Below are 111,902 nucleotides of genomic sequence, written 5' to 3' on the forward strand. Positions count from 1 at the left end.
CCGCCTGGCTGGATGGTGTGAAGGCGATCGGTGTGACTGCCGGAGCTTCAGCTCCCGAGGTGCTGGTGCAGAGCGTCATCACCCGCCTGCGCGAGCTGGGGGGCAAGATGGTGGCCGAACACCCGGGTCGCGAAGAGAATGTGGTGTTCGAGGTACCGCCCGAGCTGCGCATCATCTGACGCGTCTCATCCTCGCCGGATGACCATGTATTGCCAAAGCCACCTTTTCGAGGTGGCTTTTTGTTTTTGGTTCCAACGAGTCCTTTGTGCACGTTCGCGACCAGATCGCAGCGAAAATTGATGATGTAGCTCGAAATTTTGAATAGACAGGATTGAAACCCAATGTGTCCGGCATAGACTGCCTGCAAGCCCCTACTCTGGCTGAACACACATGGAGCTGTGTCTGCATCCCCGGAACAAATCAGAGCGAAACAGGATGTTTTTGCGTTCAGGTTTTAGCCTTGTCGAGCTGATGGTTACCATAGCGCTCGTCTCTCTCTTGCTGACGCTGGGAGTGCCCTCCTTCAACTCTCTGCTGCGCAGCATGACGCTCAATACCCAGGCCAACAACTTTGTGGCAGCTATCAACCTTGCCCGTTCCGAAGCCATTCGCCGCAATGCGGCGGTGACCCTGTCCGCCTCGGCCGAGAACCTGACCCAGCATCACTGGGAGGCCGGTTGGCAGATCTGGGTCGATGGCAATGGCAACGGCAGGCTCGATAACGGCGAGTTGCTGCGGGGTTTCCCCGATATGGAGACAGGTACCCTGAGCAGCAATACCTCTCTGTTGCGCTTCAGTGGCGACGGTTTTCTCGATGGCCGCTCACAGGCATCGCAGGTGTTTGCCCTGCGCCCGGAAGGGTGTCGCAACGAGGCTGCCCGCGATATCACCATCACTGCGGCAGGTCGCCCTTCCATCGCCGAGGTACGTTGCCCATGACACGACAACAGGGCTTGTCACTGCTTGAAATCATGATCTCGGTGCTGGTGCTCTCCATCGGCATTCTGGGCATGGCGACCCTGCAGCTGCAGGCACTCAAGAGCAATCAGTCTGCCCTGACGCGCACCGAAGCGACCCAGTACGCCTACATGATCAACGACATGATGCGAGCCAATCGCAGTGCGGCCCTGATCGGGCAATACAACATCGATCTGGGCGAGACGGTCTCGGGCAGCTCCATGGCGGTACAGGACTTGCTGCACTGGAAGCGGGTATTGAGCGAGCTGCCGGGTGGCGATGGTGCCGTGGCGGTCAGCGCCGGAAGGGCCACCATCACCATTCAGTGGGATAGCAGCCGGCTGGCCACCGATCCTGCATCGCGCAGCATGACCCTTAGGACGGATCTATGAGCAGGGCCGGTTTGCCACTACGCCAGCGCGGGATTGGCCTGGTCGAGGTGATGATCGCCCTGGTGCTCTCGCTGGTGACTGTGGGGGTCATCATTCAGGTATTTCTTGGCAATCACAAAACCTATCTCACTGGCGAGGCCATTGCCCGGGTACGGGAAGACAGCGGGTTTGCCACCCATCTGCTGCAAAAGGAGCTGCGGATGGTGGGCTATCAGGGGTGCCTCAGCAAACAGGGGGTCAACATCACCAATACCCTCAACAACAGCGCGGCACTGCCCTACAACTTCACTACCTTTTTGCGTGGCTATGACAATGTGACGGCCACCTTGCCAGCCCCTCTTTCTGCCCTGTTCACGGGCTCTGAGCCCAGGCCCATGCCGGGTAGCGATGTGCTGCTGGTGCAGGGGCCTACTGGCGTCGGGGTGCCTGTGGTACGCAACAACAGCGCCGCCCAGCTGTTCGTTCAGCATCTCTCCAGCAAGGCGAATTATTGCGGCACCGGCAAGCAGGGTTACAGCGATCTGTGCTTGGGAGATATCGTCATGGTCTCCGATTGCCAGAAGGCGAGGATCTTCCAGATCACCCAGACCCAGCTGGTCGGCGGGGGGGACGAGGTCAATATCGGCCACTCCAATGACAACAAATACACGCCAGGCAACGCCACCAGCTCCTGGGGCGGTGCAAGCAGCCCGGTCGAGGAGCGTTTCGGTCCGGGCTCGACACTGAACCGGGTGGAAACCCGCCTCTACTATATCGCTCGCCCCTCGGCCAACAGCCCCTATGCCCTCTATCGCAAGAGCGGAGTTGCCATCGGTATGCCTCTTATCGAAGGGGTGGCCAATATGCAGCTCACGTTCGGGGAGGATCAGAACCGGGATCGGGCGACGGATCGCTATGTGAGCGCCGCCAGCAATCCAAACTGGGACAACGTCCTGGGGATTGGGGTGCAGCTTCTGATGCGCAGCAATCAGGGCAATGTGGTGTCGGCCCCGCAAGCTCTAAGCTTTGCCGGCGCCACCTTCCAGGCGACCGATCGCAACTGGTACTGGGTAGCCGAGACCACGGTCGCGCTGCGTAACCGGTTACCTTGAGGAGCCCAGTCATGATGCATCGACAACAGGGGATGGCGCTGGTGATCAGCCTGATTTTTCTGGTCATGGTGAGCCTGCTGGGCATGGCCGGCATGCGGGGCGCGCAGCTGCAGGAGAAGATGGCTGGCAACCAGAAGGAGGCATTGCAAGCGCTGCAGGCGGCGGAAGCGGGATTGCGCGCCGCCGAACGCTATATCGAGGCTGGCCACTCGGGTCCTTATGACAACAGCGCGGGCCTGTATGAATTTGTCGATACAGCGGTGGATCCCGCATCACCCTCCACATCCTGGCGCACCTATGCCAACAGCGGTCTGGCGGGGCGAGCCCCCGAGTACTTTATCGAACGGCTGCCCTATACCCAGGGGGGCAACGAGAATCTGGCGGTCGATGAGCCCATCAGCGAGCGTCGCCTCTATCGCATCACGGCAAGGGGATTTGGTCTCTCGGACGAGAGCCGGGTGCTGTTGCAATCGACCTATAGTCGCTAGGAGGCGGGGTATGGGTAAACTCGGTTTTGGATTCTCGGTGATGCTCTGCTGCGCTTCGGCGCAGGCGGCGCTCGATATTGCCCAGGTTCCCCTCTATCTCGGCACCCGAGCCGATCCCAATATCATGTTTACTCTGGATGATTCGGGCTCGATGCATTTCGAGATCATGCCCGAGTCCTTGATCGAGAACGATGCACGCTATGTCTATCCACGTGCCAGCCAAGTCTACGGAAGTGATGATTACGACAACTATACGATCACCTTTGCCAGCGACAATGCCCGCAATGCCTACGTGCGCTCCAGCCATAACAACAAGCTCTATTACAACCCGCAGCTGACCTATCGTCCCTGGGTCAATGCGGATGGCTCCTTGATGGCCAATGCCAAAGTGACCTGTGCCCCTCACAACCCTATGAAGACGGCGGCCGGTTGTCGCGACCTGACTCAAACCAATCGAGCATGGTGGGCCATCTATTACACCGAGTTTTCTCCTTATTATTACAACCAAGACGAGAGTTTCTGGCCGGCTGTCTATTTTGACTACAAGGGAAGTGGCAATGTATTCAACGCCAAGAACTATACCCGGGTGGTGATAAACAAAGCGGTGGCCACCATCTATGACGGTCGCCCCAATCGCAGTGACTGCAAAAATGCGCCCGTTTGTACCTATGACGAGGAAATTCAGAACTTTGCCAACTGGTACACCTATTATCGTTCGCGGATCCTAGCGGCCCGGGCCGGAGTAGGAAGAGCCTTCGCCAGCCAGGGGGAGGCCATTCGGGTCGGCTTTGCCACCATCAATGCCAGCGGCAGCGTGATCCGCGGTGTCACCCCTTTTTCAGGTACTGATCGAACCGCTTTTTTCGATGAGCTGTATGGCCGCGACATTCCGGCGAAGGGGACACCGCTGCGCACCAGCCTGAAAGAGGTAGGGGAGTATTTTTCCCGCAGTGACAATAACGGCCCCTGGTCTGCCCGTGCCGGCAGCACACTTCCTCATCTGACCTGCCGCCAGAGCTACAACATTCTGATGACGGATGGCTACTGGAACGGTGATTCGCCCTCGGTCGGCGATCAGGACCAGGATGGCATCAAGAACACCCTGGCGGACGTGGCCTACAAATACTGGAAAACGGATCTGCGTCGCGACCTGGCCAACAAGGTGCCGACCAGCACGGCAGACCCTGCCAACTGGCAGCATCTGGTCAACTTTACCGTAGGGCTTGGGGTCAACGGTTCGCTCAATCCTGCCAACGGTATCCCGGGCAGCTGGCCGAATCCTTATGATTCCGATGAGTTCAAGATCGACGATTTGTGGCATGCGGCCGTCAACAGCAAGGGGAGTTTCTTCAGCGCGGCGGATCCGGATACCTTCGCCGAGGCCCTGAGCAGTACTTTGGCACAGATTGCCGCCCGCAACAGCTCCGCCAGTTCGGTAACGGCCAACGCCACCCGTCTCGACAGCAACACCCATATCTACCAGGCCCGTTACAACAGCGGTGACTGGTCGGGACAACTGGTCTCGATCCCGCTTAATAGTGATGGCTCTCTGGGGAATATCGCCTGGGATGCCGCCACCCAGATACCGGAGCCTTCGGCACGCAGCATCTTCACCCGGCAAGGCGGGGCCGGCATCGCCTTCACCTGGGAGGCGCTTAACAATACCAACCGCACCCTGCTCAATATTGCCGGTGACAATCTGGGAGAAAGCCGGGTCGCCTATCTGCGCGGTGAGCGCGGTGGCGAGCAGCGCAATGGCGGGGTATTTCGTAATCGCAGCGATCTGCTCGGTGACATCATCAACTCGGATCCCGTCTATGTGGGCAAGCGCGATTACGGCTACAGCAGCGCGACTGGCCTGACCCAGACCGAGCGGGAGAGCTATCAGGCGTTCCTCAGCTCGACGGCGATCGCCCGTCGCCCGCCCATGCTCTATGTCGGTGCCAATGACGGCATGCTGCACGGCTTTCGGGTGGCCGACGGTGTCGAGCAACTGGCCTATATCCCGGCCAGCCTGCTGGGGGAACTGCCCCAGCTGACCAGGCCGGATTACAACCACCGCTACTATGTGGACGGGACGCCCAGGGTCGGGGATGCCTATCTGGGGAGTCGCTGGAAGACCCTCTTGCTGGGCTCTACCGGAGCGGGAGGCAAGGCGGTGTTCGCCATCGATGTGACCGCACCGAACAACTTCACCGCTGACAAGATGCTGTGGGAGTTCACCCATTCCGAGATGGGGATCGCGTTGGCCGCCCCGACGCTGGTACGGGTCAAGGCCGACAACAAGTGGGTCGCCCTGGTGGCCAACGGGTACAACAGTAACAGCCAGACGGCACGGCTGTTTGTGCTGGATTTGGCGACCGGCGCCGTTATCAAGGAGATCGACACCCAGGTAGGCTCGGCCAGCGAGCCCAATGGCCTCTCTTCGCCATTGCCTGTGGATGAGGATGGCGATCGGGTGGTCGACTATGTCTATGCTGGCGATTTGCAGGGTAATCTCTGGAAATTCGACCTGAGGGACAACAACAGAGCCCAATGGGGAATCGCGTTCAAGGCCGGCAATAAACCCAAGCCGCTGTTCCAGGCTTGCGATGGCGCCTGCTCGGCCAGCACACGCCAGCCCATCACCATGCGGCCGCTGGCGATCCGCCATCCCAGGGGAGGGATCATGGTGCTGATGGGCACGGGCAGCTATTTTACCAATGATGACAAGTCATTGCCCACCAATCCAAGATTGGAGGCCGTCTACGGCATCTGGGATACGGGGACGGAGGTGAGCCGCAGCCAGTTGTTGCAGCAGAGCATTACCCATGAATTCGTGGCCAATGGCACCACCATCAAGTTCAATGTGCGGGTGGTCTCCAGCAGGGATGTCAATTACACCAGCCAGAAGGGCTGGTATCTGGTGTTGAAATCACCCGGGCTGAGCAAGGGGGTCGGGGAGCGAGCCGTTTCCGAGATGTTGTACCGCCACAAGCGGCTCATCTTCAACACCTTGATACCGTCGGCTGATGCCTGCGATTTTGGTGGCCGCTCCTGGCTGATGGAGCTGGATCCTGTTTCGGGCGCCCGCCTCACCTACTCGGTATTCGACGTCAATGGCGACGGAGCCGTCAACGATGATGACTATGTCGGGATCAAGGATGAGGCTGGCAATGACATCAAGGTGCCGGTCAGTGGCAAGCAATTTGACGAGCTCACCACGACGCCAAGCGTAGTGGAGGATGCCGATATGGAGCGTAAATACATCAGCGGCTCCAGCGGCAACATCTCGGTCACGCTGGAAGAGGGGGCGGGCGATCTGGGTGGTCGTCAGTCCTGGTTGCAACTGGAGTAGAGGCTGGAATGGAACGTGGATTTACCCTGATTGAGTTGATGATAGTGGTGGTCGTGGTCGCCATTCTGGCTGCGATCGCATATCCCAGTTACAACAACTACATGGCGTCCGCCAAGCGGGCCGAAGCCAAAGCGACTTTGCTGGAAGCCGCGCAATATCTGGAGCGGGAGTTTACCGCCAATGGCAATTACGACACTGGCAACCTGGCCTCTGCCGGCTTGGCAACCCTGCCCAGGGACGGTGGTACGGCTTATTACAATCTGGCGCTCAATGCCAGCGGGGCCCGTTATACCCTGACGGCTATTCCGACCGGTGTGATGAATGGCGACCCCTGTGGATTGTTGACTCTCGATCAGAGCGGACAGCAGGGGGTATCGCGTGCCACCATGACAACGGCCGAATGCTGGTAAAACTTATTTCCAGCACTCGGTCGGGGTCTTGATGTCGGCCTTGTTGATGGTCAGGCTGTCGCAACTGGTGCTGCCGGACTTGTCGCCGACCTGGGCACCCTTGCTGGTTGCAACCAGGGTGTATGCGGTGGCAGTGGCGCCTGAAATGGTGAAGGTATAGTAATCGCTGGTCGGGTTGCCCACATTGGCTACAGCACTGCTGTAGCTGGCATTGGAGATGCGGAACTCTTCCTGTTTGAGCTGCATGGTCAGCAACCCCTTGACGGCTTCAGCCCGACGGGATTTACGCAGACCATCTGTAAAACTGGGGTAGGCGACAGCGGCAATGATGGCGACGATGGCGACTACCACCATCAATTCCAGCAGGGTAATGCCTGATTGTTTGATTCTCATGGGGGCGGCAGGGTTCGTTAAACAGATAGATACTATAGGATAGTACTGACACCACACTCTACTGGCATGTGCGAAAAGAAAGGAGTCTTTAGCCAATGGAATGCGCAGAGTGCCGCTCCGCCGGTTTTACCATGATTGAATTGATGATTGCCCTGGCGCTGGTCGCGTTGCTCCTGACCGTGGCGATCCCCAGCTATCAGTCTTTGCGCCAGGAACAAATGGTCAAAGCAGCCACCCAGGCTGTATACACGGATGTGATGCTGCTCAAGTCAGAAGCGATCAAACGTAATCGCACCTTGCAGTTTATTATCTTCAACAGCGGCACCAGTAACTGGTGTTATCGAATCCATATTGATGGTAGCTGCAGCAGTTGCAGCGATTCCTGCTCAAGCATTGAGGGACGCAAGGGGGCCGATGCCAGCGAATACCCCGGTATCAGCCTGGTGGCCAGTTACAGTGAATCGGTGACCAATGTCAGGCCTCTAAGTATCTCGCCCAGAAGGGCCACCTTGGCGGCGGGGAATATTGCCATTTCGTCCGGTACCTACTCCATGCAGGTCAAGACCAATAATGTCGGGCGTGTGCGCACCTGTGGTGTCAGCAATGTCAGTGGAGTGCCTGCATGTTGAAAGCACCAAGGGGATTCAACGTGGTGGAGCTGATGGTGGCCATGGTCGCGGGTCTGTTTCTGGTCGCCGCAGTGACATCTTTGTTTGCCACCATCCTCAAGGCCAATCAAACATCCATGCAGGTGAGTCGCCTCAATCAGGAGCTGCAGAGCATCACTGACATGATAGCCCGTGACGTGCAGCGAACCGGTTACGATCAGGGGGCGACTGCATTTCTTGGGGCGGCATCGGGAGCCAGATCCCCGTTTTATTTCGATACGAGCAGCGATCTGATGAATGAGACCGTCAGTGGTTCCAAGATTTATCGCTGCATCAGACTGAAATACGATGATGATAACAACGGGTCTCTTGGCTCTGATGAAACCTTTATTTACAGCTATGACAGTGCTGACAAAGGGGTGCAGCTTGGCACCAGTTGCAGCACTGGCAACCTGCTCAGCACCGACAACACCATAGAGGTAACCGATCTGACCTTCTCGCTGTTTGGCAGTAGCGCCTCGGCCGGCGCGAGGACGGTGCGCATGGCCATCTCGGGTCAGTACAAGGCGAACTCCGCACTCAAACTCACCCTGCAGCGCGATATCAAGCTGCGCAACGACGGGTATTGATGCCATGAAACGTCATCTCGGCTTTACTACCTTCACCATCACCCTGCTGCTTATCGTGATCCTGCTTGGCATCTCGTTGCTGGTGGGCAAACTGATGGTGGCGGATCGTCGTGTCAGCCTCAACGAGGTGCAGTATCGCCAGGCGCTGGCGTTGGCCGAACTGGGGGTGTCGGACGGGGTCGGGCGGCTTGCGCAGGATGCCACCTGGCGTACCCCTAGCAGCGGTGTTTCCGTCACCGTATCGGCCGGCAATTACACCCTCTTTGCGCTGGATGAACCGGCTGTGATCGTGGGGGGGGCGAGTGTAACACCGGTGAAAATACGCACCCAGGCGACCCTGGTTGATGCGACGGCCAATGCCGAGGTTGAGGTAAAGGCTATCAAGATAAGCGTATTGGCCGGCACCCCGGCCGCCCCCCTGACGGTAGCTGGTGGCATGGCCGTATCCGGCAACTTTACCGTGGTGGCTAATCCTAACGGAGGGGGACCTGGAGTGCCGCTCTCCATCTGGACCAACGGTAATGTGGACCTGACAAATGGCTCCGGTCAGACCTGCCATCAGGGGGACTACAGCGGAGGCTGCAGCGCCAACATCAGCCAGAAGGGCGACAAACAATCGGACATCAAGGACAACGATACCGACTTCCCCACGGATCTGGTCTGGTATCTGTTCAACGAGAATGATGATGCTGCCGGCTGGGCCAATCTGGAGTCTCGGGCGGTGCAACTGCTGACCAATTGCGATTCACTCTCGACCGCCTCGCGCGGTCTCATCATCGTCGATGGTGATTGCAAACCGGGTGGGTCGATCGGTTCGATCGCTGCGCCGGTCGTGCTTATCATACGCAACGGCAACCTGATGGTGAACGGGAATGCGACCCTGTACGGACTGGTGTTCGCCTACTCAGCCACGCCCGCTACAGCCACCACCGACGTCAGCCTGAAGGGGGGAGCAATCGTCAACGGCGCTGTAGTAGCCAACTATCAGCTGGGCAAGACGGCCAATGGGACCTTCGATGCCAAGTATGATCAGGCGGTGTTGAGCAATATTGAAAATGGGGCGGCGTTTCAGAGCATCAATCTGGTGCCTGGTAGCTGGCGGGACTGGTAGGAGCATCTATGAAACCGCACAAGGGATTTGGGCTGTTGGAGATTTTGATCACCCTGGTTCTGCTTGGGGTGGGTGTGGCAGGTCTGGTGGCCATGTCTCGCTCATTGCTCAATACCTCCCAGGATAGTCGCCGCTACGAGGTGGCCATGCGGCTGGCCGAGTCACAACTCGATGCGTTTCGCACCTTCAACGGGGTGGTGAGTGCGGTTTCGCCGCTCACGGCCTACAACAACATAACGGCGGGCACCAGTTCGGCCACTCCCGCCGATGGCGGGGGGACTTATGCCCTGAGTTGGACCGTCAGCAACCAGTACTGGAATGGTTCTGCCTGGCAGACCACGATCCCGGCGGGTTATTTGTTCTCCTATCCTGGCCGAAAGGTAGTCAATGTGACCGTCAGCTGGAGCGACAGCGTCGGGCAGGCTCATTCCTTGCTGCTCTCCGGGGCCGTGTCGCCGGCGGAGTCGCTGACTCAGAATCAGTTCAACGGCGGGCTGGATACCAGTCGCGAGCCGCCCCACGTGGTCTATACCCCCGGAGTTGCGCCTGATGTCATCTCCATCCAGATCGATCAGGAGGGTCGCAAGCAGGAGACCAGCAAGCCGCTGCCGACCGTGACTTCCAAGGATGGTGCGGTTGGCAAGCTGGTGCAGTTCGAGACGGTCACCTACAAGCCCGACAATGGCGGCAACACCCAGCAGGTGCTGCAGGATCTGGCCTCGGTTTCTTGCTCCTGTACCTATGGCTCGAGCATAAACGCTTATCTGCCCGGCCAGGCCACCCTGACCAGCAGCAATTTGCTTTATTGGAATGCGGGTTCCCAGGTGATCAAGCAGACAGGGGTACTCAACAGCAGCGTCAAGGATCAACCGGCCCTCTGTACCAGTTGCTGCAAGGATCACTTCGATGGCAGTGGCAGCAGTTTCGACCAGTTTTACTCGCCGCTTCATACCAGCCGGCAGCGCTACAGCACCTCCCTTTCATCGGTCAATAGCGGGAATTATGTCGATGCCTGCCGCTTTGTCCGGCTCGATGGCTACTATCGTCCCCTGCCGGACTGGAATCTGATCAAAGTCATAGTGACCAGCGCCGACTTCCTCGCCAAGGCTGAGAACCAGACCAGCTATCAGAACTACATCAAGTACGTTGTTACCACTTATGTTACCTGGCAGAAGAACACTCTCAACTGGACTTCGAACCCCACGGCAACGCCCCCCTCGATCATTGAATTTGCCGACTGGCTGCCTACCAACGCGGCAGCGGGAGGAGACACCAGCACCAAGATCACCATGAACACGGGGACGGCCCAGCTGATTGCCCGCGGTATCTATGTGGATGTGCTCTCGCCAGACAATCTCGCGAAGCTTGATCTGACATCACAGGATCTGTTGGCCCGGATCCCGTTTCAGGACATCAACCTGACCATGCTGGCGGAGTGGAGCCTGGTGCCCCTGAATGGCCAGCTCACCGGCAGTACCTCTGATTACGTGGGAGTGACCAACGAGACGGTCAAGACGGTGGTTGATCTCAGCAACTACTACTTTGGCAGTTACAGCCGTGGTTATTTGTCGGCCAAGAAGAGCACCAAGGATGCGTCCAACGTGTTACAGAGTGCCTCGATCAAGGTAACCGCCTATCAGGGGAACTCGGGGATCACCGCTTCGCTCATCTCTCCGGTGGATCAGAGCGAGGCCAAGAGTGCCACCATGCCGGTGGCGATCGATACCAGCTCCCAGACGGTGCCGACCCTGACCGTATCGGGACGAATCGAGTGTCTTGAGCAGGGCAATGGGCAAAATGCCACTCCAGAGTCCTGTAAGGCCAACACGTTCAGCGGGCTGACAGTCACTACGACAACCACGGGAGCCACCTGTCGTATCGATGTGCCAAAAACCAACAACCAGCCCGCTACATACGTTTGTTCTGCCGCACAAAACAGTAATCTGGTTGTGAATTTATCCTATAGCGCTCAGGGCAATAAAACCTACTTGTTGAAGCCGGCCTCCCTCAGTATCGCCATGACGCCGCCTGCCAGTGGCCAGGTGATCACGGGCCCCTGTGCCCTGCTGGTGGACAACGGAGTCAGCAATGCGGCGAACCTGACTTGTACCCCCTGAACCTCGGGCGCTGGCACAGCCAGCGCCTTTTCTTTATCATTCCCCATCATTTTTGATTTTAAGATGCATCGCCATGGCAAAAGCCCTCTCTCTGATGCTTGCCCAGTTGAATCTGACGGTAGGCGCCATCGAAGAAAACTGTGACAAGGTGCTGGCTGCGGCCGCCGAGGCAGATCGGCAAGAGGCCGATCTGCTGGTCTGCTCCGAGCTGGCTCTGACCGGCTATCCGCCGGAAGATCTGCTGCTGCGCAGTGATCTCATGCTCCGGGTTGATGCCGTGCTAGCTCGAATTGCAGCCTGGGCAGGCAACTGCGCCATTCTGGTGGGGCACCCCTGGCGGGAAGGAGAGGCACTTTACAACGCCGCCTCCCTCTACGAGCAGGGCAAGCTGGTGGCGCGCTACTTCAAGCAGGATCTGCCCAACTACGGGGTGTTTGACGAGAAGCGTTACTTCACGGCAGGCACCGAGACATGTGTCGTGCCGTTCCGTGGTCATCAGTTGGGTCTGCTTATCTGCGAAGACCTCTGGCAAGCAGGCCCGGCGCTGGCCGCCAGGACGGCGGGAGCCGAGCTGCTGCTCACCATCAATGCCTCACCCTACGATCAGGAGAAACCCTGGATCCGCCGCGAGCTGATGGCGGAGCGCTGCGATCAGACCGGCGTACCGCTGATTTACCTCAATCAGGTGTGTGGCCAGGATGAGCTGATCTTCGACGGCTGCTCAAAAGTCTTCAATAGCCATGGCGAGCTGACTCACAGGCTGGCGCCGTTTGCCGAAGAGCTGGCGCTGGTACGCTTTGCCGATGGTGAGCCGGTGAAAGAGTGGGAACCGGCTGCGCCGCTGGATCCTTTGGCCGAAACCTATCAGGCGTTGGTGCTGGCGGTACGGGACTACGTCACCAAAAACGGCTTTCAGGGCGCCGTGCTGGGGCTTTCCGGCGGTATTGACTCTGCCCTGACTCTGGCGATTGCGGCCGATGCCATCGGTGCCGATAAGGTGCAGGCGGTGATGATGCCATTTCGCTATACCGCCCAGATGAGCGTGGAAGATGCCAAGGAGCAGGCCGAGCGGATGGGTGTTGAATTCAACATCATCTCCATCGAGCCCATGTTCGAAGGGTTTATGGGTCAGCTGGCTCCCCTGTTTGAAGGCACGGCTCGCGATACCACCGAAGAGAACCTGCAAGCTCGCTGCCGCGGCGTGCTCTTGATGGCGCTCTCCAACAAGCGTCGTCGCATTGTGCTCACCACCGGTAACAAGAGCGAGATGGCGGTGGGTTATGCCACCCTGTATGGCGACATGGCCGGCGGTTTCGACGTGCTTAAAGACGTGTCCAAGACCCTGGTCTTCAAACTGTGCGAATACCGTAATTCGGTCGATTATGTGATCCCCCAGCGGGTCATCGACCGTCCCCCTTCGGCAGAATTGGCGCCGGATCAGGTGGATCAGGACAGCCTGCCTCCCTATGACATCCTGGATGCCATCCTCAAGCGCTACGTCGAAGAGGATGCCTCGGTTGCCGACATGGTGGCCGAAGGGTTCGAAGAGGCGGTGGTGCGAAAGGTGATCCGTCTGGTGGATCTCAACGAATACAAGCGCCGTCAGGCCGCAGTCGGTCCCCGCATCACGGCCCGCAACTTTGGTAAGGATCGCCGTTACCCCATCACATCCGGGTTTGGCAAACAGAACTGGTAAGGAGTCACCATGAAGAAGATTGAAGCCATCATCAAACCGTTCAAGCTGGACGATGTGCGCGAGGCTCTGGCCGAGATCGGCATCAACGGCATGACGGTATCCGAAGTCAAAGGTTTTGGCCGCCAGAAGGGGCACACCGAGCTTTATCGCGGTGCCGAATACATGGTGGACTTTCTGCCGAAAGTGAAGCTGGAACTGGTGGTGCAGGATGAGGATCTCGATGCCTGCCTGGAAGCGATCCAGAACACCGCCCGCACCGGCAAGATTGGTGACGGCAAGATCTTCGTCTGTGACGTGGAGCGGGTCATTCGTATCCGTACTGGCGAAGAGAACGAAGACGCCATCTGATGTGGATGCGCCTCGTTGTGGTGGCAGGCCTGTTGGCTGGCCTGACCGCCTGTAGTAGCCGGCCGCCGGCCCAGCCGGAAAACCTGTGCCAGATCTTTCGCGAGAAGCCTGACTGGCATGAGGCGGCCCTCAAGATGAACGAGAAGTGGGGTACCCCGATCCAGGTGGTCATGGCCATGATGTATCAGGAGTCCTCCTTCGTACATGACGCCCAGCCGCCCATGGAGTATTTCCTCTTCATCCCGACCGGGCGGGCCAGTTCCGCCTATGGCTACGCTCAGGTGAAAGATGAAACCTGGGCTGATTACCAGCGGGAAACCGGCAACAGCTGGAGTGACCGGGACGATTTTGCCGACGCCATCGATTTTATGGGCTGGTACACTCACAAAGCCCAGCGGCTGAACGGCACCTCCAAGTGGGATGCGTATGGCCAGTATCTCAACTATCACGAAGGGTGGGGTGGCTACCGGCGTGGCAGCTATCGAAGCAAGGGCTGGTTGATGAAAACCTCCCGCAAGGTAGAGGCCCGAGCCCAACGCTACGGCGCCCAGTATCGACAATGCAAGGATCAGCTCTCCACCGGGGGCTGGTTCTGGTAACCCAATCAGGAGTCAGAAATGCCGTTATTGGACAGTTTTACCGTTGACCACACCCGTATGGAAGCCCCAGCGGTACGCGTGGCCAAGACCATGCAGACCCCGAACAAGGACACCATTACCGTGTTCGACCTGCGTTTCTGTGTGCCCAACCAGGAGATCCTCTCCGAGCGTGGCATCCATACCCTCGAGCACCTGTTTGCCGGTTTCATGCGCGATCACCTGAACGGTAACGGGGTCGAGATCATCGACATCTCCCCCATGGGTTGTCGCACCGGCTTTTACATGAGTCTGATTGGTGCGCCGGACGAGGCGCGGGTGGGGGTGGCTTGGCAGGCGGCCATGAGCGACGTGCTGACAGTGCAGGATCAGAAGCAGATCCCCGAGCTTAACGAGTACCAGTGCGGTACCTTCAGCATGCACTCTCTGGAAGAGGCGCACGCCATCGCCCGTCACGTGCTGGAACGGGGGATCGGGGTCAACCGCAATGACGAGCTTGCCCTGCCTGAAGAGAAGCTCAAGAGCCTCTAAGCCGGGTATATGCCTCGTAAAATCAATCCAGAGAAGCCGGTCAGCACTGCTGCCCGGCTTTTTTATTGGCACTGATGTGGGCAGACTGGCAGCTTGTTCAGCGAGTGTTCTCTGGTAGCATGGTGTTCGACTGAACAAGAAAAGAGGGATGCTATGAGCATGAAAGGAGTCTTGCTGCGTTGGTTGGCCCGTTACGACGCATGGTGCGAAGAGTGGGGGCTCACACCGCAAAACCGGCGCTGCTGCACGCCGGTGCGTTACGATGAGGAGTCATCAAAAGATCAGTCGGAAAAGACCTCTTCTTCCTCTAGTCAAAATTGCGAGTCACGGCACCGGTAACGCTGTTGTACTCAAAGCCGAGGCCGTTTTCATAATCTGAACCAGTCTGGAAGCGGCCCATCGAGTCGCGCAGGATATAGCGGCAGTTGTAATGCATCTCATCACCCTCCTCCTCATCAGGATGTCCCGGGCCAACCATGTCCGAAAGATAGTCCGCCTGCTTTTTGATGTCATCAGGTTGGTTGGTAGAAGCTACCGTCTGGTCGCCATCAAGGAGGTCGGTAAACAGCAAACGGCAATCCGATTGATTGCTGACCGAGATATGGTTTCCTGAACCGGGTTGATAGGGAGTATTGGCGGGTTGGTTGTAATCCTCTTCGGAGCCTGACGGCCATCCGTAGCGATTGATGTCCGACTTGCCCTCCCCATGGCTTCCCAAATTGTAAAGTGCGACCGCCTCTCCCTTGGTGGCAACAGCCCATCCTGCATGAGCCAGCTGCACCGCACTGGCAAAACTCCCCGCCGTCGCCGCGACACTGCTTCTTAACGCATCATCCTTGATATTGATAAAGCGGGGCAGGGCGATGACTGCCAGAATACCCAGCACTATGATGACCAGTACCAGCTCAATCAGGGTAAAACCATGGTGTCTGTGTTTCATTGTGTTGAATGACCCATTAAATACCGCAAATAGGTGTAGTGATATGCAGCTGATTGACAGTCATTGCCATCTCGACTTTCCCGTCTTCGATAAGGACAGGGAGGTGTTACTGGCAAATTGCCGACAGCTTGGGATCCGGGAGTATATCATCCCTGCCATCGCTGAGGATAACTGGGAGCGGGTAATGGCTTTGGCAGGCCAGCATGCCGATATTTTCTATGGCTTGGGCATTCACCCCTGGTATGCCGGCGCACAGCAGGAAGGGGTGATGGAACGGCTGCGGATGCTGGTGGCTCGCCGCCCGGCCGGGTTGGTGGCAATAGGCGAGTGTGGGCTGGATCTGCGTTCCCATGTCCCCCAGGAGGGGCAGCTGGAGCTATTTGAGGCGCAAATCAGGTTGGCTTGTGAATATGAGCTGCCATTAATCGTGCACTCGGTACGGGCCAATGACACGGTTGCCAAACTATTGCGTCGTTTCAAACCTGCCAGAGGGGGGGTGATTCATGCGTTCAGCGGCTCCCGGCAGCAAGCCGACACTTTCTGGCAGATGGGATTTCGCTTGGGGGTCGGTGGGGTGATCAGTTATGAGCGGGCCAACAAAACCCGTGAGGCATTTCGTGATATGCCGCTTTCATCTCTGTTGCTGGAAACCGATGCGCCCGACATGCCGTTGCAAGGGGACCAGGGGCAGCGCAATACCCCTGCGTCATTAGTAAAAATAGTGACTACTCTGGCTTCAATAAGAGAGGAAGGTATGGTGGATGTTGCAATGGTGTTGCATGAATCTGCCCTTGAACTTTTCCATCCCGAGCGTCAATGCTGAAACATATATGCAACAAGGCTTTTGGGCGGCAGAAAAAAAAATGAGCGTAAAAATCGTTTGCCGTCTACTTTTGTGACAATCGATCATTTTGACACTGATAAAATGTGACCAGCATTCTATTTTAAAGGCCTTTAATTAGTATAATGCGCTCCCCTTGATTAGCGGCTTGAGGTTACAAGTTGCTAACAAGATAGGTGCTACTAGAGGAAGATAATAATGAGCTTAATCATGGGTCTGGTGGGGATGGCAACGCTCGTCCTTATCGCGGTGCTGTTCTCCAGCAATCGCAAGGCAATTAACGTACGTACCGTACTGGGTGCGTTCGCAATTCAAGCCGGTCTGGGCGCTTTCGTGCTCTATGTACCGGTAGGTCGCGATATTCTGGTGGGCGTATCCGACGCCGTATCCAGTGTGATCAGCTATGGCCAGAACGGCATCGACTTCCTGTTCGGTGGTCTGGTCAGCAACAAGATGTTTGAAGTATTCGGCGGCGGTGGCTTCGTGTTTGCTTTCCGTGTTCTGCCGGTCATCATCTTCTTCTCTTCCCTGATCGCAGTGCTCTATTATCTGGGCATCATGCAGGTGGTGATCAAGCTGCTGGGCGGTGGCCTGCAGAAAGTGCTGGGTACCTCCCGCACCGAATCCCTCTCTGCTACTGCCAACATCTTCGTGGGCCAGACTGAAGCCCCGCTGGTAGTTCGTCCTTACATCTCCAAGATGACCGACTCCGAGCTGTTTGCCGTCATGTGTGGTGGTCTGGCTTCCGTAGCCGGCTCCGTACTGGCCGGTTACGCCTCCATGGGCGTCAAGATGGAGTACCTGATTGCCGCATCCTTCATGGCTGCTCCGGGTGGTCTGCTGTTCGCCAAGCTGCTGGTGCCCGAGACCGAGACCCCGAACTACGATGAAAGCGCCGCCGATGCCGAGCTGGATGACAAACCGGCCAACGTGATCGACGCTGCCGCTGCCGGTGCCTCTGCCGGTATGCAACTGGCCCTGAACGTAGGTGCCATGCTACTGGCGTTCATCGGCCTGATCGCCATGATCAACGGTATCTTCTCCGGTGTGGGTGGCTGGTTTGGCATGCCCGAGCTCTCTCTGGAGCTTATCCTGGGCTGGATCTTCTCCCCGCTGGCCTTCCTGATCGGTGTGCCCTGGAACGAAGCCGTGGTTGCCGGTTCCTTCATCGGCCAGAAGCTGGTGGTGAACGAATTCGTGGCGTACCTGAACTTTGCTCCGTACCTGAAAGATGAGCTGCTGATCAATGGCGCCGTCATGTCCGATCACACCAAGGCCATCATCTCCTTCGCTCTGTGCGGCTTTGCCAACCTCTCCTCTGTTGCCATCCTGCTGGGTGGTCTGGGGTCCATGGCACCGAACCGCCGCGGCACCATTGCACGATTTGGTCTGAAAGCCGTACTGGCCGGCTCTCTGTCCAACCTGATGTCTGCCACTATCGCAGGCTTCTTCCTGGCGCTGTCCGGCATGTAATATCGCCTGACCAGACAGGTATAAACACAAACGCCACGGCATCTGCCGTGGCGTTTGTGTATGGGGCGGTGACAACCGTTTTCCTATCTAAACTAATAATAAAATGAGTCAAATCGGAGGTTTTATGAATGAAGTGCTACTGGCGATGGTGGCCGGCTTTATCGTTGGCTTGTTGTTTTCTTTCCTCAAATTGCCCATCCCCGCGCCGCCGGTCTTGTCCGGGGTGATGGGGATCGTGGGGGTCTATCTGGGTGGCTTGGCCTACTCCTGGATCCTCACCCGTTTCTTCTCGTAAGGCGTTTTCTACCCGGATTTGCCAGATGTGAGATACCTCTGAAAATGGCAAATCCGGCTTGCAAACACGGGGTATCTCGGCTGAAATAGGCATTGCCAGCAGGGTGCTGGCATTGACTAATGCCCGATGAAATCGGGTGTTGGCGGTCAAATGGAATTGATTGGGAAGTCGGGTCAGATGTTGTCGGCCTTTCTCAAGTCTTCATGGAACCAAGTCCGCACTTTTGTAAGAAAGTGACAGGGCTCTTGCCTTATTTGCAGCCAGCTATGCCTTTGCATACGCGCTGTAATTCCATTCCCGTATCCTTGGGAGCCGAGTCTTGCCGGTTGCGTTGCAACAAGCAGGCCTTTGCCCCGGGATCCGGACTACTTAGAGACTTTGGAGAACAGAATGACTGATCTGAAACTGGCCGCCCAGCGCGCCCTGAACCTGATGGACCTGACTACCCTGAACGACGATGACACCGATCAGAAAGTGATCGACCTGTGTCACAAGGCCAAGTCTCCGGCCGGTCTGACCGCCGCCGTCTGTATCTATCCCCGTTTCATTCCCATCGCTCGCAAGACCCTGCGTGACATCGGCGCCGCCGACGTGCGCATTGCGACCGTGACCAACTTCCCCCATGGCAACGACGACATCGAGATCGCCGTGGCCGAAACCCGCGCCGCCGTCGCTTACGGTGCCGACGAAGTGGACGTGGTGTTCCCGTACCGCGCCTTCATGGCGGGCAATGAACAGATCGGTTTCGATCTGGTCAAAGCCTGTAAGGCAGCCTGTGGCGCCGATGTGCTGCTGAAAGTGATCATCGAGACCGGCGAGTTGAAGGAAGAGGCGTTGATCCGTCGTGCTTCCGAGATCTGTATCGATGCCGGTGCCGACTTCATCAAGACCTCCACCGGCAAGGTGCCGGTCAATGCGACCCCGGAAGCGGCACGCATCATGATGGAAGTGATCAAGGCCAAGAACCCGAAAGTGGGCTTCAAGCCTGCCGGTGGCGTGAAAGACGCGGCCGTTGCCGACCAGTACCTCGCCATGGCCGAAGAGATCCTGGGCAAGGACTGGGTATCCGCCCGAACCTTCCGCTTCGGTGCCTCCAGCCTGCTGGCCAGCCTGCTGGCGACCCTGGGTCACGGCGAAAAGCCGGCCAACACCAGCGGTTACTAAGTTGACCCGAGAGGGCGAGCCCGGCTCGCCCTGTTATGCCCGGCCACATGGCCTGTGGCAGGGCGTCCGGCTTTTGTAACGCCAGTCATGGCGGAGGGAATGAAAGATGTTTTTGCCTCAAGAAATTATTCGCAAGAAGCGCAACGGCGAAGCGCTCAGTACCCAAGAGATTCAATTCTTCGTTCAGGGCATTACCAACAATACCATCGGCGAGGGCCAGATCGCGGCACTGGCGATGGCAGTCTATTTCCAGGATATGACCATGGATGAGCGGGTTGCCCTGACCTGCGCCATGCGCGACTCTGGCATGGTGCTGACCTGGGATCATCTGAACTTGGGCGGCCCCATCGTCGACAAGCACTCCACCGGTGGTGTGGGTGATGTCGTCTCCCTGATGCTTGGCCCCATGGTCGCGGCCTGCGGCGGTTTCGTACCTATGATCTCTGGCCGTGGTCTGGGCCACACCGGCGGTACCCTGGACAAGCTGGATGCCATCCCGGGCTACCAGACCTCGGTCGACAACGACCGTTTCCTGAAGGTGGTGAAAGAGGCGGGGGTGGCCATCATCGGCCAGACCGGCGATCTGGCCCCTGCCGACAAGCGTATCTATGCGGTACGCGACATCACAGCCACCGTCGAATCCATCGCCATGATCACCGGCTCCATCCTCTCCAAGAAGCTGGCCTCAGGGCTGGAAGCGCTGGTGATGGACGTCAAGGTGGGCTCCGGCGCCTTCATGCCGACCTTTGAGGCATCCGAAGAGCTGGCGAAGAGCATCGTCGCCGTGGCCAATGGGGCCGGTTGCCGCACTTCTGCGCTCCTGACCGACATGAACCAGGTGTTGGCCTCCAGCGCCGGCAACGCGGTGGAAGTGCGCGAAGCTGTGCGCTACCTGACCGGTGAATACCGCAACCCGCGGATCCATGAAGTGACCATGGCCCTGTGTACCGAGATGTTGATCTCCGCCGGGCTTGCCAGCAATGATGTCGATGCCCGCGCCAAGCTGCAGGCAGTGCTGGACAACGGCAAGGCGGCCGAGATCTTCGGCCGCATGGTGACCGGTCTGGGTGGCCCGTCCGACTTCATGGAACGTTATGACGCTTACCTGCCCAAGGCTGCCATCGTGCGCCCGGTTTACGCGGCCAACGCCGGTTTCGTCACCGCCATGGACACCCGTGAACTGGGCCTGGCTGTAGTAGCCATGGGCGGCGGTCGCCGCGCAGCCGGCGACAAACTCGATTACGCGGTCGGTCTGACCGACTTTATTCGCCTGGGTCAGAGCGTCGATGCAGACAAGCCGCTCGCCCTGATCCACGCTCAAACTGAAGAGCAATTCGCTCAGGCTGCCGGCATGGTGCAGGCAGCCGTCAAGATCGGTGACACCCGACCAGAGGCGCTGCCCGAGGTCTACCGTCGCATCGGTCTGGCTGATTTGTAACAAGGGGAAGTCCCATGAAACGTACCTTTATTCTGATGATGGACTCTTTCGGTATTGGCGCTGCCGCCGATGCCGACAAGTTCGGAGATGTGGGCGCCAACACCCTTGGCCATATCGCCAAAGCCTGTGCCTCCGGCGAGATCGAGGGCCGTGGCCCGCTCAACCTTCCGAACCTCAACAAGCTGGGTCTGGGCCACGCGGGTGAACTCGCTTCCGGCACCTTCCCGGCGGGTCTGAACAAGGAGATCGAGGTGGTCGGTGCCTACGGTTTCGCCCAGGAGCTCTCCTCCGGCAAGGACACCCCGTCCGGTCACTGGGAGATCGCCGGTGTGCCCGTGCTGTTCGAGTGGGGCTACTTCAAGGATCACCAGAACAGCTTCCCGCAGGAGCTGCTGGACGCCATTGTCGAGAAGGCCGGTCTGCCCGGGTATCTGGGCAACTGCCACGCCTCCGGCACCCAAGTGCTGGACGACTTGGGCGAAGAGCACATGCGCACCGGCAAGCCGATCCTCTACACCTCTGCCGACTCGGTGTTCCAGATTGCCTGCCACGAAGAGACCTACGGCCTCGAGAAGCTCTATGAGCTGTGCCACATCGTGCGCGAGCTGCTGGAGCCCTACAATATCGGCCGTGTCATCGCCCGTCCGTTCGTGGGCAGTGGCAAGGGTGACTTCAAGCGTACTGGCAACCGTCACGACTACTCGGTACTGCCGCCGGCGCCGACCGTACTGGACTACATGAAAGAAGCGGGTGGCCAGGTGGTTTCCATCGGCAAGATCGCCGACATCTATGCCCAGCAGGGCATCACCAAGCAAGTGAAGGGTACCGGCCTGACCGAGCTGTGGGATCGTACCCTGGAAGAGGTGAAGGCCGCAGGTGACAACACCATCGTCTTCACCAACTTCGTCGACTTCGACTCCTCCTATGGTCACCGCCGTGACGTGAAGGGCTACGCCGATGCACTGGAGTATTTCGACTCCCGTCTGCCGGAGCTGTTCGAGCTGATGCAGGATGGTGACGTGGTGGTGCTGACCGCTGACCACGGTTGCGATCCGACCTGGAGCGGCACCGACCACACCCGTGAATACATTCCGGTGCTGTGCTACGGCAAGCCGGTCAAGGCTGGCAGCGTCGGCCGTCGCGACACTTTCGCCGACATCGGCCAGAGCATCGCGGCCTACCATGGTCTGCCCAAGCTGGCATACGGTACCAGCTTCCTGTAAGTTACCCGCCCGCCGCCTCGGCGGCGGGCAAACCAATAAAGACAATAAAACTCAACCCAGTGTGAAGGAATCAAGAGAATGGCAACTCCTCATATCAATGCGAAAGATGGTGCGTTTGCAGATACCGTACTGATGCCGGGCGACCCCCTGCGTGCCAAGTACATCGCCGAGACTTTCCTGGAGAACGTCGAGCAGATCTGCGACGTGCGCAACATGTTCGGGTTCACCGGTACCTACAAGGGCCGTCGTATCTCCGTCATGGGTCACGGCATGGGTATCCCGTCCTGCTCCATCTACGCAAAAGAGCTGATCACCGACTACGGTGTGAAAACCCTGATCCGCGTGGGCTCCTGTGGCGCCGTGCGTGAAGATGTGAAACTGCGTGACGTAGTGATCGGTATGGGTGCCTGCACCGATTCCAAGGTGAACCGTCTGCGCTTCAAGGATCACGACTTCGCCGCCATCGCCGACTTCGACTTGGTGGCCAATGCCGTACAGGCCGCCAAGAACAAGGGCGTGGCCGTGCGCGTAGGCAACATCTTCTCCGCCGACCTGTTCTACACCCCGGACCCCTCCATGTTCGACGTCATGGAAAAATACGGCATCCTGGGTGTCGAGATGGAAGCTGCCGGTATCTACGGCGTAGCAGCAGAGTATGGTGCCAAGGCACTGACCATCTGCACCGTCTCCGACCATATCCGTACCGGTGAGCAGACCACTTCCGAAGAGCGTCAGCTGACCTTCAACGACATGATCGAAATCGCGCTGGATTCCGTCCTGCTGGGCGACAAGTAATTCCCTCGCGTATGAAAAAGGCGGCCTTCGGGCCGCCTTTTTGCATTTCTGAAGCAGGGGTTAGAGGTCGAGTACGAAGCGTCCCTTGCCGGCCTGTTTGGCCCGGTACATGGCGGCATCGGCTCGATTCAGCAGATCATCGATCCGGGAGTGCCGACCCGAGCGGCAGAGTGCCCCGCCTATGCTGCCGGCAAGGGAAAGCTGATGGCCCGCGACATCGGCGGGCACGGCCATGGCGGCCAGCAAGCGATCGCACAGGGCGGGCAGCTCCTGTTCGGGATGGTGCAGGGCGGGCAGTACGACGGTGAACTCATCGCCGGCAAGACGAGCCACCATGTCGCCGGGGCGGACTTCCGATGTCAGCACGCTGGCGAAGCGTTGCAGCAAGGCATCGCCGACGTGATGGCCCAGCCGATCATTGATCTGCTTGAAACCGTCCAGGTCGAGAAACAGCAGACCGAGCGACTCCGCACTGTAATGTACTCGCTCCAGTTCGCGGGCCAGGCGCAGGGTGAAGGCACGCCGGTTCGGCAGCCCGGTGAGGGGATCGTGGGCCGCCTCGTGCTCAAGCTGAGCCTGCAATGCCTTGTACTCGGTGATGTCGGTGCCGAGGATATAGACGCCCTGTTCATCGCTGCGACTCGGGATCATGGTGATGCGCAGATCTCGCTCTCCGATGGGTAGTGTAAAGCGGGACTCGAAGCTGAGTTGCTCGCCGGCCTGTGCGCGCTCGAGATAGGCTTGGGCGCGCTGATAGCTGGTTTCACCCATGCTGTCTCGCAGGCTCGTGCCAAACAGCAGATCGGAAGCCAGCCCGAAGTAGCGACAGTAAGCCTGATTGGCGAACAGATAGCGACCGTTCGGTGCCACCATGCTGATGGTGACAGGCAGGCCGTCGGTGATGGCGCGCAGCCGGGCCCGGCCACGCTCGATTTCGGCCTGCACCCGGCGACGGGCCGTGATGTCGTGCAGAAAAAGGGCCAGGCGAACCTTGTCATCGAAGCGGTAACGCTCGGCAATAACCTCGACCGGGAGACGCCGCCCGTCACGGGTATGGATGTCACACTCCAGACGCCGCGGCTGATCGCCGGAAATCGGCAGCTGGGTGAACAGGGGATGATTCTCTTCAAGCAGGCGAGCCAGGGGCTGACCCAGCATCTCTTCGGCTTGCCAGCCAAGCAGGGTGGTGGAGGCAGGGTTCCAGCCGGTGATGGTGAGTGCCTCGTCGAGCTCGAGAAAGGCATTGCTGGTGTGCTCCAGCATATGCTGCAGGCGTCGCTGCTCTCGCCACAGGCTTTGCTGCACGGCGCTGCGTTCGTTCATTTCCCGATGCAACTGCACCACTGTTTCCGACAGTTCGTGAGTGCGTTCGCGCACCTGCTGCTCCAGCCCTTGCTGCAGGGTGAGCAGTTCGGCTTCGGCCTGCTTGCGTTCGCTGAGATCGGCGAACACGGCGATCATATGGGGGGCCACGGTACGGCTCTCGCACAGGGCGACGCTGAGCTGCACCCAGCACAGGGAGCCATCGGCGCGGATCATCCGCTTTTCCAGCCGGTAGTCCTGCCGCTGCCCCGCGAGCAGGGCGGTGAACAGGGCCAGCTCGCGCGGCAGATCCTCGGGGTGGGTCATAGCGTGCCAGGTTCGTGTCAGCATCTCCTGTTCGCTGTAACCGAGCAGTCGCTCCAGCCCCGAGTTGGCCCGCAGCCAGCGTCCCTCGACCGACGAGAGGGCCATGCCCACCGAGGACTGGTTGAAGGTGAGGGTGAACAGGTGCTCCTTGTCCTCCAGCACCTGGTTGAGGCTGCGTACCTGATGGCGCCTTTCCAGATCGTGCAGGGTGTTCTCCACCAGGCGCCCGAAGTCGTCCAGATCCTGACATTGGGCCTGGTCGAGTTGGCGGGGGTGCTGATCGACCAGGCAGAGGGTGCCGAGCACCACGCCGTCGAGGGCCCGCAGCGGACGGCCGGCATAGAAGACCACATGGGGCGCTTCTGTCACCAGCGGATTGTCGGCGAAGCGCGGGTCACGCCTGGCATCGGGCACCTGCATGATGTCGGGACGCAGGATAGCGTGGCCGCAGAAGGAGTGTTCCCGGCTGATCTCGCACATCTCCACTCCGCTTTTGGAGAGGAACCACTGCCGATCCACATCGGTCAGGGAGACCATGGCAATCGGCAGCGAGAAGTGTCGAGTGATGAGGCGGGTCAAGCGATCCAGTTGATCGATGGGTTCCCGGTCGAGCAGGCCAAGGATGCGCAGTCGCTCCAGTCGACTCTTCTCATCCAGTGGCAGAGGGGGGGCAATCATGCAGCGCTCCTGCTGTTGGTATTGCCATGGTTATATACAAGGTTACCAATAGGGTCTACTCACCTTGCGGTGGATCGACCGGTTTGCTCTTCTTCTTGTGCTTGCGAACCCGCATATAGTTGCGACGCACCCCGTAGGAGAGGAGCAGGCCTGCCAGCAGGGCCACCAACAGCATCAGCCGCTGTTTCTCCTGCGTTACCTTGAGCCGGATGTCCTTGTCCGCCAGTAACTGCTGCTCTTCCAGGGTGATGCGCAGGTATCCGAGGGTTTGATCACCATCCAGGATCTCCTGCACGTATTGGGTGCGTCCCTTGCCCTGTTCCGGCACCGACTTGTTGTCACTGCCGATGGGCAGCAGGCTCTCCAGTGGCATGGCCTGTTCCGACTGGGCGAGGGGAATGCCGCGGGCATCGTACAGAGTGACATCGAGGATCTCGGGTTCGGCGGCCAGATCCCGGGCCAGCCGCTCCAGCTCGCCGGTTTTATCTTCCTTGAGCCAGCGTTTCATGTCGCGAGCCGCATAGGCCACCAATGCCTGGGCACGGTTGCGTGCTTCGCTGTGCAGGGCAGCCTGGCTTTCGCCCTGCATATGGATGAGCACGCCCAGCACCCAGCATCCGAGCAAAATACCGGCGCCCAGACTGAGAACACGTTTGATGGGAAGATGACGCTGCAAGCCGAGGCCTCATGATGACTAGGAGTGGCGGGATCTTGGCGCTTGCCTGTACAAAAAGCAATACGCTACTCTGGGCCGGCACTATTAACCCCCAGATCACCAAGGAAGGCGTACCCCCTATGTTGTTGTCCCAGCTCCCCCCATTGTTGTCCGATTGGCCTGCGCTGTTGTCTCACTCTTCCTGCTGGCAGCTGGAAGGCGAGACCTTGCAGCCTGCGAGCGTGCCCTTGTCGGCCGCCTGGCTGGTGCTGTTTGGTAAGGGACTAGGCCCCGCTCATCTGGCCAGGGTAGCAACCTTGCTGGCGGCTCATGGGATGGAGGCCAGCCTCTATCCGCCGACCGAAGTGGCGGGTGTGCCGCTCATGCTGCTTGGCACGGCACGTTTCAGCCAGGAACTGGTGATGCAGCTCAAACAGGAAGAGTGGGACATCGATCTCTGTCATCTGCCAGCATTGCCGACCCTGAGCGAACCCGGCTTGCTGGTGATGGACATGGACTCTACCGCCATTCGCATCGAATGCATTGACGAGATAGCCCGGCTGGCCGGTGTCGGGGAACAGGTAGCCGCCGTGACGGCAGCCGCCATGCAGGGCAAGCTGGAGTTTGCCGACAGCCTGCGCAACCGGGTCGCCCTGCTGGCAGGTGCTCCCGTCGCCATTCTCGACGAGGTGGCCGCCGACATGCCCTGGATGCCGGGGCTGCAACTGATGGTGGATACCCTGAAGAGGGCTGGGTGGAAGGTGGCGATCGCCTCGGGCGGCTTCACCCGTTTTGCCGGCGAGCTGCAACGGGCGTTGGAGCTGGATGCCATCTTCGCCAACGAGCTGGCTGTGGAAGGGGAACGGCTGACCGGCCAGGTCAGCGGTCGTATTGTGGATGCCGGCGTCAAGGCGGAGGTGTTGCAGCAGCTGGCGCAGGAGTTTGGTGTGCCCGCATCCCAAACAGTGGCCATCGGCGATGGCGCCAACGATCTCAAGATGATGGGGGTTGCCGGGCTGGGTATTGCCATTCACGCCAAGCCGTTGGTGCGGGTCGAGGCTGCCGCGACCCTCAATCATCACGATCTGGAAGGGGTGATCTGTCTGCTGGGCGCGCTGGCCTGTCGCGATCGTCGCTGGAGTCGCTGATATCCCTTATGTCAGGGCGGTGGTACACCGCTCCCTACGTCATGGAGGACGTAACAGTCACATGGAGCTGATGCAACAATCTCTGTTTATTCCCTGTGGCGAACATCAACTGCATGTTCGCCATATCCAGCCGGGCATCGCCGTGCATGGCGAGCCGATCCTGATGGTGCACGGCGCCATCGAGAATGGCCGGATCTTCTACACCGAATCGGGCAAGGGACTGGCCTGTTTCCTGGCCCGTCACGGCTATCAGGTCTATGTGGCCGATCTGCGGGGCCGTGGCCTGAGTACGCCAGCCATCGCCGAGCAGGCCGGCCATGGCCAGCATGAACTGATCACCGAGGATTTGCCCGCGTTGCACCGCTGGGTGGCCGAGCGCCATTCAGGCTTCAAGGTGCACTGGGTCGCTCACTCCTGGGGCGGCGTCATCATGGCTTCGACCCTGGTCCGTTTTCCCGAATTGGCCCGGCAGGTGGCCAGTCTGCTGTTTTTCGGCACCAAGCGGGGCGTCTCGGTACAAAATCCGGAGCGCTGGTTGAAAGTGGATCTGATCTGGAACCGGCTGGCCCCCTGGTTGGCCAGGCGTCGCGGGTTTCTTGCGGCGCGCAATCTGAAGATAGGAGCCGATGACGAGCCGCTGCGCTACCTGCAGGAGACCATTCCCTGGGTCAAATGCGGCCCCTGGCTGGATCCCCACGATGGCTTTGCCTATGACGAGGCGGCGGCCCGGGTGAACTGGCCACCGCTCTGGATGATTTCGGCCAAGGCCGACAAGGTGCTGGGACATCCCACAGATGTGCGCCGCTTCAGTGACGAGATGGGGTTGGCGGCGCGCCACACCCGGCTGGGGCGGGACAATGGCAATCGCCTCGACTATGACCATATCAACATGCTGACGGCACCACAGGCTCAGGAGGATCACTTCCCCCAGATCCTGGCGTGGTTGCAGGACCCGCAGGCGGCTTGATGAAGGCCGGGAATGAAACAATGGAGGGCTTGTGCCCGCCATTGGTTGCTTGCCGATTTGCCTGAGCGATGTCTGAAGTTAACTGGCTCGCCTGTATGAGCGTTTAGTGGCTGGGGGGCGCAATGCCAAGGCGGAACAGCGTGGCCCGGGTGGTATCGGTCAGCTCGCCAACGCCGACCACGCTCCACAACTCCTCTTCCAGCTTGCGCGCCTTGTGGATGGCGAACTTGGCGATGTAGTCCAGCTCGTTGGCGATGAAGTTGGTATCGGGGCGTCCGGTACGGGAGATACCGACCAGTACCGAATAGAACTCCCCTCTCTTTAACGCCAGCTCGATGAAGGCGCGCTTCTCCTGCGCGTTGGTAAAACTGCTGGCCAGCCGGCTGTCAAACACCGGGAGGCCGGTATTGGTCTGCTCGCAGGCGATGTAGACCTCATCTTCCTTCGGTTTGTCTTCCCGCTCTATGGCCCGCAGCGGGTTCATCAGCAACTCCTTGAGCAGCCCCCCCTGAAACAGAGGATAGAGGTTGTCCTGGTCCGGCAATTCAGCACAAGCCTCAAGCAGTTGGTGAAGGCTACGCGGTTGCAGCGATTTGCCGATTGATGCCGGTTTGGGGGCGCCTTTCAGCTTGTTGATATAGACCGGTGAGTTGAACAGGTGATGGGTATAGATGTTGCGAAGCGCACGAGCCAGCCCACGGTAACGCCGCTGCTCCTGCGCTGCCTTGAGCTTGTTCTGGTTGCTCTCTATCAGCAGGCTGAAGAACTGGCGGCCGGTGTGGCGATCCGAATCGCCTTCGATACACAGATGCAGCACTGTGCGGGTCGTGTTGAGGCTGACCAGACGGTAGGAGAGACGCTGCAGATCCATGCTCTTGGAGAGCTCCTGCAGACGGGGCAGCGCTATGGTCACCACATCATTCTTTTCGCCGTCGAAGGCCTCTTCCAGCTCTATCTGCAGGCCGTGGGTCGAGATGTCCCGGGTCCAGCCCAGCCAGGATTTGCCCTTGTGATGGATGGCAACCGCCGTCTTGTGGATGTAGCGCAGCTCTTTGCGAAGCTGGACATAGTGCAGGGTTTCGATTTCGAACGGGGCCGCTTTCTGGTCGTGAGCATAGCAGTGCAGCTCGTTGGCATTCTCGTTGAGTGTCTCCTGCGGGCGGAACTCGTCGCGCTGGGACTCCTGGGTAATGTCTTGCAGCAGGCCGACGTAGCCAATCTGTTTGAGCCGCTCGGTCAGCAATATGTCCTGTAGTTGCGGGTTGTCCTGCCCCTGCAGTTGACCGATATCCGCCTCAACCAGATCGCATGCCTCCAGGGTGAACTTGTAGACCCGCCAGCTGGGCCGCCGTGAGCCCACCTGGAAGAACAGGGATTTCAGGCCGCTTTGCAGCAGCTCCTCGGTGCTCGCCGAGAAGAAGTAGATATGGCTGCGCACCGTATGGGTGAAGGCGTAGATCAGGGTTTCGCTGGTGGAGCCCGACGGGGGACAGAGCCGTTTCATCCGTTCGGCGAAGAACAGACTCGCCAGGGTGTCGCGGTTTTTCTCGTCTCGCCAGTACTCCAGCAGGTGCTGGTTGTTCTCGGTACGCAGAGCGATTTCCAGAGACGGGCTGTCTCCCTTGCCGAAAAACAGCGGCATGCCGGTCATGCGTGGCAGGTAGAACTGCTCATACCCCTTGATGATGGCGGCGGAGAGCAGATAGTCGACACTGACCCGGTAACGTGCCTTGTTGGCTTCGATGAATTCCTCAAGGAAGGTATCGAAGGCGGAGTGTTCACCGGTGCGCACCAGACGCAGCCAGTACTTCCCCTCCTTGCTCTCCTCGCCGAGGATCTGGTAGCTGACGGACTGGTGCAGGACGGGGCTGGGATTGTCCCGTTCCAGTCCGGTGAAGAAGACCTCCACCTGGGCACCGGTCAGGTAGTTGGGCAGATAGGGGACGGAGACGCGCATTCCCCCCAGCGACAGATCCGAACTCTTGGCAAACAGCTTTTCACCATCCTGAAACTTGATCAGCAGGGGGGAGCTGAAGTGCATCCGCTCCTGACGGCGGCCGTAATAACTGGCAAAGGAGATAGTGTTGACATCATATTGCCGGAAAGGGCTCGCGGGAGGGGTGAGCTGGCTGTCTGAGCGGGTATGGTGCTGCCGCAGCCACTGCTGCATGGCTTCATAGACACCCAGGGTATAGATATCGCGATAGAGATAGCACTGGGACTGGAACAAGCCTGCCGCCTCGGCGGGCATGAAGTGGGTGATCCCCTCAAACTCGTGCACCTGACACTCGTCCCCCAGCTCGTCGCGCATGTCGATGACCCTGCGGCAGGGGGAGCATTTGCGTTTGAGCTCCATTTTGATCAGAAAACGGCTGTTGCTGTTTTCCTCCTGGGTCAGGCGGTTGAAGATCTCTTCGAAATCCTTCTCCCGCAGCAAGGGGATGAGTTGTTCAATCAGATGTTGCTGATGCGCTGAATCCATGTGTTCCTGCCACGGAAATCCATTTTTCCGATTCTGGGTTTGATCTGTGGGTCGCAAACAAGTATATCAAGCAGGAATTCATCCTGTCCCCGAGTTATCAATGGCTAAAAATAAAACTGCTTATGTATGTTCCGAATGTGGTGCCGACTTCACACGCTGGCAAGGCCAATGCAGCGAGTGCAAGGAGTGGAATACCATCACCGAGGTGCGCCTCGGCTCGATGACGCCCGCTGGCAAGAGCGCCCGTTACACCGGTTATGCCGGCGCCATCGGCAGCCAGGTTCAGACATTGGCAGAGATAGCCACCACTGAAATTCCCCGTTTTACCTCAGGTTTCAAGGAGCTGGATCGCGTGCTCGGTGGCGGTGTGGTGCCGGGCTCGGCCATTTTGATAGGCGGCAATCCGGGGGCGGGCAAGTCCACCCTGCTGCTGCAGACCATGTGCGGCCTGGCGGAGCGCATGAAGACCCTGTATGTCACCGGGGAGGAGTCTCTGCAGCAAGTGGCCATGCGTGCCAATCGCCTGGGGCTTCCCACCGACAAGCTGCGCATGCTCTCGGAAACCAGCGTCGAGCAAATCTGCCTGATCGCCCAGCAGGAACAGCCCCAGATCATGGTCATCGACTCCATCCAGGTGATGCATGTGGCGGATGTCCAGTCGGCGCCGGGTTCTGTCTCCCAAGTGCGGGAAGCGGCCGCCTTGTTGACCCGCTATGCCAAGCAAAACCACGTGGCCATCTTCATGGTGGGCCATGTCACCAAGGATGGCACCCTGGCGGGCCCCAAGGTGCTGGAACATTGTATCGACTGTTCCGTGTTGCTGGATGGGGGGCACGACTCCCGTTTTCGCACCCTGCGCTCCCACAAGAATCGCTTCGGGGCGGTCAACGAGCTCGGTGTGTTTGCCATGACCGGGCAGGGGATGCGGGAAGTCAGCAACCCTTCCGCCATCTTCCTTAGCCGCGGTGAAGAGCAGGCCCCTGGTTCCATCGTCATGGTGATCTGGGAGGGAACCCGTCCCCTGCTGGTGGAACTGCAGGCGCTGGTGGATTATTCCCAGCTCTCCAACCCGCGCCGGGTGGCGGTTGGGATGGATCACAACCGTCTCGCACTGCTGCTGGCGGTGCTGCATCGCCACGGTGGCTTGCAGATGGCGGATCAGGATGTGTTCATCAACGTAGTGGGGGGCGTCAAGGTCGAAGAGACCAGTGCGGATCTGGCCCTGCTGCTGGCCATGGTTTCCAGTTTCCGCGATCAGGCGCTGCCCAAGGATCTGGTAGTTTTCGGGGAGGTGGGGCTGTCAGGCGAAATCCGTCCGGTACCGTCCGGCCAGGAGCGATTGCAGGAGGCAGCCAAACATGGCTTTCGCCGCGCCATCGTACCCCACGCCAATGCCCCCAAGCATCCCATCGAGGGGATGGAAGTGGTGCCGGTGAAGAAGCTGGCCGATGCGCTGGAAGCCTTGTAACCATATTGAATCGCAATAAAAAAAGAGCGCTTTGGCGCTCTTTTTTTATTGTCGGAACGGCTCTGCCATCAAGGCTGGTTGTGCTCAAGGTGCTCGCTTAGCAGTTGCTCCAGTTCCCGGTGGAGCAGTTCTTCATCACCCACGTTGAGTTCAATCATCCGCTTGAGGTGGGTGGCGCTGTCGATATCGATGTGATGACAATAGAAGCCCAGCTTCTTGCTGGCAGTATGGGTCAATTCGACCTGCATCTTTATCTCGATGTCGCTGCCACTCAGGACAAAACTTATCTGGTATTCCTTGTTGTCATGCTCTTCCCAGTCATCGGGCCTTATCAGCAGAGCACCCTGCAAGGAGACGTCGACCAGCTGAGTCTGCCACTTCTCTTCCCCTTGAGTTAGTTCAGCCGTGGTCAAATAGAGGATCCGTGCAAAACGGCGGCGCTCAGACATGCTCATCTCCTGTATGCAATTGCTGTAGACGCTGGGTCACTGTTCTGAGTGTAATCGACCTTGACCGCCAGTATCTTGAACTTGCTCCAAAAATGGGCTCAAGCCTGCTGGGCACTCAAGGATTCCACTATATGCAGCGCCTTGACCAGGCGATCCTCCTGCTTGAAGCGCTCCTCAAGCACCGGACCCAACTGATTGAGGTCTTCATCCAGCAGCAGCAACTGCGCTTCGTCGGCTTCACTGTACTTATCGTTGAACTCGAGAGCGAACTCGGTGCTGGTGCGGATGTGGGGGTAGATGCGTTTGGCCAGCTCCAGGGTCTCTCCACTGGCCTGTTCGAAGGCGGTGACAACGTGGTGATAAATTTCGAAATGACCTGCACTGACGTAATCGACCAACTTGTCACAGAAGTGCTGCAGTTCTTCTGGTTTGGGCAGGCAGCGTTGCTTGGCGCGCGCCGGGGTGAGGCCGGCCAGCCTCATGTATTCGACCAGCAAGGCTTGCCTTTCATCCAGCCAGTCGTCGATTGCCTTATGTTTGCCTGCCAGCGCCTGTTTGGTCTGTTCCAGTTTCGTCAACATAATCCCTCCATGGGACAAGGCCGGGCGATTGATGGGACTCCCAAGCCGTTTGAGCCGTGACCTCACCTATAACTATGGAAAATATGTCCGACCGTCAATAGGCTTGCCCGGATATTGTGCATTGGTGAAGAATCAGACGGCCCCTGTTGGCAGAGCTAGCAGGTTTCAGGCCTGTCCGCGCTTTTTGGCGTGTGTAATGTGACTATTTCCGCAGATCTTGATGAAAACCCCAGCGTTTAACGCCTCCTGGTCGATAAAGCCTTTGCCTGGGCGTTTTTTTTTGCATAGAGTGACCCAGCGCTAAATGCCCGATCATAAAGGAAATGTTATGAACAAAGCTCAACTTGTCGATGCAATTGCCGCCAAAGCAGATCTGAGCAAGGCTCAGGCCAAAGTGGCTCTGGAAGAGATCATCAATGGTATTACCCAGAGCCTGAAAGAAGGTGACGCTGTGCAACTGGTTGGTTTTGGCACCTTCAAGGTCACCCACCGTGCTGGCCGTACCGGTCGCAACCCGCAAACTGGTAAAGAGATCCAGATTGCTGCTGCCAACGTGCCTTCATTTGTGGCTGGCAAGGCTCTGAAAGACGCTGTCAAGTAAGTCCGAAAGTCCAATTCTGTCCAATGCCAGTCAGCAAGCTGACTGGCATTGTTTTTATCTGCCCCCGTGAAATAGCGCTTTCTAGCCGGATCGGCTCACCTTATGGGGGACAGACCCGGCTGATCATGGTGAACCCCTCGTCTGAAGGTGCCAGCTGCACGGTAACCTCCCCGAGTTCGGCCAGATCGGCGACATGGGTTCCCCCGCAAGGGATGGTGACCTCTTGCCCATCCAGTGTGCAGTGCCAGTAGCGCGAATCGATGATCGCCTCGCCAGCCCGGCTGCGGCGGATTCTGCCACCAACGGCCAACCACTTGCCCAGCTGCTGGTTGATACTGGTTTCAATATGGGCGAGGTCGGTCAGCAGAGCCTCACCGTTGACTCCCTTCTTGCGCAAACTCTTGCCGATGCGGTATTGCTCGCGGGAACCCGCAGGCTCAACCCGCGAGGTCTGGATGGCAAGGCGGTCGAAATCGGGCTGAGCCAGTGCGTCCCGCTCACTCACCTCTTTTCTCCAGTACGGGATAAGTGCCCGGTTGAGGGCCAGTGCCGCCAGATGACAGCCGCTGTGGCCCAGGCTCAGGGCATAGCGGGCATCGCCATCCACCCGCAGTTCGACCAGGGTACCAGCAGCCAAGGTGTGGCAACCCGCCAGCGGATGCACTACCACGAAGGCCCACCCCTCGGTGCCCCGTTTGACCGGGATGTCCTGATCCACGAACAACTTACCCTCCGGGCTGATGGCGCCCATGCGACACGGGCCCACAGCCGCTTCGCCGCCCTCCCAATGGGCTGTGCCCACATCACCCGGTTGATCGGGCCAGAGATGGCTCTGGGGGTGAAATGGAGTGAGATCGGTGACCAACAGGCTGGTCTCGCCATTTTGGCAATAGAGTACTTTGGCCTGCTCACAGAGATGGTCCAGCATGAAGCTGGTTCGGGTATGTTCCATGGAAAGGCTCCCGTTGTGAAATGAATAGGGGGGAAGGTGGCAGCATACGCCAAAGCGAGCAGGGGCTCATTAACCGCAGTTAATAAGCCCCTGTGTGTTTCCATGGTGAGCGCTAGATCATGGCGACCAGCAGATAGGCATTGAGCCCAATCACCAGAGCCACAATGAGGCGCCCGAGCGCCTGGGTGACGGGGTGGTTGCGATGCTCGCCCATCAGTGCCCGATCGCCGGTCAGCATCAACAGGGGGATCAGGGCCAGCGCGATACCGAAGCTCAGGATCACCTGGCTCAGTACCAGGATCTCGGTGGTGTTGAGCCCCATGGCGATTACCACGAAGGCGGGGGTCATGGTGATGGCGCGTCGCAGCCAGAGCGGGATGGTAAAGCGCACGAAGCCCTGCATCACCACCTGGCCTGCCAGGGTACCGACCACGGTGGAGGAGATGCCGGACGCCACCAGTGACAGACCAAACAGGGTCGCCGCAGCTTGTCCCAATAGTGGCGTCAGGGTCTGGTAGGCGGACTCCAGCTCGGCCACCTGCTGGTTGCCGGAGCTGTGGAAGGCGGCCGCGGCCATGGCCATCATGGCCAGGTTGACGAAGCCGGCGATGGTCATGGCAATGGCCACATCGACCCGGGTGGTGTGCAGCCGCTGGGTGACCGAACCCCGATCCTGGGTGTGCTGGGTCAACGCCGAGTGCAGATAGATGACGTGGGGCATCACGGTCGCCCCCAGTACGCCGGCTGCCAGATAGACGGCGTCACCGTTGGGCAGCCCAGGGAAGAGCGCACCTTCCAGCAGGCTCGGCAGATGGGGACGAGAGAACACCAGCTCGACAATGTAAGCGGCCGCCACGAACAGCAGCAGACCGCCGACCACGAATTCCAGCGGCTTCTGGCCGCGGGATTGCAGCATCAGGATCCCCCAGGTGAGCACGGCTGTGATGCAGGCGCCTTCCAGCAGGGTGATCCCGAGCAGCAGCTTGAAGCCGACTGCAGCCCCGATGAATTCGGCCAGATCGGTGGCCATGGCGATAATCTCAGCCTGCACCCAGTAAGCCCAGACTGCCGGCTGGGGCAGCTTGTCGCGAATGTGTTCCGCCAGATTCTTGCCGGTGACGATGCCGAGCTTGGCCGACAGGGTCTGCACCACCATGGCCATCAGATTGGCCCATACCACCACCCACAGCAGTTGATAGCCGAAAGTGGATCCCGCCTGGATATTGGTGGCGAAGTTGCCGGGATCTATGTAACCGATGGCAGCGATAAAGGCCGGCCCGAGCAGGGTCAGCTTGAATTTGCGGGCCGGAATGGCCGTGGTCAGTGCGGGTTGCATGGCATCACCCTCCATAAGGATATGGAGAAAGAATAAATCTAAATGATAACCATTATCAATTGATGTTTTGTATCATACCAATAGGGAAAAACATTTGAGGCGGTGAGTTGCAGTGACGGGCGCGATTTCGTACAATATGCCGCCCTAGAAAAGCAGCGACTAAACACCTTTATGTTCCTTGCCTCCGAGGTCTGGCTGCACCTGGGCGGAGGCTGAATTAATCCGTAAGGAGCTAAAATGCGTCATTACGAAATCGTCTTCATGGTTCATCCGGACCAGAGCGAGCAAGTACCCGGCATGATCGAGCGTTACACCGGCGCCATCACCACCTCCGGTGGTACCATTCATCGCCTGGAAGATTGGGGCCGTCGTCAGCTGGCTTACCCGATCGACAAACTGCACAAAGCCCACTACGTTCTGATGAACGTAGAAGCAGAGCAAGCCGTTATCGATGAGCTGGAAACCAGCTTCCGCTTCAACGATGCCGTTATCCGCAACATGATCATGCGCACCAAGCACGCCGTGACCGAAGTTTCTCCGATGGCCAAGGCCAAAGAAGAGCGCTTCTCCCGTCGTGACGACGAGCGCCGCGAAGAAGCTACTGAAGCTGCTTCCGAAGAGTAATTCTGGATCACTGACTAGAGGATAAAGGCCATGGCACGTTATTTCCGTCGTCGTAAGTTCTGCCGCTTCACCGCCGAGAACGTTACCGAGATCGACTACAAAGATATCGTTACTCTGAAAAACTACATCACTGAATCTGGCAAGATCGTACCGAGCCGTATCACCGGTACCCGCGCCAAGTATCAGCGTCAGCTGGCACGCGCCATCAAGCGTGCTCGTTACCTGGCTCTGCTGCCGTACACCGATCTGCACAACAAGTAAGAATCGGTCCGGCGCTTACGCCTAACTCAACGAAATTTATAGAGGAAAGGTAATGCAAGTTATCCTGCTCGACAAAATCGCCAAACTGGGCGGTCTGGGTGACCAAGTTTCCGTGAAAGCTGGTTATGCCCGTAACTATCTGATCCCGCAAGGCAAAGCTGTTATGGCCACCAAGGCCAACATCGAAGCCTTCGGTGCTCGTCGCGCTGAGCTGGAAGCCAAACTGGCTGCCAACAAAGCTGCTGCCGAAGAGCGCGCTGCCAAGCTGGGTGAACTGGCTGCCGTTGTTATCGCTTCCAAAGCTGGTGACGAAGGTAAACTGTTCGGTTCCATCGGTACCCGTGACGTGGCTGAAGCCATCACTGCTGCCGGCGTAGCCGTTGCCAAGAGCGAAGTCCGCATGGGCAACGTTCTGCGCAACACTGGCGAGTACGAAGTTGCTGTTCAGCTGCACGCTGATGTTAAAGCAACCGTACAGCTTCAGGTTGTTGCCCTGTAATAGCGATTCGCTGTTGCAGAAAAACCCGCGCAAATGCGCGGGTTTTTTATTTTGGGGCCCGGGGGTAGAGTGAAGATCTGTTCCTCTAGAGGAGATCCTTATGGCAGCCTGGGTTGAAGGCCGCGTCATTGAACGCATCGAATGGACACCCACCCTGTTCTCCCTGCGCGTGGTGGCAGAGCTTGCCCCCTACAAGGCAGGGCAATTCACCAAGCTGGCCATCGAGCAGGGCGAGAGGCGCATCCAGCGAGCCTACTCCTTCGTCAACCCCCCTTCCTCGCCTTATCATGAATTCTATTTTGTCGAGATCCCGAGCGGGGAGCTGACCCCCTCTCTGGGCTCCTTGCAGGTAGACGATAATTTGCTAGTGCAGTCTCAGGCCACCGGTTTCCTGACTCTGGATGAAGTGCCTGCTGGCCGCGATCTCTGGTTGCTCTCCACCGGAACCGCCATCGGACCCTTTCTCTCCATGCTGGCGGATGGGGAGGCATTCTCCCGTTTCGAGAGTCTGGTGCTGGTGCACGGGGTGAGGAAAGGGGAAGAGCTGAGCTATCAGCCGCTTATCGCCAGTTTTGGCGAGCGTTACGGGGCGCGTTTTCGTTATGTGCCTTTCGTCAGCCGGGAAGAGTGGCCGGGGGCGATGGCCGGGCGGATCCCTGCCGCCATTAGTGATGGTCAGCTGCAAGCACGGGTTGGTCTCGATTTTTCACCCGAGTTCAGTCAGGTGCTGATCTGCGGGAATCCCGCGATGGTGAAGGAGACCCAACAGACCCTGCTGGGATTGGGGCTTGCCAAGAACCTGCGGCGCGCGCCAGGCAACATCAGTGCGGAAAACTACTGGTAGGCAACATGAAAACAGGGGCCTTGAGCCCCTGTTTCATAGATGCGATACACAGGTCAGTGCTTCTTGTTGCCTTTGTCTTTGAACTTGTCGTGCCCCTGACCCGGGTTGTTGCCGCTGTGAATGCTGCGGTTGTAGTGATCCCGGTACTTGCCATCCATCTTGTCGCAGTTGAGCTTGATGCGGCTGTCGCCGATGCCGAGATCCAGGCAGTTGTTCTGCCACCAGTCGTACTCCTTGTCATCCCAGTCGACGTTCAGCTTCACATTGTCGGTGGAAATCCGGATGCCATCGCCGTCCTTGGAGTGGGGAGGGGCGGCAAAGGCGACCCCATTAGCCAGCAGCAGGGAGAGCAGCAGGGCACCTTTGTTAAACATGGTTTTATGAGTCATAACGAGAATTCTCCGTTGTTACTGGCCGTTGCCCGGGGTGGTTGGCATCTGGTTGGTGCTGGGTGGATGATTGCGGTGCTCTTCATCATCGAGATCGATTCTGACTCTCCGGCATTCGGAAGGGGCTGTATCGCCCACCCCCAGATCGAGGCAATCGGCTTGTGACCAGCCAAATTGCTGGTCATCCCAGTCCAGATTGAAGGTTAGCTCATCGACGGAGAACGCTGAACCACCCCCGTCCTCGTACTGTGATACGGCCTGTGCTGCACCGGTAACGAGAAAAAGGGACAGTAACAAGGTAGTCGTTCTGTTCATGATGGCCTCGGTTAATTGTCATTGCGGGTCAGTCTATTCCAGCCGGGCTGAACCCGGGCGGAACCGCACCCAATCTCATCATACTATTCAGTGTGGCAAGAAAGTGTACCGACTTTTTGCTGTCGATTTGTCCGTTTTGGTCGCACTCTGGGCAGCTGATCACTGATCTCGTGCAATTCGCATGATTGCCCTTCTCTCGGCGAGTCCGCTGACTATAATCGGCAGCCACCTTTTCTCCACAGCACCACCTCTTCATCATGACAACACAGCCTTCTTCCGCCCAACGCTACCCCAAGGGATGGTTCGCACTGACCACGGTATACAGTTTTACCGGGCTGGCCATTCTGGCTTCCATCGTCTTCTCCCTGCTGCTGTTTCTCTCCATTGATGACAACCCGCTGATGAAGTGGCTGTTTGGCGGCCTGGCGATCATCTTCGAACTGGGCAAGTTCTATGTCTGGTATGAGTATGGTGAGCGCAAGGCGCGCCGGGATCTCGGCGGTGCCCTCTGGTCGCTGCTGTTCTACAGCGTATTGGCTGCCATCTCCATCGGTGGCAGTATCGGCGGCATCAACAGCGCCACCAACACCATCCTCAACCAGCAGGCTCACCATGAACGGGTTATTGCCCGTTTTGACGAGCAGATCGCCAGCATAGAGCGGCAGATCAAGCTCAACGAGGAGGCGGCCCGCAAATATATCGAGCTGGCACGCATCTCCAGCGGCGTGACCGCCCTGCAGCGTGACAACACTCGCCTGCGTCTGCAACAGGACGAATTGCGCCAGCAGCGCGATGCCAAGCCAGTCAATGAGCAGTCCTCCATGCTGGGCCTGATGAGCAGCCTGGCAGATGGCATGGGGATGAGCATCAGCCAGGTGCAGTTTCTGCTGGTCTGCTTCCTCTCCATCCTGCTGGATGTATTCGGTGCTTTCTTTGTCAGCCTGATTGGCGAGGAAAACCGCTTCCGCCGCCAGTGGCTGCGCCAGCAGGCTCAGGAGCGCCGGGAGGCCCAGCAGGCTGTGCAAGTGCCGGCGCCTGTTCAGCCCGAGGTGGTGGTTCAGCCCGAGCCGGCTCCGGCCGTGGTGGAGCGGGTACGTGGTGCCCTGGAAAGCGGTGAGCTCAAGTGCAGCAAGCGCTCGGTGGCCCAGGCGCTGTCATTGTCACTGGAGGAGGTGGATAGGGTATTCCATCACCTCTTGTCACAAGGGGTACTGGGGCAGGGCAGCAATCGCCATTACCATCTGCGTACTGAAAACAGCTGAATCCTGTTCAGTCGTACCAGACCAATCCCTCATAGGGGCTCTCCCTGAGAGAGGAAAGTCGGCTCTCAAGGTTGCCAACGTGGATTTCAAGTTGATGGCCGTCAGGGTCTTTCAAGTAGAAGGATTCACCTTCGCTGCGATTGGTTTTCCATTCATCTATGCCCGCCTGGCGCAGGCGGGTACAAAACGCCGAAAAGTGTTCAGAGGCGATGCTGAAGGCAACATGGGTGTAGTCCCTTGCCGGGTGCGGGTGGTCGCAGGAAAGGCAGAGCCACAGTTCGCCCAATGTTAAATAGGCTCCCCTTGTCCAGCGGACACGCGGTTTGAAACCCAGGATTTCGACATAGAAGGCAAGGCTCTTGTCGAGATCCCCTGTTGTCAGGGTCAGATGGTTCAGACCAGTCAGCATTATTCCTCCAGCTCCCTTGTTCGTTCTTGCCCCTAGTGCGTCAGCACCATCATCAGGGCAAGAAATGCCGCCAGCCCGCCACCCAGACCGATGATCCAGTAAAACCCCTTGGCCCCCTGCTTGAGCGGGATGCGAAAGTAGAGCAGAAACGCCCACCAGCCCAGCGCCAGCAACAGGGGAATAAGAAACATTCGAGCCATGGTGTCCTCGCTGTTATTCTGTTGACCCTTGATCAATCAACAGGATGGATTGTGCAATGACGCAACTACAGATTACCGCATTCGGTGACCCCTCGGTACTCAGGCTCAACCCTTCTCTCGACAAGGTGCCGGCAGAAGGGGAAGTGCGGGTGCGCATCTGCTTTGCGGGGGTCAACCCCATCGATGCCAAGACCCGCGCCGGACTTGGCTGGGCGGCGGCCCAGAACAAGGACAAGCTGCCCTGGACGCCGGGCTATGACGTTGCCGGCGTGGTCGAGAAGGTCGGCCCTGGTGTCAGTTCGCTGGTCGAAGGGGATCGGGTGTGCGGCATGGTGGGCTTTCCGCTGCAAGCGGGGGGCTATGCAGAATCCGTGGTGGCTGGTGAAGGGGAGCTGGTCAGGCTCGATGGCGTCAGCCTCAAACAGGGGGCGGCACTACCGCTGGCAGGGCTCACCGCCTGGCAGGGATTGTTCGAGCACGGCGCCCTCAAGGCGGGGCAGCGAGTGCTGATCCTGGCCGGTGCAGGCGGTGTGGGCCATCTGGCGGTGCAGTTTGCCGCCGCTTATGGTGCCGAGGTGGTCGCCACGGCCAGCGGCGACAACCACAGCTTCCTGCACGGTTTGGGTGCCAATACTCTGGTGGATTATCACGATGCCGACTGGGCCGAACAGATAGTGGCCGCGGGCGGCCAGGTCGATCTGGTGCTGGATCTGGTGGGGGGCGAGAGCGGCAAGGTGGCCCTGGCCTGCGTCAAGCCGGGCGGGCGTCTGGTGACGGTGCCGACCATCACGGCTCAGCTGATCAAGGATGCGGGGGCCGAGGCCGGAGTTGAGGTACTCGGCATGCTGGTCCATCCCGACCAGAAACAGCTGGCCCAGATGCTGCTGTTGCTGCGCCAGGGCGAGGTGAAGATCACTGTCGCCGGTGAGTTCCCCCTGGCCGAAGGGGCGCTGGCCCACAGAACCATCGAGGGCGGACACGTGCGCGGCAAGCTGGTATTGCGCATGCCCGCCGCCGACGACTACCCTGCATGAACGATCTGATTGAGATGGGGCTGGGGTGGCTCTTTTTGAGCGCCTTCACCTCGGCCACTCTGCTGCCAGGTGGCTCGGAAGTGCTGCTGGGGGCCATGGCCGCCAAGGGGCAGTGGAGCATGGCCAGCCTGCTCGGGTGGGCGACGCTCGGCAATACCCTGGGCTCCATGACCACCTGGTGGCTCGGCTGGCTCGCCACCTTCAAGAAAAAACCGGAAGATTTTCAAGGCCGTGGGGAACAAAAAGCCCTGTGTTGGCTCAAACAACATGGCCACTGGTGCCTGCTGCTGGCCTGGACGCCTGTGGTCGGTGATGGACTCTGTCTGTTGGCTGGCTGGCTGCGTCTCTCTTTCTGGCGCTCTCTCGTTCTCATCGGGCTCGGCAAGTTGCTGCGTTATACCCTGATTTTTCTGCTGGCCAGGCAGATCTTCTAGCCCTTTTGTCACTCACGAGGTAACCGTGAACAAACTCATTCCATTAAGCATGCTGCTGGGCTTCACTCTGCCGGTGCTGGCAGCGCCCACCCTGGTGTCGGAACAGGTCAAGGAGGAGGGCAAGCTCGCCATCCCCTACCAGATGTACAAGCTCGACAACGGCCTGACCGTGATCCTGGCTCCCGACAAATCCGATCCCCTGGTGCACCTCGACGTCACCTACCACGTGGGTTCGTCGCGAGAGACGGTCGGCAAGTCCGGCTTCGCCCACTTCTTCGAACACATGATGTTCCAGGGCTCGAAAAACGTCGGTGATCAGGAGCATATGCGGATCATCAACGAGGCTGGTGGCGACATGAACGGCACCACCAACCGGGATCGCACCAACTACTACGAGACAGTGCCGGCTAACCAGCTGGAGAAGGTGCTCTGGCTGGAAGCGGATCGCATGGGCTTCCTGCTCGATGCGGTGAGCCAGAAGAAGTTCGAGATCCAGCGCGCCACCGTCAAGAACGAGCGGGCCCAGCGCGTCGACAACCAGCCCTATGGTCTGGTGGGGGAGAAGGTAGGTGAGGCACTCTATCCGCGCACCCATCCCTACTCCTGGCAGCCCATCGGCTATGTGGAGGATCTCGACCGGGTCGACGTGAACGATCTCAAGCAGTTCTTCCTGCGCTGGTATGGTCCGAACAACGCCACCCTGACCCTGGGCGGCGACTTTGATACCAGGCAGGCGCTCGCCTGGATTGAGAAGTACTTTGGCCCCATCCCGCGCGGCCCCGAGGTGGCGGAGCCAACCCCCAAACCGGTGACCCTGCCCAAGACCCGCTATGTGACACTCGAGGACAAGGTTCATCTGCCGCTGCTCTACATCAGCTACCCGACGATTGCCCTTGGCGATCCCCAGGAGCCGGCGCTCGACATGTTCGCCGACGTGCTCGGCGGTTCCGCCAGCTCCATGCTCTACCAATCATTGGTGAAAACCGGCAAGGCAGTCGATGCGGGGGCCTCCCACTACTGCGAAGAGCTGGCCTGTACCCTGACCGTCTACGCCTATCCCAACCCGGCAGTGGATGGCAGTCTCAAGACCCTCAAGGGGGAGGTGGACAAGGTGATCGGCGAGTTTGCCGAGCGCGGCCTCAAGTCCGACGATCTGGAGAAGGCGATCAACAAGTACCGCGCCTCCGCCATCTGGGGGCTGGACAGCGTCTCCGGCAAGGTGAGCCAGCTCGCCATGGGCCAGGTCTTCGCCCAGGATCCCAACTATGTCTTCAAGACCCTGGATGCCATCGGCAAGGTGATGCCCGAGCAAGTCAAGGCGGCCTACGACAAATTCATCGCGAACAAACCTGCGGTGGTGCTGAGCGTGGTGCCCAAGGGCAAGACGGATTGGCAGGCGGCAACCCCCAACTTCCCCCCCGCCAAGCGCGAGCTGCCGGATTACAGCAAGCATGACAAGGCGCTGGCCGAGCGGCCGGTGAAAGACAGCTTCGATCGCAGCGTCCAGCCCAAGGCGGCGGATGCGGTGAGCGTCAAGGTGCCGGCTATCTGGCGCGGCAAGCTGGACAAGAACATCGAGATCATCGGCACCGAGAGCGACGAGATCCCCGCCGTCTCAATCATGATCGCCCTGCCGGGCGGCATCCGCGCCGAAGAGCAGGGGCAGCTCGGACTTGCCAATCTGACTGCCGCCATGATGGGGCAGGGGTCGGTACGCCTGACCGAAGCCCAGCTCAGCGACGAGTTGCAAAAGCTTGGCTCCAGCATCAATGTCTCCAGTGCCCAGTACAACACTCTGATCACCATCAGTTCGCTGGCGGACAAGTTGCCCCAGACCATGGCGCTGGTGCGCGAGGTGTACGAGCGCCCCGGCATGCGCGAGGCTGACTTCGAGCGTGTCAAGGCGCAGCTGCTGCAGGGGATGCAGCAGAGCGAGCAGCAGCCAGAATGGCTGGCGGGCCAGGCGTTCCGCGAACTGGTCTACGGCAAGGAGAACCGCCTCGGCCAGCCCACCGACGGTGTGATCGGCGACGTGGCCAAGCTGACCCTGGCGGACGTGAAGCGCTTCTACCAGACCTACTACAACCCGACCAATGCCAAGGTGGTAGTGGCCGGTGATGTGGGTCGCCAGCAGATCGAGGAGCAACTCGGCTTCCTGACCGAATGGAAGGGGACTGCCCCGACTCTGGGCAGTCTCAAGCTCAAGGGCGAGCAGGCCAAGCCCGGCATCTATCTGGTGGACAAGCCGGGGGCGCCCCAGTCGGTGATCCGCATCGGCCGTCGCGCCTTGCCGTTCGACACCACGGGTGATTACTTCACCGCCAACCTGATGAACTTCAACCTGGGTGGCAACTTCAACAGCCGCATCAACCTCAACCTGCGGGAAGACAAGGGTTACACCTATGGTGCCAGCTCCGGCTTCTCCGCCAACCGCGAGGTGGGCACCTTCGCCACCGGCGCCAATGTGCGCAGCGATGCGACCGTGGATGCCATCCGTCAGTTCCTCAAGGAGATGGACAACTACCGGGCGAGCGGGCCGACACCGGTCGAACTCGCCTACATGCGCAGCGCCGTCTCCCAGCAGGATGCCCTCTCCTACGAGACCCTCGGCCAGAAGGCGGGTTTCCTGTTGCAGATGATCATGTATAACCTGAAGCCGGACTATGTGCAGGCCCAGAGCAAGCTGATCAAGACGGTGTCGCCCGAGACGCTCAAGGCCAGTGCGGCCCGCTGGCTCGACCCGGCCGACATGGTGATCGTGGTGGTGGGAGACAAGCAAAAGCTTGAAAAACCCCTGAAGGAGCTTCATCTTCCCATCTATCCGCTGCAATTGCCGTAACTGGCACTTCATATCAATAGAGCCGCCCCGGACGGAGCGGCCTCACATGAGCCGAGAATATGACTACAACAAGCTTGTCGCTCACCGAGTTGCTGGGGGCGCTGGGAGCGCCGGAACGCCTGACTGCCCTCAAGGGGATCCGGCGCGGGCTCGAGCGTGAATGTTTGCGCATCACGCCGGAAGGCCGGCTCGCCCAGAGTGATCATCCGCGGGCGCTGGGGTCGGCCCTGACCCACCCCAATATCACTACCGACTACTCCGAGAGCCTGCTGGAGTTCATCACCCCGGCCACCGACTCCATCGACAGCCTGATGGAGCAGCTCGGCGATATTCATCACCATGTGATGCAGCACCTGGGTGACGAGCGGATTTGGCCTCTCTCCATGCCCTGCTTCGTGGGTGGTGAGGAGAGCATCCGGCTGGCCCAGTACGGCAGCTCCAATATCGGGCGGATGAAGACCCTCTACCGTCAGGGGCTCAAGAACCGTTACGGCAGCCTGATGCAGGTGATCGCCGGGGTCCACTTCAACTTCTCCATGCCGGACAGCTTCTGGTGCGAGTGGCAGGAGCTGGAGTGCGCCGGTTGTTGCAGCCAGCGCTTCATCTCCGACAAGTACATGGGGCTTATTCGCAACGTCTACCGTTTCGGTTGGCTGGTGCCCTATCTGTTTGGGGCATCCCCCGCCATCTGCGAATCCTTCCTCAAGGGGCGCAAGAGCGCGCTGCCGTTCCAGAAGACCGGCAAGGGCACCCTCTACCTGCCCTACGCCACCGCCCTGCGCCTCTCCGATCTCGGCTATACCAACAGCGCCCAGGCGGGACTCAAGATCAGCCACGACAGCCTGCCCGCCTATGTGAGCAGCCTGCGCCGTGCCATCAACACCCATGATCCGGACTTTGCCAAGATCGGGGTCAAGGTGGACGGCGAGTACCGCCAGCTCAACGACAATGTGTTGCAGCTGGAAAACGAGCTGTATGCCCCGATCCGTCCCAAGCGCACCCCGCGCAGCGGCGAGAAACCGTCCGACGCGCTGGAGCAGCGCGGCATCGAGTACATCGAGCTGCGTACCGTGGACGTCAACCCCTTCACCCCGCTGGGGATCGAGGCCGATCAGATCCGCTTCTTCGATCTGTTCCTGGTCTGGTGCCTGTTGCGTCCGTCTCCCGTGCTCGGCGAGGAGGAGATCGCCCGCAATCGCCGCAACCAGAACAAGGTGGTGCTGGAGGGGCGTCGCCCCGGCTTGATGCTGGAGGACGAGCAGGGCAACCCCATCGGTCTCAAGGAGTTCGGTCTCAAGCTGTTTGACGAGTTGGCCCAGGTGGCCGAGCTGCTGGATCGCTGCTGCGGCCGTCACCATTACCGCAAGACGCTGGCCGAACACCGCGAAAAGCTGCTCGATCCCGAGCTGACCTACTCGGCCCGCATCCTCAAAGATCTGCTGGCAAGCGGCGAGGATAACGGCTGCTTCGGTGACAAGCTGGCGACCCGTTACCGGGAGCAGCTGCTGGCGGCCGAGCTGCAATATTGGGATGAGGCCTATTTCGCCGGCGAGGCGAAGGACTCCCTGATCAAGCAGCGGGAGCGTGAGCGCAGCGACAGCCAGTCGTTTGACGACTTCCTGGCCGACTACTTCGGAGCCAGCACGACTGCCGCCTGATATCAGGCACACCAGAAGCCGCTCGATGAGCGGCTTTTTTTATGGGTTAAGGCTTCATGGATTCTGGTTGAGGCAGGCCAGCCAGACGGCGCAGCTGGGTCAGCAGATAATCCCGGTAGAACTGCCCGAACAGCTTGCCGGGCTCGAGGGAGGCGATCACCGTCTGGCGCAGCCGCTCCAGATTGCTGGGCAGGCGGCGCACATGGGTATCGATCCAGACGATGTTGCCGGAAGGGGAGAGCATCAGGTTGCCCAGATGAAGATCCCGGTGATAGTAGCCGTGCTTTGCCAGGTGATAGATATCCTTGGCGAGCCGGTGCAACAGGGCCAGGCGATCGCTCTCGTCTGCCTGTTTGAAGTAGTGCTCGCCGGAGCTGTGCTCCGCCAGGTAGTGCACCGCCAGGAATGAGGCGCGGGGGTTGAGCGGATTGAGGGCGATACCGGCGGCCTTGCAGGGGACAACCTGGAGCCCGGCCTTGCGCAGGCGGCGATTGCTCTGCCACTCGCGCAGGGCGTCGATATGACCGATCAACCGCTTGCTGAGCTGATCCCGGCACCACCAGCCGAGGGTCCAGCGTGGGTACTTGTCGGGCACTATCTTGCACAGGCTGTTGCTGGCGGGATGGAGCCAGAACTGGCTGCTGGCGATGCGCTCCAGACGGCGGGTCTGCTCGGTCTGCTGCAGTGACCAGTGATCCAGTTCGAGCTGGTCATGGAGCAGCAGGTAATAGTGTTTCTTGCCGTGCAAGTCGAGTGTGGTCAGCGTCATGAGATTGGGCGTTGATCGGGACGATAGGTACCACCCCCGAGGGGATGATGATTATCTGTACCAGTGTGCGACCCTGTTGCTGACCGGAGCTGAATGAACAACAAAAAAGCCGCCCCGGGGAGGGGCGGCTCTTTGTCGGTGCGAAGCGGCGGGATCAGACGTGGTTGTACATTGCCTCGATCTCGTCCTGATACTTGGCCTCGATGATCTTGCGGCGCAGTTTCATGGTCGGGGTCAGCTCCCCCAGCTCCATGGAGAAGGCGCTCGGTAGCAGGGTGAACTTCTTCACTTGCTCGAACTTGGCCAGCTCTTTTTGCAGCTCGTGGATCCGCTCCTCGAAGAAGGTCACCACCTTGGAGTGGCGCAGCAGCTCGGTCTTGCACTGGTACTGCAGATTGATGGAGCGGGCGTACTCCTCCAGCGACTCGAAGCAGGGCACGATCAGCGCCGAGACGAAGTGGCGGGCATCGGCGACGATGGCGATCTGCTCGATGAAGCGATCCTTGCCGAGGGTCCCTTCTACCAGCTGGGGGGCCACGTACTTGCCGTTGGAGGTCTTCATCAGCTCTTTCAGCCGTTCGGTGAAGTAGATGTTGCCCTCGCCGTCGAGCTCGCCGGCATCGCCGGTGCGCAGGAAGCCATCCTCGGTCATCACCTCGGCAGTGGCCTCGGGTTTGTTGTAGTAGCCGCGCATCACGGTCGGGGAGCGCACCAGCAGCTCGTTGTTTTCGCCGAGCTTCACTTCGATGCCGCTCAGGGCGGTACCGATGGAGCCCAGCTTGAATTGGCTATCCTCGTAGCAGCAGACAGTGGCGGTGGTTTCGGTCATGCCGTAGCCGTACTTGAGGTTGAGCCCCATGGCCTGGAAGAAGAGGTTCACGTCATCGGCCAGGCGGGCGCCGGCTACCGGCAGGAAGCGGGTACGACCGCCGAAGCGGGCGCGCAGCTTGCGAAATACCAGGCGTTCGGCCAGGGCCAGCTGGGCGTAGAGCCAGGGAGACGCGGACTTGCCCTGCTGACGGGTGGCGACCATCTGTTTGCCGACCCGGGTGGCCCAGCCAAACAGGGCGCGGCGCAGGCGCGGCGCCTGGGCGACTTTGGCCTGTATCATGGCGTAGGCCTTCTCGTAGAGGCGCGGCACGGCGCACATCACGGTCGGCTTCACCTCGCCGATGACCTCCATCACCTTCTGCGGGTCGCGGATGTAGACGTTCTCGGCACCGCAATAGAGCACGTAATAGGTCCAGGCGCGCTCGAATACATGGCTAAGCGGCAGCATGCACAGCGATACATCCTGCTCGTTCAGATCGAGGCGGCTGTTGTGCATCTCGAAGCAGGCGGCGATGTTGGCGAAATCGAGCATGACCCCCTTGGGCTCGCCCGTGGTGCCGGAGGTGTAGATCAGGGTCAGCAGGTCGTCCATCCGGTACTGGCTTTCGCGCTCCCGCAGCGCCTGTTCGCTGGCCTGATGGTTGCCGGAAACCAGGAAAGTCTGGAAGTGGCTGGCCTGCGGGCAGCCACGCAGATCGACTGTGCCATCGAGGGCGACGATCTGGCGGATCTCGCCGGCCTGCAGCAGGGTCAGCGCCTGATCGAACTGGGGCTGCTCACCGACGAACAGCAGGTCGATGTTGGCATCGCGTACTATGTAGCGCAGCTGATCGAGCGTACTGGTGGGATAGATGGGGACGCTGACGCCGCGGGCGGCGAGGATGCCGAGATCGGCCTGGGTCCACTCCGGCATGTTGCGGGCATAGATGCCGACCATTTCGGTGGGCTGGTGGCCGGCGCGGATCAGCGCCTGGGCGCAGTAGTCCATGGCCTGGCCCAAGGTGCGCCAGCCGATGGCACGCCATTGACCATCCTGCTGAACCCGCAGGGCGGCCTTGTTGCCAAGCTGGGCAATGCGCTCACGCATCAGTCGAACCAGATGAAGCTTCGGCATCAATCAAACATCCTTTAATTACAGTTGTACGCCCGCGAGGGCACTAAAAATCGGGCTAGAGTTTAAACTCGACCATTACGGCTTACAAGTGTTCGCTGTTTGTTCTGGATCACAAAGAGTGCAAATAGCTCTATCTCTGCACAGGGCAGCCGATATAAAAAAAGTGTGTACAGGGGAGGTAACAATATGAATTTATGGCTTAAAGGGGGATTGGCCGCCGGGGTGCTCATTGCGGCGGGGGGGAGCGCCTGGTTCTTCTCGGGCAGTGAGGCGGACAAGGCTGCCAGCGACTGGTATCAGGGGGATGAGGGGTATCAGAGCGCGCAGCGCCAGGCGCTGTCATCCGGCCAGCCGCTGCTCTATGTACTGGAAACCCCGAAGTGTCGCCGCTGCAAGGCGCTGGATCAGCGCTTCTGGCAGAGCGACGAGATGGTGGGCCCCCTCTCGCGACTGGTGAAGGTGAGGCTCAATCCGGGGAGCGGGGATGGCAGCGAGCAGATCCTGCGCCGCTTCCCCAGGGTGGCGACGCCGCCCGGCATCTACGTACAGCGACCGGGTGAACCCTTGAAGCCCATCAAGCTGGTGGTGGATATCAACCAGATCTGGATGCCGGGCAAGACCTGGCAGCGGGGCTTCTATATGCCGCTCTCGGCGGCGGCCTTCGAGGCCGTGCTCGAGACCACCCTGGCCCTGCAGGACCCCGCTCTGGACAATGCCCCGCTGGAGTGATGCCGGGGCAGGTCACCAAAGCCCTGATGTCAGCCGAAGTCGAACAGGCGCGACATCAGGATCGCATCTTCCCGCTCGCTGCCGGTGCCGTAGTAGTCGGCCCGGCGGCAATATTCCGCAAAGCCGGCGCTCTCGTAGAGGCCGATGGCGGCCAGATTGCTGGCGCGCACCTCAAGAAACCAGGCCTCGGCCCCCTTCGCCTTGCTGCGAGCCAGATACTCCTTCAGCAGCGCCCGGCCCAGCCCCTTGCCCTGAAAATCCGGGTGCACGCAGATGTTCATCAGCGAGCTGTCGCCGGCCACCAGATCCGAGATGTAGAAACCGGCCGGGCGGCCATCCACCAGCATCAGGCCGTTGAGATAACGGGGGCCAAAGCAGGAGAGCAGGTTGGCCTGACTCCAGGGCTCCTTGTGGGCGGCCTGCTCAATGGGATAGACAAGCTCGAAATCGCTCTCGAGCAGGGGACGAAACTCAGCCATGGAAACTCCGAAACTAGGGAAAAATGGCGACAAGCCGCACTGGCATCCGCCGAGCCAGGTGGCGTGCCGCCTTTGTAAAATCAGGTAAAAAGAGCGGCATCACCGGGCCGGCTTGCGACAAGATGCCCTCTTATGCCGCCGTCGCGGCCAGTCGTTGACGCAGCTGTTGCCACAGCGCCCGCTTCTGCGTCCCGTTGGGCGCGAGCGGGCAGATCAGGGCATCGGGCCAGCGGGGATCGCTCTCGGTCAACCAGAGCAGGGGCGGCTCGCCGGCGGGCATCTCCCCAAGCAGTGACACCTCCTTAGGCGTAATGCCGAGCAGCTGGCAGATATCGGCCAGCAGAGTCTGAGCGGGCAGCTGTGGGGCCAGCAGCCAGAGCTTGCCGTCTGGCATGACAGCCTCTTGGGTCTGTTCGCCGCTGGCAGGCTGCGGCTTGGTTGGTTCAGGGGCGCCACCCAGCAAGGCCGGGCGGCGCAACTGCCAGCCTTGAATGCCCATGCGGGCCAACATGCTCTGACGTACGGGATCTTGCATGGGGCGACTCACTCTTGATCTGCGTTGGGGAAAATCGTGCCGGGCAGGGTACACTCGAACGGGTTTTGCTGCACCCTTTGCAGCGTACAGCCTTGGCCCGCGCGGTTTTTTCCTGCCAGAACGGGGTATTTTGCAGCAACCAGGGCCAGAATAAACATCATAACAAGACAAAATCCAAGGGCGAACAAACGGATATCACCCCTTGGCGCCATCATTATCTCAGCTTCGGAATTGTCTCTATGTCGCTTTCAGCTCAAGCCCACGCCGCCGTGCGGTCCATGCCCATCCATGAACGCCTGCCCCGTCTGCTGACCGCTCTCGGCGAGGGGCTCTATGAACGCCAGGATGCCCTGCGGCTCGGTCTGCTGGCTGCTCTCAGCGGCGAGAGCGTGTTTCTGCTGGGGCCCCCCGGCATCGCCAAGAGCCTGATCGCCCGCCGGCTCAAGCTGGCCTTTCACGAGGCCCGCCACTTTGAATACCTGATGACCCGCTTCAGCACACCGGAGGAGGTATTCGGTCCCCTCTCCATCCAGGCCCTGAAGGAGGATGGCAAGTACCTGCGCCTGACCAATGGCTACCTGCCGGAGGCCGAGGTGGTGTTCCTCGACGAGATCTGGAAGGCGGGCCCCGCCATCCTCAACACCCTGCTCACCGCCATCAACGAGCGGCAGTTTCGCAACGGCGATGGTCAGTACCCCATCCCGATGCGGTTGCTGGTGACTGCCTCCAACGAGCTGCCGGCCCCCGACAGCGGGCTGGAGGCCCTCTACGACCGCATGCTGGTGCGGATCTGGATGGACAGGGTGCAGGAGAAGGCCAACTTTCAGGCGATGCTGGCCAGCGACGGTCACGCCCATCAAAACTTGCCGGCCGCCTTGCAGATCCAGGGGGAGGAGTACCAGCAGTGGCAGAGCCAGATCGAGCAGGTGCGCCTGCCGGAAGCCTGTTTCGAGCTCATCTATCAGCTGCGCCAGCAGCTCGACAGCCAGCTGGCCCATCGCTGCTACGTGTCGGATCGGCGCTGGAAGAAGGCCGTCAGACTCATCAAGGCGAGCGCCTTCTTCAACGGCCGCGACGAGGTGGCCCCCCTCGATCTGCTGCTGTTCAAGGATTGCCTGTGGCACGACGAGGAGTCCCGCACCGCCCTGCTGGAGATGATGACCGAGTTTTCCCGCCTCTACGGCTATCAGCAGCTGGCCATGACCCGTCAGCTGCTGGCCCTGAGGGACAGGTTCAAGCAGCTCAAGCAGCGGGTTGCCCAGCGTCTCTGCTGCAAGGCGCGCCAGCGCAAGCAGTGGTTTGGCCGCCGCGCGCGGGGGATCGAGATCCCCCTGGCCAACGCCAGACCCTTCGGCAAGGCTGTGCACTTCCACCTGCTCACCCCGGCGCCGCTGGATGGTGGCGATCCCGAGCGTCTGACCGAGACTCTGGTGTTCGATCGCACCCTGCTTTCCCACTGGCACCCGACCGGTGAAGCTCTGGCGGGCTATCAGTATGGCAACCCGAAAGAGGGCCATTTTGAGCTGGTGCTTGATGACGAGCTGCGGCTTCACGTGCTGGATATCCAGCGTCAGCAGATCCCGCTGGTACTGATGGAGCGCAACGCCATCCCCGAGGTGGTGCTGGAACCCTGGCTGCAGGAGCTGGATGAGTTGCAGGCCGAAGTGGCCAAGGTGGTGCAGTCGCTCAAGCAGCAGCGGAGCCTGTTCGAGCGCCATCAGCAGCACCTCTTCATCGGCCAGCGCTGGCTGCAGCAGGTGGAGGACAGTTTCTTCGTGCTGAACCGGGATCTCGAGCAACTCTCCGGCGAGCTGGCGCACTGGCGCGAGCGGTTGCCCAGGCTGGACGACTAAGGAGTTCCCATGCTGGAAATTGGCATGCTGGATCTGGGGCTCCTGATGGGGGAAGGGGAGCTGGCGGGGGAGGTGGCGCTGCTGCTGGCCGCCTCACCCAAGATCTCCGAGTTCATCAAGCGCTCGCCGCTACAGGGCAAGCTGCTGAAAAAGCGCCTGCAGAGCTGGGGCGAACAGCTTGGCGAGGAGATCCGCCACAAGCCGGTGCCGGTGGCGCTGGAGCAGGAGTACCTGCTCTATCAGGCGCATCGCCAGCTACCGATGACTGAGCTTATCGGCCGCTTGCCGGCGCTGCTGGAGGCGCTCGAGCAGTACAGCCCGTTCGCCGGCGAAGCCCGCAGCCTGGTGCGCCAGCTGGTGGCTCATCCGACCGAGAGCCTGCGCCAGCTGTTTGTCGAGAAGTGGCGTGCCAGTCTGGTGGGCAGTTTGCTGCAACTGCAGCAGCAGATCGCCGAGGCGGAGCGGGAGAAGCAGCGCCAGGAGATCGAGGATCAACTGCTGGCGAGCCGCACCCTGGCCGATGCCCTCGATCCCCACCAGATCTCGGCCGGTGGTCTGTGGGATCTGGCCCAGGGCAGCTGGCACAAGCGCAGCCTGGTGCTGGTCAAGCAGTATGCCCGTATGTTGCAGCGGGAACCCCTGCTGGCTGAGATAGCCGCCCAGCTTGGGCGCAGCGAACGGGATCGGCAGGCGCAGGAGCAGCCGGTGCCGCCGGTGCAGATGCTGGAGCTCGAACCTGCCCCCAGCGACGATGTGCCCGACGATCTGGTGGGGATCCATCAGGCCAGCGACCTGATGCGGCTGCTGCCGAGCGAGGCGGTGATGCTGGGGCTGCCGGAGCTGGAGCTGGAGTTCTATCGCCGCTATCTGGAGCGGCGCCTGCTCAGCTACCAGTCACGGGGTACCCTGCCACGCCAACGCATCATGTTGCGCACCCCGGAACAGGGGGGACACCAGCTGCAGCAGCGGGGGCCCTTCATCGTCTGCGTCGATACGTCGGGCTCCATGGGCGGTTATCCAGAGGAGTGTGCCAAGGCGCTGTTTCTGGCGCTGCTCAAGGTGGCGATGGACGAGAAGCGCGGCTGCTATCTGATGCTCTTCTCCACCGAGGTGGCGACCCTCGAGATCACCGCTGACACCGGGCTGGACAAGGCGGAGCGCTTCCTCTCCATGAGTTTTCACGGCGGTACCGATCTGGTGCCCTGTCTCGAGAAGGCGTTGATCAAGCTTGACGAGCCTGCCTTTGCCAAGGCGGATGTGCTGGTGATTTCCGACTTTATCGCCCAGAGTCTGCCCCATCCCCTGCTCGATCAGATGAATCGCTATCGTCATCGCGAGACCCGTTTTCACGCCGTCGCCATGTCTCGCCACGCCAAGCCGGCACTATTGCGGGTATTCGACAACAGCTGGTTGCTGGATTGCGGCCTGCGTGGCCGCCTGCTGCGCCGCTGGCAGCAGCACTGAGGGATCCCGCCGTCAGTGAGCCGGAGTGTGGCTCAAGGCGCGTTCGTTGACCTGTTCCTGATCCAGCAGTGGCTGACCGCTCGGACGGGAGATGTGAAAGCCCCGTTTGCCGCTGCGCTTGACCTGGTACATGGCCTGATCGGCCCGGGCCAGGGCGGCGCCGAAGTCATCCTGGGGCCGGATGGCCGCAATTCCCATGCTTAGACCCACATTCCCGTCGCCGTTGGCGAGGGGGAAGGGGGTCGAGATGAGCTCGATGCAGAGTTGGGCCAGCTCGTGGGTACGGGGATCCTCGCTCTCCCAGGGGAGCAGCAGCACAAACTCGTCGCCGCCAAGGCGTCCCAGTTCGCTCTCTTCCGGACAGCACTGCCTGAGACGCTGAGTCAGGGCGACCAGCAGCTCGTCTCCGGCCCGGTGGCCCAGGTTGTCATTGACCTGTTTGAAGTCATCGAGATCGATGAAGCAGATGGATTTGAAACCCTGGTTGAACTTGCGCTGCAAGGCGGTGCGGTTGGCAAGGCCGGTGAGGGGATCCCGATGGGCGAGCCGGGCCAGCTGCTGTTCGTACTCTTTCTCGTGGGTGATGTCGATGTGGGTGCCCATCACCCGGATGGGGTTGCCCTGTTCATCCCGTTCCACCACGCGGCCCCGATCCAGCACCCAGGTGGTCTTGCCATCCTTGGCGATCATCCGGTGCATCACCTGATAAAACGGGCTCTTGCCGCTCAGATGGTCGAAGAAGGCCTGCAGCACCCGCTCCCTGTCTTCCGGGTGCAGATGCTCGCGCCAGACGTCGAAATGGGCAGACAGCTCCTTGGGCTGAAATCCCAGCATGGCGCCCCAGCGGCGGTTGAAGATGATGAGCTTGCCGGTGGGGATGTGGTTTTGCCAGATGCACAGGCCGGTACCATCCATGGCTGCGTCCAGTTTTTCGCGGGCATCGTCGGCGATGCGCTTTAGCCGCTCGTTTTCCAGCTGCAGCCTGGCATAGGCAGCCTGCAACTCCTCGTATGTCATCCCGCCACATCCCTGCAAAAAGACATATAGTCGATGCTGGGTCTGCTCCTGTAAAGCGCTGGATTTCGTCATTGTGAGGAGGGCTAAAAACCGGATTTGGCATAAGGTTTGCTGCCAGGTCGGACAAGGAACGATATGATGAGTTATCAGAGTATCAGTGCTATCGAATGGGGAACCTGATCCGGCATGAAGCGTTGCATGACCTTGATCCTGTGGGTGTGTCTGGCTTGCTCTCCTGCTTGGGCGGCACGAGGCCCCCTTGGCGAGCCGCAATTATCCAAAGAGTTGCAAGCGCTGGAAGAGGGGGGCCTGCCCGATCGCATCTACCGATTGCGGGTCGCCGCCCTGGCGGCCAATCGCGACGCCTATTCCCCCGACGTGCAGGGCCGGATTGCCCGGCTGCAGTGTCGGGCCATGCCAGCCGAGCGGGACAGCGAGTATCGCGCCGTGGTGGCTTTTGCCGACAAGGAGCTGGCCATCGCCAGGGCGCGCAAGGATCGGCTCACCGAAACCGGACTGCTTGTCTGTCGCGGCTTTCACCAGCAGATGCTCGGCAACATGAAGCTGGCGCTGGCCGATTTTGGGCAGGCACAGGGGTTGGCGCGGGAGCTTGGGGATCGGATGCAAGAGGCCGATGTCCTCAGTTATCGTGGCGAACTCTACTCCTATCAGGGCAAGCTGGCCGAGGGGCTGAAGGAGCTTATCGAAGCGTACCAGCGCTATGAAGATCTGGGCATGGAGGACAAGGGGCGGGAAGTATTGACCCTGATTGCCAACTCCTATCGGCGCATGGGGCTCTATGAGCGAGCCGACGACTATTTCAAGGAACTGGAGCAGGACTATCGCCAGCTCGGGGCCCGGGAACAGCTGGTGGATATCCATGCCCAGCAGGCGCTGCTCTACGCCGAAATGGACGAGTTCGACCGGGCCCTGCCCCTGATGCAGGAGGCCGAGCGCTACTATCAGTTCCAGCGTCAGGAGGGACTGCTGGCCTGGAGCCAGATCGAGGTGGCCACCATGCTGCTCAACCAGAACAAGGTGAGCGAGGCCAAAGCCAAGCTGAAACAGGCCGAAGTACTGCTGCACGATCGCGAGGGGAGCGACAGCGTGACCCTGGCGCACTGGCAACTGGTGATGGCCATGGTGCTGGATGCCTCGGGAGAGCAAACCAGAGCCCTCGACTATCTGGCGCGGGCGGAGACCGTTTTCGCCAGGGAGAATAACCAGCGTTTTCTGATCCGTGTCTATGGTCTGCGCTCGCGCATCTTCGAGCGTCAGGGTCGGGTCGGCGATGCGCTGGCCAGCCTCAAGCAGTATGTGCAGACCCGGCATGCCACCGAGCTGGTGCTCAGGGAGCAGCGCTCCTTGCAGATGCGCTTCGAGTTCGATCTGGCCCGCAAGGAGCTGGAAAACCAGACCCTCAAGACCAAACAGCTGTTGCAGGAAGCCAAGCTCAAGCAACTGCAGGAGCGCCGCCAGTGGCAATTCGCCGTGGTAGCTCTGCTGCTGGTGGTGATGGGCATGCTGGTGCTCTATCTTTTCAACCGCAGCCGCAAGATGAGGCGGCTGGCCATGACGGACGAGCTGACCGGTCTCCACAATCGTCGCCAGATCATGGCGCGGGGTCAGGCCTGTTTCGATCAGGCAAAAAGTGGTGGTCCTTCCCTGAGCGTCTTGTTGCTGGATATCGATCACTTCAAGCAGGTCAATGATCAGCTGGGCCACCACATGGGGGACATGGTACTCAAGGCGGTGGCTCGTTGCCTCGGTGAGCAGCTGCGGGTGCAGGACGAGGTGGGACGCAACGGCGGCGAGGAGTTTCTGGTGCTGCTGCCCGATACCAGACTCGAGGAGGCAGCCGAGGTGGCAGAGCGGATCCGCCAACGGGTCTCCCAGCTGTGTATAGACGGGATGCCGGAGGGGCGTTTTGTCCATGTCAGCATAGGTTGCGCCCAGTATGGCTCCCTCGATGACACCCTGAGTGCCCTGATCCGGCGGGCCGACGAGGCCATGTACCAGGCCAAGCAGACCGGGCGCAACCGGGTGGTGCTGGCTCAAGAGGCTTGAGGTGTACCTTGTGGATTTCTCCACCATGCCAGGCTGGGTATTTTTCGCTCGCGCGGGTATAATGCCGCGCAATTTTGCTTTGACTCAGGCGAGACGACCCATGTAATGCAACGCTTTCCCCCCTTTTTCCACCTGGCTGGCCTGATGCCTGCCGGCGTGGCATGCGCTGCATACAGATGTGCCGTGAGTCGAATGCGGCATCCCGGATTTATTCCCACGGTGGCCAAGGCCGCCGCCCAATAGAAGAACGTTGAATTATGTCAGCTGAATTTCTGAGTGAAGTCTCCAAGAGACGCACTTTTGCGATTATCTCGCACCCGGATGCGGGTAAAACCACCATCACCGAAAAAGTCCTGCTGTTCGGACAGGCCATTCAGCGCGCCGGTACCGTCAAGGGCCGTGGCTCGGGCCAGCACGCCAAATCCGACTGGATGGAGATGGAGAAGCAGCGTGGTATCTCCATCACCACCTCGGTGATGCAGTTCCCCTATGCCGACTGCCTGGTCAACCTGCTCGATACCCCGGGTCACGAGGACTTCTCCGAAGATACCTACCGCACCCTGACGGCGGTCGACTGCTGCCTGATGGTCATTGATGCCGCCAAGGGTGTTGAAGACCGGACCCGCAAGTTGATGGAAGTCACCCGGCTGCGCGATACTCCCATCCTCACCTTCATGAACAAGCTGGACCGCGAAGTGCGCGATCCCATGGAGGTGATGGACGAGGTGGAGCGCGAGCTCAACATCATGTGCGCCCCCATCACCTGGCCCATTAGCTGCGGCAAATCCTTCAAGGGGGTCTATCACCTCTACAAGGATGAGACCTATCTGTATCAGAGCGGTCAGGGCCACACCATCCAGGAGAAGCGGGTGATCAAGGGGCTGAACAACCCGGATCTGGACGCCGCCATCGGTGAAGATCTGGCTCAGCAGCTGCGTGATGAGCTGGAGCTGGTGCAGGGTGCCTCTCCCGAGTTCGATCACGACGCCTTCATCGCCGGCGAGATGACCCCGGTCTTCTTCGGTACCGCACTCGGCAACTTCGGTGTCGACCATATGCTGGACGGCCTGACCGACTGGGCGCCGGCCCCCATGCCGCGCAAGGCCGAGAGCCGCGAAGTGGCTGCCACCGAGGAGAAGTTCTCCGGCTTCGTGTTCAAGATCCAGGCGAACATGGACCCGAAACACCGCGACCGTATCGCCTTTATGCGCATCGTCTCCGGCACCTACTCCAAGGGCATGAAGATGCACCACGTGCGTCTGGGCAAGGATGTGAACATCTCCGATGCCGTGACCTTCATGGCTGGCGATCGCGAGCAGGCGGAAGACGCCTTCGCGGGTGACATCATCGGTCTGCACAACCACGGCACCATCCAGATCGGCGACACCTTCACCCAGGGTGAGGATCTCAAGTTCACCGGCATCCCGAACTTCGCGCCGGAACTGTTCCGCCGCATCCGCCTGCGCGACCCCCTCAAGCAGAAGCAGCTGCTCAAGGGGCTGGTACAGCTCTCCGAAGAGGGGGCGGTGCAGGTGTTCCGTCCGCTACAGAGCAACGATCTCATCGTCGGTGCGGTCGGTGTGCTGCAGTTCGACGTGGTGGTGTCGCGCCTCAAGAGCGAGTACAACGTCGAGGCCCTGTACGAGGCGGTCAACGTCTCCACCGCCCGCTGGGTGGAAGGGACAGATGCCAAGAAGTTCGAGGAGTTCAAGCGCAAGAACGAGATCAACCTGGCCCTCGATGGCGGTGACAACCTCACCTATATCGCGCCGACCATGGTCAACCTGCGCCTGGCTCAGGAGCGTCACCCGGACGTCCTGTTCCGCCAGACTCGCGAGCACTGATACCGCTTCGCAAGCCTGCATGGCTGACGAGACAAGAGACCCCGCTTCGGCGGGGTCTTTTTTTATCGGCTTTTACGGGGAACCGTGGGGAAGGGAATTTGTCTGTTATCGACGATTGAGTAAAAAACCAATATAAATGAATAAATTAAATTTATTGGAGAGTGCTATGTCCGCCTCGCTGCCCGTCCAGGCACAGCTGGAAGCCTACAATGCCCATGATATCGAGGCCTTCCTGGCTTGCTTTTCCGAGCAGTTCAAAGCCTATCGCATGCCGGCAGAATCGCCTTCCACCGTTGGCAAGGAGGCGCTGAGAACCTTCTATGCAGAGCATCGCTTCAACAACCCGCTGCTGAAGGCCGAACTGTTGTCGAGGACGGTGCTCGGCAACAAGGTGTTTGATCATGAGCGGATCCACGGTCTCTCTCCCGAACCGCTGGAGAGTGTGGCGGTCTTCGAGGTAGAGGAAGGCCTTATCAGCACCGCCTGGTTCTATTTCCCCTCTTGATCCGAGCATTCACATGTTGTTCCATATGGGCCTTTGCTCACATGTCAGAGAAACAGCAATAAGGACATTGCATGCTTATTATCCAGGCTACTTCAGACGACTTGGAAGAGGTCAGCGATCTGTTTGATGCTTATCGTCAGTTTTATGGACAGGCACCAGATCGTGGTGCTGCGACCAGCTTCATTGCCGAACGATTAACCAATGCCGATGCGGTTATCTTTCTTGCTCGCAGTGAGGCGGGGGACGCCATGGGGTTTGTCCAGCTCTACCCTGCATTTTCATCCGTTGCCATGAAGCGAATGTGGTATCTCAACGATCTCTTTGTCACCAAGTCGGCCCGCCAGCAGGGGGTTGCGCGAGCCTTGTTAAGACGGGTGGCCGTTTTTGCCAGAGAGACGGATGCACTGACAGTCAAACTGGCGACTGCTACATCCAATCACCCAGCGAAATCGCTCTATGAATCAGAGGGATATCAAAAGATCATCGCTTTTGATCACTATACCCAGCGGGTTTAGGTGCGGCGCTAGGCGGATCTTCAACTTGATTGCTGCCTACCGCTCTTCCTCCTTGGGAGAAGGGCGGTAGATATAGGGCAGGATACGGCGTGTTGCTCAGAGCTGTAGCACCATGCAGATCTCGCAGGCATCGTGGCCGGTGCAACCGAGCGGGCCGGGCAGGTGTTCAAAACCCAGTGACTCGTAGAGGCTGGTGGCTTCCCGCAGTACCTCTGTGGTCTCAAGGTAACAGCGCTGGTAGCCGAGGGTTCGTGCCTCCTCCAGCGCCTGCAGCACCAGCCGTCGCCCCAGTCCCAGCCCGCGCAGGGCGGGCATGAAGTACATCTTCTGCAGCTCGCAGGTCTCCTCTTCTCCCGCCAGCCTGGCTATGCCGCCGCCACCCAGAATGGTGCCGTCGGGCCCTTCAATCACCCAGTAGCGGCTACCCCTGCCCTGATAAGTCTCATGGAGCTGATCCAGGTTCGGGTCGGCGACTCCATAGCCCTTGTCGGCGGTGAGGCCGTATTCGGCGGAGACGGCGCGCACCACGGCAGCGATGGCAGGGTTATCGGCCGGGGTGATGGAACGAATGCGATAGCCCTGCTGGCGGCGGGCACGGGAGAGGGCGCTGCGATAGAGGCGCAGGCCTTCCCACAGCCGCTCGCGTTCTTCCTGAGTCAACTGGGCCAGGGTCTCTTCCATGGCGCAGTCCATCTCCCTATGCAGCGCCAGTAGCTGGCTTTGACCGGCGATGGTGAGGCGAGCCTCCTTGCTGCGGCCATCGGAGGGATGGGGATGCCAGCTGATGAGCTCCCGTTCGGCGAGGCGCGCCAGCGGACGGCTGGCGTTGGACTTGTCGATGCGCAGTTTCTCTGCCAACTGCTGGTTGGTGGCAGGGCCGCTCTCCAGTTCGATCAGCAGGTGGGCTTCAATGGGGGTGAGGGCCAGCTCGCCGCATTGCTGGGAGAGCATGCCGAGTTCGCGGACCAGCTCGCGAGAGAGGGCGCGCAGGGGGCGGGGATCCATATCAGGGTTTCCTTTTTGTTGTGTACAACAACCAATTTAGTGACTTGGTTGTTGTGCGCAACTTTATTTTTCATTTCCCTGAAAATGGTTCAGGCTGCCGCCCGGCTTCTCAGCTCCGGGCGGCGGGCGAAGCAGTGAGCCAGCAGCAGCATGGTGACCACGCCGATCGTGCCCAGTACCAGCCAAGGGAGGGCGGGTTGCCCCTGCTGCAGGGCATAGTCATAGAGGGAGCCTCCCCCCACGTAGCCTGTCATGCCCCCCAGGGCGAGTCCGAGTCTGCTGAAACCCATGTAGCTACCGCGTGCGTTGGGGTTGGCCAGCCGGGTCATCAGGGTCTCCCGCGCCGGCTCGCAGATGATGATCCCCAGATAGAAGCAGGCCAGCAGCACGAAGAGCCCCGACAGGGTGTTGACGAAGGCGACCAGCCCTATCCCTATTGTCATCAGCAGAATGCCGGCCATCAGGCGATTTTCCAGCTTGTAGCGCCGCTCGCTGAAACGGGCGATGGGGTAGAGCAGCGCCAGCGACAGGGCGGTCTCCAGGCTGTACATCCAACCAACCGCCGTGGTGCTGCCGGAGAGCTGCTTGACCAGGATGGGGAAGATCAGCATCACCTGTACCCACAGCATGTAGTAGCCGCTCAGGATCAGCACCAGCCGGCAGAAGGCGCGATCCGCCAGCACCTGCCCCAGTCCTTGCCGCATCGGGGTCGGCTTGAGGGAGAGGCGGTAAGGGGGCAACAGCAGCCAGTTGCACAGGGCCGCCAGGGTGAACAGGCCGGAGCCCAGCAGGCAGACATAGGTGAAATCAAAGCGCAGCAACCAGCTGCCGAGCAGGGCCCCGGTCACGGCGCCGGCGCTTTCCAGCATCATCAACAGGGAGATGAAACGGCCCCGATCGCCCGGGCGGGTGAACTTGATCACCAGGGCAGCCCGCGGTGGATCGAACAGGCAGCCACCGAGGCCGGAGAGGAAGCAGGAGAAGATCAGCATGGCGCCGCTCTCGGCCCAGGCAAGGGTGGCGAAGCCGACGGCGCGCAGCAGCATGCCGGTGACGATGAGCGGACGGGCACCGAAGCGATCGGCCAGGGAGCCGCCGAAGATCCCCAGCCCCTGCTGGGTCAGCTGACGCAGCCCCAGGGCCAGCCCTACCAACCCCGCCGCCCAGCCGAGCTGATCCACGAAGCGCAGGCTGATCATCGGCATCACCACAAAGAAACCCAGGATAACCAGCGTCGTATCCAGCGCCAGAAACCAGCGCCCCCAATGCCTTGCCCGCTCGACCATAATGCCCTCTCTATTGATTGATGACTCCATTCTGGAGGGGCATCAGATATAGTGGTAGACGACAACTACCTATATTTCATATCAGGATTTTTTATGTCTATGGATCTGGACGATTTGCAGCTGCTGCTGGATGTGGCGGAGCTCGGCAGTTTCAGTCAGGCGGCGGCTATCCGCGGTTGGTCGCAACCTCTGGTGAGCCAGCGCATTGCCCATCTGGAACTGATTCTGGGGGCACCGCTGTTCCAGCGTCATCGCCGCGGCGTGACTCCAACCCGCGCCTGCGAGGAGTTCCTGCCTGCGGCCCGTTCGGCCCTGACAACCCTGAGCGAAGGGCGGCTGGCGCTGCAGGGGGCACCTGCGCTGCCCTGCATCCGTCTCTCCAGCCTGCCTTCCCTTACTTCGGTGGTGTTTGGCTCGCTCCTGATGGAGCTGGTAGACGAGGCGTTCGAGATCCGCTGCACCACGGATCATTCCGGCGTCATCATGCAGGAGCTGCTGACCGGGGTGACCGACATCGGTTTCGTACTCAAGTGTCCGCCGGTGGCGGGACTGCAGATGGAGCTGCTCTGCTGCTCCCCCATCATCGCCATCGCCTCGCCCTTGCATCCGCTGGCGGGGTGCCACGGTTTGACTCTGCAGGACATCGCCGATCAGCGGCTTGCCCCCCAGGTGTGGGGGCCAGGTTGTGACGTCTTTATCCAGCAATTGCGGCGGCTGCGCCGTGCCGCCAGCCCCTTGCACGGGGTGCAGCCCGCGAGTGCGGCCCGGGATCTGGCGCTGGAGCACGGCTTTATCACCCTGATGCCGGAGCTGGCCATCGCGCGGGATCTGGAGGTCGGGCGACTGGTCAAACTGGATGTCTGCAATCTGCCTCAGGAGCACTGGGACGTGATGATGGCCTGGCGCGGTGGCAAACGGCCCAATCCGGCCAAGGAGGCGGTGCTGGCGACAGCTCGTGCCCTTGCCAAACGGTGGCGCGGTGAAAGGTGAGCGACCCCCTGCAAAAGGGTTGGCACCTCTGGAAGCAATTGGCTACATTGGTGCTGTTTTGTCATTTGATGACTGATTTCAAAGGAGAATCCCATGTTCTCATGGCAGTTAGACGATGAGCTTGCGCTGCTCTTTTTGCAGCCCGACATGGCGAGCGAGCTGTTTGCCCTCTGCCGCGACAACCGGGAATACCTCTCCCAGTGGCTGCCCTGGCCGCCCCTGATCCTGCGCCCCGCCGACAGTGCCACCTTCATTCGCCACGCCATCGAGAAGTTTGCCCGCGGCGAGGGGCTGACTACCGCCATCGAGTATCAGGGCGAGGTGGTCGGGGTGATCGGCTACAACCAGATAGACGCGGATCTTGGCAAGGTGGTCATCGGCTACTGGCTGGCGGAGCGCTGGCAGGGCAACGGCATCATCACCCGGGCCTGTCAGGCCCTTATCCATCATGCTTTCGAGGAGATGGGCATGGAGAAGGTGGAGATCAGTGCCGCTACTGACAACGAGCCAAGCCGGGCCGTCTGCGAGCGGCTCGGGATGCAGCAGGAGGGGATCACCCGGCGCGCCGAACGGCTGGCCGGCCGGGTGGTGGATCACGTCCACTACAGTTTGCTACGTGATGAGTGGTTGAGGTTGAGGGAATCCTGATGGTGCTGCCACATCTCAAGACGGCCCGAGCCCACCTGACGGTGCTGTCGCCGGATCAGGCCCCCATGATGCTCGACTTCTACCGGCGCAATCGCGCCCACCTCACCCCCTGGGAGCCACTGCGGGATGAGCGCTTTTATACCCTCCCGTACTGGCACGCCAGGTTGCAGGAGAGTTATGGCCAGTTCTTCCATGGCACCGGCGTCAATCTGGCGGCCCTGGATCCGGCGGGGGAGCGGGTGATCGCCACCTGCAACTTCAGCAACATATTGATGGGGATCTTCAAGGCGTGCCACCTGGGTTATGCCGTCGATCAGCAGCACCAGGGGCAGGGGCTGATGCAGGAGGTGCTGCCCGTCGCCATCGATTACCTGTTTCGCGAGCATGGCCTGCACCGCATCATGGCCTGTTACATGCCGGCCAATCATCGCAGCGGCGCCCTGCTGGAGCGGCTCGGCTTCGAGCGGGAGGGGTATGCCAGGGAGTATCTGATGATCAATGGCCGCTGGGAGGATCATATCCTCACCTCATTGATCAACCCGGCGCCGTAAACGGCCCATAAAAAAACGGGCCCGAAGTTTCCTTCGGGCCCGTCTTCGAATGAGGTGCTGGCTTAGTTGGCCTTGGCATCGCTCACGGCAGCTTCAACCTTGGTGGCTACGTCGTCAGCAGCTTTCTCAACAGTTGCAGTCGCTTCGGAAGCGGCTTTTTCAACGGTAGAAGTGGCTTCGCTGGCCGCTTGTTCTACGGTTGCTGCGACTTCGGCGGCCGGAGTGGCAGCAGGTGCGGCAGCCTTCTCTTCTTTCTGACCGCAAGCGGTCAACATCAGACCCAGGATACCGGCTACCAGTACTTTATTCATGTGTATACCCTCAACAAAAGATGGAGAGATGGTTGTGACAACCATCAAAGTGCGTCCTTTCACCCGGTTTTCCAATCATTGGCCGGGAGCCAAGAGGCGGACGCAATATAGCCCCAACGGTTGCAGATGAAAACGGATATCACAATGACATTTTTTCGTACCATAGATAAAAAGAACTGCTCATTTAGCTAAATTCAACTAAAAATGTCCAAAAAATGGTGATGTAGCACAACTAATCACCATTTTATCTTGCCTGCTTGGTATCTAAACGGTTTTAAGGTTTTGTTTGAATCTTTGTTGTCGGCGTGGTCAGTCAGACAGCTTCTGACAAGCAAGCCGTTTTCCCGAGCTATGGCTCTCGCGTGCCAGATCCAGCAGCGCCATGACCGTCAGGGCCTCTCCGGCGGGCACCGGATTTGCCCCTTCGCCCAGGATGGCGGCGCAGACTCCGCGGTAGTAGGCACCGTAGTCGCCGGCCTCACCTGCGACCAGCTCCTGTTGCAGTTGGCCATCCCGGATCCGGCTGAGCCGGCCTGGCTCGCTGTCCACGCCCCAGTCGGCCGCCGGAGGGCGCTTGCCGAGCTTGAGTTGCTCTTCCTGCACATCCATGCCGAACTTGATAAACGAGCCCGCACTGCCGTGAATGATGAAGCGGGGCATGGTGGCCGACACCAGGCAGCTGCCGTGCAGCACCACCCGCATCTCGCCGTAGCCCAGCACCACGTGGAAGTAGTCATCGCTCAGGGACCCCGGGCGTTGCCCGGCCAGATCGGCCTGCAGCCAGTCGGGCAGACCGAACAGCTGCAGCGCCTGATCCAGCACATGGGGGCCGAGATCGCACCAGAGCCCGGAACCCGGACCGCCCGCCTCGCGCCAGCGCTGGCGCACCTCGGGGCGATAGCGATCGAAGTGCGATTCAAACTGGGCGATCTGCCCCAAGGTTCCCTCTGCCAGCAGGCGGCGCACCGTGAGGAAATCCCCGTCCCAGCGCCGGTTGTGGAAGATGCTGAGCAGCCGCTGCTGTTTTTCCGCCAGTTCAACCAGCGCCTTCGCCTCGGCCAGATCCAGGGCGAACGGCTTGTCGATCACCACATGCTTGCCGGCCTGCAGTGCCTGGCGGGCGAGGGGAGCATGGGTATCGTTGGGGGTGGCGATCACCACCAGATCAACCGTGTTGTCGCTCAGCACCTCCTCCAGCGAACCGACCCGGCAATCGGGCAGATCGGCCCGTACCTTGGCAGCATCGCGGCTTACCACCCAACTGAGGCGAAGGCCCGGAATGGTGCCGAGAAAGGGGGCGTGAAAGGTCTTGCCTGCAAAGCCATAGCCCACCAGGGCGGCGTTGAGAGTCTGGCTCATGGGTGTTTCTCCGCTGACATGAGTCGGGGTCGGGCGCCTGTGCCGGCGGGCGACGGGTCACAAAAAAGAGGAGGGGGCCAGCGGCCCCCGGATGTGCTCATCAGAGCACAGGATTTATTGCAAACACAAGCGCCGTCCCTGGCGGGTCATCAACACCACCAGTGGTGGCAACAGCAGCCACATGTGCAGGGCCAGCTGATCCAGGGGATCCTGCATCAGGGCGCCGGTGAGGCCGACCAGGGCGCCAGCCCCGCTCATCTGGAACAGGCCGAGCAGGGCGGCGGCGGTACCGGCGCACTGGCCGAAGGGGGCCAGCGCCATGCCGGCGGCCGAGCCCAGGATCATGGCAAAGGCGATGCTGGAGAGGAACACGGGGCCCATCATGCCCAGCGGATGGTCAAGATGCATGGTCAGGGTCAGGGTGATGGCCGCCACCAGCAGGGCCAGCAGGCCGATGCGCAGGGTGCGTCTCGGTCCCATTTTGGCAACGCAGCGGGGGGCCAGGAAACAGGCCAGGATGTTCACCGCCGCGTTGGTGGTAAACCAGTAGCTGAAGCCGTTCATATCCAGCCCCAGCTTCACCATCAGCTGCACCGGTGCGGCGGTGACATAGGCGAGGATCACCGCCATCGCCAGCATGCATTGCGCCGCGTTGAACAGGAAGGTGGGGGAGCGCAGCACAGGGCTGTAGCGATCCCAGCTGATGAGAGCTCCCTCGCTGCGGGTATCCTCCGGGCGGGTCTCCGGCATGCGCCACAGCAACCAGCCGCCGACCATCAATGCATATCCGGCCATGAACCAGAAGTTGGCAGACCAGCCCGCCTTGGCGGTGAGCCAGCCACCAAACAGGGGGGCCAGCGCCGGAATGAAGCAGATGGCGCCATTGAGGTAGGAGATCATCTGGCCGCTCTTTTTCGGGCCATAGCTGTCACGCACTACTGAGAAGGCCGCGACCGAGGTGGCACAGGCGCCAAAGCCTTGCAGCACCCGAGCCAGCATCAGCTCCCCGAGGCTGGCGGCGAAGCCTGCGCCCAGTGCGCTCAGGCCGTAGAGCAGTACCCCGCCCAGGGCGATGGGCTTGCGGCCGTAACGGTCGGCCAGCGGTCCCACCAGCAGCTGGCCCAGACCCATGCTGAACAGGAACCAGGTGATGGTGCCCTGCATCAGGGTCACTTCTGCGCCCAGCTTTTCCGCCATCTGCGGAATGGCGGGCAGGTAGATGTCGATGGCCAGCGGGCCGAACAGTACCAGAAGTACGAGCAGAAGGATCAAGGGCATCAGCCACCTCATGAAGACAGGAGAAATCGGTTGGTGCGCGAGTCTACTGAGTCACAGTAATGAATAGAAATGGTATTTAATCACTTCGGTTATTCCTATACGGAAACATGTATTTTTCCGGTAGCAAACAGGACCTTGTGATGGGCCTTGGATGGGGCGGGATTAGTGACAATTGGCGCTTTTACTAAACGGCTGCGACGCATAGAATGCGCAGATTATTTTTGCGGAGGTGTGCGATGAACAAGCTTGTCCTGGCAACAGGGAATCAGAAAAAGGTGAAGGAATTGGCCGCCATGCTGGCCGATATGAAGATCCAGGTGATCCCACAGAGCGAGTTTGCAGTGTCCGATGCCGATGAAACCGGCACCACCTTCGTCGAAAACGCCATCATCAAGGCCCGCCATGCTGCCCGCATCACCGGACTGCCTGCCGTGGCCGATGACTCTGGCCTCGAAGTGGATCTACTGCACGGCCGCCCCGGTGTCTACTCCGCCCGTTTCGCCGGCGACAACGCCAGCGACCAGGAGAACATCGACAAGCTGCTGGGTGAGCTCAAGGGCGCCCCGGATTACCTGAAAAGCGCCCGCTTCTGGTGTGTGCTGGTCTATATGCGCCACGCCGACGATCCCACACCCATCATCTGCCAGGCGAGCTGGGAGGGGATGATCATCGACGAGCCGCGCGGTCAGCACGGCTTTGGTTACGACCCCGTCTTCTTCGTACCGGATCACGACTGCACCGCCGCCCAGATGCCAGGCGATCTGAAGAACCAGCTCAGCCATCGTGGCCAGGCGCTGGCCAAGTTGAAAGAGGCCCTGGCCGCGGCGCACTGAGCCCGGGCACGGCGCCGGGATACTCCGGCAAGCATTTCATCTACAATGGGGGCCGTCAGCCCCCGTTTTTATTTTTGATTAGTGGAATCCCCATGCTGCAACTGCCGCCTCTCTCCCTCTATATCCATGTGCCCTGGTGCGTCCAGAAGTGCCCCTATTGCGACTTCAACTCCCACGCCCAGAAGGGAGAACTGCCTCACCTCGAGTACGTGGCCGCCCTGCTGGAGGATCTGGAGCAGGATCTGAAGTGGGCCCAGGGGCGCCCCCTCTCCTCCATCTTTATCGGCGGCGGGACTCCCAGCCTGCTGACGGTGGCGGCGATGCAGGCGCTGCTGGACGGGGTGCGGGCCCGCATCCCGTTGACGGCGGACTGCGAGATCACCATGGAGGCCAACCCGGGCACGGTAGAGGCGGACAAGTTCGCCGGTTTCCAACGGGCCGGCATCAACCGCATCTCCATCGGGGTGCAGAGCTTCCAGCAGGAGAAACTGACCCGGCTCGGGCGCATTCACGGCCCGGAAGAGGCGCGCAAGGCCGCTGCATTGGCCCACGCCATCAAGCTTCCCACCTTTAACCTGGATCTGATGCACGGCCTGCCGGATCAGAGCCTGGAGGATGCCCTCTACGATCTGCAGCAGGCCATCGATTGTGCGCCACCGCACCTCTCCTGGTACCAGCTCACCATAGAACCGAACACGGCATTCGCCTCCAAGCCACCCCGGCTGCCGGAAGATGACATCTTGTGGGACATCTACGAGCAGGGCCACGCCATGCTCACCGCCAGAGGTTATCGCCAGTACGAGATCTCGGCCTATGCCAAAGAGGGTTATCAGTGTCGCCACAACCTCAACTACTGGCGCTTTGGCGACTATCTGGGGATTGGCTGCGGCGCTCACGGCAAGGTGACGGATCTCGCCAGTGGCCAGATCCTGCGCACCGCCAAGGTGAAACACCCGAAAGGCTACCTGGATCTCGCCCGTCCCTATCTGGACGAGCAGTGGCAGGTCACCGAGGACGATCTGCCGCTGGAGTACTTCATGAACCGGTTCCGTTTGTTTGAACCGGCTCCCAAGGCGGAGTTCGAAGCCTATACCGGTCTGGCGCTGGAGCGGGTGGAGACGGTACTGGACATCGCCCGGAGCAAGGAGCTTATCGAGGATCTGGGGGAGAGCTGGCAGCTCACCCCCCTGGGCCATCGCTATCTGAACGTGCTGCTCGAACTCTTTATGGACGAATGAGGTAACCGCCTTTAACCAGATGGAACACAAGCGGGGCGCCATGAGCGCCCCGCTTGTTTTGGTTCTAAGAACCTGTTCACTGTCTGTCGCGAGAGGCTGTCAGCAAGGTGAAGAGCAGCGCAGGAACCGGAGAAGTACACATGAGGATTCCGAGCAGCACATGAGCCTTGATCACGGCCTCGCAGCAAGATCGTGGACAGGTTCCAAAGCAGAAACCCGCTCAGCAGCAGACGCCTACCATCTGCTGTTGGCCGGGCTCCCACCGCTTGCCGTGCTTGGCCTTGCGCTGATAGCTGCCCTTGCCCTTCTTGCTCGGTTCGACCCGGGCCTGGAACAGGGGAGAGGTCACCAGTGCCTTGAGGTGGTTGTCCTGAATGATGCCGCGCAGATGTTCGCAGGCGGGCTCGGTGGTGACCCGGGTCACCTTCTTCTTGGCCATATCGGCTCCTTGATGGGATTGTCGTGTTTGCCCATCGCCCCTGCCACCACAGAACCGGGGCAGGCGGCGAAAAAACGTGCCGATTGTGAGCCTCTAGCCTCCCCCGCGCAAGGGGTCAGGCAGGACGGTAGACCACGCGCACCAGGCCACTCGGCAGCAGGGTGCTGGAGACGGGAGCGAGCCGATCGGGCAGGGCTCCCGAGAAGAGCGACACCCCGGCCCCCAGGGTGACCGGGACCCAGAACAGGGTCAGCTCGTCAACGACCCTGGCCTGCAGCCCCTGCCTGACCACCTCGCCGCCATCCAGATAGAGGTGGCGGCTCCCCTCCTGCCAGAGCATATCCAGCACCTGTGGCAGCGCCCCCTGCCGGAAGGAGACGCGGTCACGGGAAGCGGCCGGGCGATGGGTCAGCACCACCACTGGCTTGTTCCCGTAGGGCCACTCGGGAAAGGCGCTCACGGTGTCGTAGCTGTTGCGCCCCATCAGCAGGGTGTCTGCACTGGCCATCAGCGCGCTGTAGCCGGTCTCTTCCTGGGAGTCGCCGTAGTAGGGTTCAAGCCAGGTCAGATCGTCCCCCTCCCCCGCAATGAAACCGTCGAGGGAGAGGGCGAGAAAGGCGGATACCCGGGGCCGGCGCAGCTCAGTGCTCATGATCGTGGTGCTCGTGGCGGGAGGGAGCACCGGACTCCAGGGTCTCCAGGATGGCGCAGTGCTCCGCCGAACGCGGGCCGCCGCAGCAGATGTCGGAGAGCTCCCTCAGGTTTTCGCGAAAACGGGTCAGCTCCACGATTTTCTGCTCCACCTGGGCCAGCTTGGCATCGGCCACCGCCTTTACTTCCTGGCAGGTGACCTTGGCCTTGTTGGTGTCGAGGGCCAGCAGCTCGCCGATGTCGGCCAGGGAGAAGCCCACCGACTTGGCGCGGATGATGAACTCCAGTCGCCGTTTGTCCTGCTCGCCGTAGAGGCGATAGCCGGACTCGTTGCGAATGCCCGGCGAGATGAGTCCGTTTTTCTCGTAAAAGCGCAGAGTATCTGCCTTTACCCCGCACGCCTTGGCCAGTTCCCCAATCCGATACATGGCTTGTTCCCCGTTGGATATGCCGCTCAGTAAAAAATCGCCTCCACTATCGCCCCTTTGCCCGTCGATTGCCAGCCAAGGGCGTGAAAGGGACAGATAAAAGTCAGATGAAGGGCATTTTTCCGGTAAAACCCTGAAAGTGAAAACGTTTTGCAAAAATCAACAGGAAAACGTTTAATGCCGCGCCACACAAGGCTTTGTTGTTTTAAAAAATCCCCCACGCGTCACATTTTTTGTGTAGAATACGCGCCCATAAGAGAGCGTCGCGCCAAGCGGGCATTTCTTAAAACACTTTGGCCAGGGACGGGTCCCTGGATAAGAGTGGTTTGCGAAATCCCCCACTTCCATTTATTAGGGGACTCTCTGTGTTGAGCCTCGCCTCCCATGGAACGGTCCCCGTTATGTTGAGGACGATAGTGTGATGGAACAAGCTCGACCCATTCGCCGTGCATTGCTGAGTGTGTCTGACAAGACTGGCATCGTGGAATTTGCCAAGGCACTCAACGAGCGTGGTGTTGCCCTGCTCTCCACTGGCGGTACCGCCAAACTGCTGAGCGACGCGGGTCTGCCGGTGACCGAGGTCTCTGACTATACGGGTTTCCCCGAGATGATGGATGGCCGGGTCAAGACCCTGCATCCCAAGGTTCATGGCGGCATTCTCGGCCGTCGGGATCAGGATGATGCCATCATGGCCCAGCATGCTATCTCCCCCATCGACATGGTTGTCGTCAACCTCTACCCCTTCGCGGCGACCGTCGCCAAGCCTGGCTGTACCCTGGAAGATGCCGTCGAGAACATCGACATCGGCGGTCCGACCATGGTCCGCTCCGCCGCCAAGAACCACAAGGATGTCGCCATCGTGGTCAAGGCTGCCGACTACGACCGCGTCATCCGCGAGATGGACGGCAACGGCAACAGCCTGACCCTTGCCACCCGCTTCGATCTGGCCATTGCCGCCTTCGAGCACACCGCCGCTTACGACGGCATGATCGCCAACTACTTCGGCACCTTGGTTCCTTCTTACGGCGACAACAAAGAGGGTGACGAGGAGTCCCGCTTCCCGCGCACCTTCAACAGCCAGTTCGTGAAAAAACAGGACATGCGCTACGGCGAGAACGGCCACCAGGCCGCCGCCTTCTATGCCGAAGAGCACGCGGCGCCGGGCTCTGTCTCCAGCGCAGTCCAGCTGCAGGGCAAGGCTCTCTCCTACAACAACATTGCCGACACCGACGCAGCGCTTGAGTGCGTGAAGGAGTTCAGCGAGCCGGCCTGCGTCATCGTCAAGCACGCCAACCCGTGCGGCGTGGCCATCGGCGACGATCTGCTGGCCGCCTATGAGCGCGCATGGCAGACCGATCCCACTTCGGCGTTTGGCGGCATCATTGCCTTCAACCGGCCACTTGATGGCGCCACCGCCAAAGCCATCGTCGAGCGCCAGTTTGTCGAGGTGATCATCGCCCCGACCGTGAGCCAGGAGGCGCGCGATGCCGTCGCCGCCAAGCAGAACGTGCGTCTGCTCGAGTGTGGTCAGTGGACCGCACCGGCGGCCGGCTTCGACATGAAGCGGGTCAACGGCGGCCTGCTGGTGCAGGAGCGCGATCTCGGCATGGTGACCCTGGGTGATCTGACCGTGGTCAGCAAGCGCCAGCCGACCGAGGCGGAACTCAAGGATCTGCTGTTCTGCTGGAAGGTGGCCAAGTTCGTCAAATCCAACGCCATCGTCTACGCCAAAGATGGCCAGACCATCGGCGTCGGCGCCGGCCAGATGAGCCGCGTCTACTCGGCCAAGATAGCCGGCATCAAGGCGGCGGATGAAGGATTGACCGTGGCGGGCTCCGTCATGGCCTCCGATGCCTTCTTCCCGTTCCGCGACGGTATCGATGCAGCGGCCCAGGCCGGTATCTCCTGCGTCATCCAGCCGGGTGGCTCGATGCGTGACCAGGAGGTGATCGACGCCGCCGATGAACACGGCATGTGCATGGTGTTCACCAACATGCGTCATTTCCGTCATTGATGGGTCAGGGCCGCCTCAGGCGGCCCTTTTGTTGTCTCTTTTCAACTGACTATTTTCACCGGTCGCGGCGCAAGCCGGGGCGGTGACCACAAATAGAAGCGAGCGAAACGATGAAAGTACTGATCATTGGTAACGGTGGCCGTGAACATGCGTTGGCCTGGAAGGCAAAACACTCTCCCCTGGTGAGCCACGTCTTCGTGGCCCCGGGCAATGCGGGCACCCAGCTGGAGCCGGGGATCGAGAACGTGGCCATCGAGGCGACCGACATCGAAGGACTGCTGGCGTTTGCCAGGGCGAAGCAGATCGGCCTGACCATAGTCGGCCCCGAGGCTCCGCTGGTGAAAGGGGTGGTCGATGCCTTCCGCGCCGCTGGTCAGCCCATCTTCGGCCCGACCGCCGCCGCCGCCCAGCTGGAAGGCTCCAAGGCCTTCACCAAGGATTTCCTGGCCCGTCACGCCATTCCGACCGCCGATTACCAGAACTTCACCGAGGTGGAGCCGGCGCTGGCCTACCTGCGCGAGAAGGGCGCGCCCATCGTGATCAAGGCCGACGGCCTGGCGGCCGGCAAGGGGGTGATCGTCGCCATGACCCTGAGCGAAGCCGAAGAGGCGGTACGGGACATGCTCTCCGGCAACGCGTTTGGTGATGCCGGTGCCCGGGTGGTGATTGAGGAGTTCCTGGACGGGGAGGAGGCGAGTTTCATCGTCATGGTCGATGGTGAGCACGTGCTGCCCATGGCCACCAGCCAGGATCACAAGCGGGTTGGTGATGGCGATACCGGCCCCAACACTGGCGGCATGGGGGCTTACTCCCCGGCCCCCGTGGTCACCCCCGAGGTGCACCGGCGCGTGATGGAACAGGTGATCATGCCGACCGTGCGTGGCATGGCGGCCGAAGGCAACGTCTACACAGGTTTCCTCTATGCCGGCCTGATGATCGATGGCCAGGGCAATCCCAAGGTGATCGAGTTCAACTGCCGCTTCGGCGATCCCGAGACCCAGCCCATCATGCTGCGGATGCAGTCCGACCTGGTGGAGCTCTGCCTGGCGGCCTGCGAGGGCAAGCTGGATCAGAAAGAGGCGCTCTACGATCCCCGCGCCGCCATCGGTGTGGTACTGGCGGCGGGCGGTTATCCCGGCAACTACAGCAGCAACCACCCCATCAGCGGTTTGCCGGTGGATGAGGTCGCGGGCGAGAAGGTGTTCCACGCCGGGACTCGGCTGGAAGGGGATACCAGCCTGACCCAGGGTGGCCGCGTGCTGTGTGCAACCGCCCTCGGTCACACGGTCGCCGAGGCGCAGAAACGTGCCTACCAGCTGGCGGCTCGCATCAAGTGGGATGGGGTTTTCTACCGCAAGGATATCGGCTGGCGTGCCATCGCACGGGAGCAGGATGAGTAATCCCGCCCGTGGCCAGAGTTACGGCATAAAGAGATCAAGGCGCCATTGACGCCTTGATTTTATTGAGACTCTGGTGATGGTGAGTGCGAGCAAGCAATAGCGGTTGCGCTCGCCGGCGGTCAGACGCTGACCTGGCTGATGTCCTCTACCTGCAGCAGCCAGCCTGACGGCTCCTGTTGCGGTTCGCCACTCAGGCGCAGCCGCTCACCACTTTGCACCCACTGCCCCTCGGGCAGGGAGACCAGCAGGCTCTCGCTGCCGTTGTCGAACAGCCAGCGATCATCCCCCAGCGATTCGATCAGATAACCTTCCATCTCCACTCTGGACTCGGTTTGCCAGGATGGCGCAACGGAATCACGGCTCTCGATGAAATCCCCCTGAACACCAAAGCTGGCTAGCCCCCACAGAATGGAGAGCCCGACCAATGATGACTGCATCTTGTCTCTCCTCTTTTGGAACTGCTGGGCCAGTATGGGAAGAGAAAACTGAGCGCACCATGAACAGGTTGGCAAAGTGCAGGCGAGATCGCGAAAAAAACCATTCTGTGGCCAGATTTTGTCATTTTATGATGAATGGATCACACTCGCTGGCGGCTTTCGCTACCATTTGCGCCATTGCCGGGTTATTCAACCCCGTGGCAATGGCGCGCCAGACCGTATCGACAGGTCCGATTGGCACTTGCACCCCGGTGTCATAGGGCCTAAGGTGGGCCCCTGTTCATGTTGTCGTATCGCAAGGAGCTTCTCGTATGGCCACTCCCTATCCCCGGGTCGGTGTCGGCGTCATCCTGACCAACAGCCAGGGCCAGGTGCTGCTCGGCAAACGCAAGGGAAGTCACGCCCCTTACTGGTCCATTGCGGGCGGCCATCTGGAGTTGGGAGAGAGCTTCGAGTCGGCGGCCATTCGCGAGGTGGCCGAAGAGACGGGCTTTGTCATCAGCGACCCCAGGGTCATCGCCGTCACCAACAATCTGGAGACTTGGCGCGAGAGCGGATTGCACTACATCTCGGTCACCCTGCTGGCCGAGGTGGCAGGCGAGCCGCAACTGCTGGAGCCGGAAAAGTGCGAAGGCTGGGTCTGGTGCGATCCCCGCGCGCTGCCAGAGCCTCATTTCGATGCCAGTCGCCAATCCATCGCCTGCTGGCTGGCCGGTCGTTGCTATCTGCCACAGCCAGGCCAGGAGACATCATAACCATCGCCAGCCGGCTGACCGTTCACTGCGATTTGCCAGCGGGATCACCCGAATAGTCATAACAGGTTCATCCCTTTGTCATATCATCCCGCCAGTGCCTTTTATAACAAGACAGGAGTGGTGGCGTGGGGCAGGTGTTTATTCAGTTTCTGTGGCTGGGCTGCGTCAGTTTCGGTGGGCCGGCCGCCCATATCGGCTATTTTCAGCGTACCTTCGTCGAGCGGCTGCGCTGGCTGACCCAGGCCGAATTCGCCCAGTTACTGGCCCTGTGCCAACTGCTGCCGGGACCCGCCTCCAGCCAGCTTGGCTTTGCCATCGGTCGCCACCGTGCGGGTCTGGCGGGCGCCCTGGCCGCCTTCATCGGCTTTACGCTCCCCTCCTTTGTGTTGCTGCTGGCCGCCGCCATCGGCGTGGGCCTGCTCACTGACAACCTCTGGCTGGAGGCCGCCCTGCACGGCCTCAAGCTGTTGGCGTTGGTGGTGGTGGCCGATGCCGTGCTCACCATGAGTCGCCAGTTCTGCAAGACGGTACTGCAACAGGGGATCATGGTGGTGACCGCTGCCGCCCTCTGGTGGCACCCCGGCCTCTTGACCCAGCTGGTCATGCTGGCGGGCGCAGCCCTGCTCTGCGTACGTCAGGGGGAGGGCACAATGGCGGCGGCGCCGCAGGCTGGCGAGCGGCGCCAGCCGCACTGGCCGACCCTGTTGCTGTTTGCCCTGCTGTTCATCGGTCTGCCACTGCTGGCAACGGATCCCGCCAGCCGTCTGGCCGCCGATTTCTATCAGGCTGGCAGCCTGGTGTTTGGTGGCGGTCACGTGGTGTTACCCCTGCTGCAGGAGAGCGTGGGGCATACCCTCGACCAGCAGCAGTTTCTGACCGGCTACAGCCTGGCCCAGCTGGTGCCGGGCCCCATGTTTACCCTCGCTACCTACCTGGGGGCCCAGCTGTTGCCTGCAGCGCCGTTTGCGGGGGCCTTGCTGGCGACGCTGGCCATCTTCCTGCCGGGATTTCTGCTGCTGTGGGCCATGGGACCCTGTTGGCAGAGCTGGTTGGCCAACCCCAGGCTGGCGGGGGTGGTGACGGGGATCAATGCCGCCGTAGTGGGACTGCTGCTGGCCGCCCTCTATCAGCCGGTGTGGCAGAGTGCCGTTTTGGCGCCAACGGATCTGGCGCTGGCCGCCATCGCTTTCTATCTGCTGAGAGTCGTGAAGCTGCCTATTCTGGCCATTGCCGGCCTGCTGGTGGGGACAACCCTGCTGCTGGCCTGATGGCAGGCATGACTGGAGCCCAGTAAAAACAGGCGCCCCTGATGTCAGGGGCGCCGTTTTTTATTGCTCGGGATAACTTGCTCAGCCTTCGGGATCGAAGTCCAGGCTCAGGCTGTTGACGCAGTAGCGCTGGCCGGTCTCGGTCGGGCCGTCCGGGAAGACGTGGCCCAGATGGGAGCCGCACTGGCTGCAGGTGATCTCCACCCGCTTCATGCCGTGGCTGTTGTCTTCGGTGTAGGTCACAGTCCCCTCGATGGCCCGGTCGAACGAAGGCCAGCCGCAGCCGGAGTCGAACTTGGCATCCGAGTGAAACAGCACGCTCTTGCAGCAGACGCACAAGTAGTCACCACTCTTGCGGTTGTGCAGCAGGGCGCCGCTGTAGGGGCGCTCAGTGCCTTTCTCCCAGCAGACGTGAAACTGCTCGGCGCTCAGCTTGTCGCGCCACTGTTCGGGGTTGTTACTGCTCATTCCGACTCCTCGCCACTGATAACGGTGCCCAGCATAGCGGCTCCGTAAAGCTGACTCCAGCATGCCTGTTATGGTTTGCCTGCATCTGTGATCGGGTTGGCAGGCGGCGCCACCACGGTGGCGGGAAGATGCGCCTCCTCATGGGGCAAGGCTTCTTCTGCCTGCTCATCGCGCACGATCCGTTCCAGCAGCTTGAGGGAGTGGGCCCGGCTGACCGCCACCTGGCGCTTGATGTCGTCAGGCAGGAACGGCAGGCCGTCGTTGGTGGCCGTGTCTATGGTCTGGATCCACTCCATTCCCTCGCCGGGCGGGGGCAGGCGGAACTGGATATCGTAGTCGCTGGCGTTGAACAGCACGTACCAGCGCTCCCCGGGGCAGGTGATCATGCCGATGTCCATGGCAAAGGCCTGGCCCATGGGGGCGTGCCAGTCCTGATCGGTGAGCTGATGACCATCCGGGTGATACCAGTTGACCTGATGGCAGCTGGCGGGGGCACCGTTCCAGCTGTCGTCGCTCAACTGCAGATTGGAGAAGACCTCTGACTCCGCCCGCAATGCCATCATCTGCTGGGTGAAGGCAAACAGCCGCTCGTCTTCCGGTCGCCACTGCCAGTTAACCCAGCTTATCTGGTTGTCCTGGCAATAGGCGTTGTTGTTGCCAAGCTGGCTGCGCCCCATCTCGTCACCGGCCAGGAAGTGCGGCGTGCCCTGGGAGAGCAGCAGGGTGGCGATCATGTTGCGCTTCTGCTGCTGGCGCAGGTTGTTGACCCGCGGATCCAGGGTCGGCCCCTCCACGCCGTAGTTGTTGGAGAGGTTGTTGCCGTGGCCATCCCGGTTGTCCTCGCCGTTGGCCTGGTTGTGGCGCTGGTTGTAGGAGACCAGATCCTCCAGGGTGAAGCCGTCGTGGTAGCAGAGGTAGTTGACGCTGGAGTGGGGGGCGCGCCAGTTCTTCGGGAAGAGATCCCGCGAGCCCACCAGCCGGGTGGCAAAGTCCCCCATCTTGCCAGCGTCGCCACGCCAGAAGGCGCGCACAGTGTCGCGATAGCGATCGTTGATCTCCAGCCACTGGCTCGGGAACTGGCCGAGGCGATAACCGAACGGGCCTATGTCCCAGGGCTCGGCGATAAGCTTCACCTGTGACAGCACAGGGTCTGCCATCAATGCCTTGAAGAAGGCCCCCATGGGATCGAACTCGCCAGCCTCTCGCGCCAGTGTCACCGCCAGATCGAAACGAAAGCCATCTACCTGCATCTCGGTGACCCAGTAGCGCAGGGCATCCAGCACCAGCCTCAGGGTGTTGGGATGATCCAGATTGACGCTGTTGCCACAGCCGGTCACGTTGGCGTGACGGCTGTAGTCGGGACCGTGTGGGCCCGCCTCGAAGGCGTAGTAGCCCGCATTGTCGAATCCCTTGAACGACAACATGGGACCGTCGAAGCCCGATTCGGCGGTGTGGTTGTAGACCACGTCCAGGATCACCTCGAGCCCGGCCTTGTGCAGCTCGCGCACCATGGTTTTGAACTCGGTCACCGCCTCGCCCGTATGCGCGCTGTAGCGCGGTTCGGGGGCGAAGAAGGCGACGGGGTTGTAGCCCCAGTAGTTGCTGAGCCCCAGTTGCTCGAGCCTGGGTTCGGACATGAAGGCCGCCACCGGCATCAGCTGCACCGAGGTGATGCCGAGGGACTTCATGTGTTCGATCATCAGCGGGTGGCTGATGCCAAGGTAGGTGCCCTGCAGCGCCTTGGGGATCCCCGGATGCTGGCGGGTGAAGCCCTTGACGTGGGCCTCGTAGAGGATGGTGCGGGCCGGTTCGATGGCTGGCTTGCCGATCCCCTGCCAGTCGAAGGCGTCATCCACCACCACCGACTTGGCCATCATGGCCGCACTGTCTCCTTGATAGAGGGCGTCGTCCCAGTAGAGGGGACGGCTGAGGGCTCGGGCATAGGGGTCGATCAGCAGTTTGTCCGGATCGAACAGCATCCCCTCTTGGGGCGTGCCATGCACCCGATAACCATAACGCTGGCCGGCCCGAACCCCGCGCACATAGCCGAATCGGTACTGGCCGCGTCGGCCAGGCAGTTCGAGCCGTGCCTGTTCCTGCTCGTTGTTGTCAAACAGGCAGAGTTCCACCCTGTCCGACTGGGGGGCCCAGACGCAGAAGTGGCAACCTGCTTCATCAAGACGGGCCCCCAGGGGGTGGCCCGACCCTTTTTCCATCACCAGCATCAGGACTCCTGTTTGATAAACAAGGTCGCCAAAGGCGGCAGATCCAGCACTATGCTGTGCGCCATTCCCTGCCAGGGGGTTGGCTCGGCGGCGAACACCAGACCCACATCATAGTTGCTGCCCCAGTAATACTCGCTGTCGGTGTTGAGCACCACCCGGTAGTGGCCCGCCGCCGGTACGCCGAGGCGATAGTCGGTGCGGGGAACCGGGGTGAAGTTGGCGGCGACCATGATGGCCTGCTCGCCCTCCTTGTCTGCTCGCAGCCAGGCAAAGATGCTGTTGTCGGCATCGTTGTGATCGAGCCAGCGAAAGCCGGTCTGCTCGTAATCGGCCTGATAGAGGGCCGGTTCGTGGCGATAGAGGTGGTTGAGGTCGTGGATCAGCCGCTGCTGGCCGGCATGTTTGGGGTATTGCAGCAGGTGCCAGGGCAACTGGGCATCGTGGTTCCACTCGTTGCTCTGGGCGATCTCGGTGCCCATGAAGTTGAGCTTCTTGCCCGGGTGGGCATACATGAAGCCCATGTAGGCGCGCAGGTTTGCCGCCTGCTGCCACTCATCCCCCGGCATCTTGTAGAGCAATGAGTGCTTGCCGTGCACCACCTCGTCGTGGGAGAGCGACAGAATGAAGTTCTCGTCATAGTGGTACACCATGGAGAAGGTCATGTCGTTGTGGTGATAACGGCGGTGAATAGGCTCTTTTTGCATGTAGGTGAGGGTGTCGTGCATCCAGCCCATATTCCACTTGAAGCCAAAGCCCAGGCCACCCAGGAAGGTGGGGCGCGAAACCCCGGCAAAGGCGGTGGACTCCTCGGCGATGGTCATGGCGTGAGGATACTTGCCGTACACCTCCTCGTTGGTCCACTTCAAGAGGCTGATCGCCTCGTAGTTGTGGTTGCCGCCATCGACGTTCGGCACCCACTCGCCGGCGTTGCGGGAGTAGTCCAGATAGAGCATGGAGGCGACCGCATCCACCCGCAGGCCGTCGACGTGGAACTTGTCGAGCCAGTAAAGAGCGCTCGCCACCAGGAACTGGCGTACCGTATCGCGGCCGAAATCGTAGATGTAGGAGTTCCAGTCCGGGTGCCAGCCACGGCGCGGATCCTCGTACTCGTACAGCGGCGTGCCGTCGAAGCGGGCCAGGCCATGGGCATCGGAGGGGAAGTGGGCTGGCACCCAGTCGAGGATGACGCCGATCCCGGCCTGGTGGCAACTGTCGACGAAGAACTTGAAGTCGTCTGCGCTGCCATAACGGCTGGTGGGGGAGAACATGCCCACCGGCTGATAGCCCCAGGAGCCACTGAACGGGTGTTCGGAGACCGGCAGTAGCTCGATGTGGGTGTACTCCATCTCCCGCACATAGTCGACCAGTTCCACCGCCAGCTCGCGCCAGCTCAGGCTGTCGCCGTTGGAGTGACGCTTCCAGGAGCCGATATGCAGTTCGTAGATGGAGATGGGCTGCTCGCGCTTGTCGTTGCGCTGGCTCGCCACCCAGTCCGTATCCTGCCACTGGTACTGATCATGGTCATAGACCACGGAGGCGAACGACGGGTACTGCTCGCAATAGAAGCCCACCGGATCGCTCTTGTGGGGCAGGCGGTTGCCCATGGGGTCTTTCAGTTCGAACTTGTAGCGCTCCCCGGCCTTGAGACCCGGCACGAACAGCACCCAGTGGCCGCACAGACTGCGCTGCATCGGATGGCGGCGGCCATCCCAGAAGTTGAAGTCGCCGATGAGGCTCACCGAGGTGGCGCTCGGCGCATAGACCGCAAAACGAACCCCTTCCACCCGCTGGCCGAGATGCTCCACGGTGCGCAGCTGGGCGCCCAGGGTGTGGTAGAGGTTTTCCGGCTGCCAGGTCAGTTCGGCGAGCCCTTCCCAGGCGGCGTCCTGGAACTGGTAGGGGTCTATGACGTCGGTGGTGGTATTCGGGTAGCTGACGATCAGCTGGTAGGGGAAGGGATTCTTGCGGCGGGTGAAAACAGTTTCAAAAAGACCTGTGTCATCGGAGGACGCCAGGGTGGCAACAACTTTGCCCGATTTGAGGTCCCTGACGCGAACTTCGGTGGCATCAGGCAACCAGGCGGTCAGTTTGAGGCCGGGCCCATCCGGATTGGCCTGCAGGCCTAAATGAGAGAAGGGATCGGAACAGCGGGCAGCAACCAAACGTTCAACGAGCATCGATATTTCCTTTCATGACAGATCATCCGCTCCGGCCAGCGCCGGAGCAGATTGAGGTGAGTCAGCTGTACGCGACAGCGGCTCAACGACTGGCCTCATCACGGGCACGGCTCATCTGGCCGGCCAGCGCCTTGAGCGCCTCATTGGCAAAAATATCCTCAAGATCGGCGGAGAGCTTGCGGCGCCAGTTGGGGTATTCGTAACTGGTGCCCGGCACGTTGACCGGCTTGTCCATCTCCAGCCAGTCTTCCAGCTGGGTGCTGAACAGGGCGCAGCTGCCACGGGACATGTGGATCTGCAGGCCATGGTTGAGCTCGGTATTCATGCCAACCCAGTTGACGTCACGGCTGATGTTGTCAGAGATGACGTTGTGGGCGTGCAGGCTGTCGAGGATCCGCTGTTTGGCCTGGTGGCGATCAGCATACAGGGTCTTGAGTACGTCTTCATCCGGATACAATCCGAGCTCGCGTCCCAGCGCCAGATCGTCGCAATGCCAGAAGCCCTTGAGGGTCGGCATGTCGTGGGTGGTCAGGGCCGACATCGCCTGCTCGGCGTAGTGGGCCGGGGAGATGAAGCCACCGTCCTCCTTGGAGCGCTCGAAGAAGAACACCTTGTAGGAGTGGACGCCGTTCTCCTTCAGGGTCACGTCGATCCCCTCCGGCACAGTGCCGAGATCCTCGCCGATCAGCAGGCACTGATTGCGGTGGGATTCGAGGGCCAGGATGCCGAGCAGGTCGTTGACCGGGTAGTAGATGTAGGCGCCCTTGGCGGCGGACTCTCCGGGCGGAACCCACCACAGGCGCAGTAGCGCCATCACATGGTCGATGCGCAGGGCGCCGCAGGAACGCATGTTGGCGCGAAACAGATCCACCATCGGCTGATAGGCGGCCTCGAACAGTTGGTTCGGATTCATGGGGGGCAAGCCCCAGTTTTGACCAAGGGGACCCAGAATATCGGGCGGCGCACCGACCGAAGCTTTCGGGCAGTAGAGATCCTGGTTGGCCCAGATCTCGGTAGAGCCTTCGGAGACACCCACCGCCAGATCCCGGTAGATCCCCATCACCATGCCGGCGGCCTTGGCGCGGGCATCGGCCAGGGCCAGTTGCTCGTCGGCGAGGAATTGCAGATACAGGTAGAAGGCCACATCCTGCTGGTGTTGCGAGGCCCAGGCGGCGACCGCCGGGTTGTGGTAGTCACGGAAGGCCTCGGGCCACACCGGCCAGCCCCAGGCGTTTTCGCCCTTGGCATAGAAGTAGGCCTGCAGGGCATCGAAGGTGGCCTGTTGTTGCAGACTGTCGCCACCGGCGGCGACAAAGCTGTCGAATGCAGCCTGACGTTCGGCGCTGAGTTTGGCCTGGTCAAACACCTGGCGCAGCATGGCGATCTTGGTTTCGATGACGCCTGTGTAGTCGACGTTCTCTTTGGCGCGCAGCTCGGTCAGGCGCTGCTGGAAGGCGGGGCTTGCCACTTCCGCTTTGAGGCGCTCGTTGCCCTGGAATTCGGGGACGGTTTCCACGTCGATATAGGCGACGTTGAGCCAGCGACGGGATGAAGGGCTATAGGGGCTGGCGCTCTCCGGATTGGCCGGATAGAGGGCGTGGATGGGGTTGAGGCCGACGAAGTGGGCCCCCCAGGCGGCCGCTTTCTCGACCAGCTGGCCCAGATCGCTGAAATCGCCGATACCCCAGTTGTGGCGGCTGCGCAGGCAGTAGAGCTGCACGCTCGGGCCCCACACCTTGCGGCCATTGGCAATGGGGGGCTGCTTGTAGCAAGCCTTGGGCGCGACGATGAGACGCATGGTGGCCAGCGGTTCGTCATTGCCCTCTTCCAGCAGCACCAGCTGGTGGTAACCCAGCTCCGGGGTCATCGCCAGGGTGACGCGATAGGCCTGGCACTCCATCTCCTCGAATTCGGCGACGCCGACCAGCTCGCCCTCGATGGGGATGAACTGACCGGACAGCACGGCACCCTGCTCCTGCTGGAGCTGCCAGGTGAGGGCGTCATTGACGAATTCGATGGGGAGGCGGACTTCGAGGGTCACCGGCTCGCCGGTGCGAACCACCATCACGGGATCCAGCGCGCGCAGCCAGTGCTGGCGGTGCTCCTGCTCCAGCTGCTCGGTCAGGGCTGCTTCGTCATCGACGCGATAGCCCATGGCGCCCAGCATGGCGGCCTTGCTCTCTTCAGACACCTGGGCCGGTTGGCCCCAGGCATCGACATACTCGCTGGCGATGCCTTTTGCGGCAGCCAGCTGTTCGATCAGGGTGGTCATAGTTTGAGAATTCCCGCTGTGGATTCTATCTATACTATTTTGATTAATTTTTATGGGTGGTACTTGAACAGTGGCTCTTTGGCCATGCTAAACCGCGTTCATTTTTACATATCTGTCGTTATGGTTGTGTGACCGAGTAGGCACTATTGTTGATAATTGCGAAGGGGGCAAACAGGATGTTTTTTTGTCAAAGTACGGTAATCAGTTACATAAACAGAAAATAAATTTCACAGTTTTTCATGATATAGCGCAATTTCGGACCGAATGTTGGTTGACTCACCGTAGAGTTCTAGTAAATTTACAAGCGGAATTTTCTTTGACTACTGAACAGTTAGGTAACTAAATATGACTATCAAAGTAGGTATTAACGGTTTTGGCCGTATCGGTCGTTTCGTATTCCGTCTGGCTTGCGAGCGCAACGACATCGAAGTTGTTGGTATCAACGACCTGATCGACGTTGACTACATGGCTTACATGCTGAAGTACGACTCCACCCACGGTCGTTTCAACGGTACCGTTGAAGTTAAAGACGGCAACCTGGTTGTTAACGGCAAAACCGTACGTGTTACCGCTGAGCGTGACCCGGCCAACCTGCGTTGGAACGAAATCGGTGTTGACGTTGTTGCCGAAGCTACCGGTCTGTTCCTGACCGACGAGACCGCTCGCAAGCACATCGCTGCCGGTGCCAAGAAAGTTGTTCTGACTGGTCCGTCCAAAGACGCTACCCCGATGTTCGTTATGGGCGTTAACCACGCTACCTACGCTGGCCAGGACATCGTTTCCAACGCTTCCTGCACCACCAACTGCCTGGCTCCGATCGCCAAAGTACTGAACGACACCTTCGGTATCGAGTCTGGCCTGATGACCACTGTTCACGCTACCACTGCTACCCAGAAGACCGTTGATGGTCCGTCTGCCAAAGACTGGCGCGGTGGCCGCGGCGCGGCTCAGAACATCATCCCGTCCTCTACCGGTGCTGCCAAGGCTGTTGGCGTAGTTATCCCGGAACTGAAAGGCCTGCTGACCGGTATGGCTTTCCGTGTTCCGACTCCGGACGTATCCGTTGTTGACCTGACCGTTAACCTGAAGAAAGCTGCCACCTACGCAGAAATCTGCGAAGCGATGAAAGCTGCTTCCGAAGGCGCGATGAAGGGCGTTCTGGGCTACACCGAAGACGAAGTGGTTTCTACCGACTTCTTGGGTGAGCGTCAGACCTCCGTATTCGACGCCAAGGCTGGTATCCAGCTGACCGACAAATTCGTTAAAGTTGTATCCTGGTACGACAACGAAATGGGCTACTCCAGCAAGGTTCTGGACCTGATCGCTCACATCTCCAAGTAATTTGGGATGCGCAATCGCGTAGCTTGAAAAAGGCGGCCACTGGCCGCCTTTTTGTTTTTCGGTTCCCATGATGACAGGAGTCCACATGCAATCCATTCGTCCCCTGACCGCCAACTGCCAGCTCGCCAACAATGCGGCCGGTCTGCCCGTTCTCACCATCAGCAATGACTGCGCCAGGGCCGAGATCAGCCTGTTCGGCGCCCATGTGCTGAGTTATCAGCGCCATGGCGAACCCGCCTCCATCTGGTTGAGTGACAAGGCCGTGCTGGATGGCAGCAAGCCGATCCGTGGCGGCATTCCCCTCTGCTGGCCCTGGTTCGGCCCGGCGCCGGCTCGCGTCGGTAGCGGCAAACCCTCCCACGGCTTTGCCCGCACCATCCCCTGGACCCTGGACGGCGTCTCCGATCACGCCGACGGTACCTTGGTGCATCTCTCCCTGCGCGACAGCGAGGCGACCCGCACCCAGTGGGATCACGCCTTCGAGCTGGAGCTGGACGTGCTGGTAGGCAAGGAGCTTTCCCTGGTGCTGACCACCCGCAACACCGGCAGTGAGCCTCTCGTCTACAGTGGAGCCTTACACACCTATCTGACGATCAGCCAGCCGGAAGCTGTCAGCGTCAACGGGCTGGGTGAACCCTATGCCGACAAGCTGACCGGTCAGGATGGCAAGCAGCAGGGGGCCTTGACCCTGAGCGGCCCGCTGGATCGCGTCTATTGGCAGCCCGAGGCGCTGGTCAGCGTCAAGGATGGTGAGCGCGAAATCCGTGTGGTGAGTGGCAACCATGACAGTGTGGTGGTCTGGACTCCCTGGCAGGAAGGGGCCACCGCCATGGCCGACATGAGTGACGATGGCTATCGCACCATGCTGTGCGTCGAGGCGGCCATCGCAGGCGAGGCGGGCATCACCGTCCCCCCCGACGAGGAGCACAGCTTCTCCACCGTGATCATCTGACGGTGTGACAGATAAATGAAGAGGGCTCCCGCAGGAGCCCTCTTTGTATTTCGTCATCAGGAGCAATCAGGCATTGCCCTGAGTCTTGAGCTTGAGTTCAGCGGCAAAGTCCAGCATGCGATCGAGGGGGATCAGGGCCTTGAGTCGCAAGGCTTCGTCCACATGGATCTCGTGGCGCTCGGCACCATCGGTGAGGGCGGACTTGATGGCCACCAGGCCGTTCATCGCCATCCAGGGGCAGTGGGCGCAGCTGCGGCAGGTGGCGCCATCACCACCGGTGGGCGCTTCCACCATCTCTTTCTCCGGACAGGCCTGCTGCATCTTGTAAAAGATGCCGCGATCGGTCGCCACGATGAGCTTCTGCTGGGGCAGCTCTCTGGCTGCCTTGATCAGCTGGCTGGTGGAGCCCACCGCATCGGCCAGTTCGATGACAGAGGCGGGGGATTCGGGGTGCACCAGCACGGCGGCATCCGGATTCTGCGCTTTCAGATCGCGCAGGGCGCGGGCCTTGAACTCGTCGTGGACGATGCAGTGCCCCTGCCAGCGCAGCATCTCGGCGCCGGTCTTCTTTTCGATGTAGGCGCCCAGGTGGCGATCCGGGCCCCAGATGATCTTCTTGCCCTGGCTGTCGAGGTGTTCGACGATCTCCAGCGCTATGCTGGAGGTCACCACCCAGTCAGCCCGCGCCTTGACCGCCGCCGAGGTGTTGGCGTAGACCACCACGGTATGGTCGGGATGGGCATCGCAGAAGGCGGAGAATTGCTCGATGGGGCAGCCCAGATCGAGAGAGCACTCGGCCTCCAGAGTTGGCATCAGCACTCGCTTGTGGGGGCTCAGGATCTTGGAGGTCTCCCCCATGAAGCGCACGCCTGCCACGATCAGGGTCTGGGCGGCGTGATCCCGGCCAAAGCGGGCCATCTCGAGGGAATCCCCGACGAAACCACCGGTGGCTTCGGCCAGCGCCTGAATCTCGGGATCCGTGTAGTAGTGGGCGACCAGCACGGCCTGACGCTCCTTGAGCAGTGCCTTGATGTCTGCGATCAGGGTCGTCTTCTGCTCGGCGCTCAGGGGAACCGGTTTGGCCGGAAACGGGTAGTCCATCTCGACTACCGGCGGGATACTGCTCAGTGCATTGCTCATTGCGACTGTTCCATCAACGCTTGGAAAGGCAAAAATTATAACCAGAAGCTGGGCACAAACCCATCAACAAATCGGTCCTTGTGCGGCGTTCGACATATCCCTCTGTTATTTCATCGGGTGGGGGAGTCGTCCGTTACTGGTGAAGGGCCGCCATGGATATTGACCAACAAAAAGCCCGCGCGATGGCGGGCTTGACGTCAGTCGGCGAAGACCATCAGGGGAGGGGCTCGACCAGCAGGATATGGGAGTCATGCCCCGTCACCCGAACCCTGCTGCCCGCCGGGAGAGGCTGGTTGCAGCGCACCGTCCAGACGGTGTCGTCCAGATGGACCCGGCTCGTGCCCTGATTGACATCATCCAGCAGGGTCAGCTCGCGTCCCAGATAGCTCTGCATCCGCTCGTTGATGGGGGCGGCGGCATCCTGACCCGAGCGATCCCGCTGGTGCTGCCAGCGCCACCAGGCCCAGGTGGTGAGCAGGGATTGCACCGCAAATAGCAGCAGCTGAGCCTGCCAGCCGAAGGGCCACACCAGCAGCAGCAGGCCTACCTCCAGCGCGGCGATGCCGGTCCAGAGCAGAAAGCCCACCGACCCCAGCACTTCGATGGCCAGCAGCACGAAGCCGAGCCCCAGCCAGTGCCAGTGGGTCAGTCCCTCGAACAGGGCTGTCATGGTTTGCCGCCCTTGCCATCCTTGTTGAACAGCTCTGCCATGCCGGCCACCGAGCCTATCAGGCTGCCCGCCTCCAGCGGCATCATCACCACCTTGCTGTTGGGGCCTTCACCGATGCGGGCCAGGGCCTCGGTGTACTTCTGGGCCACGAAGTAGTTGATGGCCTGCAGATCCCCTTCGGCGATGGCTTTTGACACCATATGGGTTGCCTTGGCTTCTGCTTCTGCTGCCCGCTCCCGCGCCTCGGCGGCGAGGAAAGCGGCCTGACGCTCACCCTCGGCTTTGAGGATCTGGGATTGTTTCTCCCCCTCGGCCTTGAGGATTTTGGACTGGCGAACCCCTTCGGCTTCCAGTACTTCGGCCCGTTTCTGGCGCTCGGCCTTCATCTGGGCGTTCATGGCTTCTACCAGCGCCAGCGGCGGGCGTACATCCTTGATCTCGATGCGGGTTACCTTGATCCCCCAGGGGGCGGTGGCGGCATCCATGGTGCGCAGCAACTTCTCGTTGATGGTGTCGCGTTGGGAGAGCATCTCGTCCAGCTCCATGGCGCCCAGCACGGTACGCATATTGGTCATGGTGAGGTTGCGGATGGCGCTGGTCAGATCGTTCACTTCATAGCCCGCCTTGCGGGCGTCCACCACCTGCACGAAGCTGATGGCGTCGATGGTGACGTTGGCGTTGTCGCGGGAGATCACCTCCTGTGCCGGGATGTCCAGTACCTGCTCCATCATGATGATCTTGTGGCCGATGCGATCTATGTAAGGGATCAGCAGGTTGAGACCGGGGGTGAGGGTACGGGTATAGCGGCCGAAGCGCTCCACGGTCCAGTTGTAACCCTGCGGCACAATCTTGATCCCGGCGCTCAGGGTGGCGATCACCAGGAATATGAAAATTCCCAGCACAATCAATGATTCATTCATCATTTGACTCCGTTTCAATGTGTCTCGATAGACTATACCCCGCACGGTGAAAGCACCAGTCACCCGCTGCATGCCGGGCATTTCGCTACCCGCAACCTTCTTTTCTGCACCCTCTATTCAAGGGCATCGCGCTCTCTCTGATTTGCCATCCTGCGGCAAAGCATATTCCAAAAAGATATAAATGAACGTCCTTTATTATTTTATCGCGCTTAGCCATCCCGATAGAGTGCGCTCATCAGGTATGGAGAGATGCAAAATGGATTATTTGCCGATGTTTGCCAAATTGGACGGTCGCCCTGTGTTGCTGGTGGGCGGGGGCGAGGTCGCCATGCGCAAGGCGCGCCTGCTGCTGGCGGCCGGTGCCCGGCTGACCCTGGTCTCTCCTGAACTGGACCCCGCATTCGATGAATTTGCCGATCGCTTCACCCATCTGGCCGAGCGTTTCCGCCCGGATCATCTGGCGGGTCAACTGCTGGCCGTGGCGGCGACCGACGATCTCGAGGTCAACGCCCTGGTCTATCAAAGCGCCAACCAGCTGGGCCTGTTCGTCAACTTGGTGGACGACCCCAAGCGCTCCAGCTTTATCTTCCCCTCCATCATCGATCGCAGCCCCATCATGGTGGCGGTCTCCAGCGGCGGCAAGGCGCCGGTACTGGTACGCCTGCTGCGTGAGCGGCTCGAGAGCCTGCTGCCGCGCCATCTCGGCGGCCTGGCCGAGCTCTCCGGCCGGGTGCGCGACAAGGCCAAGCGGGTGCTCTCCTCCATTTCCGATCGTCGCCGCTTCTGGGAGCGCGCCTTTGCCTCCAACACCCTGGCCGGTCTGATTGAGAAAGAAGATTGGCAAGGGGCTGAGCAGTGGCTGAACCAGGGGCTCGACCATGCGAAAAGCGAAGTGGGCGAGGTGGTGCTGGTGGGGGCGGGCCCCGGCGATCCGGGCCTGCTGACCCTCAAGGCGTTGCAACAAATTCAGCAGGCCGAAGTGGTGCTTTATGACCAGCTGGTCTCCGCCGAGATCCTGGATCTGGTACGCCGCGATGCGACCCTGGTGTCGGTCGGCAAGAAGGCCGGCGCCCACAGCGTGCCGCAGGAGGAGACCAATCGCCTGCTGGTGGAATACGCCAGGGCGGGCAACCGGGTGGTGCGGCTCAAGGGGGGGGATCCCTTTATGTTCGGCCGTGGCGGCGAAGAGCTGGAAGTGCTGGCGGACGAAGGCATCCCCTTCTCCGTGGTGCCCGGCATCACGGCCGCCGCCGGTGCCACCGCCTATGCCGGCATTCCGCTCACCCACCGCGACCATGCCCAGAGCGCCGTTTTTATCACGGGCCACTGCCAGAAAGAGGGCAAGGAGCCCGACTGGCAGCAGCTCGCCGCCACCAGCCAGACCCTGGTCATCTACATGGGGTTGATGCGCTCCGAGTATATCCAGCAGCAACTGGTGAACCATGGCCGCAGCCCAGCCACCCCCATCGCCATCATAGAGCGCGGCACCACGGCGCGGCAGCGAGTGCTGACCGGCACCCTGGCGGATCTGGCCGAGCTGGCCGCCCAGGCGGTGAGCCCCTCCCTTATCGTCATCGGCGAGGTGGTGGCCTTGCGCGAACGGCTGGCCTGGTTTGGCGAGGGATATGAACAGAACACGGGGCGCAGCGATCTCGATGGCTGCGATCTCAAGCTGGTAAAGCTGGCCTGAGCGCCGGCATAGAGAAGCGAATTGACGCTGCCGCCACTGCGGCCGCGAATTGAACCAACACCGCGCCCTGACCTGGCGTGTTAGCAATGACCCGAGGACCCAGACATGGACCGTGAAAGATTGACCCACTTGCAGCAACTGGAAGCCGAGAGCATCCACATCATCCGCGAGGTGGCTGCCGAATTTGAAAACCCGGTGATGATGTACTCCATCGGCAAGGACTCCTCCGTCATGCTGCACCTGGCCCGCAAGGCCTTCTATCCGGGCAAGATCCCGTTTCCCTTGCTGCACGTCGATACCGACTGGAAGTTCAAGGAGATGATCAAGTTTCGTGACGAGACCGCCAAGAAGTACGGGCTGGATCTTATCGTCCACAAGAACCCGGAAGGGCTCGCCATGGGCATCAACCCCTTTGTGCACGGCAGCGGCAAGCACACCGACATCATGAAGACCGAGGGGCTCAAGCAGGCGCTCAACAAATACGGCTTCGACGCCGCCTTCGGCGGGGCCCGCCGCGACGAGGAGAAATCCCGTGCCAAGGAGCGGGTCTACTCCTTCCGCGACAAGTCTCACCGCTGGGATCCGAAAAACCAGCGCCCCGAGCTGTGGCGCGTCTACAACAGCCAGGTCAACAAGGGGGAGAGTATCCGGGTGTTCCCCCTCTCCAACTGGACCGAGCTCGATATCTGGCAATACATCTATCTGGAGAACATTGACATAGTGCCGCTCTATTTCGCGGCTCACCGCCCTGTGGTGGAACGCAATGGCATCAAGATCATGGTGGACGACGAGCGCATGCCGCTGACCGCCGATGACGAGGTGAAGCAGGAGCTGGTGCGCTTCCGTACTCTCGGCTGCTACCCGCTGACCGGGGCCATCGAATCCAATGCCACCACCCTGCCGGAGATCATCGAGGAGATGCTGATCACCACCTCGAGCGAGCGGCAAGGGCGGCTCATCGACCACGATCAGGCCGGCTCCATGGAGCAGAAGAAGCGTCAGGGCTATTTCTAAAAAAATGTTCTAAGGAATCGCAACATGAACAACCACATTCAGACCGCCATCAGCGAACAGGGCATTGAAGCCTACCTGCACGCCCAGCAGCACAAGAGCCTGCTGCGTTTTCTCACCTGCGGCAGCGTGGACGACGGCAAGAGCACCCTTATCGGCCGCCTGCTGCACGACTCCCAGCAGATCTATGAAGATCAGTTGAAAGCGCTGGAGTCCGACAGCCAGAAGCTCGGTACCACCGGCGAGAAGCTGGACCTGGCCCTGCTGGTGGACGGCCTGCAGGCGGAGCGCGAGCAGGGCATCACCATCGACGTGGCCTACCGCTACTTCTCGACCGCGAAACGCAAATTTATCATCTCGGATACCCCGGGCCACGAGCAGTACACCCGCAACATGGCCACCGGCGCCTCCACCTGCGATCTGGCCATCATCCTGATCGACGCCCGCAAGGGGGTGCTGGATCAGACCCGTCGCCACAGCTTTATCGCGAGCCTGCTCGGCATCAAGCAGTTCGTGGTAGCGGTCAACAAGATGGATCTGGTGGAGTTCAGCCAGGAGGTATTCGAGCGCATCAGTGCCGAATATCGCGAATTCGCCAAGAAGCTCAGCGTCGACACCATCCATATCGTGCCAGTCTCGGCGCTGGACGGTGACAACGTGGTCAACCAAAGCGACAAGCTGGCCTGGTACGAGGGTGAGACCCTGCTTTCCTTGCTGGAAAACGCCGAAGTGGAGCGCGAGCTGGAGCGCCACCCGGTGCGCCTGCCGGTGCAGTACGTGAATCGCCCCAACCTCGATTTTCGCGGCTTCGCGGGGACCCTGGCCTCCGGCATTCTGCGGGTCGGCGACCGGCTTGCGGTGCTGCCGTCCGGCAAAGAGAGCACGGTCACCCGCATCGTCACCTTCGACGGGGATCTGGAGTACGCCCTGCCGGGTCAGGCCATCACGGTCACCTTCGCGGACGAGATCGACATCAGCCGGGGCGACCTGCTGGTAGATGCGGCGAAGAAGCCCCAGGTGACCCAGAACGTGCTGGCTCACATCGTCTGGATGGGGGAAGAGTCCCTGCAACCGGGCCGGGTCTATGACGTCAAGCTGGCCACCAAGAAGAGCCGTGGCCAGGTGGAGGCCATTCGCCACCGTATCGAGATCAACAAGCTCGATGAGCTGGATGCGAGCGAACTCAAGCTCAACGAGATCGGCCTGTGCGAACTGAGCCTGACCGACCCGGTGGCGTTCGACCCGTACCAGGAGATCCGCGATACCGGCAGCTTTATCCTGATCGACCGGCTGACCAACGTCACCGTTGGCGCCGGCATGATAGTGGAAGGGCTGGCCGCAAAAGCGGTAGCTGGGCGCTACAGCGAGTTCGAGATCGAACTCAACGCCCTGGTGCGCAAGCACTTCCCCCACTGGCAGGCGCTGGCCATCGGCAACGACGGCAACAAGGAGTAAGGCCATGACCTGGCAACAATCTCTGGTGCTGGGTCTGCTGGCTGCCCTCGTCGTCCTGCTGATCCAGGGCAAATTCAGGCCGGCGCTGCTCTTCTCGGGCGCCGTGCTCATCACCTATCTGAGCGGCCTGGCGGACATCAACGCCGTGGTGGCGGGCTACACCAACAGCGCCCTGTTGACCCTGGTACTGCTGCTGCTGGTATCGCTGGCGGTGGAGAAGACCCGGATCATGAGCTGGTTCGCCAACCTGGTAGGCACCGGCTCCTTCAACAAGGTGCTGGTGAAGGTGTGGTTCTCCACCGCCTTCCTGTCGGCGTTCGTCAACAACACCGCCGTGGTGGCCTCCATGCTGGGGGCGGTCAAACGCAACCCCAACCATGCCCCTTCACGGCTGTTGCTGCCCATGTGCTTCGCCGCCACCTTCGGGGGCGTACTGACCCTGATCGGCACCTCCACCAACCTGATCGTCAACAGCTTTCTGGTCAAGATGGGGGTTCCTCCACTCGGCATGTTCGACTTCTTTATGGTGGGGGCGGGGACCCTGCTGACCGGTCTCATCGCCGTGTTGCTGTTTGCCCGCCATCTGCCGGAGCAGGACACAGAGATGAGCCGCGAGTCCGGCTATTTTCTCGAAGCCAAGGTGGGTCCTGGCTCCCCCATGGCTGGGCGCAGCGTCAAGGAGAACGGCCTGCGCAGCCTGAAAAGCCTCTATCTTGCCGAGATCATCCGGGGCAATCAGGTGATCTGCCCGGTGCAGCCGGAACACGAGCTGCACGAGGGGGACATGCTGCTGTTTTGCGGTGATGTGGAGAGCGTCGGCGTGCTGCAGGAGCTCAAGGGGCTGGATCTCTACGGCCAGCACCGCCTCAACGGCCAGCACCTGGTGGAGGTGATCGTCAGCCATAGCTCGCGCCTGGTGGGGCAGACCATCAAGGATGCGGAGTTTCGCACCCACTTCGATGCGGTGGTGCTGGCGGTGCGCCGGGGCGAGACCCAGCTCACCGGCGGCCTCGGCCAGATTGAACTGCACGCAGGGGACACCTTGCTGCTGGCGCCCGGCCCCAAGTTTGCCGGCAACAAGTCCCTCTCCCGGGAGTTTCTGGTGGTGAGCGGGCTGGAGGCCTCGACCAGGCTCGATGGCAAGCGTAGCGCCGCCGTGGTGGCGGGGTTCCTTGGGGTGCTGACCCTGTCGGTGTTCGATTTGGTGCCGCTGTTCAAGGGGTTGCTGATGATGCTGGTGGTGCTGCTGTTTTCACGCATCCTGACCCTGGACGAGATCCGCCGCCGCTTTCCGCTGGATATCTGGCTGGTGGTGGGCGGGGCGCTGGCCATCGCAGATCAGCTGGAGCAGAGCGGGCTGGCAAAACTTATCGCCGACTGGCTGATGGGGGAGTTCAACGGTGCCAGCCCCATCATCGCCTTTATCGGCATCTACCTGTTTACCCTGGTGTTGACCGAGCTGATGAGCAACAACGCCGCCGCCGCGCTGGCCTTCCCCATGGGTTACCAGCTGGCGCTCAGCATGGACGTCTCCACCATGCCGTTCATTCTGGCGGTGCTGTTCGGGGCGAGCTCCAGCTTTATCCTGCCCTACGGATACCAGACCAACCTGATGGTCTATGCCGCGGGCAACTACAAGATGCCGGACTACCTCAAGCTGGCCCTGCCGGTCTCCCTGGCCTACAGCATCGGGGTGATCATCATGGTGCCCCTGCTGTTTCCGTTTTAAGGCGGCGCAATTGGGGGCCTGGTGCCTTGCAGGGAATAGGAATACACGACGAACATGGCCCCCGTCAGTGGCGAGTGGCCAGAGGCTGAGCTCAAGGAGCCAGACCGTTTCAGCATTGAGGCGCGAGCGCCAAGCAAGGAGTGTGAATGAGCAATATCGTGTGGCATGCCCATGCCGTCGACAAACAGAGCCGGGCCGAGCAGAAAGGACAGAAGCCGCTGGTGATCTGGTTCACCGGCCTGTCGGGGGCGGGTAAATCCACCCTGGCGGGAGCCTTGGAGCAGGCGCTGGCCGCCTCGGGTAAGCACACCTATCTGCTGGATGGGGACAATGTGCGTCACGGTCTGTGCGGGGATCTCGGCTTCGACGATGCCGCCCGCCAGGAGAATATCCGCCGGGTCGGCGAGGTGGCGAAACTGATGGTGGATGCGGGACTTATCGTACTCACCGCCTTTATCTCGCCGTTTCGTGCCGAGCGGGAGCTGGTGCGTAATCTTGTGGGTGAAGGGGAGTTTGTCGAAGTCTTTGTCGATGCGCCGCTTGCCGTCTGCGAAGAGCGCGACCCCAAGGGACTCTACAAAAAGGCGCGAGCAGGGGAGATCACGAATTTTACCGGTATCGACTCCGCCTACGAGGCGCCGGAGCAGCCGGAGATCCATCTGCTGAACGCCGGCAAGCCGGTGGAGGCCCTAGTAGATGAGTTGCTGACTGCGCTAAGGCTGGGGAATTATTTGTAGTGGTTGAGTGGCGCCATTTAATAAAGGGAGCTGGAGTTGGCTACCATAGGCGCTGATGAGTTGGCAGCTTCTTTCATTTACGAAACTCCAATATCACATAACGTTTGGTTAAGGGGCAGGCAACGCATAACAACCAAACTCAAACACAACAACTGTAACTACAGCGGCTCAATGGAACTGGAAACGCCACGCGTTGACAGTCCCTCTTGAGACGTTTGTTATACCGTTAATCGACTTGGCACGAAAAGCTACATGTTATCGAACGAAATTTAGCATTCTCACTGTAATCTCTACCATCAAACCAATAAATTTTTTGATTTTCAGAAACGGCACAACTATTAACAGATGTACTTCCCAAAGCACAAAGTGATAGTTGTCTTTTTAACGCTTCTGGCTCAATGAAGTACTGGCAAGTTAGAGATGACTCTTCTCGATTATCGTATCGTTGTAATACTCCGACCCTGCCCACTTTGACTTCATATAATTCATCCTGCCCTTGAGTAGAATCTTGGAAAATATCTTTACTTGCACGTAATACACAGAAACCATTACTCTCAGCATAAAGGTTAATTTTCACAGGCTCACTTGCATTAGCAACTCCTGTAAAAATGGCCAAAAATGATGAAATTCCAACTGCCAATTTCATAAAATCCTCCTAAGGTATAACGCTTCAAGCAGAGGCGGAAGCTTGGCTGGCCTCCTGCTGGCTTGATTTGTTAGGCGATACAATTTTGCTATTTTCAATCAACCTGTCGACATCGCATTTTATATTGATATATTCATGGCCATTTGATGAATAAATATAGCTAGGTGGAGCTTCAAATTTTCCGGTTGAATTACGATACGTTCCGATAACTGCATATCTCGGAGTAATGACAACGTTCAATGCAAAATAATGATCATAAAAATATATGTTCAATATGTGATTTTCATTCCCATACCGCTTATAGTCATTCAACGTTTTTATGCTGTCTCGGATTTTTATTTTATAGTGATCTTGCTCTTTTCCATTTCTTTCACACAACGCAGCCTGTGAATTAGAGTCAGGATTTAGAAAAATTATATTTGTGATTTTACCCGCTAATTTAAATCTTGCACTCAGTTCCCCTGAGTTATTTGAAATGAAATTCTTCCCATCATTCATGACGATCGAAATAATGTCATCGCGCTCGATATCAATGCCTACAGACTTCAATTGATTGGAATAGACAGCCTTTACCAACCCATCCTTTTCCATGTCTACAAGAATTGGGAATTTACTATGCACCAAATCTTTCAACTCATTATTTGTATGGAATTTTATAGTTTCATTCACATAGTATGAAATCGTCAAAAGTATAAATATTGAAGTCCCTAAACTCAGAAGAATATCATTCCACGGTTTTGGAACGCCGACATATGAAGGGATGACAGCCAAAATTAGAAGAGCAACAACACCCCATGCGGAATATTTGCTTAGAAGCAAACCAAGAATCTTACTTTCTTTACTGTTATTCATATTTCTCCTAGCCCTGATCGCCTAACGCCCGCTTAAGGGACAGCCAACGCTACTACCAACCTACCGCATGACACCGTAATCACAAAACCCAACGTATAATAAAAATGCCACGCGTTGGCTGTCCCTCTTGAAGCGTTTGTTAGCTACTTTCTTGAAATTTTAGCTATAACCTAAAGCATCAATTAATACGTTTATTAATGATTAGCTTAATTTTATCAATTAAATTAGGTAAATTACTTCTATCTCTTAAATCAAAATACTGAATTGAGTTAAGCTCTAGTGGTATATCTGAATCGTCTAGGAGTACTGGAACAATTTTTATCTCTCGGCTGAGATTGTGAGCTATATTAGATTCATGAGAAAACATTTCATTAATATTTTCAACTATGCTTAATTCATCATTTCGCCCGAAGCCTGTTTCGCTAACATTATTTATGTTCTTCGATATAAATGTAATAAATATATCTGACTCTTTTATTGATTTTTCTATCGCGTCTTTCCACTTTTCACCTACTTCTATGTCATATGATGACATCCAAGGTGAAAGCCCTGCATCGATAAATTCTTTATATACATGTTCCACAATCTGCTGGTCATGACTCTTATAACTCAAGAATATTTTCGATTTCCGGTTTTTCTCTAATACATCTGGAGTGTTAATATCGGTTACAGCCTCGATGGGGTCACGTTTTTCTTTGGCAAGTTTCATTAGATGATGGTATAAGTGAACTCTGAGCTTTCGTTCAAATTCCTTTGCCGTTTGGTATTCCCAATATAGTGTTCCGTGCTCTCCTAATTTCTCTTTAAAGTCGAACACTTTCTCTAGTTGTTTTAGCTCACTTTTCCCTCTAATCGTTTGAGAGTCTTTAAAATAAAACATTATTTTAGGTTGCCCATGCTTTAAATAAAGTGAAAAAGCATTGTTAAACTCTTCCTCAGTTCCAGAGGATGCATATTTTGTTTTAGTCCCAAACCTTTGCCACATAACTCCAATCAGTATACTAAACTCACCAATCTGGTCATTAATAACACCTTGAGAATACTCACCAATATCTGGGTACGCATGAGTTTCCCATTTAATCAGCTCGAGATGTAAATTTTCTGATTTACCTATCATAAGCTGAAGATCTTCGATGACATCCTTTACAATATCTCTTTCATCTCCAACATCTCCCGGACTAGCAAGGAATATACGAATACTTTTCAATTTATTCTCCATTATATAAATTCAAAATTAGTACAAAAAACCACAGCGTAGCTAACAGTGATTAGATGGAAGGCGGCACTAATCCGTTAGCAGAGCATTCCATATAACTCCGTAACATTTTCACTGTCGCCAAGTAAAAATAATCATTAAATCATGATGTTATCCGCTTCTTTCTCGTGCTGGGCGTATTCTCTTGACCTCCTCTATTTATGCCACTGTTACTACTGTATGAAAAATATCTCGTCTGTTGGGCGTCGCTGCGCTCTGCACCAACCGATAAAAGCCACGCTACCGCCCCTGAATTCCAGCCTCCAGTCTGCTGCTTGTTACCTGCGTTTTGGCACTGGCTTGGCTCATAGCTGACTCCTGCGAGAGGTTGCCAAGCGGCTATGTTACCGAACGGGGCTTGGGTGAAAAACACAAGCGGGCCGTTTCCTGAGCAAGATCAACAAATTAATCAGTAACGGGCGGTGAGATGGCCGCGCAACAGCGGCAGTCATCAGTGCAGGGGAAAATCGGACAGTGAAGCGAGAGTGCCGCCCTCTTGTTGGCGGGCATTAAAAAACCACATGGGCCCAAAGGCCCATAGGGTTTTGCTGCGGTGATTGTTTGTGTTGTGGTTATCTGGCTTGGCGAACCGGAACGGCGCGGGGGTGGCCACTTCGTAGCGGCTTTGGCTCGCCGGGGCGGTTTTCTGGAACTGGCGCACCAGCCGGTCGAGATCGCTCAACTGGTTTACCAGCTGAGTGATGCCGTGCACGGCGTGCTGGCTGCCGACGCTGGAGTCATCGGCCAAGGTCTTGATGCTGAGCACGTTGCGATCGATATCGGCGGTAACGTGGGACTGCTCCTGCACGGCCTGGGCTATCTGGCTGCTGCCGGCGGCAAACTTATAGTGAAAACCTTATGCGCAGTGCATTCATCTCGGACATTGTTATATACGTGCAACCTGCTTTGCCAAGGCTGCTAACAGATCAATATTTAACGGCTCTTTATACATTTTCTCGAATAGATTGAAAGTCGGCTGGTCATGCTGCTGTAAATAATGGAAGCTTTTCTTTGAACCTAGATACCATAAGTCACGCATGTCAAAATATATCTCCAGAAGGTCATGTTGAAGCCAGGTACGACGATAATGACTATCTATGTCTTCATCATGCGCACGCTCCAGAATTTTCATCACCCACTGTTGAAGGTGTGCCTTATCCATCTCCGACGTTGCCGGTTTGCCATCTGCTAGCTTCTGCTTAACGCGAGCCAGGTAGCTGTTCCCTAAACCTTGTGTATCATAAATGACTTTTCCGTCACCGAAGCGAAGGGCTTCTTTTGGAATTGAACTTAGATAATCGGTTGGGTAAACCCATACATCAAGATAGATGCCATGAAATAACCTCGCATCCCTTTGTTCGCTCGTGTGATCACAGAAACAGGCTATATCGATATCACTGGTTTCGGTTGCATCATTGCGGGCATAAGAGCCATAAAGAATGATTGTATGAGGTGCATATTTTCCTTTCAGCTCTTCCATTGCCAAATCTAGAATGTTGTTCATTTCTACTCCGAGCATATAACAGCTATTAATTTGTCCCTGACAACACAGCAATCCTTGCCACATCTCTACTCGGAAAGTCAGGGTCAACATACACATACATGCGGCTTATCAGCGAGCCTGTAAATTCAAATACACTACAAAAACGGCCCATGGAAATATTATTGTCAGGCCAAGAGGTACCATCACTCATTACTCCCCCTTCTTGCCCCTCGACAATCACGGTGTTGCCAGCAGTCGTTATCTTAAAGCCATCTATGTCGTGCCAGATGCTGGTGAGCGAGCTACCAATTCTATTGCCAAACTCAACCAGTGCATCCTTTCCTTTAGCCTGACCAAACTTGGGGAAGAAAAAATCAACATTCTCCGAGAAAAGGTCAAGATAACTGGGATCACCTGCATCTACTTTCTTGAAATACTCAATCGCTATCTCAACTAAATTTTCCTGTTCCATTACCATTCCTATATCTCTATTAGTTGTTCGCATAACCATGATTGGAAGGAGGGGGTTTACTTTATGACTGCACTCCATCCTGATAGTCGTTATAAAAAGCTTTACATCAATGCATTGTCAGCAGGTCTAAATCAGTGGGGATTGAACTTCTTCGGGTCGCCTAGCTTGGACTGTAACCATAAATTCATATCGCTGACGACCTCTTTGCGCTGACTTTGTCCGTCACTGTCTTTGAATCCATGATCCAGTGCTTCGTAACGCCGATATTCAATATTGTTTTTTCCTAGGTCTTTAAGGCGCTGCATCATTTCATCTTTTTTTTGCGGTGATACCGAAGTATCCATTCCCCCCTGCATGATCAGCAAAGGAGACTTTACTTTTTTAAGGGTATCAAGCTGATCGATGGAGAGCATCTGCTGCCACCAATGATAGCCGTGTCCGCTCACATCAAGTTCAAATGGTTTACTGTTAAGAACATGTCCGGCAAACCCTTTGAAAGCGTCGATCTCTTTTCTCGCCGTTTCGATATTTTTATGCTCTGCAGCGATGCTGTATGAGACGTCATCGATAAACCAGCGGCCACCGCCATTAAAGGCGATGGTAGCATCGATATAGTCAATATCTGCGCTCACCAGGTTGGCGATAACGGCCCCTTCACTGCCACCCAAGAGGATAATTTTCTTGTATTGCACATCTTTTCTAACGGTATCGAGAACAGTTTTGATATCCGCAACCCGCTGCGCAGGGCTATCCTTTTCAAGGTACTGAGCAGGACAGCCCTTGCGTGCCGGATCGGTGCTATATGTTAACCCTTTATCAATGCCGTATTTGTCGACTAGAAGAATATCAGCATCTGGCCAAACATCTTTATAGTCGAAAAGTATCGAATCTATGTTAAGCACGCTGTTGCAATCAGAGCCTTGCAAAATCAACAGCAGTGTATCTGCGTCATGGGCATGTTGGAGCAAGTAATAGGAGATAGGCGAGCCATCATCCCTGCTGGCTGTGCGAGTCATGATCTTCTGAGTGTCTACCGCACTCGTCAAAAAGAGAAAAACAAAAAAATTAATTTTATTTTCATTCTGACTATAAGAGTTTTTGATTTTTCAATGATTGATGTTAAGGCAAGTTTGGCAATCTCATGCTATGAATGTGCTATCAATTTTATCGGTCTGTCTATATGGGGATATTCAATGGTTTAAACTTCATAGTCTAGACTTAATTTATTTCTAAGCACTAATTGATAAGCATGATCTCGCATTAAAAATATCATCAGTTCAACATCCTTAAATTGCGAAATCTTGATGGGGTGGGCTTCCCATCGGGGTGGGGAATGACCAGCATCGTTAAAATGGACAAGATATATTCGTTGTTTACTCCGATACAGAGCAAAAAAATTCATGTCACATTGCTTAGCTATAGATAAATAAGGTTCAAAAGCAAGTTCATACATGTTCATTTCATCATATTCAGTTGAACTTATATAACGAGAGCTCTCGTAGTATGTATCAGGTAAGTTCGTGTCGTGGTTTATGGAATCAAATAGTTTGATAGCATCTTGAATATGAGAAAGCTTTATTATTGGTTTGCTTTTCAAACTTTTACCCCTTTGGTTGTGATCTTCCTAACATTCATTCAGGCATGGCTACCGCCCCTGAATTCCAGCCTCCAGTCTGCTGCTTGTTACCTGCGATATGGCACTGGCCTGATTCATGGCGGACTCCTGCGAGAGGTTGCCAAGCGGATATGTTACCGAACGGGGCTATGGGGGAAAGTGGGAAACTCTCGCTTTCTGAGCAAGATCAATAAATTAATCAATAGTGGGTGAGGCTGGGGCATCTCAACAACGAGCGCACACCAGAGAGGGAGGTAAAGTCGGGAGGTGAAACCGGGGCTGTTGCCAATCAGTTTGCCGGTTGCTTGCTGGCATTAAAAAACCATATGGGCCGGCAGGCCCATATGGTTCTTCTGCGGTGATTGCCAGCGGGTGGAGGCTATCTGGCTTGGCGTACCGGCACGGCGTCTGCAAGCGGCATTTCGTGGCGACGCTGGGTGGCCGGAGGGGCCTTCTGGAACTGGCGAACCAGCCGGTCGAGATCGTTTAACTGGCTCACCAGCCGGGTAATGCCGTGTACGGCGTGCTGGCTGCCGACGCTGGAGTCATCGGCCAGGGTCTTGATGCTGAGCACATTGCGGTTGATCTCTTCCGTGACGTGAAATTGCTCCTGCACCGCCTGGGCAATCTGGCCGCTGCCGGAGGAGACCTGCTGCAGCATGCTGTTGATCTGCTGCAGTATGGTACCGGTGGCCGAGGCTTTCTGCTGACAGCTCTCCGACAATTGGCAACCTTTCTCCATCGCATGCTCGGCATTGGCGGCACTGGTTTGCAGCTCGGTGATCATCTTCTGGATTTCGCTGGTGGAGGATTGGGTCTTGATGGCCAGTGCGCGGATCTCGTCGGCGACGACCGAGAACCCGCGGCCTGCCTCGCCGGCCCGGGCGGCCTCGATGGCGGCATTGAGAGCCAGCAGGTTGGTCTGGTTGGCGATGTTGTTGATCACGTCGAGGATGCCGTCGATATCCCGGCAGTGGCCGACCAGGGCATTGATCACGCTCTTGGAGGTCATCAGTTCACTGTTCATACCGGCCACGGCAGTCACCGTTTCGGTCACGCTGCGATTGCCGTCCTTGAACAGATCGGCAGTCTCGTCCAGCAGACTGGAGGATTCGCTGGAGCTGTGAGAGACCTCGCGGATTGACTCCGACATCTCGTTGACGGCGGTGGCCACCAGATTGGTCTCACCCTGCTGTTGCTGCAGGTTGTTGGTGATGGACTCGGCGTTGCGCAGATCGCCCTCGGCAGCCTGCAGAATGATGCTGCAGGTCTGTTCGGTACGCGCCAGTACGGCATTGAACTCGGCCTGATTCATTATCATGGAAAGTTCGATGGCGGCGACGTTGTCCACCTTGTTGGTGTAGAGCAGTTGCATCAGAGGATTGTCGAAGCGGCTGCGGGCCATCTTGTTGAGCTTGCCCAGGCGACGGGAGAGACAATTGATAACGATGGCGGCCAGTGCCAGCGGGAGAGCTGCCAGTGCCAGATGCCAGCTCATCTCACGGTTGTATTCCAGACTCAGCATGGCAATCAGGCTCACCAGCAGGCAGAGGTTGATGGTCAGGGTGTGGGAGAAGGTCGGCAGCTTGAGTGCCAGCGGCAGCTTGTCATTGCGCAGATCGGCATAGATACGTTCGGCTCGCTGCTTGAGCTCTTCGCTTGGCGCGGTACGTACCGACTGATATTCGACTACCCGACCACTGGCATCCTTGATGGGGGTGACGAAGGCGCTGACCCAGTAGTGATCGCCATTCTTGCAGCGGTTTTTTACCGGCCCCATCCAGCATTTACCCTCTTTGATGTGGCGCCAAAGATCGGCGAAAGCCTGTTTGGGCATATCGGGGTGGCGAACCATATTGTGATGCTGTCCAATCAGCTCATCCGGCGTGAAGCCCGCAATATCGCAGAACTCCTCATTGGCGTAGGTGATGCGGCTTTCCAGATCCGTGGTGGAGATGAGGTTCTGGTGATCTGGGTAGAGGCGTTCGCGTTGGGTAATCGGTTGATTGACTCGCATGGCTTGGCTCCCGAGCAGTAGTGGTTGAATTTTGATCTACATCAAGACTCATTGCCATGCAGGTGCCACCAAAAAATGCAATTGATTTGTATCTTATTAACGGGCTAATTCCATACGAGACTCTCGTATTTATCATCCGCAAGGGGGCCGGAAAATGTAGCCCGGGGTCTATTGCGCTTGCGAGCCATGTCGGCCCGGTCGGGAGCCGCAAGTGGCAGGGCGTGTGCCGCCCCGCCAGAGGATCAGGGGTGAGTATCGGGTTCGGCAGAGGGGGAGTCATTGACGAGTGGCTGAACTTCGATCTGCATCCCCTGCGCCAGCACAGTTTTGAGGTCCTGCAGATACTCTTCCAGCGGCGGCTCTTGCAGCAATTGGGCCAGCTCGTTGCCGACCGGAGTCAGGCGGTAGTAGAGCAGGGTGAGGTTGGCCTGTTTGTGGTGCAGGTGCCAGCGCTGGTTGCCAAACTCCAGCTCCACCCCGTCGGCGGGCAGGGGGCCGGATTCCAGTTCGCCGCGGTGCAGCAGGCCGAGTTCGAACAGCTGCAGCAGGGCGTTGTAGGGTAGCCGGTATTTGCCAAGGCCGAGGCGGGTCACCTTGGCGCGGCTGAGCAGGCTGCCCCCCTTGTGCAGCCCCAGCAGCAGGCGCTGCTCGTCGCTGCCCAGATAGTGGCAGGAGAGGGAGCAGAGTCGCTGGAACAGCTGAGCCTCGCGCTGGGTCATCTCTTTCAGGGTGGTCAGGGCGCGGATGGAGAAGCGGCCCGGCGTGGCGACCTCGATGGCGAAGATGCGTCCCCACAGCTGCTGCATGGGCACCATGCTGATGTCTTCCGCCAGTTGCAGGAAGCGGGTCAGCCAGTCGCTGTCCATCTCGCCGCCGGCGGCGGTCTCTGCGCAGTGGCGGGAGGCCATCACCATGATGGCTTCCAGATTACGCTGGCGGGCGGCCTGATCCGCCAGCTGGCGAAAGGTGGCACGCTGCTCGAAGGTGCTGTCGGTGTTGCGGGTGAGCATACCGTCGATGCCACGGCTGCGGGCCAGGCGCAGGGTCTGCTCCTGGCTGCTCAGGATGGAACTCTCTTTCTTGGGTGGGGGCAGATCGGCCATGCTGACTCCATTAGCACAGGTTCAGGGGGGAATGTTACTCCAAGCCGGGGAGCAAGATAACAAAGCGGCCTCCACAGAGGCCGCTTTTTTTGAGATCTGACTCTTACTCTTCGTAAACGCTCACCTCGACCGCATCCATCGAGTAGGAGGCGGTGGCCATCTCGTGGCTGGAGCTGACGGTGTGCATCTTGCCCTTCACCCAGATGGCGTCCCACAGATCATCCACCGGTGCCCCCTTGGGGTAGCTCACATAGATCACCTGGTTGGTAGGGGGCGGCGGCACATGGATGCAGGCGCCGAAGTAGGGCACCAGCAGGAAGGCGGTGATGGTTTTGGCATCCCCTTCCAGCGGCACCACGAAGCCCGGAATGCGCACCTCTTGGCTGTCCAGTTTCTTGTTCACCCCCCCGACCGGTTGTGGTACCGACATGGGATCTTCGTGATTGACCTGGGGCGGTGGCAGCAGTTTCTCCCCTTCCGGGATCAGCACATCCCAGTCGATGGTCTTGTAGTCGGCGGCCAGGGCCGGCAGCACCAGCAGGCTGGCCAGCAGCGCCGCGATTTTCCACTTCATCGTGTGTCCTTCTCTTGTTGTTCACGGCGTCATTGCTAGACGCGGATGCTCATGCCATCACTCAGGCTGTAACGGTAGGCGCGGGCGGCGGGCAACAGGCCTATCACCATGCCGGCCAGCCACACCAGCCCCAGCAGTTGCCATTCGTAGGCGCTCGGCAGCCCCAGGCTCAATTGCAGGCCATAGTGACCGAGCAGCCAGGGGGTGGCAAGGGCCTGTCCGGCATAGAGGGTGGCGACCCCGAGGGCGATACCCGCCGTGGTGAGGGCCATCGCCTCCAGCGCCAGCAGCAGGAACAGGTGGGCCGGTCCGGCGCCGAGGGATCTTAGAATGGCGAGCTCGCGGCGCCGCTCGTTGAGTCCGGCCAGCAAGGTGGTCAGCATGCCGATAAGGCCCGCCACCACCACGAAACCGGCGATCACCGAGAGCGCCGTTTCAGCCACGCTCATCAGGCTCCACAGCTCCTGTAGGGCGGCGCCCGGCAGGATCGCCATCAGCGGCTCGCCCCGGTAGGTGTTGACGCTGCGCTGCAGCTGGAACGCCAGTATCCGGTTGCTGAGGCCCACCATGAAGGCAGTGATGGTCTTGGGGGTCAGATCCTGGGCCAGCGCCTGCTCGGCGGTCACATTTTTGCTGTGACGGCCAGTGTCCCAGCCCAGATGGATTGCCTCGATGCCGGCCAGCGGCACGTGGATGGTGCGGTCGATGGGCGTGCCGGTCGGTGCCAGAATGCCCACCACCTTGAACGGCAGGTTGTCGTGTTGGCTGAACGAGGTGTTGCCGGCGCCGTGGGCGATGACGATGGATTGTCCAAGCCGGTAGCCCAGTTTCTCGGCGACCTGGGCGCCGAGCACCGCTTCGAACGGCGTATCGAACGGGCGCCCCTCCTTCATCTGCAGCGACTGTTGTCGGCCGTATTTGAGGTGGGTGAAGTAGTCGCCATTGGTGCCGAGCACCCGAAAGCCCTTGTGGGAGTCCCCGAGGGAGAGGGGGATGGTCCAGGCGATGCCGGGTCTGGTCTTGATGGCCTGATAGGCATCCCAACCCACGTTGTTGGTGGGATTGCCGATGCGAAACACAGAATAGAGCAGCAGATTCACCTGGCCGGAGCGGGCGCCGACGATGAGATCGGTTCCCGATACTGTATTGGCGAAGCTCTCGCGCGCCTGGTCGCGCACTCGCTCCACCCCGAGCAGCAGGGTGACGCTGATGGCTACCGCCAGCAGGGTGAGGCCGGCGGTAAGGCGGCGGGCCCAGAGACTTTGCAGGGCGAGTTTCAGCATGTGGCCCTCCTGTTGAGTTGTTGCAGGTTCTCCACCCGGGGGAAGAGGGGCTCCAGATAGGGGTCATGACTGACGAAGATGAGGGTCGAGCCCTGTTTGTCGCACTCCTCGAACAGAAGCTTGATAAAGGCGGCCCGGTTGTCGGTGTCGAGGGCCGAGGTGGGCTCATCGGCGATTACCAGCGGTGGTGAGCCGATCAGCGCACGGGCGGCGGCCACCCGCTGCTGCTGGCCGATGCTGAGGGCATGGACGGGCCTGTGCAACGCCTCTTCGGGCAGCTGCAGTTCCGTCAACAGGCGCCGGGCCTCAGCGTCGGCACTGCCACGCAGGCGCGCCCGCTTCTCGGGGGAGAAAGTGAGGGCGGCGGTGACGTTGTCGAGAACTGATAAAAACGGCAGCAGGTTGAACTGCTGGAAGATGTAACCCAGATTGGCCGCCCGGAACCGGTCACGGGCACGGCCGGAGAGCCGGGCCAGCGGTTGGCCCAGCACCTCCAGGGTGCCGTGGTTGGCGGTCTGGATCCCGGCAAGCAACCCGAGCAGGGTCGACTTGCCACAGCCCGAGGGGCCCTTGATAAACACCCGCTCGCCCTCTGTGATGGTGAGGGCGGGCAGATCGAGTACAGCCTCATGACCCGGCCAGGCAAAGGCCAGATCGCGGATCTCAACCACGGCGTTTTTCATGACGTTACCAGCTCAGTTGGTTAGCGGAGGGGGTCAGCTCGGCTGCGGTCTGGCCAGTGGGCAAAATGCCCTGCACGCTCAGCTTCTCCAGGCTTGGATAGACGCTGAACAGGGTGGCCTCCAGCCCGACGAGCTTGTCCGGCAGCGCGCAGGTATAGGTATACATGGCGCCTATATCGGCGTGGCCAGCCTCATCGTGCTGGTGATCATCGTGGCCGTCGTCAGACTTTTGATGGTCATGGTCATGGTCATGGTCGTGCTCTTTATTGGCCGCGTTGATTTCCTGCTGGGTCAGCTTGCAGCCCGCAGCCGGTGCGAAGCGAAACAGGGTGTCCGGTTGTTTGAGGCGATCCACCGCCTTGGCGTATTGTGCCTTCTCTTCATCGTTCTTTGCCGCGTGCTCGAAGCCCACCAGATCGGCGGCCGGGGCCTGAAATTCCAGCATCAGCTGGTTGCCATCAAGCACCAGATTGAGGTGGCCGTGACCGTGCTCGTGGGCACCGTGGCCATTACCGTCGTGTTCGTCATGATGTGCGTGTGCACCAAAGGCCGCCGCGGCCAGCAACAGGGTAACTGCTTTCATTGTGAATCCTTTTAAAAAACAAATAATTCAGATGGATGGGAACAGGAAAGCAGTGCGGGGCGGGGCACGGATGGCATAGGCGTGAGCGACCTGGCGAGGAGGCACCGCCGGTATGATGCCGACGGGCTGCCACCAGGTGGCGGTGGGGGGGAGGAGTTGAATCGAAGGAGGGATAGCCTGATTGCCATCCAGATGGAGGGCGCAGATCAGGCAGTGGTGATCGTGTCCGGGCAGGGAGGCGTCAAGGGGGTGCTGGGCGAGGGCGGGTTGCAACCACAACCAGCCCAGCAGCAAGACCCAGATTATTCGCTTGAAACGACCCATAGACCCTTATGGGAAGGGCGCCATCAGCGCCCTTCTCTCTGATATCACAGATGGGACTGGATGAGCCCCATCACGGTTGCGATGTTGTTGGCATCGAGCTGGCCATCTTTGGCAAACAACACCTTGCCATCTTTATTTACCAGGATGATGGCCGAACTTTCCGGCGCCAGATCCCAGGCATTGCGTGCCATGCCCTTGGCATCCAGCACGATGGCGGACCAGGGGAACTCTTTCTTGCTGTCTTCGGCACTGCTCTTCACAAAGCCCGAAGTGCCCCAGATGGCGTCATTGCTGTTGATGATGGTGACGGTCTGGTACTTGTCATGGGGCAGCTTGGCAGCCTTGATCGCCTCTATCATGGGGGCGTTGAGCTCCTTGGCGCTGGAGCGGCCAGCGATGTGCTGGATCATGAATACTTTGCCGCTGAGCGCCTTGCTCTGCCACGGCTGATAGCCAATCTCCTTGCCATTGAGCACCAGCTCGCCCTTGTCACTGATATTGACCAGCGGCACCTGGCTCGCTTCCTTGATGTTGTGGGCAAAGGCCAAGCAGGGCAGCAGCGCCAGAGTAAGTACGAGATGTTTCATCCGGATGACACTCCATTTGTTATGTTATAACGAGTTGCTGGTTGAGGGAATGGGCGAGTTTCATCCTAAACTGATCGGATCTGTTTAAAAAGTGTTAAATCAGATCGTGACATGGATAGCCAGACGCCCCGCCAGTCAGGAGACTGGCTGGCAAGGGCGGCAAGAATGGCATGGCAGCAATAAAAATCAATGAATTGGCGGCTGGTCTGAGGTGTCAGTGTCAGTAGAGGGACTCGCTGATGAGGGGGATCCTGGCCATGGTCATCTGCTGAGCCAGCAGGGGGGAGCCGGTCAGCAAGACGTGGCGTTGGTTGTTGATCACCACAATATCGCCGAGCACGCCGCTGTCCGCCGTGATGGCCAGCCAGGCGGGGGAGACACTGCCGATGCTGATATTCGGGTAGATGATGCTGAGCACGTATTGCGGTGCCAGTTCGGCCAAGAGGCTCGCCATCAGCAGCGCCTTCTCGTCGCTGTCCGCCTTGTTCTCCTGCAGGGCCTGCAGCGGCGGTGCGAAGTGATCCATCTGTTCCGGCCGGGTCGGGATGGCGTTGAGCCACTCCTGCAGCAGATTGATGCTGGTAGCCAGATCCTTGGCGGCGAACTGCCGTGCCAGCGGCTTGAGATCGCTCTTGAAGTGATAAAAGAGCTGGGAGTAATCGGGGCGCACACACGGGAGCTTGCGGTTGGCCGGATGTACGCAAGGGATCACCCGCATCTGGTAGAACGCATCGTCCTGATACTGCTGGTAGGCTTGCCAGAACAGCAGCGACTCCACGCTGTCGTCGTGGACCGTGAAGGCCTGTTCCAGATTGCGAAACTTGGTGGCGGTCTCCGGACTGTTCTGGTTGATCAGGTTGATGCTGTTGTAGAGGCGCGGGCTTATGTAGGCGTAGAGGGTCTCCAGCGGGTTGGTGAGGGAGGCGTCGAGCAGGTTCATATCGTGGCGACTGGCGGCCATCACCCGATCGTCGGTGGTCAGCTGGAAGTGTTTGAATTGGCCATCGCTCGATTGCCACTGCCAGCTCAGGTTGATCTCGCTGGCCTCGATGGCGCAGGTGCAGAGGCTCAGGCTTAACAGCAGACCGGGTAGCGGCTTCATGGTGATGCTTCCTGCCGGGAACGATAATTAACAACTAGGTGAGCCGGCGGCGGTTTGAGGATGTTTCGTTTTGTGATCGGGATAACAGATTGATGCGCCTTTAAATTTAATTGTGAAATTAAGTCGCTCTGGAGGGGATATGAAGCTTTTGATGGTATGGCTATTGGGCTTGCTGAGCCTGCCGGCGCTGGCCGGGCCGGTGATTGTCAGCAAGGGTGGAGAGAAAATAGATGCCTTTGCCCTGCGGGATCAGCTGGCGCGCGAGCATGAGTGGCAGGAGTGGTTACGCTTCCAGCAGGCCATCAAGTGGCTGGAAGTATTGCCGGTCAATTGCGAGCTGATGAGTCAGCAGGGAGGAGGGTATCGCTGCGGGGGAAACTACTATCGCTCCTACCAGCAAGATGGACGGGAAATATATATTCAGGGGAATCCTGGCGGAGAAATGTCCGGCCAGCCATCGTCACCATCCATAAAAAAGGCGCCATAAGGCGCCTTTTTATCGACCGGTACGCTTACTTGGCAGCGTAACGTTCGGCAGAGGTTTTGATCTCGGCTTCGGCTTCGGCCTTGTCGCCCCAGCCTTCTACCTTGACCCACTTGCCTGCTTCCAGCTCTTTGTAGCGCTCGAAGAAGTGCTGGATCTGGGCGCGCAGCAGCTCCGGCAGATCGTTCACATCCTGGATGTGGTCGTACTGCTTGGTCAGCTTGGAGTGCGGCACGGCAACGATCTTGGCATCTTCGCCAGATTCGTCGGTCATCTTCAGTACACCAACCGGGCGGCAGCGGATGACGGAGCCGGCCAGCAGCGGGTAGGGGGTCGGAACCAGTACGTCGACGGGGTCACCATCCAGGGAGAGGGTCGCGTTCACATAGCCGTAGTTGCACGGATAGAACATGGGGGTAGACATGAAGCGATCCACGAAAATTGCGCCGCTGTCCTTGTCGACTTCGTATTTGATCGGGTCGGCATTCTGCGGGATTTCGATGATGACGTAGATATCGTCGGGCAGGCTCTTGCCAGCCGGTACCAGGTTCAGGCTCATGATAATTCCTTGATTGTTAGTATCAGGTTTGCAGGCGGATATTATAGCGATGTGATGTTAAATGACCATCTTTCAACGGTCATTGGCCGCATGCCATTGATGTACTCGTTCGCCGTGCGGCTTTGATACCCCCTTGATACAACAAAGTGGCGAGTTTTTCCTCGCCTGCCGTGGGTTTGCAGAGGTTGCGACCACCTCCGGCACTCAGCAAACTGACTCGTAAAGCTCCAGCGGCAACCCATCGGGATCGGCGAAGAAGGTAAAGCGCTTGCCGGTCAGCTCGTCTACCCGCA

General features: G+C 59.3%; 111 protein-coding genes and 1 pseudogene (2 of these 112 only partly in view). 59 read left to right on the forward strand and 53 right to left on the reverse strand.

Annotated features, from left to right (window positions below):
* From ispH to tppA, 7 genes are all read left to right on the forward strand, one after another.
* A protein-coding gene (ispH, locus tag ACB028_RS10300) for a 4-hydroxy-3-methylbut-2-enyl diphosphate reductase (protein ID WP_026455784.1) crosses the window boundary here: on the forward strand, positions 1-179 show its 3' end. 757 nt of this gene lie to the left of the window's left edge; only the last 179 of its 936 coding nucleotides appear in the window; its start codon lies off the left edge, out of view; the stop codon is at positions 177-179.
* Positions 180-435: 256 nt separating this feature from the next.
* Positions 436-939, forward strand: coding sequence for a type IVa pilus pseudopilin TppE (gene tppE / locus ACB028_RS10305; protein WP_042071071.1), 504 nt, complete (start codon positions 436-438; stop codon positions 937-939).
* Positions 936-1,349, forward strand: coding sequence for a type IV pilus modification protein PilV (pilV, locus tag ACB028_RS10310; RefSeq protein ID WP_223379148.1), 414 nt, complete (start codon positions 936-938; stop codon positions 1,347-1,349). The genes tppE and pilV overlap by 4 nt, the downstream gene beginning before the upstream one ends.
* A complete protein-coding gene (locus ACB028_RS10315; RefSeq protein WP_371144212.1) occupies positions 1,346-2,440 on the forward strand; it encodes a PilW family protein in 1,095 nt (364 codons plus the stop codon). Before pilV ends, ACB028_RS10315 begins: the two co-directional genes overlap by 4 nt.
* 11 nt (positions 2,441-2,451) lie before the next feature.
* Positions 2,452-2,928 (forward strand): PilX N-terminal domain-containing pilus assembly protein, encoded by a 477-nt coding sequence (locus tag ACB028_RS10320; RefSeq protein ID WP_371144213.1) that lies wholly within the window; start codon positions 2,452-2,454, stop codon positions 2,926-2,928.
* 10 nt (positions 2,929-2,938) lie between these two features.
* Positions 2,939-6,265 (forward strand): pilus assembly protein, encoded by a 3,327-nt coding sequence (locus ACB028_RS10325; protein ID WP_371144214.1) that lies wholly within the window; start codon positions 2,939-2,941, stop codon positions 6,263-6,265.
* A gap of 8 nt (positions 6,266-6,273) precedes the next feature.
* Positions 6,274-6,675, forward strand: coding sequence for a type IVa pilus pseudopilin TppA (tppA, locus tag ACB028_RS10330; protein ID WP_042025847.1), 402 nt, complete (start codon positions 6,274-6,276; stop codon positions 6,673-6,675).
* A gap of 3 nt (positions 6,676-6,678) precedes the next feature.
* On the opposite strand, the gene ACB028_RS10335 is transcribed toward tppA, so the two are convergent.
* A complete protein-coding gene (locus tag ACB028_RS10335; RefSeq protein WP_026455777.1) occupies positions 6,679-7,068 on the reverse strand; it encodes a type IV pilin protein in 390 nt (129 codons plus the stop codon).
* A 95-nt stretch (positions 7,069-7,163) separates the two neighbouring features.
* Here ACB028_RS10335 and ACB028_RS10340 point away from each other — a divergent pair, with 95 nt between their 5' ends.
* From ACB028_RS10340 to luxS, 8 genes are all read left to right on the forward strand, one after another.
* Positions 7,164-7,697 carry a GspH/FimT family pseudopilin gene (locus ACB028_RS10340; protein ID WP_026455776.1) on the forward strand — a complete coding sequence of 178 codons (534 nt, stop codon included), beginning with the start codon at positions 7,164-7,166 and terminating at the stop codon, positions 7,695-7,697.
* A gap of 20 nt (positions 7,698-7,717) precedes the next feature.
* Entirely contained in the window at positions 7,718-8,305 is a 588-nt protein-coding gene (locus ACB028_RS10345) for a PilW family protein (RefSeq protein ID WP_026455775.1), read from the forward strand.
* A 4-nt stretch (positions 8,306-8,309) separates the two neighbouring features.
* The gene (locus tag ACB028_RS10350; protein WP_042071082.1) at positions 8,310-9,416 is read left to right on the forward strand and encodes a PilX N-terminal domain-containing pilus assembly protein; all 1,107 of its coding nucleotides are present in this window, start codon (positions 8,310-8,312) and stop codon (positions 9,414-9,416) included.
* 8 nt (positions 9,417-9,424) lie between these two features.
* Positions 9,425-11,533, forward strand: a complete 2,109-nt coding sequence (locus tag ACB028_RS10355; RefSeq protein WP_371144215.1) for a prepilin-type N-terminal cleavage/methylation domain-containing protein — start codon at positions 9,425-9,427, stop codon at positions 11,531-11,533.
* A gap of 73 nt (positions 11,534-11,606) precedes the next feature.
* Positions 11,607-13,229, forward strand: a complete 1,623-nt coding sequence (locus ACB028_RS10360) for an NAD+ synthase (protein ID WP_371144216.1) — start codon at positions 11,607-11,609, stop codon at positions 13,227-13,229.
* Positions 13,230-13,238: 9 nt separating this feature from the next.
* The gene (gene glnB / locus ACB028_RS10365; RefSeq protein ID WP_026455772.1) at positions 13,239-13,577 is read left to right on the forward strand and encodes a nitrogen regulatory protein P-II; all 339 of its coding nucleotides are present in this window, start codon (positions 13,239-13,241) and stop codon (positions 13,575-13,577) included.
* A gap of 5 nt (positions 13,578-13,582) precedes the next feature.
* On the forward strand, positions 13,583-14,176 hold the full coding sequence (locus ACB028_RS10370) for a transglycosylase SLT domain-containing protein (RefSeq protein ID WP_061476378.1): 594 nt from the start codon (positions 13,583-13,585) through the stop codon (positions 14,174-14,176).
* 18 nt (positions 14,177-14,194) lie between these two features.
* Entirely contained in the window at positions 14,195-14,704 is a 510-nt protein-coding gene (gene luxS / locus ACB028_RS10375) for an S-ribosylhomocysteine lyase (protein ID WP_371144217.1), read from the forward strand.
* A 307-nt stretch (positions 14,705-15,011) separates the two neighbouring features.
* On the opposite strand, the gene ACB028_RS10380 is transcribed toward luxS, so the two are convergent.
* Positions 15,012-15,644 (reverse strand): type II secretion system protein, encoded by a 633-nt coding sequence (locus tag ACB028_RS10380; RefSeq protein WP_371144218.1) that lies wholly within the window; start codon positions 15,642-15,644, stop codon positions 15,012-15,014.
* A 43-nt stretch (positions 15,645-15,687) separates the two neighbouring features.
* Between ACB028_RS10380 and ACB028_RS10385 the strand changes: the two genes are divergently transcribed.
* The 7 genes from ACB028_RS10385 (at position 15,688) to deoD (ending at position 22,873) form a co-directional block, all read left to right on the forward strand.
* Complete coding sequence (locus ACB028_RS10385; protein WP_371144219.1) at positions 15,688-16,467, forward strand: TatD family hydrolase; 780 nt, start codon at positions 15,688-15,690, stop codon at positions 16,465-16,467.
* Between the two features lie 216 nt (positions 16,468-16,683).
* Positions 16,684-17,958 carry a NupC/NupG family nucleoside CNT transporter gene (locus tag ACB028_RS10390; RefSeq protein ID WP_061476227.1) on the forward strand — a complete coding sequence of 425 codons (1,275 nt, stop codon included), beginning with the start codon at positions 16,684-16,686 and terminating at the stop codon, positions 17,956-17,958.
* Between the two features lie 124 nt (positions 17,959-18,082).
* Positions 18,083-18,253, forward strand: coding sequence for a XapX domain-containing protein (locus tag ACB028_RS10395; RefSeq protein WP_005340467.1), 171 nt, complete (start codon positions 18,083-18,085; stop codon positions 18,251-18,253).
* A gap of 390 nt (positions 18,254-18,643) precedes the next feature.
* On the forward strand, positions 18,644-19,417 hold the full coding sequence (deoC, locus tag ACB028_RS10400; protein ID WP_371144220.1) for a deoxyribose-phosphate aldolase: 774 nt from the start codon (positions 18,644-18,646) through the stop codon (positions 19,415-19,417).
* A gap of 106 nt (positions 19,418-19,523) precedes the next feature.
* Complete coding sequence (deoA, locus tag ACB028_RS10405) at positions 19,524-20,855, forward strand: thymidine phosphorylase (RefSeq protein WP_026458151.1); 1,332 nt, start codon at positions 19,524-19,526, stop codon at positions 20,853-20,855.
* A 14-nt stretch (positions 20,856-20,869) separates the two neighbouring features.
* Complete coding sequence (locus ACB028_RS10410) at positions 20,870-22,078, forward strand: phosphopentomutase (protein WP_371144221.1); 1,209 nt, start codon at positions 20,870-20,872, stop codon at positions 22,076-22,078.
* Between the two features lie 78 nt (positions 22,079-22,156).
* Complete coding sequence (gene deoD, locus ACB028_RS10415; RefSeq protein ID WP_005340471.1) at positions 22,157-22,873, forward strand: purine-nucleoside phosphorylase; 717 nt, start codon at positions 22,157-22,159, stop codon at positions 22,871-22,873.
* A gap of 60 nt (positions 22,874-22,933) precedes the next feature.
* Here the strand turns inward: deoD and ACB028_RS10420 are convergent, their stop codons facing one another.
* Together ACB028_RS10420 and ACB028_RS10425 are read right to left on the reverse strand one after the other, a co-directional pair.
* Entirely contained in the window at positions 22,934-25,180 is a 2,247-nt protein-coding gene (locus ACB028_RS10420) for a PAS domain S-box protein (protein WP_371144222.1), read from the reverse strand.
* Between the two features lie 55 nt (positions 25,181-25,235).
* The gene (locus tag ACB028_RS10425; RefSeq protein WP_042071098.1) at positions 25,236-25,856 is read right to left on the reverse strand and encodes an AhpA/YtjB family protein; all 621 of its coding nucleotides are present in this window, start codon (positions 25,854-25,856) and stop codon (positions 25,236-25,238) included.
* Between the two features lie 119 nt (positions 25,857-25,975).
* On the opposite strand from ACB028_RS10425, the gene serB reads away from it, so the two are divergent.
* Positions 25,976-26,983 (forward strand): phosphoserine phosphatase SerB, encoded by a 1,008-nt coding sequence (gene serB, locus ACB028_RS10430; protein ID WP_371144223.1) that lies wholly within the window; start codon positions 25,976-25,978, stop codon positions 26,981-26,983.
* 61 nt (positions 26,984-27,044) lie between these two features.
* Entirely contained in the window at positions 27,045-27,950 is a 906-nt protein-coding gene (locus ACB028_RS10435) for an alpha/beta fold hydrolase (RefSeq protein WP_201979547.1), read from the forward strand.
* A 103-nt stretch (positions 27,951-28,053) separates the two neighbouring features.
* On the opposite strand, the gene ACB028_RS10440 is transcribed toward ACB028_RS10435, so the two are convergent.
* A complete protein-coding gene (locus ACB028_RS10440; RefSeq protein ID WP_371144224.1) occupies positions 28,054-30,432 on the reverse strand; it encodes a PilZ domain-containing protein in 2,379 nt (792 codons plus the stop codon).
* A 100-nt stretch (positions 30,433-30,532) separates the two neighbouring features.
* On the opposite strand from ACB028_RS10440, the gene radA reads away from it, so the two are divergent.
* Positions 30,533-31,900 carry a DNA repair protein RadA gene (gene radA, locus ACB028_RS10445; RefSeq protein ID WP_042025830.1) on the forward strand — a complete coding sequence of 456 codons (1,368 nt, stop codon included), beginning with the start codon at positions 30,533-30,535 and terminating at the stop codon, positions 31,898-31,900.
* Positions 31,901-31,968: 68 nt separating this feature from the next.
* On the opposite strand, the gene ACB028_RS10450 is transcribed toward radA, so the two are convergent.
* Positions 31,969-32,349, reverse strand: coding sequence for a PilZ domain-containing protein (locus tag ACB028_RS10450; protein ID WP_026458689.1), 381 nt, complete (start codon positions 32,347-32,349; stop codon positions 31,969-31,971).
* Between the two features lie 98 nt (positions 32,350-32,447).
* Positions 32,448-32,930 (reverse strand): Rsd/AlgQ family anti-sigma factor, encoded by a 483-nt coding sequence (locus ACB028_RS10455; RefSeq protein ID WP_042025829.1) that lies wholly within the window; start codon positions 32,928-32,930, stop codon positions 32,448-32,450.
* Between the two features lie 328 nt (positions 32,931-33,258).
* Between ACB028_RS10455 and hupA the strand changes: the two genes are divergently transcribed.
* A complete protein-coding gene (gene hupA / locus ACB028_RS10460) occupies positions 33,259-33,531 on the forward strand; it encodes a nucleoid-associated protein HU-alpha (protein ID WP_005340484.1) in 273 nt (90 codons plus the stop codon).
* 100 nt (positions 33,532-33,631) lie between these two features.
* Here hupA and ACB028_RS10465 read toward each other — a convergent pair whose 3' ends face one another.
* Both ACB028_RS10465 and ACB028_RS10470 read right to left on the reverse strand, forming a co-directional pair.
* Entirely contained in the window at positions 33,632-34,483 is an 852-nt protein-coding gene (locus tag ACB028_RS10465; RefSeq protein WP_201941678.1) for a hypothetical protein, read from the reverse strand.
* Between the two features lie 112 nt (positions 34,484-34,595).
* A complete protein-coding gene (locus ACB028_RS10470; RefSeq protein WP_371144225.1) occupies positions 34,596-35,819 on the reverse strand; it encodes an Nramp family divalent metal transporter in 1,224 nt (407 codons plus the stop codon).
* A 237-nt stretch (positions 35,820-36,056) separates the two neighbouring features.
* Between ACB028_RS10470 and rpsF the strand changes: the two genes are divergently transcribed.
* From rpsF to ACB028_RS10490, 4 genes are all read left to right on the forward strand, one after another.
* A complete protein-coding gene (gene rpsF / locus ACB028_RS10475; RefSeq protein WP_026456576.1) occupies positions 36,057-36,443 on the forward strand; it encodes a 30S ribosomal protein S6 in 387 nt (128 codons plus the stop codon).
* 30 nt (positions 36,444-36,473) lie between these two features.
* Positions 36,474-36,704, forward strand: coding sequence for a 30S ribosomal protein S18 (rpsR, locus tag ACB028_RS10480; protein WP_005308890.1), 231 nt, complete (start codon positions 36,474-36,476; stop codon positions 36,702-36,704).
* A 52-nt stretch (positions 36,705-36,756) separates the two neighbouring features.
* Positions 36,757-37,203: a 50S ribosomal protein L9 gene (rplI, locus tag ACB028_RS10485; protein ID WP_026456575.1), complete on the forward strand. Its 447-nt coding sequence runs from the start codon at positions 36,757-36,759 to the stop codon at positions 37,201-37,203.
* 100 nt (positions 37,204-37,303) lie between these two features.
* A complete protein-coding gene (locus ACB028_RS10490) occupies positions 37,304-38,047 on the forward strand; it encodes a ferredoxin--NADP reductase (protein ID WP_371144226.1) in 744 nt (247 codons plus the stop codon).
* 53 nt (positions 38,048-38,100) lie between these two features.
* On the opposite strand, the gene ACB028_RS10495 is transcribed toward ACB028_RS10490, so the two are convergent.
* Both ACB028_RS10495 and ACB028_RS10500 read right to left on the reverse strand, forming a co-directional pair.
* Positions 38,101-38,421 carry a hypothetical protein gene (locus tag ACB028_RS10495; RefSeq protein ID WP_082037480.1) on the reverse strand — a complete coding sequence of 107 codons (321 nt, stop codon included), beginning with the start codon at positions 38,419-38,421 and terminating at the stop codon, positions 38,101-38,103.
* Between the two features lie 33 nt (positions 38,422-38,454).
* On the reverse strand, positions 38,455-38,751 hold the full coding sequence (locus ACB028_RS10500; RefSeq protein ID WP_224210400.1) for a hypothetical protein: 297 nt from the start codon (positions 38,749-38,751) through the stop codon (positions 38,455-38,457).
* Positions 38,752-39,008: 257 nt separating this feature from the next.
* On the opposite strand from ACB028_RS10500, the gene ACB028_RS10505 reads away from it, so the two are divergent.
* Positions 39,009-40,013, forward strand: a complete 1,005-nt coding sequence (locus tag ACB028_RS10505) for a Preprotein translocase subunit SecY (RefSeq protein ID WP_371144227.1) — start codon at positions 39,009-39,011, stop codon at positions 40,011-40,013.
* 7 nt (positions 40,014-40,020) lie between these two features.
* Here ACB028_RS10505 and fos read toward each other — a convergent pair whose 3' ends face one another.
* Together fos and ACB028_RS10515 are read right to left on the reverse strand one after the other, a co-directional pair.
* Entirely contained in the window at positions 40,021-40,422 is a 402-nt protein-coding gene (gene fos / locus ACB028_RS10510; protein WP_354688443.1) for a fosfomycin resistance glutathione transferase, read from the reverse strand.
* Between the two features lie 32 nt (positions 40,423-40,454).
* Positions 40,455-40,622 carry a hypothetical protein gene (locus ACB028_RS10515; protein ID WP_167335326.1) on the reverse strand — a complete coding sequence of 56 codons (168 nt, stop codon included), beginning with the start codon at positions 40,620-40,622 and terminating at the stop codon, positions 40,455-40,457.
* Between the two features lie 56 nt (positions 40,623-40,678).
* Between ACB028_RS10515 and ACB028_RS10520 the strand changes: the two genes are divergently transcribed.
* From ACB028_RS10520 to gshA, 4 genes are read left to right on the forward strand one after another with little or no spacing between them, the layout of a single operon-like run.
* Positions 40,679-41,656, forward strand: coding sequence for an NADP-dependent oxidoreductase (locus ACB028_RS10520; protein ID WP_371144228.1), 978 nt, complete (start codon positions 40,679-40,681; stop codon positions 41,654-41,656).
* Positions 41,653-42,090: a YqaA family protein gene (locus tag ACB028_RS10525; RefSeq protein ID WP_201979518.1), complete on the forward strand. Its 438-nt coding sequence runs from the start codon at positions 41,653-41,655 to the stop codon at positions 42,088-42,090. Before ACB028_RS10520 ends, ACB028_RS10525 begins: the two co-directional genes overlap by 4 nt.
* 25 nt (positions 42,091-42,115) lie before the next feature.
* Positions 42,116-44,929 carry a M16 family metallopeptidase gene (locus ACB028_RS10530; RefSeq protein WP_371144229.1) on the forward strand — a complete coding sequence of 938 codons (2,814 nt, stop codon included), beginning with the start codon at positions 42,116-42,118 and terminating at the stop codon, positions 44,927-44,929.
* 59 nt (positions 44,930-44,988) lie between these two features.
* Complete coding sequence (gene gshA, locus ACB028_RS10535; RefSeq protein ID WP_225634039.1) at positions 44,989-46,587, forward strand: glutamate--cysteine ligase; 1,599 nt, start codon at positions 44,989-44,991, stop codon at positions 46,585-46,587.
* A gap of 46 nt (positions 46,588-46,633) precedes the next feature.
* On the opposite strand, the gene ACB028_RS10540 is transcribed toward gshA, so the two are convergent.
* Both ACB028_RS10540 and ACB028_RS10545 read right to left on the reverse strand, forming a co-directional pair.
* Positions 46,634-47,356 carry a lipopolysaccharide kinase InaA family protein gene (locus tag ACB028_RS10540; protein ID WP_371144230.1) on the reverse strand — a complete coding sequence of 241 codons (723 nt, stop codon included), beginning with the start codon at positions 47,354-47,356 and terminating at the stop codon, positions 46,634-46,636.
* Positions 47,357-47,510: 154 nt separating this feature from the next.
* Positions 47,511-49,301 (reverse strand): long-chain fatty acid--CoA ligase, encoded by a 1,791-nt coding sequence (locus tag ACB028_RS10545; protein ID WP_371144231.1) that lies wholly within the window; start codon positions 49,299-49,301, stop codon positions 47,511-47,513.
* A 186-nt stretch (positions 49,302-49,487) separates the two neighbouring features.
* Here ACB028_RS10545 and ACB028_RS10550 point away from each other — a divergent pair, with 186 nt between their 5' ends.
* Entirely contained in the window at positions 49,488-50,030 is a 543-nt protein-coding gene (locus ACB028_RS10550; RefSeq protein ID WP_342010547.1) for a thioredoxin family protein, read from the forward strand.
* Positions 50,031-50,059: 29 nt separating this feature from the next.
* Here the strand turns inward: ACB028_RS10550 and rimI are convergent, their stop codons facing one another.
* The 3 genes from rimI to ACB028_RS10565 all read right to left on the reverse strand — a co-directional run bounded on the left by rimI (position 50,060) and on the right by ACB028_RS10565 (position 51,205).
* Positions 50,060-50,509 (reverse strand): ribosomal protein S18-alanine N-acetyltransferase, encoded by a 450-nt coding sequence (gene rimI, locus ACB028_RS10555; protein ID WP_026456903.1) that lies wholly within the window; start codon positions 50,507-50,509, stop codon positions 50,060-50,062.
* 130 nt (positions 50,510-50,639) lie between these two features.
* Entirely contained in the window at positions 50,640-51,044 is a 405-nt protein-coding gene (locus ACB028_RS10560; RefSeq protein WP_371144232.1) for a DNA polymerase III subunit psi, read from the reverse strand.
* Positions 51,045-51,052: 8 nt separating this feature from the next.
* Entirely contained in the window at positions 51,053-51,205 is a 153-nt protein-coding gene (locus ACB028_RS10565; protein WP_156130393.1) for a hypothetical protein, read from the reverse strand.
* 78 nt (positions 51,206-51,283) lie between these two features.
* Here ACB028_RS10565 and ACB028_RS10570 point away from each other — a divergent pair, with 78 nt between their 5' ends.
* Both ACB028_RS10570 and viaA read left to right on the forward strand, forming a co-directional pair.
* Positions 51,284-52,897, forward strand: a complete 1,614-nt coding sequence (locus tag ACB028_RS10570) for an ATPase RavA domain-containing protein (protein ID WP_371144233.1) — start codon at positions 51,284-51,286, stop codon at positions 52,895-52,897.
* 9 nt (positions 52,898-52,906) lie between these two features.
* A complete protein-coding gene (gene viaA, locus ACB028_RS10575; RefSeq protein ID WP_371144234.1) occupies positions 52,907-54,361 on the forward strand; it encodes an ATPase RavA stimulator ViaA in 1,455 nt (484 codons plus the stop codon).
* A gap of 12 nt (positions 54,362-54,373) precedes the next feature.
* Here the strand turns inward: viaA and ACB028_RS10580 are convergent, their stop codons facing one another.
* Positions 54,374-55,378, reverse strand: coding sequence for a diguanylate cyclase domain-containing protein (locus ACB028_RS10580; protein ID WP_342017720.1), 1,005 nt, complete (start codon positions 55,376-55,378; stop codon positions 54,374-54,376).
* A 198-nt stretch (positions 55,379-55,576) separates the two neighbouring features.
* Between ACB028_RS10580 and ACB028_RS10585 the strand changes: the two genes are divergently transcribed.
* The 4 genes from ACB028_RS10585 to ACB028_RS10600 all read left to right on the forward strand — a co-directional run bounded on the left by ACB028_RS10585 (position 55,577) and on the right by ACB028_RS10600 (position 60,309).
* Positions 55,577-57,445 carry a diguanylate cyclase gene (locus ACB028_RS10585; RefSeq protein ID WP_371144235.1) on the forward strand — a complete coding sequence of 623 codons (1,869 nt, stop codon included), beginning with the start codon at positions 55,577-55,579 and terminating at the stop codon, positions 57,443-57,445.
* Positions 57,446-57,699: 254 nt separating this feature from the next.
* A complete protein-coding gene (gene prfC / locus ACB028_RS10590; protein ID WP_371144307.1) occupies positions 57,700-59,289 on the forward strand; it encodes a peptide chain release factor 3 in 1,590 nt (529 codons plus the stop codon).
* Between the two features lie 166 nt (positions 59,290-59,455).
* Positions 59,456-59,794 (forward strand): nuclear transport factor 2 family protein, encoded by a 339-nt coding sequence (locus tag ACB028_RS10595; RefSeq protein WP_371144236.1) that lies wholly within the window; start codon positions 59,456-59,458, stop codon positions 59,792-59,794.
* Between the two features lie 71 nt (positions 59,795-59,865).
* On the forward strand, positions 59,866-60,309 hold the full coding sequence (locus ACB028_RS10600) for an N-acetyltransferase (protein ID WP_026457743.1): 444 nt from the start codon (positions 59,866-59,868) through the stop codon (positions 60,307-60,309).
* A gap of 96 nt (positions 60,310-60,405) precedes the next feature.
* Here ACB028_RS10600 and ACB028_RS10605 read toward each other — a convergent pair whose 3' ends face one another.
* Both ACB028_RS10605 and mdtH read right to left on the reverse strand, forming a co-directional pair.
* Entirely contained in the window at positions 60,406-61,314 is a 909-nt protein-coding gene (locus ACB028_RS10605; RefSeq protein ID WP_342013199.1) for a bifunctional helix-turn-helix transcriptional regulator/GNAT family N-acetyltransferase, read from the reverse strand.
* A gap of 89 nt (positions 61,315-61,403) precedes the next feature.
* Positions 61,404-62,600 carry a multidrug efflux MFS transporter MdtH gene (mdtH, locus tag ACB028_RS10610; protein ID WP_371144237.1) on the reverse strand — a complete coding sequence of 399 codons (1,197 nt, stop codon included), beginning with the start codon at positions 62,598-62,600 and terminating at the stop codon, positions 61,404-61,406.
* A 93-nt stretch (positions 62,601-62,693) separates the two neighbouring features.
* Here mdtH and ACB028_RS10615 point away from each other — a divergent pair, with 93 nt between their 5' ends.
* The 3 genes from ACB028_RS10615 to rimJ all read left to right on the forward strand — a co-directional run bounded on the left by ACB028_RS10615 (position 62,694) and on the right by rimJ (position 64,789).
* On the forward strand, positions 62,694-63,590 hold the full coding sequence (locus ACB028_RS10615) for a LysR family transcriptional regulator (RefSeq protein WP_371144238.1): 897 nt from the start codon (positions 62,694-62,696) through the stop codon (positions 63,588-63,590).
* Between the two features lie 93 nt (positions 63,591-63,683).
* Entirely contained in the window at positions 63,684-64,238 is a 555-nt protein-coding gene (locus tag ACB028_RS10620; protein ID WP_061476192.1) for a GNAT family N-acetyltransferase, read from the forward strand.
* Complete coding sequence (gene rimJ, locus ACB028_RS10625) at positions 64,238-64,789, forward strand: ribosomal protein S5-alanine N-acetyltransferase (RefSeq protein ID WP_216993700.1); 552 nt, start codon at positions 64,238-64,240, stop codon at positions 64,787-64,789. The genes ACB028_RS10620 and rimJ overlap by 1 nt, the downstream gene beginning before the upstream one ends.
* 62 nt (positions 64,790-64,851) lie before the next feature.
* Here the strand turns inward: rimJ and ACB028_RS10630 are convergent, their stop codons facing one another.
* The 3 genes from ACB028_RS10630 to ACB028_RS10640 form a co-directional block, all read right to left on the reverse strand.
* Complete coding sequence (locus tag ACB028_RS10630; RefSeq protein ID WP_026457957.1) at positions 64,852-65,100, reverse strand: hypothetical protein; 249 nt, start codon at positions 65,098-65,100, stop codon at positions 64,852-64,854.
* Positions 65,101-65,409: 309 nt separating this feature from the next.
* On the reverse strand, positions 65,410-66,459 hold the full coding sequence (locus ACB028_RS10635) for an oxidoreductase (protein ID WP_371144239.1): 1,050 nt from the start codon (positions 66,457-66,459) through the stop codon (positions 65,410-65,412).
* Between the two features lie 114 nt (positions 66,460-66,573).
* Positions 66,574-67,737, reverse strand: coding sequence for a multidrug effflux MFS transporter (locus ACB028_RS10640; protein WP_371144240.1), 1,164 nt, complete (start codon positions 67,735-67,737; stop codon positions 66,574-66,576).
* 236 nt (positions 67,738-67,973) lie between these two features.
* Here ACB028_RS10640 and rdgB point away from each other — a divergent pair, with 236 nt between their 5' ends.
* Together rdgB and hemW are read left to right on the forward strand one after the other, a co-directional pair.
* Entirely contained in the window at positions 67,974-68,570 is a 597-nt protein-coding gene (gene rdgB, locus ACB028_RS10645; RefSeq protein WP_371144241.1) for an RdgB/HAM1 family non-canonical purine NTP pyrophosphatase, read from the forward strand.
* Between the two features lie 92 nt (positions 68,571-68,662).
* Positions 68,663-69,808 (forward strand): radical SAM family heme chaperone HemW, encoded by a 1,146-nt coding sequence (gene hemW / locus ACB028_RS10650; RefSeq protein ID WP_371144242.1) that lies wholly within the window; start codon positions 68,663-68,665, stop codon positions 69,806-69,808.
* Between the two features lie 220 nt (positions 69,809-70,028).
* Here hemW and ACB028_RS10655 read toward each other — a convergent pair whose 3' ends face one another.
* The 3 genes from ACB028_RS10655 to zntR form a co-directional block, all read right to left on the reverse strand.
* Complete coding sequence (locus ACB028_RS10655; protein ID WP_354688431.1) at positions 70,029-70,247, reverse strand: ribosome alternative rescue factor ArfA; 219 nt, start codon at positions 70,245-70,247, stop codon at positions 70,029-70,031.
* Between the two features lie 115 nt (positions 70,248-70,362).
* Positions 70,363-70,899 (reverse strand): dihydrofolate reductase family protein, encoded by a 537-nt coding sequence (locus tag ACB028_RS10660; protein WP_371144243.1) that lies wholly within the window; start codon positions 70,897-70,899, stop codon positions 70,363-70,365.
* Positions 70,889-71,326 (reverse strand): Zn(2+)-responsive transcriptional regulator, encoded by a 438-nt coding sequence (gene zntR, locus ACB028_RS10665; RefSeq protein ID WP_268855428.1) that lies wholly within the window; start codon positions 71,324-71,326, stop codon positions 70,889-70,891. The genes ACB028_RS10660 and zntR overlap by 11 nt, the downstream gene beginning before the upstream one ends.
* Positions 71,327-71,747: 421 nt before the next feature.
* Between zntR and purH the strand changes: the two genes are divergently transcribed.
* On the forward strand, positions 71,748-73,340 hold the full coding sequence (gene purH / locus ACB028_RS10670) for a bifunctional phosphoribosylaminoimidazolecarboxamide formyltransferase/IMP cyclohydrolase (RefSeq protein ID WP_371144244.1): 1,593 nt from the start codon (positions 71,748-71,750) through the stop codon (positions 73,338-73,340).
* Between the two features lie 110 nt (positions 73,341-73,450).
* A complete protein-coding gene (purD, locus tag ACB028_RS10675) occupies positions 73,451-74,740 on the forward strand; it encodes a phosphoribosylamine--glycine ligase (RefSeq protein ID WP_224210375.1) in 1,290 nt (429 codons plus the stop codon).
* 119 nt (positions 74,741-74,859) lie between these two features.
* Here purD and ACB028_RS10680 read toward each other — a convergent pair whose 3' ends face one another.
* The gene (locus ACB028_RS10680; protein ID WP_042026978.1) at positions 74,860-75,177 is read right to left on the reverse strand and encodes a hypothetical protein; all 318 of its coding nucleotides are present in this window, start codon (positions 75,175-75,177) and stop codon (positions 74,860-74,862) included.
* Positions 75,178-75,488: 311 nt separating this feature from the next.
* Here ACB028_RS10680 and ACB028_RS10685 point away from each other — a divergent pair, with 311 nt between their 5' ends.
* The gene (locus ACB028_RS10685; RefSeq protein WP_371144245.1) at positions 75,489-75,932 is read left to right on the forward strand and encodes an NUDIX hydrolase; all 444 of its coding nucleotides are present in this window, start codon (positions 75,489-75,491) and stop codon (positions 75,930-75,932) included.
* 125 nt (positions 75,933-76,057) lie between these two features.
* Positions 76,058-77,200 (forward strand): chromate efflux transporter, encoded by a 1,143-nt coding sequence (gene chrA, locus ACB028_RS10690; protein WP_371144246.1) that lies wholly within the window; start codon positions 76,058-76,060, stop codon positions 77,198-77,200.
* 81 nt (positions 77,201-77,281) lie between these two features.
* Here the strand turns inward: chrA and msrB are convergent, their stop codons facing one another.
* The 4 genes from msrB to malQ form a co-directional block, all read right to left on the reverse strand.
* Entirely contained in the window at positions 77,282-77,668 is a 387-nt protein-coding gene (gene msrB, locus ACB028_RS10695) for a peptide-methionine (R)-S-oxide reductase MsrB (protein WP_216993709.1), read from the reverse strand.
* 68 nt (positions 77,669-77,736) lie between these two features.
* Positions 77,737-79,893, reverse strand: coding sequence for a glycogen debranching protein GlgX (gene glgX / locus ACB028_RS10700; RefSeq protein ID WP_371144247.1), 2,157 nt, complete (start codon positions 79,891-79,893; stop codon positions 77,737-77,739).
* Complete coding sequence (gene glgB / locus ACB028_RS10705; protein ID WP_371144248.1) at positions 79,893-82,070, reverse strand: 1,4-alpha-glucan branching protein GlgB; 2,178 nt, start codon at positions 82,068-82,070, stop codon at positions 79,893-79,895. Before glgB ends, glgX begins: the two co-directional genes overlap by 1 nt.
* Positions 82,071-82,152: 82 nt before the next feature.
* The gene (gene malQ, locus ACB028_RS10710; protein ID WP_371144249.1) at positions 82,153-84,342 is read right to left on the reverse strand and encodes a 4-alpha-glucanotransferase; all 2,190 of its coding nucleotides are present in this window, start codon (positions 84,340-84,342) and stop codon (positions 82,153-82,155) included.
* A 345-nt stretch (positions 84,343-84,687) separates the two neighbouring features.
* Here malQ and gap point away from each other — a divergent pair, with 345 nt between their 5' ends.
* Complete coding sequence (gene gap / locus ACB028_RS10715) at positions 84,688-85,683, forward strand: type I glyceraldehyde-3-phosphate dehydrogenase (protein ID WP_026457038.1); 996 nt, start codon at positions 84,688-84,690, stop codon at positions 85,681-85,683.
* 85 nt (positions 85,684-85,768) lie between these two features.
* On the forward strand, positions 85,769-86,635 hold the full coding sequence (locus tag ACB028_RS10720; protein WP_371144250.1) for a D-hexose-6-phosphate mutarotase: 867 nt from the start codon (positions 85,769-85,771) through the stop codon (positions 86,633-86,635).
* A 66-nt stretch (positions 86,636-86,701) separates the two neighbouring features.
* On the opposite strand, the gene nadA is transcribed toward ACB028_RS10720, so the two are convergent.
* From nadA to ACB028_RS10735, 3 genes are all read right to left on the reverse strand, one after another.
* Positions 86,702-87,775 carry a quinolinate synthase NadA gene (gene nadA, locus ACB028_RS10725; RefSeq protein ID WP_026457040.1) on the reverse strand — a complete coding sequence of 358 codons (1,074 nt, stop codon included), beginning with the start codon at positions 87,773-87,775 and terminating at the stop codon, positions 86,702-86,704.
* A 214-nt stretch (positions 87,776-87,989) separates the two neighbouring features.
* Entirely contained in the window at positions 87,990-88,445 is a 456-nt protein-coding gene (locus ACB028_RS10730; protein ID WP_224210367.1) for an NfeD family protein, read from the reverse strand.
* The gene (locus ACB028_RS10735; RefSeq protein ID WP_042071176.1) at positions 88,442-89,365 is read right to left on the reverse strand and encodes an SPFH domain-containing protein; all 924 of its coding nucleotides are present in this window, start codon (positions 89,363-89,365) and stop codon (positions 88,442-88,444) included. The genes ACB028_RS10730 and ACB028_RS10735 overlap by 4 nt, the downstream gene beginning before the upstream one ends.
* A gap of 256 nt (positions 89,366-89,621) precedes the next feature.
* Between ACB028_RS10735 and cysG the strand changes: the two genes are divergently transcribed.
* The 5 genes from cysG (at position 89,622) to cysC (ending at position 95,987) form a co-directional block, all read left to right on the forward strand.
* Positions 89,622-91,055: a siroheme synthase CysG gene (gene cysG / locus ACB028_RS10740; protein WP_371144251.1), complete on the forward strand. Its 1,434-nt coding sequence runs from the start codon at positions 89,622-89,624 to the stop codon at positions 91,053-91,055.
* A gap of 105 nt (positions 91,056-91,160) precedes the next feature.
* The gene (gene cysD, locus ACB028_RS10745) at positions 91,161-92,069 is read left to right on the forward strand and encodes a sulfate adenylyltransferase subunit CysD (protein WP_201979425.1); all 909 of its coding nucleotides are present in this window, start codon (positions 91,161-91,163) and stop codon (positions 92,067-92,069) included.
* Positions 92,070-92,093: 24 nt separating this feature from the next.
* Positions 92,094-93,521 (forward strand): sulfate adenylyltransferase subunit CysN, encoded by a 1,428-nt coding sequence (gene cysN, locus ACB028_RS10750; protein WP_061476168.1) that lies wholly within the window; start codon positions 92,094-92,096, stop codon positions 93,519-93,521.
* Between the two features lie 4 nt (positions 93,522-93,525).
* Positions 93,526-95,250, forward strand: a complete 1,725-nt coding sequence (locus ACB028_RS10755; RefSeq protein ID WP_371144252.1) for an SLC13 family permease — start codon at positions 93,526-93,528, stop codon at positions 95,248-95,250.
* Between the two features lie 146 nt (positions 95,251-95,396).
* Complete coding sequence (gene cysC, locus ACB028_RS10760; protein ID WP_371144253.1) at positions 95,397-95,987, forward strand: adenylyl-sulfate kinase; 591 nt, start codon at positions 95,397-95,399, stop codon at positions 95,985-95,987.
* A 226-nt stretch (positions 95,988-96,213) separates the two neighbouring features.
* Here the strand turns inward: cysC and ACB028_RS10765 are convergent, their stop codons facing one another.
* The 16 genes and pseudogenes from ACB028_RS10765 to ACB028_RS10840 form a co-directional block, all read right to left on the reverse strand.
* The gene (locus tag ACB028_RS10765; RefSeq protein WP_371144254.1) at positions 96,214-96,633 is read right to left on the reverse strand and encodes a hypothetical protein; all 420 of its coding nucleotides are present in this window, start codon (positions 96,631-96,633) and stop codon (positions 96,214-96,216) included.
* 24 nt (positions 96,634-96,657) lie between these two features.
* Positions 96,658-97,485, reverse strand: coding sequence for a hypothetical protein (locus ACB028_RS10770; RefSeq protein WP_371144255.1), 828 nt, complete (start codon positions 97,483-97,485; stop codon positions 96,658-96,660).
* Between the two features lie 178 nt (positions 97,486-97,663).
* Entirely contained in the window at positions 97,664-98,692 is a 1,029-nt protein-coding gene (locus ACB028_RS10775) for a toll/interleukin-1 receptor domain-containing protein (protein ID WP_371144256.1), read from the reverse strand.
* A gap of 620 nt (positions 98,693-99,312) precedes the next feature.
* Positions 99,313-99,578: pseudogene (locus ACB028_RS10780) on the reverse strand (chemotaxis protein); the annotation flags it as partial.
* A gap of 48 nt (positions 99,579-99,626) precedes the next feature.
* The gene (locus ACB028_RS10785) at positions 99,627-100,244 is read right to left on the reverse strand and encodes a nucleotidyltransferase domain-containing protein (protein WP_371144257.1); all 618 of its coding nucleotides are present in this window, start codon (positions 100,242-100,244) and stop codon (positions 99,627-99,629) included.
* A gap of 25 nt (positions 100,245-100,269) precedes the next feature.
* Complete coding sequence (locus ACB028_RS10790; protein ID WP_371144258.1) at positions 100,270-100,695, reverse strand: nuclear transport factor 2 family protein; 426 nt, start codon at positions 100,693-100,695, stop codon at positions 100,270-100,272.
* 131 nt (positions 100,696-100,826) lie between these two features.
* On the reverse strand, positions 100,827-101,711 hold the full coding sequence (locus tag ACB028_RS10795; protein WP_371144259.1) for an alpha/beta hydrolase family protein: 885 nt from the start codon (positions 101,709-101,711) through the stop codon (positions 100,827-100,829).
* Between the two features lie 978 nt (positions 101,712-102,689).
* Entirely contained in the window at positions 102,690-104,327 is a 1,638-nt protein-coding gene (locus ACB028_RS10800) for a PAS domain-containing methyl-accepting chemotaxis protein (protein ID WP_201979412.1), read from the reverse strand.
* Positions 104,328-104,569: 242 nt separating this feature from the next.
* Positions 104,570-105,430 (reverse strand): TIGR03899 family protein, encoded by an 861-nt coding sequence (locus ACB028_RS10805; protein ID WP_042071188.1) that lies wholly within the window; start codon positions 105,428-105,430, stop codon positions 104,570-104,572.
* Positions 105,431-105,533: 103 nt separating this feature from the next.
* Positions 105,534-106,004 carry a DUF3299 domain-containing protein gene (locus ACB028_RS10810; RefSeq protein ID WP_371144260.1) on the reverse strand — a complete coding sequence of 157 codons (471 nt, stop codon included), beginning with the start codon at positions 106,002-106,004 and terminating at the stop codon, positions 105,534-105,536.
* Between the two features lie 35 nt (positions 106,005-106,039).
* On the reverse strand, positions 106,040-107,287 hold the full coding sequence (locus ACB028_RS10815) for an ABC transporter permease (RefSeq protein WP_371144261.1): 1,248 nt from the start codon (positions 107,285-107,287) through the stop codon (positions 106,040-106,042).
* Positions 107,281-107,970 (reverse strand): ABC transporter ATP-binding protein, encoded by a 690-nt coding sequence (locus ACB028_RS10820; protein ID WP_371144262.1) that lies wholly within the window; start codon positions 107,968-107,970, stop codon positions 107,281-107,283. The genes ACB028_RS10815 and ACB028_RS10820 overlap by 7 nt, the downstream gene beginning before the upstream one ends.
* Before the next feature lie 4 nt (positions 107,971-107,974).
* On the reverse strand, positions 107,975-108,553 hold the full coding sequence (locus ACB028_RS10825) for a DUF2796 domain-containing protein (protein WP_371144263.1): 579 nt from the start codon (positions 108,551-108,553) through the stop codon (positions 107,975-107,977).
* A 27-nt stretch (positions 108,554-108,580) separates the two neighbouring features.
* On the reverse strand, positions 108,581-108,877 hold the full coding sequence (locus ACB028_RS10830) for a hypothetical protein (protein ID WP_224210356.1): 297 nt from the start codon (positions 108,875-108,877) through the stop codon (positions 108,581-108,583).
* A gap of 44 nt (positions 108,878-108,921) precedes the next feature.
* On the reverse strand, positions 108,922-109,464 hold the full coding sequence (locus ACB028_RS10835) for a YtfJ family protein (protein WP_026458078.1): 543 nt from the start codon (positions 109,462-109,464) through the stop codon (positions 108,922-108,924).
* Between the two features lie 220 nt (positions 109,465-109,684).
* Positions 109,685-110,566, reverse strand: a complete 882-nt coding sequence (locus tag ACB028_RS10840) for a hypothetical protein (RefSeq protein ID WP_371144264.1) — start codon at positions 110,564-110,566, stop codon at positions 109,685-109,687.
* 139 nt (positions 110,567-110,705) lie between these two features.
* Between ACB028_RS10840 and ACB028_RS10845 the strand changes: the two genes are divergently transcribed.
* Positions 110,706-111,053 carry a hypothetical protein gene (locus ACB028_RS10845; protein ID WP_371144265.1) on the forward strand — a complete coding sequence of 116 codons (348 nt, stop codon included), beginning with the start codon at positions 110,706-110,708 and terminating at the stop codon, positions 111,051-111,053.
* Positions 111,054-111,078: 25 nt separating this feature from the next.
* On the opposite strand, the gene ppa is transcribed toward ACB028_RS10845, so the two are convergent.
* Together ppa and ACB028_RS10855 are read right to left on the reverse strand one after the other, a co-directional pair.
* A complete protein-coding gene (gene ppa, locus ACB028_RS10850; RefSeq protein WP_042071210.1) occupies positions 111,079-111,609 on the reverse strand; it encodes an inorganic diphosphatase in 531 nt (176 codons plus the stop codon).
* 204 nt (positions 111,610-111,813) lie between these two features.
* Positions 111,814-111,902 carry the 3' portion of a VOC family protein gene (locus tag ACB028_RS10855; protein ID WP_042026944.1) on the reverse strand. Its footprint extends 313 nt past the window's final position, so only the last 89 of its 402 coding nucleotides appear in the window; its start codon lies beyond the right edge, outside the window; its stop codon occupies positions 111,814-111,816.

Origin of the sequence: Aeromonas sp. S9(2024) (assembly GCF_041403185.1) — a bacterium.
Taxonomy (GTDB): domain Bacteria; phylum Pseudomonadota; class Gammaproteobacteria; order Enterobacterales; family Aeromonadaceae; genus Aeromonas; species Aeromonas enteropelogenes.

Bases quoted from the DNA above. Each gene is read 5' to 3' on its own strand.
- ACB028_RS10325 (WP_371144214.1), top strand. From the start codon at position 2,939: ATGGGTAAACTCGGTTTTGGATTCTCGGTGATGCTCTGCTGCGCTTCG.
- ACB028_RS10840 (WP_371144264.1), bottom strand. From the start codon at position 110,566: ATGAAGCCGCTACCCGGTCTGCTGTTAAGCCTGAGCCTCTGCACCTGC.
- glnB (WP_026455772.1), top strand. From the start codon at position 13,239: ATGAAGAAGATTGAAGCCATCATCAAACCGTTCAAGCTGGACGATGTG.
- ACB028_RS10360 (WP_371144216.1), top strand. From the start codon at position 11,607: ATGGCAAAAGCCCTCTCTCTGATGCTTGCCCAGTTGAATCTGACGGTA.
- fos (WP_354688443.1), bottom strand. From the start codon at position 40,422: ATGCTGACTGGTCTGAACCATCTGACCCTGACAACAGGGGATCTCGAC.
- ACB028_RS10765 (WP_371144254.1), bottom strand. From the start codon at position 96,633: ATGAAATTGGCAGTTGGAATTTCATCATTTTTGGCCATTTTTACAGGA.
- ACB028_RS10630 (WP_026457957.1), bottom strand. From the start codon at position 65,100: ATGAATAAAGTACTGGTAGCCGGTATCCTGGGTCTGATGTTGACCGCT.
- glgB (WP_371144248.1), bottom strand. From the start codon at position 82,070: ATGCTCGTTGAACGTTTGGTTGCTGCCCGCTGTTCCGATCCCTTCTCT.
- cysG (WP_371144251.1), top strand. From the start codon at position 89,622: ATGGATTATTTGCCGATGTTTGCCAAATTGGACGGTCGCCCTGTGTTG.
- purH (WP_371144244.1), top strand. From the start codon at position 71,748: ATGGAACAAGCTCGACCCATTCGCCGTGCATTGCTGAGTGTGTCTGAC.
- ACB028_RS10655 (WP_354688431.1), bottom strand. From the start codon at position 70,247: ATGGCCAAGAAGAAGGTGACCCGGGTCACCACCGAGCCCGCCTGCGAA.
- ACB028_RS10465 (WP_201941678.1), bottom strand. From the start codon at position 34,483: ATGGAACATACCCGAACCAGCTTCATGCTGGACCATCTCTGTGAGCAG.
- zntR (WP_268855428.1), bottom strand. From the start codon at position 71,326: ATGTATCGGATTGGGGAACTGGCCAAGGCGTGCGGGGTAAAGGCAGAT.
- cysC (WP_371144253.1), top strand. From the start codon at position 95,397: ATGAGCAATATCGTGTGGCATGCCCATGCCGTCGACAAACAGAGCCGG.
- ACB028_RS10455 (WP_042025829.1), bottom strand. From the start codon at position 32,930: ATGTTGACGAAACTGGAACAGACCAAACAGGCGCTGGCAGGCAAACAT.
- ACB028_RS10450 (WP_026458689.1), bottom strand. From the start codon at position 32,349: ATGTCTGAGCGCCGCCGTTTTGCACGGATCCTCTATTTGACCACGGCT.
- luxS (WP_371144217.1), top strand. From the start codon at position 14,195: ATGCCGTTATTGGACAGTTTTACCGTTGACCACACCCGTATGGAAGCC.
- ACB028_RS10680 (WP_042026978.1), bottom strand. From the start codon at position 75,177: ATGCAGTCATCATTGGTCGGGCTCTCCATTCTGTGGGGGCTAGCCAGC.
- ACB028_RS10585 (WP_371144235.1), top strand. From the start codon at position 55,577: ATGACCTTGATCCTGTGGGTGTGTCTGGCTTGCTCTCCTGCTTGGGCG.
- malQ (WP_371144249.1), bottom strand. From the start codon at position 84,342: ATGACCACCCTGATCGAACAGCTGGCTGCCGCAAAAGGCATCGCCAGC.
- ACB028_RS10495 (WP_082037480.1), bottom strand. From the start codon at position 38,421: ATGTTTAACAAAGGTGCCCTGCTGCTCTCCCTGCTGCTGGCTAATGGG.
- ACB028_RS10805 (WP_042071188.1), bottom strand. From the start codon at position 105,430: ATGGCCGATCTGCCCCCACCCAAGAAAGAGAGTTCCATCCTGAGCAGC.
- cysN (WP_061476168.1), top strand. From the start codon at position 92,094: ATGAACAACCACATTCAGACCGCCATCAGCGAACAGGGCATTGAAGCC.
- ACB028_RS10410 (WP_371144221.1), top strand. From the start codon at position 20,870: ATGAAACGTACCTTTATTCTGATGATGGACTCTTTCGGTATTGGCGCT.
- nadA (WP_026457040.1), bottom strand. From the start codon at position 87,775: ATGAGCAATGCACTGAGCAGTATCCCGCCGGTAGTCGAGATGGACTAC.
- ACB028_RS10340 (WP_026455776.1), top strand. From the start codon at position 7,164: ATGGAATGCGCAGAGTGCCGCTCCGCCGGTTTTACCATGATTGAATTG.
- ACB028_RS10810 (WP_371144260.1), bottom strand. From the start codon at position 106,004: ATGAAGTGGAAAATCGCGGCGCTGCTGGCCAGCCTGCTGGTGCTGCCG.
- ACB028_RS10830 (WP_224210356.1), bottom strand. From the start codon at position 108,877: ATGGGTCGTTTCAAGCGAATAATCTGGGTCTTGCTGCTGGGCTGGTTG.
- ACB028_RS10320 (WP_371144213.1), top strand. From the start codon at position 2,452: ATGATGCATCGACAACAGGGGATGGCGCTGGTGATCAGCCTGATTTTT.
- ACB028_RS10470 (WP_371144225.1), bottom strand. From the start codon at position 35,819: ATGCAACCCGCACTGACCACGGCCATTCCGGCCCGCAAATTCAAGCTG.
- rimJ (WP_216993700.1), top strand. From the start codon at position 64,238: ATGGTGCTGCCACATCTCAAGACGGCCCGAGCCCACCTGACGGTGCTG.
- ACB028_RS10845 (WP_371144265.1), top strand. From the start codon at position 110,706: ATGAAGCTTTTGATGGTATGGCTATTGGGCTTGCTGAGCCTGCCGGCG.
- ACB028_RS10545 (WP_371144231.1), bottom strand. From the start codon at position 49,301: ATGCCGAAGCTTCATCTGGTTCGACTGATGCGTGAGCGCATTGCCCAG.
- ACB028_RS10600 (WP_026457743.1), top strand. From the start codon at position 59,866: ATGCTTATTATCCAGGCTACTTCAGACGACTTGGAAGAGGTCAGCGAT.
- ACB028_RS10395 (WP_005340467.1), top strand. From the start codon at position 18,083: ATGAATGAAGTGCTACTGGCGATGGTGGCCGGCTTTATCGTTGGCTTG.
- ACB028_RS10490 (WP_371144226.1), top strand. From the start codon at position 37,304: ATGGCAGCCTGGGTTGAAGGCCGCGTCATTGAACGCATCGAATGGACA.
- ACB028_RS10635 (WP_371144239.1), bottom strand. From the start codon at position 66,459: ATGAGCCAGACTCTCAACGCCGCCCTGGTGGGCTATGGCTTTGCAGGC.
- ACB028_RS10370 (WP_061476378.1), top strand. From the start codon at position 13,583: ATGCGCCTCGTTGTGGTGGCAGGCCTGTTGGCTGGCCTGACCGCCTGT.
- ACB028_RS10570 (WP_371144233.1), top strand. From the start codon at position 51,284: ATGTCGCTTTCAGCTCAAGCCCACGCCGCCGTGCGGTCCATGCCCATC.
- ACB028_RS10730 (WP_224210367.1), bottom strand. From the start codon at position 88,445: ATGACAGCCCTGTTCGAGGGACTGACCCACTGGCACTGGCTGGGGCTC.
- hemW (WP_371144242.1), top strand. From the start codon at position 68,663: ATGCTGCAACTGCCGCCTCTCTCCCTCTATATCCATGTGCCCTGGTGC.
- ACB028_RS10795 (WP_371144259.1), bottom strand. From the start codon at position 101,711: ATGACTCGCACAGCCAGCAGGGATGATGGCTCGCCTATCTCCTATTAC.
- ACB028_RS10500 (WP_224210400.1), bottom strand. From the start codon at position 38,751: ATGAACAGAACGACTACCTTGTTACTGTCCCTTTTTCTCGTTACCGGT.
- ACB028_RS10440 (WP_371144224.1), bottom strand. From the start codon at position 30,432: ATGGATTCAGCGCATCAGCAACATCTGATTGAACAACTCATCCCCTTG.
- ACB028_RS10815 (WP_371144261.1), bottom strand. From the start codon at position 107,287: ATGCTGAAACTCGCCCTGCAAAGTCTCTGGGCCCGCCGCCTTACCGCC.
- ACB028_RS10720 (WP_371144250.1), top strand. From the start codon at position 85,769: ATGCAATCCATTCGTCCCCTGACCGCCAACTGCCAGCTCGCCAACAAT.
- cysD (WP_201979425.1), top strand. From the start codon at position 91,161: ATGGACCGTGAAAGATTGACCCACTTGCAGCAACTGGAAGCCGAGAGC.
- rimI (WP_026456903.1), bottom strand. From the start codon at position 50,509: ATGGCTGAGTTTCGTCCCCTGCTCGAGAGCGATTTCGAGCTTGTCTAT.
- ACB028_RS10525 (WP_201979518.1), top strand. From the start codon at position 41,653: ATGAACGATCTGATTGAGATGGGGCTGGGGTGGCTCTTTTTGAGCGCC.
- ACB028_RS10640 (WP_371144240.1), bottom strand. From the start codon at position 67,737: ATGCCCTTGATCCTTCTGCTCGTACTTCTGGTACTGTTCGGCCCGCTG.
- glgX (WP_371144247.1), bottom strand. From the start codon at position 79,893: ATGCTGGTGATGGAAAAAGGGTCGGGCCACCCCCTGGGGGCCCGTCTT.
- ACB028_RS10595 (WP_371144236.1), top strand. From the start codon at position 59,456: ATGTCCGCCTCGCTGCCCGTCCAGGCACAGCTGGAAGCCTACAATGCC.
- ACB028_RS10560 (WP_371144232.1), bottom strand. From the start codon at position 51,044: ATGCAAGATCCCGTACGTCAGAGCATGTTGGCCCGCATGGGCATTCAA.
- serB (WP_371144223.1), top strand. From the start codon at position 25,976: ATGTTGTTGTCCCAGCTCCCCCCATTGTTGTCCGATTGGCCTGCGCTG.
- ACB028_RS10565 (WP_156130393.1), bottom strand. From the start codon at position 51,205: ATGATGTTTATTCTGGCCCTGGTTGCTGCAAAATACCCCGTTCTGGCA.
- hupA (WP_005340484.1), top strand. From the start codon at position 33,259: ATGAACAAAGCTCAACTTGTCGATGCAATTGCCGCCAAAGCAGATCTG.
- ACB028_RS10800 (WP_201979412.1), bottom strand. From the start codon at position 104,327: ATGCGAGTCAATCAACCGATTACCCAACGCGAACGCCTCTACCCAGAT.
- ACB028_RS10520 (WP_371144228.1), top strand. From the start codon at position 40,679: ATGACGCAACTACAGATTACCGCATTCGGTGACCCCTCGGTACTCAGG.
- rpsF (WP_026456576.1), top strand. From the start codon at position 36,057: ATGCGTCATTACGAAATCGTCTTCATGGTTCATCCGGACCAGAGCGAG.
- tppA (WP_042025847.1), top strand. From the start codon at position 6,274: ATGGAACGTGGATTTACCCTGATTGAGTTGATGATAGTGGTGGTCGTG.
- mdtH (WP_371144237.1), bottom strand. From the start codon at position 62,600: ATGGTCGAGCGGGCAAGGCATTGGGGGCGCTGGTTTCTGGCGCTGGAT.
- ACB028_RS10335 (WP_026455777.1), bottom strand. From the start codon at position 7,068: ATGAGAATCAAACAATCAGGCATTACCCTGCTGGAATTGATGGTGGTA.
- rdgB (WP_371144241.1), top strand. From the start codon at position 67,974: ATGAACAAGCTTGTCCTGGCAACAGGGAATCAGAAAAAGGTGAAGGAA.
- ppa (WP_042071210.1), bottom strand. From the start codon at position 111,609: ATGAGCCTGAACCTGGTACCGGCTGGCAAGAGCCTGCCCGACGATATC.
- ACB028_RS10685 (WP_371144245.1), top strand. From the start codon at position 75,489: ATGGCCACTCCCTATCCCCGGGTCGGTGTCGGCGTCATCCTGACCAAC.
- ACB028_RS10790 (WP_371144258.1), bottom strand. From the start codon at position 100,695: ATGGAACAGGAAAATTTAGTTGAGATAGCGATTGAGTATTTCAAGAAA.
- ACB028_RS10355 (WP_371144215.1), top strand. From the start codon at position 9,425: ATGAAACCGCACAAGGGATTTGGGCTGTTGGAGATTTTGATCACCCTG.
- deoC (WP_371144220.1), top strand. From the start codon at position 18,644: ATGACTGATCTGAAACTGGCCGCCCAGCGCGCCCTGAACCTGATGGAC.
- ACB028_RS10605 (WP_342013199.1), bottom strand. From the start codon at position 61,314: ATGGATCCCCGCCCCCTGCGCGCCCTCTCTCGCGAGCTGGTCCGCGAA.
- rpsR (WP_005308890.1), top strand. From the start codon at position 36,474: ATGGCACGTTATTTCCGTCGTCGTAAGTTCTGCCGCTTCACCGCCGAG.
- gshA (WP_225634039.1), top strand. From the start codon at position 44,989: ATGACTACAACAAGCTTGTCGCTCACCGAGTTGCTGGGGGCGCTGGGA.
- ACB028_RS10385 (WP_371144219.1), top strand. From the start codon at position 15,688: ATGCAGCTGATTGACAGTCATTGCCATCTCGACTTTCCCGTCTTCGAT.
- ACB028_RS10825 (WP_371144263.1), bottom strand. From the start codon at position 108,553: ATGAAAGCAGTTACCCTGTTGCTGGCCGCGGCGGCCTTTGGTGCACAC.
- msrB (WP_216993709.1), bottom strand. From the start codon at position 77,668: ATGAGCAGTAACAACCCCGAACAGTGGCGCGACAAGCTGAGCGCCGAG.
- ACB028_RS10380 (WP_371144218.1), bottom strand. From the start codon at position 15,644: ATGAAACACAGACACCATGGTTTTACCCTGATTGAGCTGGTACTGGTC.
- ACB028_RS10350 (WP_042071082.1), top strand. From the start codon at position 8,310: ATGAAACGTCATCTCGGCTTTACTACCTTCACCATCACCCTGCTGCTT.
- ACB028_RS10390 (WP_061476227.1), top strand. From the start codon at position 16,684: ATGAGCTTAATCATGGGTCTGGTGGGGATGGCAACGCTCGTCCTTATC.
- deoA (WP_026458151.1), top strand. From the start codon at position 19,524: ATGTTTTTGCCTCAAGAAATTATTCGCAAGAAGCGCAACGGCGAAGCG.
- viaA (WP_371144234.1), top strand. From the start codon at position 52,907: ATGCTGGAAATTGGCATGCTGGATCTGGGGCTCCTGATGGGGGAAGGG.
- ACB028_RS10435 (WP_201979547.1), top strand. From the start codon at position 27,045: ATGGAGCTGATGCAACAATCTCTGTTTATTCCCTGTGGCGAACATCAA.
- ACB028_RS10580 (WP_342017720.1), bottom strand. From the start codon at position 55,378: ATGACATACGAGGAGTTGCAGGCTGCCTATGCCAGGCTGCAGCTGGAA.
- ACB028_RS10820 (WP_371144262.1), bottom strand. From the start codon at position 107,970: ATGAAAAACGCCGTGGTTGAGATCCGCGATCTGGCCTTTGCCTGGCCG.
- ACB028_RS10755 (WP_371144252.1), top strand. From the start codon at position 93,526: ATGACCTGGCAACAATCTCTGGTGCTGGGTCTGCTGGCTGCCCTCGTC.
- ACB028_RS10615 (WP_371144238.1), top strand. From the start codon at position 62,694: ATGTCTATGGATCTGGACGATTTGCAGCTGCTGCTGGATGTGGCGGAG.
- radA (WP_042025830.1), top strand. From the start codon at position 30,533: ATGGCTAAAAATAAAACTGCTTATGTATGTTCCGAATGTGGTGCCGAC.
- ACB028_RS10785 (WP_371144257.1), bottom strand. From the start codon at position 100,244: ATGAACAACATTCTAGATTTGGCAATGGAAGAGCTGAAAGGAAAATAT.
- ACB028_RS10735 (WP_042071176.1), bottom strand. From the start codon at position 89,365: ATGAATGAATCATTGATTGTGCTGGGAATTTTCATATTCCTGGTGATC.
- gap (WP_026457038.1), top strand. From the start codon at position 84,688: ATGACTATCAAAGTAGGTATTAACGGTTTTGGCCGTATCGGTCGTTTC.
- ACB028_RS10505 (WP_371144227.1), top strand. From the start codon at position 39,009: ATGACAACACAGCCTTCTTCCGCCCAACGCTACCCCAAGGGATGGTTC.
- tppE (WP_042071071.1), top strand. From the start codon at position 436: ATGTTTTTGCGTTCAGGTTTTAGCCTTGTCGAGCTGATGGTTACCATA.
- purD (WP_224210375.1), top strand. From the start codon at position 73,451: ATGAAAGTACTGATCATTGGTAACGGTGGCCGTGAACATGCGTTGGCC.
- pilV (WP_223379148.1), top strand. From the start codon at position 936: ATGACACGACAACAGGGCTTGTCACTGCTTGAAATCATGATCTCGGTG.
- ACB028_RS10420 (WP_371144222.1), bottom strand. From the start codon at position 25,180: ATGATTGCCCCCCCTCTGCCACTGGATGAGAAGAGTCGACTGGAGCGA.
- ACB028_RS10550 (WP_342010547.1), top strand. From the start codon at position 49,488: ATGAATTTATGGCTTAAAGGGGGATTGGCCGCCGGGGTGCTCATTGCG.
- ACB028_RS10620 (WP_061476192.1), top strand. From the start codon at position 63,684: ATGTTCTCATGGCAGTTAGACGATGAGCTTGCGCTGCTCTTTTTGCAG.
- ACB028_RS10515 (WP_167335326.1), bottom strand. From the start codon at position 40,622: ATGGCTCGAATGTTTCTTATTCCCCTGTTGCTGGCGCTGGGCTGGTGG.
- deoD (WP_005340471.1), top strand. From the start codon at position 22,157: ATGGCAACTCCTCATATCAATGCGAAAGATGGTGCGTTTGCAGATACC.
- ACB028_RS10540 (WP_371144230.1), bottom strand. From the start codon at position 47,356: ATGACGCTGACCACACTCGACTTGCACGGCAAGAAACACTATTACCTG.
- ACB028_RS10315 (WP_371144212.1), top strand. From the start codon at position 1,346: ATGAGCAGGGCCGGTTTGCCACTACGCCAGCGCGGGATTGGCCTGGTC.
- rplI (WP_026456575.1), top strand. From the start codon at position 36,757: ATGCAAGTTATCCTGCTCGACAAAATCGCCAAACTGGGCGGTCTGGGT.
- ACB028_RS10660 (WP_371144243.1), bottom strand. From the start codon at position 70,899: ATGAGCACTGAGCTGCGCCGGCCCCGGGTATCCGCCTTTCTCGCCCTC.
- ACB028_RS10770 (WP_371144255.1), bottom strand. From the start codon at position 97,485: ATGAATAACAGTAAAGAAAGTAAGATTCTTGGTTTGCTTCTAAGCAAA.
- ACB028_RS10835 (WP_026458078.1), bottom strand. From the start codon at position 109,464: ATGAAACATCTCGTACTTACTCTGGCGCTGCTGCCCTGCTTGGCCTTT.